Source organism: Massilia soli (genome assembly GCF_016809835.1).
In the GTDB taxonomy this organism is placed as follows: domain Bacteria; phylum Pseudomonadota; class Gammaproteobacteria; order Burkholderiales; family Burkholderiaceae_D; genus Telluria_A; species Telluria_A soli.
Genome location: NZ_JAFBIL020000001.1, coordinates 115,344 through 228,908 on the forward strand (window position 1 = coordinate 115,344; position 113,565 = coordinate 228,908).

At 65.2% G+C, this 113,565-nt stretch carries 102 protein-coding genes (2 of these 102 running past the window's edge); 32 read left to right on the plus strand and 70 right to left on the minus strand.

The features are described 5' to 3' along the window. Positions 1-620, minus strand: partial view of a M28 family metallopeptidase gene (locus I4X03_RS00525; RefSeq protein WP_223464212.1) — the 5' portion only. It extends 1,006 nt beyond the left edge of the window; 620 of the gene's 1,626 nt are visible here — the first part of the coding sequence; the start codon lies at positions 618-620; its stop codon lies beyond the left edge, outside the window. A 136-nt stretch (positions 621-756) separates the two neighbouring features. On the opposite strand from I4X03_RS00525, the gene I4X03_RS00530 reads away from it, so the two are divergent. The 12 genes from I4X03_RS00530 (at position 757) to I4X03_RS00585 (ending at position 11,950) form a co-directional block, all read left to right on the plus strand. Then, positions 757-1,260, plus strand: a complete 504-nt coding sequence (locus tag I4X03_RS00530; RefSeq protein WP_223464213.1) for a hypothetical protein — start codon at positions 757-759, stop codon at positions 1,258-1,260. Between the two features lie 113 nt (positions 1,261-1,373). Beyond that, complete coding sequence (mepK, locus tag I4X03_RS00535) at positions 1,374-1,919, plus strand: peptidoglycan L,D-endopeptidase MepK (protein ID WP_223464214.1); 546 nt, start codon at positions 1,374-1,376, stop codon at positions 1,917-1,919. A gap of 72 nt (positions 1,920-1,991) precedes the next feature. Next, complete coding sequence (locus I4X03_RS00540; RefSeq protein ID WP_223464217.1) at positions 1,992-4,001, plus strand: putative bifunctional diguanylate cyclase/phosphodiesterase; 2,010 nt, start codon at positions 1,992-1,994, stop codon at positions 3,999-4,001. A gap of 56 nt (positions 4,002-4,057) precedes the next feature. Then, positions 4,058-4,894: a hypothetical protein gene (locus I4X03_RS00545; protein ID WP_223464219.1), complete on the plus strand. Its 837-nt coding sequence runs from the start codon at positions 4,058-4,060 to the stop codon at positions 4,892-4,894. Continuing rightward, on the plus strand, positions 4,891-5,196 hold the full coding sequence (locus I4X03_RS00550; RefSeq protein ID WP_223464221.1) for a hypothetical protein: 306 nt from the start codon (positions 4,891-4,893) through the stop codon (positions 5,194-5,196). Before I4X03_RS00545 ends, I4X03_RS00550 begins: the two co-directional genes overlap by 4 nt. A gap of 88 nt (positions 5,197-5,284) precedes the next feature. Continuing rightward, positions 5,285-6,502, plus strand: a complete 1,218-nt coding sequence (locus I4X03_RS00555) for an MFS transporter (RefSeq protein ID WP_223464223.1) — start codon at positions 5,285-5,287, stop codon at positions 6,500-6,502. A 15-nt stretch (positions 6,503-6,517) separates the two neighbouring features. Next, a complete protein-coding gene (locus I4X03_RS00560; protein WP_223464231.1) occupies positions 6,518-7,819 on the plus strand; it encodes a M20/M25/M40 family metallo-hydrolase in 1,302 nt (433 codons plus the stop codon). Positions 7,820-7,922: 103 nt separating this feature from the next. Beyond that, entirely contained in the window at positions 7,923-9,374 is a 1,452-nt protein-coding gene (locus tag I4X03_RS00565) for a PQQ-dependent sugar dehydrogenase (protein ID WP_223464232.1), read from the plus strand. A gap of 32 nt (positions 9,375-9,406) precedes the next feature. Next, entirely contained in the window at positions 9,407-9,850 is a 444-nt protein-coding gene (locus I4X03_RS00570) for a thioesterase family protein (protein ID WP_223464233.1), read from the plus strand. Between the two features lie 74 nt (positions 9,851-9,924). After that, the gene (locus tag I4X03_RS00575; protein WP_223464234.1) at positions 9,925-10,512 is read left to right on the plus strand and encodes an RNA polymerase sigma factor; all 588 of its coding nucleotides are present in this window, start codon (positions 9,925-9,927) and stop codon (positions 10,510-10,512) included. Between the two features lie 15 nt (positions 10,513-10,527). Further along, positions 10,528-10,992: a hypothetical protein gene (locus I4X03_RS00580; RefSeq protein WP_223464235.1), complete on the plus strand. Its 465-nt coding sequence runs from the start codon at positions 10,528-10,530 to the stop codon at positions 10,990-10,992. A 34-nt stretch (positions 10,993-11,026) separates the two neighbouring features. Continuing rightward, positions 11,027-11,950: a hypothetical protein gene (locus tag I4X03_RS00585; RefSeq protein WP_223464236.1), complete on the plus strand. Its 924-nt coding sequence runs from the start codon at positions 11,027-11,029 to the stop codon at positions 11,948-11,950. A gap of 40 nt (positions 11,951-11,990) precedes the next feature. Here the strand turns inward: I4X03_RS00585 and I4X03_RS00590 are convergent, their stop codons facing one another. Further along, entirely contained in the window at positions 11,991-12,479 is a 489-nt protein-coding gene (locus I4X03_RS00590; RefSeq protein ID WP_223464237.1) for a DUF3016 domain-containing protein, read from the minus strand. Between the two features lie 366 nt (positions 12,480-12,845). On the opposite strand from I4X03_RS00590, the gene I4X03_RS00595 reads away from it, so the two are divergent. Beyond that, complete coding sequence (locus tag I4X03_RS00595; protein ID WP_223464238.1) at positions 12,846-14,354, plus strand: HD domain-containing phosphohydrolase; 1,509 nt, start codon at positions 12,846-12,848, stop codon at positions 14,352-14,354. A gap of 220 nt (positions 14,355-14,574) precedes the next feature. Here I4X03_RS00595 and I4X03_RS00600 read toward each other — a convergent pair whose 3' ends face one another. Together I4X03_RS00600 and I4X03_RS00605 are read right to left on the minus strand one after the other, a co-directional pair. Further along, positions 14,575-16,527, minus strand: a complete 1,953-nt coding sequence (locus I4X03_RS00600) for a GAF domain-containing sensor histidine kinase (RefSeq protein WP_223464239.1) — start codon at positions 16,525-16,527, stop codon at positions 14,575-14,577. A gap of 111 nt (positions 16,528-16,638) precedes the next feature. Next, the gene (locus I4X03_RS00605; protein WP_223464240.1) at positions 16,639-17,130 is read right to left on the minus strand and encodes a hypothetical protein; all 492 of its coding nucleotides are present in this window, start codon (positions 17,128-17,130) and stop codon (positions 16,639-16,641) included. Positions 17,131-17,568: 438 nt separating this feature from the next. Between I4X03_RS00605 and I4X03_RS00610 the strand changes: the two genes are divergently transcribed. Beyond that, positions 17,569-17,949, plus strand: a complete 381-nt coding sequence (locus I4X03_RS00610; protein ID WP_223464246.1) for a hypothetical protein — start codon at positions 17,569-17,571, stop codon at positions 17,947-17,949. Between the two features lies 1 nt (position 17,950). Here I4X03_RS00610 and I4X03_RS00615 read toward each other — a convergent pair whose 3' ends face one another. Together I4X03_RS00615 and queC are read right to left on the minus strand one after the other, a co-directional pair. Beyond that, a complete protein-coding gene (locus I4X03_RS00615) occupies positions 17,951-18,694 on the minus strand; it encodes a metallophosphoesterase family protein (RefSeq protein WP_223464252.1) in 744 nt (247 codons plus the stop codon). Further along, on the minus strand, positions 18,695-19,408 hold the full coding sequence (queC, locus tag I4X03_RS00620) for a 7-cyano-7-deazaguanine synthase QueC (protein WP_223464258.1): 714 nt from the start codon (positions 19,406-19,408) through the stop codon (positions 18,695-18,697). Positions 19,409-19,493: 85 nt separating this feature from the next. Here queC and I4X03_RS00625 point away from each other — a divergent pair, with 85 nt between their 5' ends. Then, complete coding sequence (locus I4X03_RS00625) at positions 19,494-21,344, plus strand: autotransporter assembly complex protein TamA (protein ID WP_223464260.1); 1,851 nt, start codon at positions 19,494-19,496, stop codon at positions 21,342-21,344. Beyond that, on the plus strand, positions 21,344-25,753 hold the full coding sequence (locus I4X03_RS00630) for a translocation/assembly module TamB domain-containing protein (RefSeq protein WP_223464267.1): 4,410 nt from the start codon (positions 21,344-21,346) through the stop codon (positions 25,751-25,753). The genes I4X03_RS00625 and I4X03_RS00630 overlap by 1 nt, the downstream gene beginning before the upstream one ends. Here the strand turns inward: I4X03_RS00630 and I4X03_RS00635 are convergent. Then, on the minus strand, positions 25,750-25,935 hold the full coding sequence (locus I4X03_RS00635) for a hypothetical protein (RefSeq protein WP_223464268.1): 186 nt from the start codon (positions 25,933-25,935) through the stop codon (positions 25,750-25,752). The two genes, I4X03_RS00630 and I4X03_RS00635, sit on opposite strands and share 4 nt — an antisense overlap. A 209-nt stretch (positions 25,936-26,144) precedes the next feature. Between I4X03_RS00635 and I4X03_RS00640 the strand changes: the two genes are divergently transcribed. Beyond that, positions 26,145-26,657 carry a CcdC protein domain-containing protein gene (locus I4X03_RS00640; protein ID WP_223464270.1) on the plus strand — a complete coding sequence of 171 codons (513 nt, stop codon included), beginning with the start codon at positions 26,145-26,147 and terminating at the stop codon, positions 26,655-26,657. Between the two features lie 34 nt (positions 26,658-26,691). Here the strand turns inward: I4X03_RS00640 and I4X03_RS00645 are convergent, their stop codons facing one another. The 5 genes from I4X03_RS00645 to I4X03_RS00665 all read right to left on the minus strand — a co-directional run bounded on the left by I4X03_RS00645 (position 26,692) and on the right by I4X03_RS00665 (position 33,597). Then, positions 26,692-29,520: an ATP-binding protein gene (locus I4X03_RS00645; protein WP_223464272.1), complete on the minus strand. Its 2,829-nt coding sequence runs from the start codon at positions 29,518-29,520 to the stop codon at positions 26,692-26,694. 9 nt (positions 29,521-29,529) lie between these two features. Further along, a complete protein-coding gene (locus tag I4X03_RS00650) occupies positions 29,530-30,297 on the minus strand; it encodes a hypothetical protein (protein WP_223464274.1) in 768 nt (255 codons plus the stop codon). Then, a complete protein-coding gene (locus I4X03_RS00655; protein ID WP_223464276.1) occupies positions 30,290-31,660 on the minus strand; it encodes a hypothetical protein in 1,371 nt (456 codons plus the stop codon). The genes I4X03_RS00650 and I4X03_RS00655 overlap by 8 nt, the downstream gene beginning before the upstream one ends. 133 nt (positions 31,661-31,793) lie before the next feature. After that, complete coding sequence (locus tag I4X03_RS00660) at positions 31,794-32,534, minus strand: DUF3108 domain-containing protein (RefSeq protein ID WP_223464278.1); 741 nt, start codon at positions 32,532-32,534, stop codon at positions 31,794-31,796. Next, a complete protein-coding gene (locus I4X03_RS00665) occupies positions 32,524-33,597 on the minus strand; it encodes a DUF3108 domain-containing protein (RefSeq protein WP_223464280.1) in 1,074 nt (357 codons plus the stop codon). The genes I4X03_RS00660 and I4X03_RS00665 overlap by 11 nt, the downstream gene beginning before the upstream one ends. Positions 33,598-33,735: 138 nt before the next feature. Between I4X03_RS00665 and I4X03_RS00670 the strand changes: the two genes are divergently transcribed. Further along, positions 33,736-34,326, plus strand: coding sequence for a PhaM family polyhydroxyalkanoate granule multifunctional regulatory protein (locus tag I4X03_RS00670; protein ID WP_307735324.1), 591 nt, complete (start codon positions 33,736-33,738; stop codon positions 34,324-34,326). A gap of 13 nt (positions 34,327-34,339) precedes the next feature. On the opposite strand, the gene I4X03_RS00675 is transcribed toward I4X03_RS00670, so the two are convergent. From I4X03_RS00675 to pdxR, 5 genes are read right to left on the minus strand one after another with little or no spacing between them, the layout of a single operon-like run. Beyond that, the gene (locus I4X03_RS00675) at positions 34,340-36,031 is read right to left on the minus strand and encodes a tetratricopeptide repeat protein (protein ID WP_223464281.1); all 1,692 of its coding nucleotides are present in this window, start codon (positions 36,029-36,031) and stop codon (positions 34,340-34,342) included. Continuing rightward, the gene (locus tag I4X03_RS00680) at positions 36,028-36,735 is read right to left on the minus strand and encodes a sensor histidine kinase (protein WP_223464283.1); all 708 of its coding nucleotides are present in this window, start codon (positions 36,733-36,735) and stop codon (positions 36,028-36,030) included. The genes I4X03_RS00675 and I4X03_RS00680 overlap by 4 nt, the downstream gene beginning before the upstream one ends. Continuing rightward, positions 36,719-38,434, minus strand: a complete 1,716-nt coding sequence (gene mnmC1 / locus I4X03_RS00685; RefSeq protein ID WP_370660472.1) for an FAD-dependent 5-carboxymethylaminomethyl-2-thiouridine(34) oxidoreductase MnmC1 — start codon at positions 38,432-38,434, stop codon at positions 36,719-36,721. The genes I4X03_RS00680 and mnmC1 overlap by 17 nt, the downstream gene beginning before the upstream one ends. Next, on the minus strand, positions 38,413-38,979 hold the full coding sequence (locus I4X03_RS00690; protein ID WP_223464284.1) for a DNA-3-methyladenine glycosylase I: 567 nt from the start codon (positions 38,977-38,979) through the stop codon (positions 38,413-38,415). The genes mnmC1 and I4X03_RS00690 overlap by 22 nt, the downstream gene beginning before the upstream one ends. Before the next feature lie 14 nt (positions 38,980-38,993). Beyond that, on the minus strand, positions 38,994-40,472 hold the full coding sequence (gene pdxR / locus I4X03_RS00695) for a MocR-like pyridoxine biosynthesis transcription factor PdxR (protein WP_223464286.1): 1,479 nt from the start codon (positions 40,470-40,472) through the stop codon (positions 38,994-38,996). A gap of 99 nt (positions 40,473-40,571) precedes the next feature. Here pdxR and I4X03_RS00700 point away from each other — a divergent pair, with 99 nt between their 5' ends. After that, complete coding sequence (locus I4X03_RS00700; protein ID WP_223464288.1) at positions 40,572-41,033, plus strand: OsmC family protein; 462 nt, start codon at positions 40,572-40,574, stop codon at positions 41,031-41,033. 2 nt (positions 41,034-41,035) lie between these two features. Beyond that, a complete protein-coding gene (locus I4X03_RS00705) occupies positions 41,036-41,584 on the plus strand; it encodes an FMN-binding negative transcriptional regulator (RefSeq protein ID WP_223464290.1) in 549 nt (182 codons plus the stop codon). Here the strand turns inward: I4X03_RS00705 and I4X03_RS00710 are convergent. The 6 genes from I4X03_RS00710 to I4X03_RS00735 form a co-directional block, all read right to left on the minus strand. Further along, complete coding sequence (locus tag I4X03_RS00710) at positions 41,574-44,411, minus strand: sensor domain-containing diguanylate cyclase (RefSeq protein WP_223464292.1); 2,838 nt, start codon at positions 44,409-44,411, stop codon at positions 41,574-41,576. The two genes, I4X03_RS00705 and I4X03_RS00710, sit on opposite strands and share 11 nt — an antisense overlap. A gap of 125 nt (positions 44,412-44,536) precedes the next feature. Next, on the minus strand, positions 44,537-46,978 hold the full coding sequence (locus tag I4X03_RS00715; protein WP_223464294.1) for a glycosyltransferase family 4 protein: 2,442 nt from the start codon (positions 46,976-46,978) through the stop codon (positions 44,537-44,539). 80 nt (positions 46,979-47,058) lie between these two features. After that, complete coding sequence (locus I4X03_RS00720) at positions 47,059-48,243, minus strand: thiolase family protein (protein ID WP_223466151.1); 1,185 nt, start codon at positions 48,241-48,243, stop codon at positions 47,059-47,061. Positions 48,244-48,310: 67 nt separating this feature from the next. Then, on the minus strand, positions 48,311-49,330 hold the full coding sequence (locus I4X03_RS00725; RefSeq protein WP_223464296.1) for a CapA family protein: 1,020 nt from the start codon (positions 49,328-49,330) through the stop codon (positions 48,311-48,313). An 89-nt stretch (positions 49,331-49,419) separates the two neighbouring features. Continuing rightward, positions 49,420-50,106, minus strand: coding sequence for a DUF4336 domain-containing protein (locus I4X03_RS00730; RefSeq protein ID WP_223464298.1), 687 nt, complete (start codon positions 50,104-50,106; stop codon positions 49,420-49,422). Between the two features lie 59 nt (positions 50,107-50,165). Continuing rightward, the gene (locus I4X03_RS00735; RefSeq protein WP_223464299.1) at positions 50,166-50,366 is read right to left on the minus strand and encodes a hypothetical protein; all 201 of its coding nucleotides are present in this window, start codon (positions 50,364-50,366) and stop codon (positions 50,166-50,168) included. A gap of 124 nt (positions 50,367-50,490) precedes the next feature. Between I4X03_RS00735 and I4X03_RS00740 the strand changes: the two genes are divergently transcribed. Continuing rightward, positions 50,491-51,528: a WD40/YVTN/BNR-like repeat-containing protein gene (locus I4X03_RS00740; protein ID WP_223464300.1), complete on the plus strand. Its 1,038-nt coding sequence runs from the start codon at positions 50,491-50,493 to the stop codon at positions 51,526-51,528. Here the strand turns inward: I4X03_RS00740 and I4X03_RS00745 are convergent. The 18 genes from I4X03_RS00745 to I4X03_RS00830 all read right to left on the minus strand — a co-directional run bounded on the left by I4X03_RS00745 (position 51,525) and on the right by I4X03_RS00830 (position 72,509). Continuing rightward, positions 51,525-52,637 (minus strand): HAF repeat-containing protein, encoded by a 1,113-nt coding sequence (locus tag I4X03_RS00745; protein ID WP_223464301.1) that lies wholly within the window; start codon positions 52,635-52,637, stop codon positions 51,525-51,527. The two genes, I4X03_RS00740 and I4X03_RS00745, sit on opposite strands and share 4 nt — an antisense overlap. 105 nt (positions 52,638-52,742) lie before the next feature. Continuing rightward, the gene (locus I4X03_RS00750) at positions 52,743-53,801 is read right to left on the minus strand and encodes an AI-2E family transporter (protein ID WP_223464302.1); all 1,059 of its coding nucleotides are present in this window, start codon (positions 53,799-53,801) and stop codon (positions 52,743-52,745) included. A 110-nt stretch (positions 53,802-53,911) separates the two neighbouring features. Next, entirely contained in the window at positions 53,912-55,186 is a 1,275-nt protein-coding gene (locus I4X03_RS00755) for a sensor histidine kinase (protein WP_370660473.1), read from the minus strand. Next, positions 55,122-55,835, minus strand: coding sequence for a response regulator transcription factor (locus I4X03_RS00760; protein WP_223464303.1), 714 nt, complete (start codon positions 55,833-55,835; stop codon positions 55,122-55,124). Before I4X03_RS00760 ends, I4X03_RS00755 begins: the two co-directional genes overlap by 65 nt. Before the next feature lie 61 nt (positions 55,836-55,896). Then, positions 55,897-57,771 carry an LTA synthase family protein gene (locus I4X03_RS00765; protein WP_223464304.1) on the minus strand — a complete coding sequence of 625 codons (1,875 nt, stop codon included), beginning with the start codon at positions 57,769-57,771 and terminating at the stop codon, positions 55,897-55,899. A gap of 309 nt (positions 57,772-58,080) precedes the next feature. Further along, positions 58,081-58,860 carry an enoyl-CoA hydratase gene (locus I4X03_RS00770; RefSeq protein ID WP_223464306.1) on the minus strand — a complete coding sequence of 260 codons (780 nt, stop codon included), beginning with the start codon at positions 58,858-58,860 and terminating at the stop codon, positions 58,081-58,083. 174 nt (positions 58,861-59,034) lie between these two features. Next, on the minus strand, positions 59,035-60,231 hold the full coding sequence (locus tag I4X03_RS00775; RefSeq protein WP_223464308.1) for an acetyl-CoA C-acyltransferase: 1,197 nt from the start codon (positions 60,229-60,231) through the stop codon (positions 59,035-59,037). A 28-nt stretch (positions 60,232-60,259) separates the two neighbouring features. Beyond that, a complete protein-coding gene (locus I4X03_RS00780; protein WP_223464310.1) occupies positions 60,260-62,659 on the minus strand; it encodes a 3-hydroxyacyl-CoA dehydrogenase/enoyl-CoA hydratase family protein in 2,400 nt (799 codons plus the stop codon). A gap of 127 nt (positions 62,660-62,786) precedes the next feature. Beyond that, a complete protein-coding gene (locus tag I4X03_RS00785; protein ID WP_223464312.1) occupies positions 62,787-64,577 on the minus strand; it encodes an acyl-CoA dehydrogenase C-terminal domain-containing protein in 1,791 nt (596 codons plus the stop codon). 53 nt (positions 64,578-64,630) lie between these two features. Then, the gene (locus I4X03_RS00790) at positions 64,631-65,230 is read right to left on the minus strand and encodes a TetR/AcrR family transcriptional regulator (protein ID WP_223464320.1); all 600 of its coding nucleotides are present in this window, start codon (positions 65,228-65,230) and stop codon (positions 64,631-64,633) included. A gap of 174 nt (positions 65,231-65,404) precedes the next feature. Then, the gene (locus I4X03_RS00795; RefSeq protein ID WP_223464322.1) at positions 65,405-65,779 is read right to left on the minus strand and encodes an RNA-binding S4 domain-containing protein; all 375 of its coding nucleotides are present in this window, start codon (positions 65,777-65,779) and stop codon (positions 65,405-65,407) included. A gap of 6 nt (positions 65,780-65,785) precedes the next feature. Further along, entirely contained in the window at positions 65,786-66,946 is a 1,161-nt protein-coding gene (gene clsB, locus I4X03_RS00800; protein WP_223464324.1) for a cardiolipin synthase ClsB, read from the minus strand. Between the two features lie 19 nt (positions 66,947-66,965). Then, positions 66,966-67,787 carry an endonuclease/exonuclease/phosphatase family protein gene (locus I4X03_RS00805; protein ID WP_223464329.1) on the minus strand — a complete coding sequence of 274 codons (822 nt, stop codon included), beginning with the start codon at positions 67,785-67,787 and terminating at the stop codon, positions 66,966-66,968. Positions 67,788-67,940: 153 nt separating this feature from the next. Beyond that, positions 67,941-69,203, minus strand: a complete 1,263-nt coding sequence (locus I4X03_RS00810) for a hypothetical protein (protein WP_223464331.1) — start codon at positions 69,201-69,203, stop codon at positions 67,941-67,943. Positions 69,204-69,212: 9 nt separating this feature from the next. Continuing rightward, positions 69,213-69,674, minus strand: coding sequence for a dihydroneopterin triphosphate diphosphatase (gene nudB, locus I4X03_RS00815; protein ID WP_223464333.1), 462 nt, complete (start codon positions 69,672-69,674; stop codon positions 69,213-69,215). Positions 69,675-69,760: 86 nt separating this feature from the next. Next, complete coding sequence (aspS, locus tag I4X03_RS00820; protein WP_223466154.1) at positions 69,761-71,557, minus strand: aspartate--tRNA ligase; 1,797 nt, start codon at positions 71,555-71,557, stop codon at positions 69,761-69,763. 59 nt (positions 71,558-71,616) lie between these two features. Then, a complete protein-coding gene (locus I4X03_RS00825) occupies positions 71,617-72,222 on the minus strand; it encodes a DUF502 domain-containing protein (RefSeq protein WP_223464335.1) in 606 nt (201 codons plus the stop codon). After that, positions 72,222-72,509: an FmdB family zinc ribbon protein gene (locus tag I4X03_RS00830; RefSeq protein WP_223464337.1), complete on the minus strand. Its 288-nt coding sequence runs from the start codon at positions 72,507-72,509 to the stop codon at positions 72,222-72,224. The genes I4X03_RS00825 and I4X03_RS00830 overlap by 1 nt, the downstream gene beginning before the upstream one ends. Before the next feature lie 170 nt (positions 72,510-72,679). Here I4X03_RS00830 and I4X03_RS00835 point away from each other — a divergent pair, with 170 nt between their 5' ends. Next, positions 72,680-73,540: a foldase protein PrsA gene (locus I4X03_RS00835; protein WP_223464339.1), complete on the plus strand. Its 861-nt coding sequence runs from the start codon at positions 72,680-72,682 to the stop codon at positions 73,538-73,540. 88 nt (positions 73,541-73,628) lie between these two features. Here I4X03_RS00835 and I4X03_RS00840 read toward each other — a convergent pair whose 3' ends face one another. From I4X03_RS00840 to ubiE, 5 genes are all read right to left on the minus strand, one after another. Then, positions 73,629-74,222, minus strand: a complete 594-nt coding sequence (locus I4X03_RS00840) for a methyltransferase (protein ID WP_223464341.1) — start codon at positions 74,220-74,222, stop codon at positions 73,629-73,631. After that, positions 74,223-75,791 carry a ubiquinone biosynthesis regulatory protein kinase UbiB gene (ubiB, locus tag I4X03_RS00845; protein ID WP_223466157.1) on the minus strand — a complete coding sequence of 523 codons (1,569 nt, stop codon included), beginning with the start codon at positions 75,789-75,791 and terminating at the stop codon, positions 74,223-74,225. Positions 75,792-75,941: 150 nt separating this feature from the next. Then, entirely contained in the window at positions 75,942-76,595 is a 654-nt protein-coding gene (locus I4X03_RS00850; RefSeq protein ID WP_223464345.1) for a ubiquinone biosynthesis accessory factor UbiJ, read from the minus strand. A gap of 108 nt (positions 76,596-76,703) precedes the next feature. After that, entirely contained in the window at positions 76,704-77,675 is a 972-nt protein-coding gene (locus I4X03_RS00855) for a Tim44 domain-containing protein (protein WP_223464347.1), read from the minus strand. A gap of 13 nt (positions 77,676-77,688) precedes the next feature. Then, positions 77,689-78,423 carry a bifunctional demethylmenaquinone methyltransferase/2-methoxy-6-polyprenyl-1,4-benzoquinol methylase UbiE gene (gene ubiE / locus I4X03_RS00860; RefSeq protein ID WP_223464349.1) on the minus strand — a complete coding sequence of 245 codons (735 nt, stop codon included), beginning with the start codon at positions 78,421-78,423 and terminating at the stop codon, positions 77,689-77,691. Positions 78,424-78,562: 139 nt separating this feature from the next. Here ubiE and I4X03_RS00865 point away from each other — a divergent pair, with 139 nt between their 5' ends. Continuing rightward, positions 78,563-79,402 (plus strand): phytanoyl-CoA dioxygenase family protein, encoded by an 840-nt coding sequence (locus tag I4X03_RS00865; RefSeq protein WP_223464352.1) that lies wholly within the window; start codon positions 78,563-78,565, stop codon positions 79,400-79,402. Between the two features lie 47 nt (positions 79,403-79,449). Here the strand turns inward: I4X03_RS00865 and I4X03_RS00870 are convergent, their stop codons facing one another. The 4 genes from I4X03_RS00870 to I4X03_RS00885 form a co-directional block, all read right to left on the minus strand. Further along, positions 79,450-79,869 carry a gamma-butyrobetaine hydroxylase family protein gene (locus tag I4X03_RS00870; RefSeq protein WP_223464354.1) on the minus strand — a complete coding sequence of 140 codons (420 nt, stop codon included), beginning with the start codon at positions 79,867-79,869 and terminating at the stop codon, positions 79,450-79,452. Further along, the gene (locus tag I4X03_RS00875; RefSeq protein ID WP_223464356.1) at positions 79,866-80,288 is read right to left on the minus strand and encodes an HIT family protein; all 423 of its coding nucleotides are present in this window, start codon (positions 80,286-80,288) and stop codon (positions 79,866-79,868) included. The genes I4X03_RS00870 and I4X03_RS00875 overlap by 4 nt, the downstream gene beginning before the upstream one ends. Beyond that, on the minus strand, positions 80,285-84,313 hold the full coding sequence (locus tag I4X03_RS00880) for a DUF3683 domain-containing protein (protein WP_223464358.1): 4,029 nt from the start codon (positions 84,311-84,313) through the stop codon (positions 80,285-80,287). Before I4X03_RS00880 ends, I4X03_RS00875 begins: the two co-directional genes overlap by 4 nt. A 207-nt stretch (positions 84,314-84,520) precedes the next feature. Continuing rightward, positions 84,521-85,012, minus strand: a complete 492-nt coding sequence (locus tag I4X03_RS00885; protein ID WP_223464360.1) for a YqaA family protein — start codon at positions 85,010-85,012, stop codon at positions 84,521-84,523. A 256-nt stretch (positions 85,013-85,268) separates the two neighbouring features. Between I4X03_RS00885 and ilvA the strand changes: the two genes are divergently transcribed. The 7 genes from ilvA to rapZ all read left to right on the plus strand — a co-directional run bounded on the left by ilvA (position 85,269) and on the right by rapZ (position 91,801). Continuing rightward, positions 85,269-86,801, plus strand: a complete 1,533-nt coding sequence (gene ilvA / locus I4X03_RS00890; protein WP_223464362.1) for a threonine ammonia-lyase, biosynthetic — start codon at positions 85,269-85,271, stop codon at positions 86,799-86,801. Between the two features lie 6 nt (positions 86,802-86,807). Next, the gene (gene queF, locus I4X03_RS00895) at positions 86,808-87,638 is read left to right on the plus strand and encodes an NADPH-dependent 7-cyano-7-deazaguanine reductase QueF (RefSeq protein ID WP_223464373.1); all 831 of its coding nucleotides are present in this window, start codon (positions 86,808-86,810) and stop codon (positions 87,636-87,638) included. A 268-nt stretch (positions 87,639-87,906) separates the two neighbouring features. After that, on the plus strand, positions 87,907-88,389 hold the full coding sequence (locus I4X03_RS00900; RefSeq protein WP_223464375.1) for a PTS sugar transporter subunit IIA: 483 nt from the start codon (positions 87,907-87,909) through the stop codon (positions 88,387-88,389). 45 nt (positions 88,390-88,434) lie between these two features. Beyond that, positions 88,435-89,370, plus strand: a complete 936-nt coding sequence (gene hprK / locus I4X03_RS00905) for an HPr(Ser) kinase/phosphatase (RefSeq protein WP_223464377.1) — start codon at positions 88,435-88,437, stop codon at positions 89,368-89,370. A 380-nt stretch (positions 89,371-89,750) separates the two neighbouring features. Next, the gene (locus I4X03_RS00910; protein WP_223464379.1) at positions 89,751-90,209 is read left to right on the plus strand and encodes a hypothetical protein; all 459 of its coding nucleotides are present in this window, start codon (positions 89,751-89,753) and stop codon (positions 90,207-90,209) included. Positions 90,210-90,329: 120 nt separating this feature from the next. Then, complete coding sequence (locus I4X03_RS00915; RefSeq protein WP_223464381.1) at positions 90,330-90,866, plus strand: hypothetical protein; 537 nt, start codon at positions 90,330-90,332, stop codon at positions 90,864-90,866. A 71-nt stretch (positions 90,867-90,937) separates the two neighbouring features. Then, the gene (gene rapZ / locus I4X03_RS00920; RefSeq protein WP_223464383.1) at positions 90,938-91,801 is read left to right on the plus strand and encodes an RNase adapter RapZ; all 864 of its coding nucleotides are present in this window, start codon (positions 90,938-90,940) and stop codon (positions 91,799-91,801) included. On the opposite strand, the gene I4X03_RS00925 is transcribed toward rapZ, so the two are convergent. From I4X03_RS00925 to I4X03_RS00970, 10 genes are all read right to left on the minus strand, one after another. Then, a complete protein-coding gene (locus I4X03_RS00925; protein ID WP_223464385.1) occupies positions 91,802-92,230 on the minus strand; it encodes a VOC family protein in 429 nt (142 codons plus the stop codon). It abuts the gene before it with no gap. 103 nt (positions 92,231-92,333) lie between these two features. Then, complete coding sequence (locus I4X03_RS00930) at positions 92,334-93,416, minus strand: enoyl-CoA hydratase/isomerase family protein (RefSeq protein ID WP_223464387.1); 1,083 nt, start codon at positions 93,414-93,416, stop codon at positions 92,334-92,336. A gap of 106 nt (positions 93,417-93,522) precedes the next feature. Beyond that, entirely contained in the window at positions 93,523-93,876 is a 354-nt protein-coding gene (gene hpf / locus I4X03_RS00935) for a ribosome hibernation-promoting factor, HPF/YfiA family (protein ID WP_223464389.1), read from the minus strand. A gap of 305 nt (positions 93,877-94,181) precedes the next feature. After that, entirely contained in the window at positions 94,182-94,574 is a 393-nt protein-coding gene (locus tag I4X03_RS00940; protein ID WP_223464391.1) for a RidA family protein, read from the minus strand. Positions 94,575-94,588: 14 nt separating this feature from the next. Further along, the gene (locus tag I4X03_RS00945) at positions 94,589-95,770 is read right to left on the minus strand and encodes an acyl-CoA dehydrogenase family protein (RefSeq protein ID WP_223464399.1); all 1,182 of its coding nucleotides are present in this window, start codon (positions 95,768-95,770) and stop codon (positions 94,589-94,591) included. 7 nt (positions 95,771-95,777) lie between these two features. Continuing rightward, on the minus strand, positions 95,778-96,632 hold the full coding sequence (locus I4X03_RS00950; protein ID WP_223464401.1) for an enoyl-CoA hydratase family protein: 855 nt from the start codon (positions 96,630-96,632) through the stop codon (positions 95,778-95,780). A gap of 8 nt (positions 96,633-96,640) precedes the next feature. Next, a complete protein-coding gene (locus I4X03_RS00955) occupies positions 96,641-97,171 on the minus strand; it encodes a MarR family winged helix-turn-helix transcriptional regulator (protein WP_223464403.1) in 531 nt (176 codons plus the stop codon). 10 nt (positions 97,172-97,181) lie between these two features. Further along, positions 97,182-97,970 (minus strand): SDR family NAD(P)-dependent oxidoreductase, encoded by a 789-nt coding sequence (locus tag I4X03_RS00960; protein WP_223464405.1) that lies wholly within the window; start codon positions 97,968-97,970, stop codon positions 97,182-97,184. A gap of 1 nt (position 97,971) precedes the next feature. Then, complete coding sequence (locus I4X03_RS00965) at positions 97,972-100,365, minus strand: bifunctional salicylyl-CoA 5-hydroxylase/oxidoreductase (RefSeq protein ID WP_223464413.1); 2,394 nt, start codon at positions 100,363-100,365, stop codon at positions 97,972-97,974. 84 nt (positions 100,366-100,449) lie between these two features. Beyond that, positions 100,450-101,445, minus strand: coding sequence for a GlxA family transcriptional regulator (locus tag I4X03_RS00970; protein WP_223464414.1), 996 nt, complete (start codon positions 101,443-101,445; stop codon positions 100,450-100,452). Positions 101,446-101,531: 86 nt separating this feature from the next. Here I4X03_RS00970 and I4X03_RS00975 point away from each other — a divergent pair, with 86 nt between their 5' ends. Beyond that, positions 101,532-102,731 carry a M23 family metallopeptidase gene (locus I4X03_RS00975; RefSeq protein ID WP_223464415.1) on the plus strand — a complete coding sequence of 400 codons (1,200 nt, stop codon included), beginning with the start codon at positions 101,532-101,534 and terminating at the stop codon, positions 102,729-102,731. Here the strand turns inward: I4X03_RS00975 and I4X03_RS00980 are convergent. From I4X03_RS00980 to I4X03_RS01005, 6 genes are read right to left on the minus strand one after another with little or no spacing between them, the layout of a single operon-like run. Continuing rightward, positions 102,728-104,200, minus strand: coding sequence for an RNA polymerase factor sigma-54 (locus I4X03_RS00980; protein WP_223464416.1), 1,473 nt, complete (start codon positions 104,198-104,200; stop codon positions 102,728-102,730). The two genes, I4X03_RS00975 and I4X03_RS00980, sit on opposite strands and share 4 nt — an antisense overlap. A 3-nt stretch (positions 104,201-104,203) precedes the next feature. Further along, a complete protein-coding gene (gene lptB, locus I4X03_RS00985; protein ID WP_223464427.1) occupies positions 104,204-104,959 on the minus strand; it encodes an LPS export ABC transporter ATP-binding protein in 756 nt (251 codons plus the stop codon). Between the two features lie 4 nt (positions 104,960-104,963). Then, complete coding sequence (lptA, locus tag I4X03_RS00990; RefSeq protein ID WP_223464431.1) at positions 104,964-105,521, minus strand: lipopolysaccharide transport periplasmic protein LptA; 558 nt, start codon at positions 105,519-105,521, stop codon at positions 104,964-104,966. A gap of 24 nt (positions 105,522-105,545) precedes the next feature. Beyond that, positions 105,546-106,097, minus strand: a complete 552-nt coding sequence (gene lptC / locus I4X03_RS00995; RefSeq protein WP_223464433.1) for an LPS export ABC transporter periplasmic protein LptC — start codon at positions 106,095-106,097, stop codon at positions 105,546-105,548. A 60-nt stretch (positions 106,098-106,157) separates the two neighbouring features. After that, on the minus strand, positions 106,158-106,688 hold the full coding sequence (locus tag I4X03_RS01000; RefSeq protein ID WP_223464434.1) for a KdsC family phosphatase: 531 nt from the start codon (positions 106,686-106,688) through the stop codon (positions 106,158-106,160). Then, positions 106,688-107,686 (minus strand): KpsF/GutQ family sugar-phosphate isomerase, encoded by a 999-nt coding sequence (locus I4X03_RS01005; RefSeq protein WP_223464435.1) that lies wholly within the window; start codon positions 107,684-107,686, stop codon positions 106,688-106,690. Before I4X03_RS01005 ends, I4X03_RS01000 begins: the two co-directional genes overlap by 1 nt. Before the next feature lie 109 nt (positions 107,687-107,795). Between I4X03_RS01005 and I4X03_RS01010 the strand changes: the two genes are divergently transcribed. Next, positions 107,796-109,781, plus strand: coding sequence for a monovalent cation:proton antiporter family protein (locus I4X03_RS01010; RefSeq protein ID WP_223464436.1), 1,986 nt, complete (start codon positions 107,796-107,798; stop codon positions 109,779-109,781). 51 nt (positions 109,782-109,832) lie between these two features. Here I4X03_RS01010 and I4X03_RS01015 read toward each other — a convergent pair whose 3' ends face one another. The 4 genes from I4X03_RS01015 to ychF all read right to left on the minus strand — a co-directional run. Next, positions 109,833-110,963 carry a GGDEF domain-containing protein gene (locus I4X03_RS01015; RefSeq protein WP_223464437.1) on the minus strand — a complete coding sequence of 377 codons (1,131 nt, stop codon included), beginning with the start codon at positions 110,961-110,963 and terminating at the stop codon, positions 109,833-109,835. 60 nt (positions 110,964-111,023) lie between these two features. Continuing rightward, the gene (locus I4X03_RS01020) at positions 111,024-111,875 is read right to left on the minus strand and encodes an MOSC domain-containing protein (protein ID WP_223464438.1); all 852 of its coding nucleotides are present in this window, start codon (positions 111,873-111,875) and stop codon (positions 111,024-111,026) included. Between the two features lie 26 nt (positions 111,876-111,901). Next, entirely contained in the window at positions 111,902-112,777 is an 876-nt protein-coding gene (gene bla / locus I4X03_RS01025; RefSeq protein WP_223464439.1) for a subclass B3 metallo-beta-lactamase, read from the minus strand. 129 nt (positions 112,778-112,906) lie between these two features. After that, on the minus strand, positions 112,907-113,565 hold the 3' portion of the coding sequence (ychF, locus tag I4X03_RS01030; protein ID WP_223464442.1) for a redox-regulated ATPase YchF. 433 nt of this gene lie beyond the right edge of the window; 659 of the gene's 1,092 nt are visible here — the last part of the coding sequence; its start codon lies off the right edge, out of view — the gene reads right to left on this strand; it ends in the stop codon at positions 112,907-112,909.

Below are 113,565 nucleotides of genomic sequence, written 5' to 3' on the forward strand. Positions count from 1 at the left end.
GGCGAAGCCTTCTCGGCCACCGGGGTCTGCAGGCTGACCATGCCGACCGCGCCATGCTGCAGCGCCAGCGTGCGCTTGTGGTCGCCGCTGGCGAAATGGGCGCCTTCTTCGGTCGGGAACGTGCCCGGCTTGCCGGACAAGACCACCACGATCTTGCCTTTCACGTCGATGCCGGCGTAATCGTCGTGGCCGAGGCGCTCGGCGTGGATGCCGTAGCCGACGAACACCAGCGGCGCCGTCACTTCCGACTGCGCTTCCAGCAGGCTGCCGCCGACCGAATACTCGTCCAGGTAGGCCAGGGTCTCGGTACCGCGCGCGCTGCGCAGCTCGACCACCGGCGACTCTTGCACCAGGCGGGTCGCGCGCAGCGGCACCTGTTGCAGATAGCCATCCTTGTCGCCCTTCGGCTTGACCCCGTACTGCTGGAACTGCGACGCCACGTAGCGGGCGGCGATGTCGTAGCCGCGGCTGCCGGTCTCGCGCCCTTCCAGCAAGTCGTCGGCCAGGAAACTCAGGTGGGCGCGGATCATGTTCTTGTCGGCAACGGCTGCGGCGCCGGCGCTGCAACTGGCGGCCAGCGCGAGCACGCCGCTGGCAAGGATCAGTCGGTGTTTTAGCACGGTAATTCCTCGGGTAATCGTATTTGGATCGGAGGCCCACTCTAGCAGATGCCCGGAGCAGGTGGTGCTGCACTGCAACGTATCGGCTAACGTGCGGCGCTTGCCATTTTGGTATTGCAGGTACAAGATAGGCGGCATGAAAACACTGACCTCCCGCCATGTTACGCGCCTGAGCGCGCTTGTCCTGCTGCTGGCACTGGGCGCCTGCAGCGGTGTTTCCGCCAACGGCAACGCACCGGCCGCGCCGGGTGCGCCGGGCGCGCCGCCTGCCGCGGCCACGCCGACCCCGCCACCGGCGCCCGCGCCAGCCCCCGCGCCGGGCGGCCAGGCCGCCGCTGCCGGACTGCTGCAGAAAATCCAGGAACAGATCGGCACTGCCGAATGCGACAACGCAAGCCAGTGCAAAACCTTGCCAGTTGGCCATAAATCCTGCGGCGGCCCGGAAGGCTATCTTGCCTATTCGACCAAATCAGGCAATACCAAGCAGCTGATGGCGCTCGCCGAACAATACGCGGCGGCGCGCAAGGCCGAGAACGAACGCAGCGGCATGCTGTCGAACTGCATGATGGAACCGGATCCGGGCGCCACCTGCGTCGCCAACCGCTGCGTCCTCGTCAAGCGCGGGGTCAGCGCACAATAGCTTGCCAGCTTGGCAAGCTCCGCCAATAAAGGCGGCGTCATGCGCACGGTTGCATGCACGGTTTCGCTCGTCCGTGTATCATGGAGTGTCTGTTTACATGGAGGAGGATCACCATGAACCAACGCCGATCATTCCTGAAAAGCTCCGTCGTACTGGCATCCGCCCTCAGCGTCCCGGCCTATGCCCGCGCCGCACAAACCACCAAAGTCCAGCCTGTCGAGCGCACCTTGCGCTTGTACAACACGCACACCGGTGAAACCCTGCGCAGTATTTTCTGGGCCGAGGGACAGTTCGTGCCGGACGCACTCAAAGACATCAACAAGCTGTTGCGCGATCACCGCAGCAACACCATCGCGGAAATTGATCCGCAGCTGATCATGCTGCTCGACAAGGTGTCGTCCAAATTCGGCGGCAATGATGTGCTGCACGTCATCTCCGGCTACCGCTCGCCCGAAACCAACCGCAAGCTCGCGGCGGCCGGCGGCGGCGTGGCCCGCCACAGCATGCACCTGGACGGCAAGGCGATCGACATCCGCATGCCGGGGCGCGATCTGACCCAGCTGCACAAGGCCGCCCTGGCCGCGCGCGGCGGCGGCGTCGGCTACTATGCAAAATCGCAATTCGTGCACATGGATACCGGCCGCGTGCGCACCTGGTAAACATCGGGGGCTGAACTCAGCCCCCGCCGCCGTGTCTAACCGGTTTCCCTTCGCTTACCGCCGGTTAGCACGATGCACAGCCACGCGTCCCACGCGCATCTCGTCCAATTCTACGAAAACGACCGTTTCCTCATCGAGGGCCTGGCCGACTTCATCGGCGCAGCCCTGAGCGGCGGCGACAAGGGCATCGTGATCGCCACCCACGAGCACCTTGAACAGCTCGACGCCGCGCTGGCCCGGCGCGGCTTGCCCGGCGCGGCCGGCGCCGGTAACTACATTGCCCTCAACGCCAATGGCATGCTGCCGCTGTTCATGGCAAATGGCCTGCCCGACAAGGCCCGCTTCCACGACGCCATCGGCACCATCGTGGCGCGCGCCGCCGACGCGCATGAGGGCGACGTCTACATCTTCGGCGAAATGGTCGCCCTGCTGTGCGCAGGCGAACACTGCCATGTGCATACGGTCGGCAAGCACCAGGCCGCGATCCACGTGGAAAACTACTTCAACGAGCTGCAGGCGCACTACCCGTTCACCCTGCTGTGCGCCTATCCGCTGAGCGCCTTTCCGCACGAGGACGACCGCGCGATGTTCGGCGAGGTGTGCCGCCTGCATACCGGGGTGCTGCCCGCCGAGAGCCTCGACATGGAAGCCGACCTCGACACGCTGCGCCGTACCATCGCCCTGCTGCAGCAGCAGGCCTACGCGTTGTCGACCGAGGTGTACGACCGCAAGCAGGTTGAACGCGCGCTGCGCGAAGTCAACTTCGACCGGCTCACCGGCCTTCCCAACCGCAACGTGTTCCACGATCGCATGGACATGGACATCAAGCGCTCGCGCCGCACCCAGCGTCCGGTGGCGCTGCTGTTCATCGACCTCGACCATTTCAAGGAAATCAACGACACCCTCGGGCACGCCACCGGCGACCTGCTGCTCAAGCAGGTCGGCCAGCGCCTGGCCTCGTATGTGCGCGCCAGCGATACCGTCACCCGCCTCGGCGGCGACGAGTTCACCATCACGCTGGCTGAACTGAACAACCTGGGTACCGTCACCGATGTCGCCCAAAAAATCCTCGAAGACCTGGCGCACCCGTTCCAGCTCGACGACGAGATCGCCTACATTTCGGCCAGCATCGGCATCACGCTGTATCCCCAGGACGCCACCAGCACCGGTGAATTGCTGCGCAACGCAGACCAGGCGATGTACGAATCGAAAGCCATGGGCCGCAACCGCTTTTGCTACTTTACCCACAGCATGCAGGAAGCGGCCCAGGCGCGCATGGCCATGAGCAACGACCTGCGCAGCGCGCTCGACAAGCAGCAGCTCAGCGTGTTCTACCAGCCGATCGTCGACCTGCACGCCGGCGGCATCGTCAAGGCCGAAGCCCTACTGCGCTGGCAGCACCCCGAGAACGGCGACATCAGCCCGGTCGACTTCATCCCCATCGCCGAGCACACCGGCATGATTGTCGGCATCGGCAACTGGGTGTTCCAGCAAGCGCTCAACCAGGCCAGCACATGGCGCGCCGCCCACCCGGGCTTCAGCGTCAGCGTCAATGTCTCGCCGGTCCAGTTTTACCGCAGCAACGAGGCGTACTACCGCGAGTGGCTGAGCCATTGCAAGAGCATCGGCGGCGCGCCCGGGGTCGGCCCGGCGGTCAGCATCGAAATCACCGAGAGCCTCATGATGACCTCGGACGACAGCGTGATCGACAAGCTCAACGCCTTCCAGAACGCCGGCATCAAGATCTCGCTGGACGACTTCGGCACCGGCTATTCGTCGCTGTCCTACCTGCGCAAGTTCAACATCGACTACCTGAAGATCGACCAGTCCTTCGTCCACAACCTGGAGCACGACAGCGCCAACAGCGCGCTGTGCGAAGCGATTATCGTGATGGCCCACAAGCTTGGCCTGAAAGTGATCGCCGAAGGCATCGAAACGCCGGGCCAGCGCGACATGCTGGCCGGCGCCGGCTGCGACTATGGCCAGGGCTACCTGTTCGGCCAGCCGATTTCGGCCGGCCAGTTCGAGCAGCTGCTGACGCAGGCGCCGCCACGGCGTCCGGATTCCAGCGCGCACGCCTGAGCACGCGCGCGGCAGCGGTGCGCCGGCTTTCGGGGTGATCGCCGTACACTTGGCAAATGTTTAAACAGTTGCTTGCCGCAGTCGCCGTCGCCGCGCTGTGCCCCTGGCCCGGCACGCCGGCGCTGGCCGCCCAGGAGCCGCCGCCGAAAGCCGGCGCGGCGCCGGTCGCCACCGTGCACGTGCCCTATGTGCGCGACCCGGTCGACAAGTCGTATCGCAAAATGATCCAGGGCATGGACAGGTTCCAGCGCGACCGCGCCACCTATGCCCCGGACGCGCAGTTGCGCTTCCGCCTGCTGCCGCGCCTGCCCAACGCCAAGATGGAAGGCATCACGCTGCGCGTGGCGGGCGACACCATCACCTTGCCGGTCATCCTCGCCGCCGACAACAGCTTTACGCTGGAACGCAACGAGCTGGCGCTGCGCCAGGATGCCGCCGTGGTGGCCAACCGCAAATCGGCCAGCATGACCTGGCGCGCCTGGGTCCAGACCCCGGGCTTGCCGCCGGGCACCCGCCGCCTGGGCGACCTGCGTCTCGAATGCCGGGTCGGCATGGATTCCGGCCTGATCTCGAACACCTCGCCGATCTTCGCCTGGCTGACCAATGCGCTGACCGACACCGAGGAAACCTGTTCTTCGCCAGACGGCAATTACCTGTTCTTCGCCGAACGCCCGGTATTTAGCGTGATCCTGCGCCACGGCGAGCGCCGCGAAGCGCTGCCTTTCAAGATGCTCTATGCAGGCGGCAACGAAACGCGCGCGTCACTGCCCTACTGCGATTGCCAGGTCCTGCTCGACCGCAGCTACTACGCGCCGCTGTGGGACAAGTCCTGGCCCGACGACACCCTGATCGAATTCGATTATATGGAACAGCCAGCGGGAGCGCCTCCATGAGCCGGCACGCCCGCGGCGCACTGCCATTGCTGGGCGCGCTGCTGCTGGCGGGCTGCGCCAGCGCGCCGCCGCCGCCCGGCACGCTGGTCGACCCGGCCAGCATCGCCCAGGCGGTGGTGCCCGGCGTCACCACCAAGGCCCAGCTTGCAGCCGCGATGGGAAGCACCACCACCATCGTGTTCGACAGCGGCTATGAAACCTGGCTGTATCTGTCGCCGGCCGGCTCCGGCCGCTACACCGAGTTCGTGGTGCTGGTCGGCCCCGATGGCATCGTCAGGAAAACCCGCAGGCGCGATCCCTGACGCGGCGCGGGCGCGCCGCGCGGCAGTTTCTCCGTTGCATGTTATTCTGTGGCGATCGGTGCGAGCGAAAGCACCAGCCCGTAAAGACATGACCAACGCCGCGCCCGCCCGTAACACCATCCCCATCCTCGCCGTCACCCAGGTCGTTGCCTGGGGCACGCTGTATTACGCCTTCGCCATTTTGGCCGCCGACATCCAGCGCGAACTCGGCTGGCGCGCCGAGACGGTGTTCGGCGCGTTTTCCTGGTGCCTGCTGGTGGGCGGCCTGGCGTCGGCGCCGGTCGGCATGCTGCTCGACCGCTTCGGCGGCCGCCTGGTGATGGGTGCGGGCTCGCTGCTGTGCGGCCTGGGCTTCATCCTGCTCAGCCAGGCGCAGCAGGTGCTGACCTACTATGCCGCCTGGACCTTGCTTGGCGTCGCCATCGCCGCCACCCTCTACGAAGCCGCCTTCGCCACCCTCAACCACCAGTACGGCCTGTCCGCGCGCAAGGCCATTTCCACGCTGACCCTGTTCGGCGGCTTCGCCAGCACCGTGTTCTGGCCGTTGACGCTCAAGTTGAACAACCTGATCGGCTGGCGCGACACCTACCTCTGGTACGCGGCCCTGCAGCTGTGCGTTTGCCTGCCGCTGCACCTGATGCTGCGCGCCAATTCGCCGCGTCCGCCGCACCTGCCCGGCGCCGCCGGCGTGCGCAGCGATTTCACGCTGCACGAGGCGCTGCGCCACCCGGCCTTCTGGACCCTGGCATTCGCGTTTTCGGCCAACAGCTTCATCTTTTCCGCGCTGTCGGTGCACCTGATCCCGATCCTGACCCGCTTCGGCCATCCGATCGAAACCGTGGTGTTCATGGCGGCGCTGATCGGGCCGATGCAGGTGGCCGGACGGATCGGCGAAATGACGCTCGGCCGCAACGTGGCGCCGCAGACCGTCGGCAAGATCACCTTCGCGCTGTTGCCTGCCGCGCTGCTTGCCCTGTTGTTCTTCGGCACCCGCCAATGGGCGATGGCGCTGTTCTGCACGCTCTATGGATTATCGAACGGCATCTTGACGATCGTGCGCGGCACGGTTCCGCAAGCCATGTTCGGCACCAGGAATTACGGCGCGATTTCCGGCGCGATGGCCGGTCCCTCGATGCTGTCGAAAGCGGCCGGCCCGCTGGCCGTCGCCGCCATCATCCAGTACAACCCCTCGCCGGCGCTGCTGTTTGGCGTCCTGTTCGCGTTCGCCGTCGCTTCGCTGCTGTGCTACCTGATGGCGGTGCGCACCACGCCCCGCCTTGCCCACGATATTCCCCGCCCAACCTGACTGGAATCCTTGCCGATGAAGCCTTGCGTCCTTGCCCTCGCCCTGTTGTCCGCCCTGTCCGCCGGCGCCGCCGGCGCCCAGCAACTCTCGCCGATCGAGGAACGCATCGTGGCCGAGGTCAAGGCGCGCTCGCCGGCCGCGATCGGCCTGCTGGAACGCAGCGTCAACATCAACAGCGGCACCATGAACCACGCCGGCGTGCGCGAGGTCGGCCAGTTGTTCCGCCGTGAACTCGACCAGCTCGGATTCAAGACCAGCTGGATCGACATGCCGCCGGCCATGCAGCGCGCCGGCCACCTGCTCGCCACGCGCGCCGGCAAGCAGGGCAAGCGCCTGCTGCTGCTCGGCCATCTCGACACCGTGTTCGAGCTCGACAGCCCGGTGCAGAAATGGCAGCGCCAGGGCGACCGGGTCAGCGGCCAGGGCGTCTCCGACATGAAGGGCGGCAACGTCGTGGTGATCGAGGCGCTGCGCGCCCTGCACCGGGTCGGCGCGCTCGACAACACCAGCATCGCCGTCATGTTCACCGGCGACGAGGAAGACGCCGGCGATCCGAAAGACATCTCGCGCCGCGACATGGTCGCGCTGGCCAAGAACAGCGACATCGCGCTGGCCTTCGAAGGCACCGTGCTTGACCAGGACGGACGCGCCACCGCAACCGTCGGGCGCCGTTCATCGTCCGGCTTCGCGCTCGAAGTCAAGGGCAAGCAGGGGCATTCCTCGGGCATCTTCGGGGAGCGCGCCGGCTACGGCGCGGTCTATGAAGCGGCGCGCATCCTCGACGGCTTCCGCCAGCATGTCATCGAGCCCGACCTGACCTTCAACCCCGGGGTGATCCTCGGCGGCACCCAGGTCGGCTATGACGAGCTGGGCTCGCGCGGCACCGCGTTCGGCAAGACCAACGTGATCGCCAACGCCGTCACCGTCAAGGGCGACCTGCGCTACCTTGATACGGTCCAGCGCGACCGGGCCCACGAAAAGATGCGCGCGATCGTCGCGCAGCACCTGCCGGGCACCAGCGCCAGCATCGCGTTCGAAGAATCGTATCCGCCGATGGCCGTCACGCCCGGCAACCTGCAGGTGCTCGCGCTGTATTCGAAGGCCAGCCAGGACGCCGGGCTCGGCGCGATCGCCGCGGTGCCGGCCGGCTTGCGCGGCGCCGGCGACATCCAGTTCGTCGCGCCCTATGTCGACAGCCTGGACGGCATCGGCGCCACCGGCAGCGGCGCCCACTCGCCCGCCGAAGACCTCGAACTGGCCTCGATCGAGCGCGCCGCGATCCGCACCGCGATCTTGATCTACCGCCTTACCCGCTAAGCATGACGCAGCGCAGGGCGCGGCATTTCCGCGCCGCCCTGTGTGAAAACAAGCGTAGACTGGCGCCTGGCCACAGCCACCAATCTGCCCTGCGGAGAACCAGATGCTGATCGATCGTGCGCGCTTCATCCTGTTGTCGTTTGCGTTCATGCTGCTGGCCGGCTGCGGCGGCGGCGGTGGTGACCCGGGCAATCCGCCGCCAGCGGGCAACGCCAGCCTGGCCGTCACCTTGGCGGGCTTGCCGGCCGGCGTCACCAGCCCGGTCAACATCGCCGGTCCTGGCGGTTTTACCCGCGACATCACCCAGAGCACCACGCTGACCAACCTGGTGGCCGGCAATTACACGGTCAGCGCCCAGAGCGTGGTCAGCGGCGCCACCACCTACCGGCCCGCCGTGGCCCAGCAGACCATCGCCGTGGCCGCCGGCGCCAGCGCCTCCGCCAGCGTCGATTACAGCGCCATCGCGCTCACGCTCGGACTGCGCGAGGTGGCCGACGTCGACGGCGCCGTGTTCGTCACCGCGCCGGCCGGCGACGCCCGCCTGTTTATCGTCGAGCGCGGCGGACGCATCCGCATCATGCGCGACGGCCGCATGCTGACCCTGCCCTTCCTCGACATTTCCGGGCGCATCAGCACGCAGGGCGAAGGCGGGCTGCTGTCGATGGCCTTCGACCCGCAGTTCGAGCGCAACGGCCACTTCTTCATCTATTACACCGACTTCAACCGCAATATCGTCGTCGACCGCTACACGGTGTCGGGCAACGCCGACATCGCCAACGCCACCTCGGCGCTGCAGATCATCAGCATCGCGCACTCGGCCTTCACCAACCACTATGGCGGCCTGGTCGCGTTCGGCCCCGACGGCTTCCTCTACCTTGCCACCGGCGACGGCGGCGGCGCCGGCGACCCGCTGCGCAGCGGCCAGGACCTCACCTCCCTGCTCGGCAAAATGCTGCGCCTGGACGTCGCCAACGCCAGCGCCACCAAGCGCTACGACATTCCCCCGAGCAATCCCTTTGTCGGCATGAGCGCGCGCCGCAACGAGATCTGGGCCAGCGGCCTGCGCAACCCGTGGCGCTTCGCCTTCGACACCAGCGGCCTGTACATTGCCGACGCGGGCCAGGACCGCCGCGAAGAGATCAACCTGGCGTCGCTGGGGCAAGGCGGCCTGAACTACGGCTGGAACATCATGGAAGGCTCGCTGTGCTACGTGAGCGCCGCCTGCGGCCAGGCCGGGCTGACCCTGCCGGCGCTGGAGTACGACCATGGCGCCAACGACGTCAACGGCTGTTCGGTCATCGGCGGCTATGTGTATCGCGGCAAGGCGGTGCCCGAACTGGCCGGGCGCTACTTCTACTCCGACTTCTGCGGCGGCTACCTGAAGAGCCTCCTGGCGAGCGGCGCCGGCAACGGCGTGCGCGAGCAAGCCGACTGGTCTATCCCCGATATCGGCAACGTCGTCTCCTTCGGGCGCGACGCCGATGGCGAGCTGTACATCGTGGCCGCGGACGGGCGGATTCACAAAATAATCCGGACTTCCGCCCCGGCAAGCTAAAATTTGACTCCGCACATTCGCGAGAGACCGACATGGCCCGCCTTCACCTGGATTTTCCCGAAGACCAGTATTGCTACACGACACCACTGACCGTCCGCGTCACCGACATCAACGCCGCCAATCACCTCGGCAACGATTCGATGATCTCGATGATTTCCGAAGCCCGCGCGCGCTTCCTGTTCGAGTTCGGCGTGCCCGAGACCGAACGCGACGGCACCGGCATCATCGTCACCGACCTGGCCACCACTTACCGGGCTGAAGCGCATGCGCGCGACCAGCTGCTGTTCGAAGTCGGCGTCATGGACTTCAACAAATACGGCGGCGACATCACCTTCCGCGTCACCCGCCCCAAGGACAAGACCCTGGTCGCCATGGCCAAGTCGGGCTTTGTCTTCTTCAACTACAAGAGCAGCCAGGTGGTGGCCATGCCGGAAGAATTCCGTAGCAAGTTTGGCAAGGTCAACTGGATCGACTAGCCTGGCACGCCATCGTCGCGAAATAACTGGAACTTTTCGGCCGCGTGCCGGGAATACAGTCAAAGCACACGACGATGACCATGACACCCGCCCCCCTCCCCGACACCGAACTGCTGCGCCAGATGCGCAGCGGGACGGCGTGCGCGTTCCAGGCGCTGTACCGGCGCCACCAGGGCCCGCTGTACCGCTTCGCCGTGCTGCGCAGCGGCTCGCCCGACACCGCCGCCGACGTGGTGCAGGAAGTATTCATGGGCCTGTTGACGGACAGCTTGCGCTTCGACCCGCTGCGCGGCCAGCTGCAGCATTTCCTGTTCGGCGTGGCGCGCAACCTGATCCTCCGGCATGAGCAGGCGCGCGGCCGCACCGCCTGCCTGCCCGAGGGCGACGAGGGCGACGACGAGGCGGACTGCGACAGCAGCACCGAGCCGCTCGCCCGCATGCTCAGCGACGAACTGGCCGGCGACGTACGCCGCGCGCTCGCCCTGCTGGCGCCGCACTACCGCGACGCCCTGATCCTGTACGAAATGCACGACCTGTCTTACCAGGAAATCGCCGCCATCTGCCAGGTCGATCTCGGCACCGTCCGCTCGCGCCTGTCGCGCGGCCGCGCCCTGCTGGCAAAACGCCTGGGCGCCCACCGCCCCGCATTGAGCAACGCCTGACCGATCGGAAAATACATGGATACCCACCTCCCCAATGACGGCCTCGACGGCCACCTCAAGGCGCTGCGCTCGGAAACCGAACAGCTCAACGCCCCGCCTTGCGTCGAGCAGGAACTGATGGCGGCATTCGCCCGGCAGCATGCGCGCCGCCGCTGGTACCAGCGCCTTCCGCGCCTGGCACTGCCTGGCGGCGCCGTCGCGCTGGCGGCGCTGGCCGTGGCCGTGCTCGTCAAGGCGCCGTCCGGCGGACCGCCACTGCTGCAGCGCGGCGACGGCGGCGTGTTCATTGCGCTCGACTCGCTCGAGCGCATCGAAGGCGAACCGGACACCCGCATGATCGCCGCCGAAGTGCCGCGCATGGAACTGGCCAGCCTCGGCGTGCCGGTCACGCCGGAAAACGCCGGCGACTCCGTGCTGGCCGAAATGCTGGTCAGCGCCGACGGCGAGCCGCTCGCGCTGCGCCTCACCTCGGCCGAATAAGCCGACCGAATAACCCACCCGAAAGAGGAATCCCATGAAAACCAAACCGCTCGTCCTGGCCATGCTGATGGCCGCCTGCCTGCCCGCGCTGGCCAATAGCGGCCCCGTTGCCGCGCACGCCGTGGCCCATGCCCGCGCCGTCGCGCTCGCCGCGCCGTTGATGACCCACGAAGGCAAGATCGTCAAAAACGCGCCCTACTCGGCCCAGGCGATCTCGGAAAAGGTGCAGTCGCTGCCGGACGGCAACCAGATCACGGTCAGCAACACCGCCACGGTCTACCGCGACAGCGCCGGCCGGACGCGCCGCGAAATGACCGGCGACGATGGCGAGGTGCGCAGCATCATGATCCGCGACACCGACGGCACCGCCCACCTGCTGCGTCCGCGCGACAAGACCGCCACCCGCATCGCCGCGCCGCGCGAAATGGCGGGCCTCGCCCGCGAACAGGCGCGCCAGCGCATCGACCAGCTGCGCAAGGAAGGCAAGCTGCCGGCCGACGCCGCCGGCCGCGAGGCCATCATCGTCAAGCGAATCGAGCAGGCCGGCGAACGCGCCGGGCGCATGGCCGCCAACCCCGGCCATCGCCTCGCCCTCGAAGCCCGCATCGCCGGCGCGTTCGGCGACCGCGCATGGTCGTCCAAGGCGGTCACGCGCGAGCTCGGTACCCGCGAATTCAACGGCGTCAAGGCGGAAGGAAAAATGCGCAGCTACGAAATTCCTGCGGGGGAAGTGGGCAACCGCAACCCGATCGTCGTCACGCACGAGACCTGGTACGCGCCGGACTTGCAGATCACGGTGCACACCAGGCACAGCGACCCGCGCACCGGCGACAACACCTATCGGCTGGACAACCTGAAGCGCGAAGAACCGGCGGCGGCGCTGTTCACGGTGCCGTCCGACTACACGGTCGAGGATGTGCGCACGCGCATGCAGGCGTACAAGGAACTCAAGAAATAAACGGCAACCGGGTGCCTGCGGGCACCCGTTGGCGGAGAACTCACCCTACGCGCCTGGGCGCGATTTTCTTGTTGAACCACTCGTCGATCATGCGCTTTTCGTAGCGCAGCGGATCGCCCGACGAATAGCGGTTGCGCATGCTGTCGAGGTACATCATGTCATGCAGCCGCTCGACGCCGCTGGCAACGACGGTGCCGTTTTGCACCACCGAATAGCGCAAGTGGATCACGGGCCAGTCGGCGCCGCCGCGCAGCACCCGGATTTCATTGGCGCGCCGGTGATGGATGCGGCCCGCCAGATCGATATCGAGTATCTCGACGTTCAGGTCGACGCCCGCAGGCAGCGACTTCGACAGCTTCTCGAAGTGCGCGCTGAACTCCTCCAGCACTTCCTTGCGCTCCCATGCGGAGAACGGCAAGTCCGAATACTTGTCGGACTCGACAAACGTCACCGTGACGCCGGCCATTGCGCTGCCCGCCGACATCAACAGCATGCTGGCCAGGGCCAGGCCCTTCAACGCGGTTTTCATACGGGTATCCTTTCAAGAAAACACCTGTTTCCTGACTCAATATACGCCGTTTTACGGCCTGCTGTTAGCGCCGGAATGTCGCGTTTTGTATCCAAATGTTAGGCGCCGCACGGCCCGTGCGCGGGTTGGCAGGAAGACCAGATATGCCGCGGGCTCGCCGCGATTTCCCGCGTTGGCGCCGCCGCAAGGGCGATTCGTCAATACGAACGCGAAATTCCTTCATTCAATATGTCTCATTCTACGTAAGCAGCCCTTATTGCCTGTTGTTAATAGAGTTGCGCCATACTACAATCGGAGAGAAGTCGCGCCGGTCTCCCGCCGCGGCGCTAGCGTTCAGTCGAAAAACCATCGGTATCGGAACCGCACATGTCATTTTTGTCTTCAACTACGCCCAAGCTTGCGCCCTGGAAAGTCCTGCTCGTCGATGACGAACCCGATATCCATGACATTACCAAGCTGACACTGAATCGTTTCCGGCTCGATGGCCGCGCCCTGACTTTCCTGCATGCCTACAGCGGTGTGGAAGCCAAGGAAGTGCTGGCGCGCGAAACCGATATAGCGCTGGTGTTCCTCGACGTGGTGATGGAAAACGAAGACAGCGGCCTGGAAGTGGCGCGCTGGATGCGTGAAGACCTGAACAATACCTTTACCCGCATCGTACTGCGCACCGGCCAGCCTGGCCAGGCGCCCGAAGAGCGCGTGATCGTCAACTACGACATCAACGACTACAAGGAAAAGACCGAGCTCGACCGCACGAAGCTGTTTACCACCACCTTCGCCGCGCTGCGCGCCTACCGCGACATCATGAAGGTGGAAGACGCGCGCCGGGTCCAGATGACCTACCGCGAAGGCCTCGAGCGCGTGATCGCCGCTTCCGCCCACATTTTCCAGCAGCGCAACCTGAAAGACTTCGCCAGCGGCCTGCTGCAGCAAGTCGTCGCCCTGCTGCGCCTCGAACAAAGCATGCTGCTGCGGGTATCCGGCGCCAGCGTGCTGGCCGGCGAAGGCGCCGCTTACGAAGTCATGGCGCAGATCGGCGACATCGGCGACGACATGCTCGGCCCGGAACTGATGGCCCAGCTCGACGACGCGCGCAGCAACCGCATTTCCAAGCTGCAGGGCGACACCTATGTCGGCTACTTCCCGAACAACAGCGGCAAGGCATCGCTGCTGGTGCTCAAAGGCGTCGAAGAAATTTCCGAAATCGACGCGCAACTGCTGGAAGTGTTCTGCTCCGGGGTCGCGATCGCCTTCGACAATATCCTGCTCACCCAGGAAATCACCGACACCCAGGCCGAGCTGATCCTGCGCCTGGGCGACGTGGTTGAATCGCGCTCGAACGAAGCGGGCAACCACGTGCGCCGCATGTCGCAGGTCTGCCACCTGCTGGCCCAGGCATCGGGCTTGCCGGACGACGAAACGGCGGTGCTGATGCACGCCGCGCCGATGCACGACATCGGCAAGATCGCCACGCCCGACGCGGTACTGCTCAAGCCGGGCAAGCTGACCCCGGACGAATGGGAAATCATGAAGCAGCACCCGACCGTGGGGCTGTCGATCCTGGACGGCTCGACCCGGCCGATCCTGAAGGCGGCCGCGGTGATCGCCCACCAGCACCATGAGAAATACGACGGCACCGGCTATCCGCAAGGCTTGAAGGGCGAGGCCATCCACAAGTACGCGCGGATTGTCGCCGTGGCCGACGTGTTCGACGCATTGAGCCACAAGCGCTGCTACAAGGATGCGTGGCCGATCGAGCAGGTCGTCGGGCACATGCGCGAAGTGGCCGGCCACCACCTGGACCCGCAGTACGTCGAGCTGTTGATCAAGAATATCGACAAGGCGCAGGAAATCAACCGCAACTGGCCGGACTAGCGTCGTTCCCGCCCAGGCGCACTACTGTCCGGAATATTCTTCTGGACATGAATTGCTCGGCGGCCAAGCGTCGTGTTAAAAGCGACAGCCACAACGAAATCGGGCAATGCAGTCCAAGGCTCCATGTCGCGATTTCTGTGCGTGCCCCGGCGCCGATTGATGCAACGGCACGGTCAACAAGATTCTTCCGGACAGCAGTGCGCCCAGGCGGGAACGGCTGTTACGCCGCCGCCTTTACGTCGCGCCGGCTGCGCGGGAAGCGCAGCGAATACCGCAATCCCTCCCCCGGCGCGCTGTCGACCTTGACCGTCCCGCCCAATGGCCCGGTCGCCAGGTTATACAAGATGTGCGCGCCCAGCCCGCTGCCGCCCTGCCCGCGCTTGGTGGTGAAGAACGGATCGAACAGCTTGCCCAGCATCTCCGCATCCATCCCCGCGCCGTCGTCGCTGTAGTCGAACACCACGGTCTCGTCTTCCAGCGCCGCGGCGATCCGTATCTTCCCGGCCTGCTCGCGCTCGAAGCCATGCACCAGCGAGTTCATCACCATGTTGGTGACGATCTGCGACACCGCGCCCGGGAAGCTTTCCAGGTGGATCTCGTCCGGACACGCCACCTCCACCTTCACCGGCCGCCCCTTCAGCTTGGGCTGCAGCGACAGCAGCACTTCGTCCAGGTAGCTCTTGAGCCGGAAGGTGCGGATATCGTCCGACGACTGGTCCACCGCCACCTGCTTGAAGCTGCGCACCAGCGCCGCCGCCCGCTGGGTATTGGTGGTCATGATGCGCAGCGACTGGTCGATGATCTCGAGGAACTGTTGCAGGCTGTCTTCGGTCATCTCGCCCGCTGCCAGCTCTTCGCGCGTCAGCTTCAGCTCCTGCACCAGGTGGCTGGTCGCCGTCACGCAGATGCCCAGCGGCGTATTGATTTCGTGGGCCACGCCGGCCACCAGCCGGCCCAGCGAGGCCAGCTTCTCCTGGCGCACCAGTTCCGACTGCGCTTCCTGCAGCGCCGTCAGCGCCGAGTTCAGCGCGGCGTTCTGGCTCTCCAGCCGCTCCTTGGTCTTGCGGATCGCATGGTCGGCCTGCATCCGCGCCAGCGCCACCGCGACGTGGCTGGCCATGAAGGCCAGCAGGTCGAGGTCGGCCTGGGTGTAGATAATCGCCGGGTCATAGCTCTGGACAATGATCACGCCGTACGCCTGGTCGTGCAGCAGCATCGGCGCACCCATCCAGCTGGCGATCTCGGGGCAGCCGAGCGGCTGCTCGACCAGACCGTCGGCGACCAGCTTCTCGAAGCTGGCGCGGTCATGCAGGCTGGCCTGCTTGCTGTTCAATACATACGAGCTCATGCCAATGCCGTAGCGGAAGCGCGCCAAAGGCGCCGTCTCGTGCTTCTGGTCGACGAAATACGGAATGCTGATTTCCTGCGAATTCGGGTGGTACAGCGCGATCAGGAAGTTTTCGGCGACCACCAGGCCGCTGATGATGCGGTGCAGGCTGGCCGACAGCTTGTCCGACTCGATCGCGGCGGCCGACAGGCTGGCGATTTCGTACAGCGCGTGCTGCACCGACTCGGCGCGGCGCCGTTCCGACACTTCGTGCGCCAGCAGCGCGGTGCGTTCGTGCACGGCGCGCTCGAGGCGGTCCATGCTTTGCAGGCCCTGCAGCGCGTTCGAGACGTGGCCGGCGATCAGCGCGAACAGCGCCTGGTCTTCATCGCTGTAGGTGTATTCGGGGGAGTAGCTCTGGATCACGATCGCGCCCAGCGCCTGCTGTTGCTGGTCGAGCAGCGGACAGCCCATCCAGTGCTCGGACATGCTGCCCAGCCCCCAGCCGTCGGTGCCGCCGCGGGCGTTGAACTCGTCGGCCGTGACCACCATGTTGCGGCGGTTCAGGATGACCCATGCGGTCGGCGACTGGTCCGGCGAGGCCAGCGTGACGCGCTCGGCCGGGTCGGGGGTTTCGTCGCGCTCGTCGACAAAGTAGACGAACCGGACCGTGCCATCCTCGCGGTCGCTCAAGGCCACATAAAAGTTCGCGGCGTACATGATGCGCCCGAGCGCGCGGTGCACGGCGCGGATGAATTCGGTGATGTCGACGCAGCTGGTCGACAACTGGCCGATTTCCAGCACCATCGCTTGCACCGCTTCGAGGCGTTTAAGACGGCTTTCCATCAATATTCCCTTTTCTAATGCACTCGGGAAATACTATCAGGAGAGGGGGGAAAAGCGAAGCAAGATCGCCGCGAATCGTCGCGCCGCGGCCCTGCTGTCGCATCGTCGCCGCTAGCGCGGTGCGCGGAAGTCCGATTCGATCCAGGCCGAGGCGCTGGCCGGCGACAGCTTGAAGCTGGCGGCGACCCGTTCGCTCGCCATTTGCTCGCCCATTTCATCGATCGCGGTCAGCACCGCGTATGGATGGTCGTCATCCGGGATGATGTCCAGCGTCACCTTGATGAGCGCATCGCCCACCGACACGACTGTGCTCTTGTGCAATTGCGCGTGCAGCTGCTGTTCATGGCGGCGCAGCACTTCCGACGCCGTCTTGACCAGGGTATGGAAGGCGTTGACGTCGAGCGGCTTGGGGTTCTTCTTGTCGCGGCCCATGGTCCACGGGCCCACCAGCGCCGGCTCCGGTTCGCCGTCCTTGATCATGGCGACCGCCCAGCCTTCATCGTCTTCATTCTTGATCACGCGTGCGGTCCAGCCGTTGCCTTGCCACACGCGCGCCTGCTGGATTGGTGCATCGTCCGGTACTTCAGAACCTTCATCAATCATTGGGTAACTTTACTAATCAACATCGAAGTTACGCATGATAGACGAAATCGGCTAAGGCCAAGCAAATGCGCGGGCGCGCATCCCCGGCATGCTGGGCGGCAACAGGGGCGGACGGTCGGGCGTGACGCCGGGATCGATCGCCGGGCGCGGGGTGTGATAGCTAAATGGAACGATGATGATCGGGGGTACCGCCGGCGGCGCGGACGGCGGGCCTTTCCCCCCAAAAGTGGCGGCAAACATGTAATCCTCCGGCAAAAGCAGGAATTCAGTATAGGAAAGGTTCTGCGTTTTACAAGCTTGATCCTGGCTGCAACTCTTCGTCTGGCATTTTTGCTGGCCCGACCCGCAAAAAATGCAGTCTGTCGCAATCCGGTGGCCAGTGCATATGCGCGTGGCTACAGTGGAGCCATACCAACGACACCACCACGAGGTCCCGCCATGAAAAAGTACGCTCCCTACATCATCCTGTTCCTGGTCGCACTGATCGCCTGGGACATGTTCGCCGATGCCCACGCCTTCCACATGGACATCGACGGCGACGAATTCGACGGCCCGCTGGGTGCGCTGCTTGGGCTGCTGTTTGGCAGCCTGGGACTGATCATCGGCACCATCGTCGCGCTGTGCGTGGGCGCCTTGCTGGTGGTGGTGTTTGCCGGGGTCGGCGTGCTGCTGGTCGGGGCGCTGGCGCTGGCCGCCTGCCTTGGCTTGCTGGCGGTGTCGCCGCTGCTGCTGCCGATCCTGATCCCGCTGGCGATCGTCTGGTTCTTCGTCAGCCGCTCGCGCCGCAACCGCATCAAGGAACAAGCGCCGGCGCTCTGAGTCAAAGTCCTTCCACCAGCCGCATCGCAAACACGATCGGCAAGCCCGCCGCGATCACGCGCCGCGCCGCGGCGCCGTGATCGTAAGGCACCCTGTAGTAAGTCAGCTGGCGCAAGCCGTCGTCGTAGATCGCGCAGCACGCGGCGGTGTTGCCGTCGCGCGGCTGGCCCACCGATCCCGGAATCACCAGGTACTGGTGCTGCGGCGCGATCCGCACGATCGCCCCCGGGCGCGGCGCGTGCTGCCCCATGCTGCCATCGTCGGCGCGCCGGTACAGCGACGGCGCATGCACATGGCCGGAAAACACCATCCGGCTGCCGGCCGCGCGCAGGCTGCGCTCCGCTTGCGCCACGCCCGTCACGTATTCCCAGGCCTGCGGCTGGTGCGCGCTGGCATGGACGAACAGCATGTTGCCAAGCTCGGCGGTCAGGGGCAGCGTATCGAGGAAGGCCAGTTGCCCGGCGCTGAGCTGGCCCTGGGTCCAGGCGATCGCCTCGCGCGCTTCGGCATGCATGCCGCGCCGGGGGCCGCTCACCGTGGCTTCGTCATGGTTGCCCTTGACCACGATGGCGCCGCGCGCCGCATAGTCCATCACCGTGTCGAGCACCGCCGCCGGATCGCCGCCGTAGCCGACCAGGTCGCCGGTAAACGCGTACTGGTCGGCGTTCATCCGGGCGGCATGCGCGAGGCAGGCGTCAAGCGCCTGGCGGTTCGCGTGCAGGTCGGTCAGCAGCGCGATCCGCACCTAGCGGACGTCTTTCGATTGCTGGTACTGCTGGTAGCCGCGCGCGCGCAGTTCGCACGCCGGGCAGCTGCCGCAGCCGTATCCCCACGGGTGCAGCGCGCCGCGCTCGCCCAGGTAGCAGGTGTGGGTCTCGGTGCGGATCAGGTCGACCAGGGCCGCGCCGCCGGTGCGCTCGGCCAGCTGCCAGGTTTCGTTCTTGTCGATCCACATCAGCGGCGTTTCGACCTTCAGGCGCGTGGCCATGCCCAGGTTGAGGGCCACCTGCAGCGCCTTCATGGTGTCGTCGCGGCAGTCCGGGTAGCCGGAAAAATCGGTCTCGCACATGCCGCCCACCAGCACCGTCAGCCCGCGCCGGTAGGCCAGCGTCGCGGCCACCATCATGAACATCAGGTTGCGGCCCGGGACGAAGGTATTCGGCAGGCCGTTCGCCTGCATCGCGATGGCGACGTCGCTGGTCAGCGCCGTGTCCGAGATCTTGCCGAGCAGGGACAGGTCGATCATGTGGTCGTCTCCGAGGCGCGCGCCCCACGCCGGCGCGATGGCGCGCACGCCGGCCAGCACCGCCGGGCGCACCGCCAGCTCGATCGCGTGCCGCTGGCCGTAGTCGAAACCGATGGTTTCGACGCGCTGGTAACGTTCGAGCGCCCAGGCCAGGCAGGTAGTGGAGTCTTGCCCGCCGCTGAACAGGACCAGCGCGGTGTCGGATTGTTGCATGATTCGATTTCCCAGATGTTAGACGTTCGCCATGTTTTTTGCCGATCCGGTAATATGAAATCCACATTCCCCCAGACGGAGAGACATGTTTCTCGCAAGACCAACAATAAGCGCGGCGCAGGCGCGGCGAACACGAATTCTGGCACAGATTGCCGTCATCGTGTTCGCCCTTCCTGCCACCGGCGCTGCCTGTGCGCAGGCGATCGACTACAGCGTCCAAATCGATGCGCCCGGCCGCCTCGATGACCTTCTCGAAGACAACCTCGACCTGGTGCGCTGGCGCGGCAATCCGCGCCTCGACCTCGAGCAGCTGCAGCGCCTGGTCAAGGATGCGCCGGAGCAGGCCCGCACCCTGATCGCCACCGAAGGCTATTACTCGCCCAAGGTCAGCGCCGGCCTCGACACCAGCAGCGCGGTGCCGGTGGCGCGCGTGATCGTCGACCCGGGCCCGCCGGTACTGGTCGGCGACGTCGACCTGATCCTGCGCGGCTTCGAGCCCCTGTCGCAGGGCAGCAAACCGTTCGACCAGGCCACCCTGTACCGCAGCTGGACCCTCGGCGTCGGCGAGCAGTTCCGCCAGGCCGACTGGGAAGCGGCCAAGCGCAACCTGCTGCGCCAGGTGATGCAGACCCGTTACCCGCGCGCCCAGCTGGTCGAAACCAGCGCCACCGTCGACCCGGACGCGCTGCGCGCGCTGCTGCGCGTGGTCGTCGACAGCGGCCCGGAAATCCGCCTCGGCGAGCTGCGCATCGAAGGCCTGAAGCGCTACCCGCGCCACATCATCACCAACCTGAACCAGATCAAGCCGGGCGCTGAATACAGCGAAGCGGCGCTGCAGTCGTTCCAGGCGCGCCTGCAGGACACCGGCTACTTCAGCACCGTGGAAGTGTCGACCGACATGGCCGCCGCGCTCGACGACAACATCGACGAACTGAAGGCTGAACAGCAGGGCGCGCCGGAAGCGGCGCCCAGCGGGCCGCAGACCTTGCCGGTGGTCGTGCGGGTCAACGAAAACAAGCAGCGCAACGCGTCGGTCGGTATCGGTTACTCCACCAACACCGGCGCCCGTGCCCAGGTCAATTACGACGACCTGAACGTGCGCGGCCTGCGTCTGAAAAGCCAGGTCATCGCCGAGACCAAGCGCCAGGCGGCGCGCGCCGACTTCTATTTCCCGACCACTGCCAGGGGCTACAACGACAGCTTCGGCGCCGGCTTCGAGCGCAACGACCTGCGCGGCGAAATCACCAACGTCGCCACCGTCGCCGTGCGGCGCGCCTGGGGCACGCCGCTGCTCGAACGCAGCCTGACGTTCGAATACCTGTCGGAAAAGCAGACCGTCGAAGGCCAGCTCTCGCGCAACAGCAAGAGCCTGCCGCTCACCTACAGCATCACCAAGCGCCAGCTCGACAACCTGATCCAGCCGACCCGCGGCTACGTCGTCAACGCCCAGCTCGGCGGCGCCCTGCTGCCGGTGCTGACCGATGAACGCTTCGTGCGCGCCTACACCCGCTTCGTCAACTACCGCCCGATCTCGGTCGACTCCACCCTGATCCTGCGTGGCGAAGCCGGCGCGCTCGGTTCGAAAGAAAAGGACGGCGTGCCAAGCACCTTCCTGTTCCGCGCCGGCGGCGACCAGTCGGTGCGCGGCTACGGCTACCAGGAGCTGGGCGTGCGCGAGAACGACGCGGTGGTCGGCGGGCGCTACCTGCTGACCGGCGGCGTCGAGTACCAGTACTGGTTCAAGCCGCCATGGGGCGTGGCCGTGTTCGTCGACGCCGGCAACGCCGCCGACCGCATCGAGGACCTGAAACCCGAATTCGGCTACGGCATCGGCGCCCGCTGGCGCAGCCCGGTCGGCCCGATCAATGTCGACCTGGCGTATGGCCAGGCGATCAAAGAAGCACGCCTGCATTTCTCCGTCGGGTTCACGTTCTGATGACTACTGAAGACACCACCCCACCAGCGGCAATGCCGCACCAGCGCCGCTGGCCGCGCTACGTCGCCATCGGCGTGGGCGCCACCGGCGTCTTGCTGGCCGGCGCCTACTGGTACCTCGGCCGCGAGACCACCTTGCAGATGATCGCCGAACGGGTCGCCCGCGCCAGCGGCGGCAGCATCGTCGTCACCGGCGTCACCGGCTCGCTGTACGGCGCCATGCACATGGACAGCCTGGTCTACCGCAGCCCCGAGCAGCTGATCACGGCGCGCAATCTCGACATCGACTGGTCGCCGTGGCAGTACCTGTCGAGCGGTATCGCGATCAGCAAGCTGCACATCGGCAGCGTGCAGATGGATACGCTGCGCGAAACCGCAGAACCGGCCAAGATGCCGGTCTCGCTGGCGCCGCCGTTCACCCTGTCGATCGCCGACGCCCGCGTGGCCAGCCTGACCCTGACCAATGCCGCCACCCCGGGCGCCAAGACCGTCATCGGCGACGTGCGCTTCAAATTAAACGGCAACAAGCAGGAATGGGAACTGCGCGAGGCGACCGCGCTCACGCCGTGGGGCAAGGCCGCCGCCAGCGGCAGCATCGCCTCCACGCGGCCGTTCAAGCTCGATGCCGCGGCGACGCTGGTGCAAACCGGCGTCAAGGCCGGCCAGACCCCGGCGCGGCTGTCGGTACGCGCCGGCGGCGACCTTGCGAGCACCCTCGTCAACGCCACCGGCCAGGCCGGCAAGGCGGTCGGCGACATGAAGCTGACCCTGGCGCCATTCGACCCGGTGCCGCTGCGCGCGCTGAACCTCAAGGGCCGCAACATCAACCCGGGCTTCTTCAACCCCGCCCTGCCCGCAGCCGACCTGTCGATGTCCATCAATGCCACCATCGACCCGGCCAAGGCGATCGCGGGCACGGTCGATATCGTCAACGACGGCAAGGTCGGCCCGCTCGACAAGGAGCTGCTGCCGCTGCTGTCGATGAAAGGCCGCCTTGGCGGCACCTTGAGCGCGATGAAGATCGACGACGTGCTGGTCGACATGGGCGACGCCGGCAAGTTTTCCGGCGGCGGCGCGGTCCAGCGCGGCCCCGACGAAGAAGGCATCGGCAGCGCGCAGTTCAAGCTGCACACCGGCCGCATCAACCTCAAGGGGCTGTACAGCACGATGAAGGCGACCGCCATCGCCGGCGACATCCAGCTCACCAGCACCGGCGACGTGCAGACGCTCGGCGCCCAGCTGATCGACCGCGGCATGCGCCTCGATGCGCAAGCCACCCTCGCCAACCAGATCGTGGACATCAAGCGCGCCCGCCTGACGGCCGGCAGCGGCCACGTCGACCTGGCCGGCAGCGCCAGCCTTGAAGACAAGCGCGCATTCAAGATCGCCGCCACCGCCGTGCACTTCAACCCGGCGGAGCTGGGCGACTTCCCGGCGGCCGACATCAACGCGCTGGTCAATGCCAGCGGCGCCATGGCGCCGGAATGGAAAGTGGCGACCGACTTCACGCTGCGTCCAAGCCGCCTGTTCGGCCAGCCCGTGTCCGGCAAGGGGAAATTCAGCGCCGACGCCAGCCACGTCACCGGCGTCGATGCGCGCCTGGCGATGGGCCCGAACGATATCGACCTGCGCGGCAGCTTCGGCGCGCCCGGCGAACGGCTGCTGTGGAAGCTCGATGCGCGCCAGCTGTCGGCGCTGCGCGGCGACCTGACCGGCGCGCTGGCAGCCAATGGCGTCATCACCGGCACCATGGAAGCGCCGCGCACCACGTTCGTGGCCGACGCGCGCGGACTCGGCCTGGCCCAAAAGGCGCGCAAGGCCAATACCAGCCTGCTGCACGCCAGCGGCGAAGCCTGGCTGGCGGCCGGCGACATCAACGTCAAGACCAGCGGCACGGCGCGCGGATTCGATCCTGCCGTCTTCGGCTCTCCGCTGGCCGGCAGCATCAACGGCAAGTTCGACGCCAGCGGCCGCTTCGGCAAGGACTGGAGCGGCAATGCCGGCGTCACTTTGGAACCATCGACCTTGTCGAACGCACCGCTGTGGGGGCACGCGCGCGTCGGCGGCAGCTCGCAGCGCATCTCCAGCGCCGACATCGACCTGCACATCGGACCGAACGTCATCGCGGCCAACGGCAAGTTCGGCGCGCCAGGCGACCGCCTCGACTGGCGCATCGATGCGCCGCAGCTGGCGGTACTCGGCGGCGACTACGGCGGCGTACTGCGCGGTTCCGGCACGCTGTCGGGAACCCAGCAAGCGCCCGCGCTGACGGCCGCGCTGGACGGCCAGAACCTCAAGCTGATGGGAGCCCACCAGATCAAATCGCTGCGCGCCAGCGCCAACATCGGCGCACGCCAGGGCGGATCGACGCCGATGGTGTCGAACGTCGAGATTACCGGCTACAGCAGCGGCGACACCCGCATCGACAGCGCGCGCCTGCAAACGACCGGCACCCGCGCCGCCCATACCATCAGCCTGGCGGCGCGCGGCGACGCATTCGACGCCTCCGTGCAGGCCAACGGCGGCTGGAATGGCGATGCCTGGACCGGGGTTCTCGCAAGCCTGCAAAACCGCGGGCGCTACGCCATGACGCTGGCCAAGCCGGTGCCGCTGCGCCTCGCGGTCGCGCCGGGCGCAGGCGCCATGGGGCTGCTGCGGCCGCAGCAGGTCGCCTTCAACGGCGCCGTCATCGCGCTGCCGGCGGGAACCATCAACATCGCCTCGCTCACCAAGAATGGCCCGCGCTGGAGCAGCAAGGGCGCCGCCACCGGCGTGCCGCTCAATTACCTCGCGCAGTTCTCGCCGGCGCTGCGTGACACCATGCGCGGCGACCTGACGCTCGGCGGCGAATGGGCGCTCGACCTGCAGACCGCGGCGGCTGCGGGCGGCGCGCCGCAACTGGCCGGCATGGCCCACGTGTTCCGCGAGAAGGGTGACCTGATCGTCGGCGACCAGGTCCCGGTGGTGCTTGGCCTGCGCACGCTCGACCTGCGCGCCGACGTGGCGGACGGTGCGCTGCGCACGCGTGTCAGCGTCGACGGCACCCGCGCCGGCGTCGCCACCATCGACGCCACCACCCAACTGATCAACGGACGCCTCGGCACCGCCAGCCCGCTGCGGCTCTCGGCCAACGCCGACATGGCCTCGATCGCCTGGATGGCCCCGCTGTTGGGACAGCCGGGGCTGGAGCTCGACGGGGCGCTGAAGCTGGCGATCACCGGCGGCGGCACCATCGGCTCACCGACACTGAACGGCACCGTCAACGGCGACCGCCTTGCGGTACGCTGGCCCGAGCAAGGCGTCAGGCTGCGCAACGGCCAGCTGCGCGCGCAGCTGGCGGGTGACCAATTGCTGCTGCAGCGCCTCAGCTTCGATGGCGTGCAAGGCAATGCGGTGGCCGACGGCACCATCCGCTTTGCCGGCGGCGAAGCCACCATGCAGCTCAAGCTGGTGGCCAACAAGCTCGAAGCGCTGTCGCGGCCCGACCGCACCGTCGTCGTCAGCGGCACCGGCACCGTCAACCGCAGCGCGACCAGCTTCGACGTCGACGGCAAGTTCCGCGTCGACCGCGCGCTGGTCGAGCTGGCGCCGCAGGGCCGGCCAACCATGTCGGACGACGTGATCGTACTGGGCCGCACCAGCGCTGCCGCCAAGGCGCGCGAAAAGGCCGGCATGCCGCTCGAAGCCGATGTCGAGATCGACCTGGGCGACGCGTTCCGGCTGCGCGGCATGGGCGCCGATACCGAACTGGCAGGCACGGTGCGCGTGCGCACCGGCGACAACCGCGCGCCGCGCGTCAACGGCACCATCCGGGCCGTCAATGGCACCTATGCTGCCTACGGCCAGAAGCTGGCGATCGAGCGCGGCGTGCTGACCTTCAGCGGGCGTTACGACAATCCGTCGCTGAACATCCGCGCGGTGCGCAAACGTCCGGAAGGCGAGCAGCTCTCCGAGACCAATGTCGAAGCGGGTGTCGAAGTGCGCGGCACGGCGCTGTCGCCGGCGGCCAAACTGGTCTCGACGCCGAGCGTGCCGGACAGCGAGAAGCTGTCATGGCTGGTGCTCGGGCATGGCATGGAAGGCGTATCGGGCAATGAAGCCGGCCTGCTGAGCGCAGCGGCGGGCGCCCTGCTGGGCGGCTCGGGCGGCAGCGGCGGATTCCAGTCGCGCCTGAAGAATTCGCTGGGCATCGACGAACTGGGCGTGTCGCAGGCCAGCGGGCTGGAAAGCACCGTGGTCACCATCGGCAAGCGGCTGTCCTCGCGCGCCTACCTGAGCTTCGAGCAGGGCGCCACCTCGGCATCGAGCCTGGTGCGTATCCGCTACAAGCTCAACCCGAGGATCACCCTGCAATTCCAGACCGGCACCAATACCGCGCTCGACGTGCTGTATTCGTGGGCCTTCGATTAATGCCAGGTCTTGGGGTTCGGGTCCGGGACCGGGTCTTCGTTCTGCGGGGTGTGCACCGGCGGATGGTGCGGATGCGGATTGTCGAACGGGTCCGGTGTCGGATCGTCGATCGGTCCGGGCGGGTCCGGGGCGCGGTGGGCTTCGATGGCGATGTGGTTCATGGTCGGATCCTCGATTGTCATTGAATAATGACGTTACCATGAGCCGCCATGCGCGGGCGTACGGTACGCATTGCACCAGCCACCGTCAGCACGTCGTTCCCGCGCAGGCGGGAACCCATAGGCCGCCCGCCTAAGTGACTGGCGGCGTCGCCGATGCGATTGCGCCGGCAAAGGTTCCCGCCTGCGCGGAACGACGTTACAATTGCCGCTCTTTCAACGTATCAGACTCCATGAACATTCAGACCATCGCCCTGCTCGTCCTCGTTCCACTGCTGATGTGGCGCGTCTACGCGCGCCTCAAGCGCATGATGGCGCGCCAGCGCTCGGTCATGTCGCGCCACTGGACTGGCCTGGCCGTGTTCACCGCGATGGTGCTGGTGCCCGGCTCGGAACTGGTAGGCCAGCTGGCGTCGCTCGGCTGGCTCGCGGTCGGCACGGCTGCCGGCATCGGCTACGCCGTATGGGCCCTGCGCGAGACGCGCTACGAAGTCACGCCGGAAGGCTACTTCTTCACGCCGTTCGCGCGCCTCGGCATGCTGGTGGCGATGCTGTTCGTCGGCCGCATCATCTACGTCGGCCTCGAGATCTTCGTCAACCAGGGCACCGCCAACTCGCTGCCGCGCTTTACCGACAGCCCGCTGACCCTGATCTGCCTCGGCGTCTTCGCCGGCTACTTCGGCGCCTATTCGGCCGGCATGCTGCGCTGGCGCTACGCCATGAAAAAAGCCGCCGCCAGCGAGTAAGCTGGCGACGGCCTGGCCTGGCACCGCGGCTGCTTTATGCAGCCGCTTTTGCGTCCGGGGTGCGGCGCTGCAGCACGAAGATCGGCTGCGCCCACGGCATGTCCTTCTTCTTCTTGCTGGTGATGAGGGTGAGCTCGGACGGATCGTAGACGTCGGTGTTATGCGTCAGCGGCGTCGTCATCAGGTACTGCGCCTCGGTGTTCTTCAGGAACTCGCCGACCAGCTGGATGTTGCGGATGTCCAGGTGGGCGAACGGTTCATCGATGAACACGAAGCCGCCCGAGCCTTCCTCCGACTTGAGCAAGCCAATCAGCAGCACCAGCGACTTCATCACCTGCTGGCCGCCCGACGCTTCGCCGTCGTTCATCCCGATCTGGTCCTTGCCGTCGAACTTGAAGCGCACGTGCAGGCCAGCCTGCGCCAGCTGCACGTCGTCGTTCTCCAGCCGCACCGGATCGGCATGCACGTCGATGCCGGCCAGCTCGCCCAGTTCGCGGATGTTCTTGCTGTAGGTCTTGATCGTGTAGCGCAAGCGCTCGATGTAGGCGCCGCGCGCATTGGCGGTCGCCTCGATCGCGCGGTTGTTCTGGTAGCGCCGCTCGTCGGTCTCCGACTGGCGCCCGTGCAGCTGGTCGTTCAGGCGCTGGTACTGGTCGATGACTGTGGCGTCGAGCTCCCAGTCGTCGCGCGCCAGCGAATGCTGCAGCGAGGTGACCCGCAGGTCGACCTGGTGCGAGTTCTGGTGTTCCGACACCAGCGACGCGCGGCGCGCGCTGCGGCGCCAGCTTTTGGGCAGGTGGCGCCAGTTGCGGCGCAGTTCGACCAGCGCCTGGGCGTGCTCGGCGCGCTGTTCGATCTGGCGCCGATGGCCAAGCCGCAGGCCCGCTTCCGCCTCCGACAGCGCCATGCGCGCGTTCTGCCAGGTGGTGTCGGCGCGGGTGCGCGTGACCGTTGCGGCCTTGGTCAGCGACTGCAGCTCGCCAAGGCGCGAACCGACTTCGAGGCGCTCGGCCTTGAACGGTTCGATGCTGCGCAATGCTTCCTCGAACTCGGCCTGGCGCGCCGCCAGTTCCTTGGCGGCGTCGACGCCGGCGATGCGGCCCTTGAGGGCGCCCACTTCCGAGGCCAGCTTGCTGATCGCCAGCGTCAGCGTGTCTTCCTGCGCTTCCAGCGCCGGCAGCGACTTCTGGATCGCTTCCATGCGCTGGGTACGGCCGGCCTGGCCGAAGCGGTAGCGCGACGCTTCCACAAACAGCGAGCGGCCGCCGCGGCGTTCGCGGTGGTAGGCGTCCGGCGTGATCCATTCCTCGTCTTTCGACAGGCGCAAGCCTAGGTCGACCGAGTCGACGCGCGCGATGCGCGAGAGCTGGTCGATCAGCCACGATGGCGCGGCTGCCGAGAAGCGCACCACCGACAGCAGGCTGTCGTCCTTCGATTGCGGCGCTTCGACGCATTCGGGCACGATGAAGTGGCGATAGCGTTCCTTTTCCGCCAGCCGGTAAGCGGCGGCGGCATCCTTGGCGCGTTCCAGCAGCACCACCGATGCGTAGCCGCCGAGCACACCTTCGACGGCGCCCTGCCACTTCGCGTCCGTCACTTCAACGATATCGGACAGCATCGCATGCGGGATGTTCGCGTCGCGCAGCGCGCGGCGCATGCCGCGCACCGCTTCCGGCTCCGGCATCGCGGTCTTGCCCTGCAACGCAGAGATGGTCGACATCTCGTTCGCGATGCGCGCGCTGATGGCTTCGCGCGCCTGCTTCTGGCGTGCCAGTTCGGCTTCCTTGGCCTCCAGCTGGACCGCCACTTCGGCGATGTCCGAGCCGGCGTCCGCCGCCAGCTTCTGCAGGCGGTCGCGCTGTTCGATCAGGCTTTCGAGCGGCTTGAGCTTGCCGTTCAGCTGGGTCAGGCGGCTGGCCAGTGCGGCTGCCTCCTGCTCCAGCAGCGTCTCCTGCTGCTGCGCGTCGGTCAGCGCGCGCGCCTGCGCGGCAACCGCGTTGCGCTTCTCGGTCAGCTGCGAATCGGCCTGCGCCAGCGGACGGCGGGCGTCGCGCAGCGACTTGCTGACAGCGGCGGCCTTCTCGCGCGCCTCGTGGTACTGCAGGCTTGGCAGCACTTCTTCCAGCAGGTTGCGGCGTTCCTTGTGCAGGTCTTCCCACTGATGGTAGTTGGCCACGCGCAGGCGCAGGCCTTCGAGGTTGGTGCGCGAGGCTTCCAGCTCGGTCTCGAAGCGTTTCAGTTCGGTCTCGGTGTCGCGCTGGTGGCGCTTGGCCTCGTCGTACGCGTCCAGCACTTCCTTGTCGCCGAACACCTGGAACACCAGGTCGAGCAGCTGGCGCGGGGCGTACTCGCACAGCTTGTCGGTTTCGCCCTGCTCTAGCGCCAGCACCTTGGCCATCGCGGGCGACAAGCCCGCGTTGGCCAGGCGCTTGCGGTAGTTCTCGACGCCGAGCCAGTCGGTCGCCTCGGTGACTTCCTCGATCTGTACGTTCCCCGGGCGCATCAGGTACTGGCGCTTCCAGTCGCCGCCGTTCTTCTGGATCTGGCAGAACAGCGTGACTTCATCGTCGCTGAAGAAGCCCGAGCTGCGGAACGGCCGGTTCGACAGCTGGCGGCCAACGGCCTTGTTGTCGACCACCGAGCGAATCCACGCGGTCTGCTGGCCGGAGTGGCGCGCGTAGTGCTTGTAGGTGCGGCCCATCGAGCAATCGAGGCCGAACAGGGTGCGCAGCGCGTCCAGCAAGGTGGTCTTGCCCGAACCGTTCTGGCCGGCGATGGTGATGATCTTCGCGTCCAGCGGGATGTTCTTGATCCGCTGCCAGTAATCCCAATGGACCAGTTCGAGTGATTTGATGTGGAACATGGTTCAGCCTCAGGTTGGGGTATCGGTATCGGCATCGAGGTCGACCGCCGTGCCGTCGATGGCGTCTTGTTCGGCCACGGCGTCGCCGGCTTCGTCGGGCGCGGCCTCCTCGACTGCGGCAGCGGCCATCCGGCGCGGCGGCGCCACCGCCAGCGGCGCGCGCTTGAACACGTCGGCCAGCGCGCCGTTGATGATGCGCTCCTTGAGCACGTCGGTGTCCATCATCAGGTCGAGCAGCGGGCCTTCGAGGATCACGTCGCCGCGCCGTTCGATGAAGCCCAGCTTCGACAAGGTACCGAGGTTCATGTCCATGCGCGTCTTCTTGCCCAGCTTGTCGCCGAAGTCGGCCAGCAGCGCGGTGTACGAAATACCGATCGAGGTATCTTCCGCGCGCGGCATCGGCTTGTCCTTGCCGAACAGGTCGGTCTGGTCGTCGTCGGCGCTCTGGTGGGTCTCCTGGCGTTCGCGCTTGGGCAGGATGATCTGCGCCCACAGCACCACCAGCAGCGCCACGCCGTCGCGGGTCAGGCCGAAGTTGTTGTTCTGCCAGATGTCCTTGGCGCCGAAGATCTTCGGCTCCACCGCGCGGTGCAGCGCCAGCGTGACGTGGTCGGCGTAGACGTTGTCGAGCAGCTTCAGGCCCGATTCGAGCAGGCGCTTGTCGACTTCGGCGCGGAACTGCTCGTCCGACAGCACGCGCTTGACCATCTTGTCGTCGCGGCGCAGGGTCTGGTGCGTCAGCAGGCGCGCAATCAGGATTTGGGAATCGTCATTCATCGAGCGGGCCGCTTTCGAGGTCGAGTGAGAGGGTCGCAATCGAGATGGCGGCGACGTGCGGATCGTCCAGCTGCACCATCTCGTCGGTCGGATTGAAGGTCACCGGCAGGCGCGCCAGCTGCGCGGTGGCGCCCTGCAGGCTCGCCTCGGCGGCGTCGCCCAGCAGCGGCAGCATCGACGCGCGGTAGGACGCGACCGCGAAGCTGGCCGGCAGCAGCGAATCCTGGATCGGTATGGTTTTCGGGCCCTCTTCCGAGAAGCTCGGAAAATTGCCCAGGTTGGCAAAGTCGGACAGGCGCGCCAGCCAGTCGTCGAGTTCGACCTGGATGGCAGGCGCATCGTTGATGGTCAGCGGCGCGTCCTGGCCTTCCGGCAGGCCGGCCGGTCCGACTGTCGCGCTGCGCTCGGTGAGCAGTTCGGTTTCGGCCACGTCGATCATCTCGGCCGGGGTGCCGAACAACGGCACCACCGGGCGGTCGATCGCGCCTTCGGCCAGCGACGGCAGGTCGTCATGCGCCAGCAGCCAGCGCTTGATGTCCGTGGTCGACAAGCCGGACTGGCCGAGGTGCACGCGCTGGCGCTCGATCTGGTTCAGCGCGCGCGAGAACATGCCCTGCATGTTCAGCAGCGCGCTCTGGGCGCGGCCGATCGCCTGGGCCGCCTTGTGGGTGGCCGCATCGGCGCGCTCGTCGGAGGTGATCGCGCGCAGGATCTCCGAGCCCTTCTCGACCCAGTCGCAGGCCATGTGCCACTTCGCCTGCGAGGTGCGCAGGCGGAATTCGGAGCCGGAGGCGATCGCGTCGCGGAATTCCTCGGTCAGGTCGACCAGGCGGCCGAGCAGGTGCTTGAGCTGTTCGACGGTGACGCCGCCGACCGCCTGCGCGCCGGCGACCTGCGACAGCAAAAAGCCCATCTCGGCCTCGTCGTCGGCCTGGCCCATCGACAGCATGGTGTCGAGCGAGGACAGGACATTGCGCGCCATCGGCGTGATGCGGTAGACGGCGGCCGACGCATCCCACGCCAGCAGCCCGTGCGAGCGCAGGCGCCCCAATACGGTCTCGAGGCTTTCGGGGATCAGGTAGGCGAGCTTCTGGTTGATGTCGGCGCGCGAGAACCCGGCGCTGGCGGTGTCCGAGGCCAGCTCGCGCAGCACCAGCAGGCGGATCAGGACGCCATCGAAGCCGCCATGGAACAGCGCCGTGAAGGCCTGCAAGGTCGGCTGGGCGCGCTTGAGGTGGAAGACCTGCTCGATCTCATCGGCGGCGATGCCGGCGTGAAAATGCGCCTGCAGCGAATCCGCGTCAACTTGCCCGATTGTCAGTATTTCCGCGGCCGAGGCCGCACCTGCCGTTATTTCCATCATTGTTTCGGGCGTTTCTTTAACTCATACACGGGGCGTCAGTATATCAGTTAAGCCCGAGCAACCCGAACCAAAACCATCCCCCAAAGCAACAGCTGCCGCTGGAGGTTCACCCTTGGCGGGCCTGCAAACGCATTTAGCGCGTTGTTATTTTAGCAATCGTTTGTTCGACGGTATCGTCGCCGTCATTGTCGCTGAAGCGTATTTTCACCGGGTACCACGCGTGCGCCGGGGCCAGCCAGATGTCGATCTGCTGCTCTTTGGCGTCGCCCGCCGCCGTCTTGACGACGTGGACGGCGTCGACCGGCCCCATTGGCGTGCGCAGTTTCTCGGTCTTGGCGACCTTGAACACCCACGTTTCAGTGTCGCGGCGGCCGGCGACAACCATGCGCCATTCGGAGCCGGCGACGAACTTGCCCGGTGCGCCGCGGGCCATCGCGGCCAGTTGCCACGGCGCCGAGGCGCGGTCCTGCTCGCCGCCCTTGATCGGGTAGCTCTGCTTGCCTTCGGTGAAACGGATCGCGCGCTCGGCGCGGTCGAACGTGACCGTGTACGGGTCTTTGCGGAAGCGCTTCTCGGTGAATTTTTCCGGCGCCAGGCCGCGCTCGTCGACCAGGCCTTCGCTGCGGTTCTCGTTGATGCGGCCGAGGATGGAGGCGCGCGATTCGCTGGTAAGCGAGTACTTACCATCGCCAGAACGCCACTTGACGTTAGCCTCGCCCTCCAGCGTCAAGCCTTTTTGCTGGGCCTTGATGGCGTACTTCAGGTCTGCCGGCGGCGGCGGGTCGACGCGCGCCTGCGCCAGGGCATGGCTTGCCGCCAGCGTCAGCGCCAGCGCGGTTCCCGCCAGGGTCATCTTGAAAACTTTACTGTGCATGTACATTTCCTGTGTCGTTGACGACAATGTTGGTGACCGTTTGCGTGGTCACCGCGCCATTGGCCTCGGTGTTACGGATCCGGACCGGATACCATCCCAGCGCTGGCGCCAGCCACACCTCAAGGCGTGAATTGTAGGAACCGGGCTTCGGCGGCCGTGACAGGCGCCATGTCTGCAGCTTGCCCAGTGCCGTTTCGATCTCTTCCTGCCCGGCCACCATAAAGCTGTAAACGCTTGCGCCGCGTTCTTCGCCGACAGTAATTTCGAGGCCGCCCTCGAATTGCGCCGGATCGGCGCGCGCAATCGCCGCAAGCTGCAGCGGCAAGGTGGTCTTGTCCTGCGCCCCCGCCGGCAGCGGCGCGCTCGCCTGCGAGGCCGAAAACGTGATGCTGGCCTGCTCGCTGTTGAAGTGGGTCGCGGTCTGCGACCTGCCGCGCCGCTTCTCGGTCGCCAGCCGCGGCGCGAAACCGCTGTCGCCGATGCTGCCTTCGCTGGACATCGACAGCAGGTTAAATTTGGTGACCACCATGTTGACCCCCGCTTCGACCGCCATCGTGTAGCGGTCGCCGCTCACCTGCCACGCCATCTCGGCCACGCCCTGCCAGTGCGTGCCCTTGGCGTCGATACGGTCAAGGTCCAGCGTCAGGCGCGATGACGGCGGCACGCTGGCCTTGTACTGGCGCGGCAGCGGCGCGGCTGGCTGCTCGGCTGGCGTCGCTTCGGCCACGGCCGGGATGTCGGCCACCGGCTCCGGCGCCGCTTCCGGCGCTGCGGCGGCCACCTGCCCGGCCGGCGCCGGCGCCGGCGGCGCTTGCTTCACGGGCGCGGCGACCTTGCGCTTCGGCGGCGGCATTGGCGCTGGCGGCGCTGCGGCCACCGTCGGCACCGCTGGCGGCGGCGCGCGCAGCTGCGCCACGATCGGCGCCGGCTTCGCGGCCGCAGTCGCCTGACCCGGCGCTTCCATGCCGGCTTCAACCCAGCCAAACGCCGCGTAGTGCAACAACAGCGTGGCGCCCGCCAGCAACGGCAGGCGCAAATCGGAGGCAGAAAAAGCAAAGGTCATGCCGCTAGTTTAACGCGCCATGCCGAATTTCCGCTGAGCACGATTGCGCAGGGTCGAGCGCGCTTGGCTTTATCGCAGGATTCGTTTGAGCGCCGCTTGCATAATCTGCTACGCTGACGGTTCACTAGTCGGAGAGAGATGATGCAAAATTCCCAGATGCCAAACATGTCCGGCGTTGGCGCCGTGACCGACACACTCGAGTTCGTCAAGAATCTGTGGGGCGGCATGGGCGTGCCTGGCATGACCGCACCCACCCTCTCTGTCGACGACCTCGACAAGAAAATCACCGACCTGAAGGCGGTCGAGGCCTGGCTGGCGCTCAACACGTCGATGGTGCGCGGAACCATCCAGGCGCTTGAAGTGCAGCGCGGTACGCTGGCGGCGCTCAAGTCGATGGGCGACGCGTTCGCCAAGGCGGCGGCGCAGCCGGCCGCGGGCAAAGACGCGCCGGGCGCAACCGCCATGCCGCAGTTTGCCGACCCGGCCGCCTGGTGGAACACGCTGCAGGATCAGTTCAAGCAAGCGGTCAGCTCGGCCATGTCGCCGGACGCAATGGCCGAAGCGACGGCCCGCGCGCATGACGCCGCGAGCAAGATGACCGCGGGCATGCCAGGCGCCGAGATCGGCCAGGCGGTGGTGGACTCGATGACCAAGGCGGCATCCGGCGGCGCCGGCAAAAAAGACCAGGGCAAGGCGCGCGCCCAGAAACCGGGCACATCGGCGGAGTAAGCCCTGGCGCGGCTCAGTCGCGCACTGCCTCGCCGCCCTCGCCTTCGGCCGCGTGCGCGGCGTCATCCGCGCGCGCCGCGGGCCTCAGCGCCGCCAGTTGTTCCATCAACTGCGCGAAGCGCTGCTGGCCCGGCTGAATTTTATCGACGTGCATCAGCACATCGCTCGTTTCGCTCGACAGTGCCAGGTCGTAGCCCTGCTTGTCCATGTGCGAGATCAGGATCTGCGCTGAGTTGAACAAGATGCGCAGGTTGTTCGGCAGCGACTTGCGCGCCTCGCGCATCCATGCCACCGCGTCGTCCAATTTACCCGTCTTCCAGAGCAGCACGCCCTGGTTCATCATGTCGGTCGCTTCCTTGCGCGATCTGCGGATCAGCGCCTGGCCCTCTTCGCCAAGGCGCGCCTTGTCGAAGATGCGCTGCACTTCATCGAGCAGCCATGCGTTGTCGTGGTTGTTGCGGATGACGTAGCACAGCAGCTCGGCCGGCGCGTCCTTGACGCCCACCGCAAACAGCAAGGTCGCCAGTTCGATGCAGGTGGGCGTGTCGGGCCGCACCGGGTCGGCATTGAGCAGCTCCTCGAGCTCGTCGCCGGTCTTGCGCGCGCGGCGGAAATCGCCGCTCTCGTGGTACACCAGGCCTTCGGTGATCTTGGCGCGCAGTTCGACGTCCTGCTCCTGGAAGTCGCGCCGCGCCGCCGCCAGCAAGGCCAGCGCTTCCTTGGTTTCGTTCTTTTGCCCATGCACGCGCGCCAGGCCAAAATAGGCGTCGACGGTTTTCGCCACCGAGTACTCGCCGATCGCGATGCACTTGCGGAAGGCCCGTTCGGCCACGCCGATGTTGCCCAGCTTGAGCGACAGCTCGCCCAGCCTGCGCTGCCGCTGCACCGAATTGGGCGACAGCTTGGCGGCGCGTTCGAGCACGTCGCAGGCCGCTTCCGGCTGGCCCATGTGCTGCAGCGCCAGCGCGGTCTGGTCGTAGGCGTCGATGTAGTTGCGGTTATCGGCGATCACGCCCTGGAAAATCTGGCGCGCCTGTTCGTACTCGCCATTGGCCATGCGGATCTTCGCCAGCCCCGCCCTCGCCCACTGGTATTCGCGCTCCTTGAGCACGCGCTCGTAGGCGTCGCGCGCCTTGTCAGGCTCGCCGCTCTTGAGCATCAGCGAGGCCTTCATGCGCAGCAGTTCCGTTTCGTGGACCTTGTTGGCCTCGATCTGCTCGTCGCACAGCCTGGCCGCGCGCAGGTAATCCTTCTCGGCGTAGGCCTGGTCGATCGCGCGGAACACCTGCTTCTTTTGCCACACGCGGTTCAGGCGCGTGAGCAGCATCCCTTCGGTGATCGGCTTGATCAGGTAGGCGTCCGGCTGGTGCTCGGCCGCGCCCATCACCGATTCCACGCTCTTCTCGGCCGACACCATCAGCCACACGCTGGACGGCAGCAGCAGGTTGCGCACGCGCGCCTCTTCCAGCACCTGCTGGCCGTTCTTGCCTTCGCCCAGGTTGAAATCGCACAGCACCACGTCGTAGCGGATCTTGGCCAGCAGCGCCATCGCTTCGCCGCCCGACGACGCCTGGTCGATATTCTTGGCGCCGAGGTTGCGCAGGCTTTCGCGCAGCAGCTGGCGGATGCCGACAAAGTCGTCCACCACCAGGTAGTTTTTGCCGGCCCAGTCGATCACGCGCTCGTCGGCGCTGGCGCCGCTCATGGCAGCCTCATGACAAAGCACCCGCCGCCGTAGGCGCCGCCGTTTTCCAGCGCGATCGCGCCGCTGCGCTGGCGGTGCTTGTGCATCTTCGCCACCTCGCTTGAAAAGTAAAGACCCAGCCCGGTGCTATTGGTGAGGAAGTTGACGCCGGCATGCACGCCGCTCATCGCCGAGACCCCGGCGTCGAGCATCGCCTGCGGGTAGCCGCCGCCGTTGTCTTCAACCCGGATTTCGAGGCACTCGCCGACCACCTGGATCGCCAGGCGAATCTTGTCGTTGGTGTAGTGCACCGCGTTGTTGATCGCGTGCCCGATCACGCCAATCACCAGGTCTTCGTCGAAATGCCAGATCAGTTTCGGGTCGTAGTCTGTCTCGAGCGTGATGCCGCGGGAGTCGAGCAGCACCCGTACGCTGGCGACAACCTGCTCAACGAAGCCGCCGATTTCGAGCGGCTGGACATCGAATGGGTACTCAGGCTTGCCGACCTGCTTGTACAGCGCCAGCAGCTGGATCAGGTTGTCGTTCAGGCGCCTGGTCTGGTACAGCATGTGCGCCATCTGCGGGTAAGCCGCCTCGGTCTGCGGCGACGCGCCGGCCAACAGCGTCTCCAGCGTCCCTGCCAGCACGCTGACCGAGTTCTTCATGTCGTGCGCGGTGGAGGCGAGGAACAGCGATAGCTCGTTGGCGTCAGGCGTTTCGTTCATTGGCGATGTCTCTGCTTGGGGTAGCCGCCACTATATCGTGTTTTCGAGCCCGGCCCAGCATGAAACGGGCCGGGTCCAGCGCCTCGGCCAGCGGCCGCTCGAGCGGAACCGGCTCGCCCTCCAGCTGGGCGGCCAGCAGTTCGGCGGCCAGCGGCGCCCAGATCAGGCCCCGCGATGCGTAACCGAGCAGCCCATACAGGCCCGGATGGCGCGGCAGGTCGCGCAGGCGCTCGGCGCGGCCGGTTGGCGTGGCCTCTGCCAGCGCGCCGGCCAGCGGCAGCCGGTCCGGCGCGACACAGCGAAATCCCGTGCGCCCGCGCAGCGGCGCATCAGGCGCCGCCCCGGGATCTGCCAGCAGCGAGCGGACCTTGGCCAGGTTCTCGTCGTGGCTCGACTGGCGCACCTGCGGGTCGGCGTCGCCCAGGTCGTAGGTGGCGCCGGCGCTGTGAACGCCGTTCGACGCCGGCGTCAGGTAGGCTTCGCGGCACAGCACAAACGGCAGCGCAGGTAGCGTGCCCTCGTCGAGGTGCGACACCTGCCCGCGCACTTTCGCCAGCGGCAGCGTCGCCGCTTCTGGTATCTCGGTGGCGCTGCTGCCATTGGCCAGCACCAGGACCGGGGCCTGCGCGATCACGCCGCCGCTGCTGCCAACGACGCGCCATTGTCCGTCGTGGCGTTCGATGCCGACACTGCCCGCGCCGAAAATGGCGTTCAGCCTGTCCCCGCAGGCAGCGAGCATGGCGGCGCAGACGCTCGCTGGCCGCGCCCATCCGCCGCGCGGAAACAGCCAGGCGCCATCGGGCGCCGGGCTGCCAAGCATGGCGCTTGCTTGATCGGCTTCCAGCCAGCGTGCGAAGTCGGCCGGGTAGGGCTGCAGCTGCGCGATGCTGCGCTGAACCCGCGCATGCCCGGCATCGCGTGCCAGCTGCATCACTCCGCACGCGTCGCCCGCGATCGCGCGGCCAATGCCGCCCAGCTTTTCCCAGTAATCGAGCGCATACAAATAAGCGGCCCGGGTCAGGCGCGTCGGGATATTGTCGTCGCGGGACAGCAGCGGCATGAAGATGCCCGCCAGGTTGCCCGACGCTTCCATCGCCGGCTGCGCATGGCGCTCCACCAGCGTCACCTGCCAGCCGCGCGCGCACAGCCGCTCGCAAGCGGCGCTGCCTGCAAGGCCGGCGCCCACCACGATCGCGCGCCGTTCGGCGGGGACGGTTGGCGGTGCGAACGGCTTGCGGCTGGCGAAGATCGAGGTCCCTGCGGCGTCCGCGCCAAACCCCGCTTTCGCCAGCGCCGCCTGCTGTTGATGATCCAGGCCTTCGGCGAACAGCACGGTGCCTGGCGCGGCCAGCTTCGACAGCGGACGCACGAATCCATCGCCCAGACCGGCCAGTCCGTGCAGGATGATCGCGTCGGCCCGCGCCTCAAGCTGCGTCAGCGCGAGCGCGATCGGCGCATGCAGCAAGTCCAGCGTCAGGTTGTCGTCAGGTTGTGGAATGCGCCGGAATCCCGGCGGTGCGGTATCGGCGATGGCGATGTAATGCAGCCGTCCGGGGCGCTGCGCGTCCGCGCGCCAGGCGGCGGCGACCGCGCGGAAGCGCTCGCCGCCGCCCCATGCGGAATCCAGGATGACGAAGCGTTCGCGCCCGCGCCAGTGCGGCGCCAGCTCCGCCGCCGTCACCCGGTGCGGCAGAAGCACGTCATGTCATGGTCGTTGACCATGCCGATGCCCTGCATGTAAGCGTAGATGATGGTCGAACCGACAAACTTGAAGCCGCGCCTGGCCAGGTCTTTCGAGATGCGGTCGGACAGTTCGGTCTTGGCCGGACGCTCGCCGTTGGGGAAATTGTTGACGATCGGTTGGCCGCCGACGAAGTCCCACAGGTACTGGTCGAGCGAGCTGCCCTCGGCGCGCAGGCGCAGGTACGCCTGGGCGTTGGTGATGGCCGCCGCCACCTTCAGGCGGTTGCGCACGATGCCGGCATTGCCCAGCAGTTCGGCCACCTTGTCGTCGCCGTAGCGCGCGATCTTGTCGGCGTCCCAGCCGTCGAAGGCGAGGCGGTAATTCTCGCGCTTGTTCAGGATGGTCTCCCAGCTCAGGCCCGCCTGCGCGCCTTCCAGGTTGAGCATTTCGAACAGCCGGTTCTCGTCGTGGCAAGGCACGCCCCACTCCTCGTCGTGATACTGGACGTAGCGGGGGTTGGCCATATTGGCCCAGGTGCAGCGGATGTTGGTGGAGGTCATGGGACAAGTATAAATCATCGCGCCTGGCGCAGCACCGAGGCCAGCACCGCGACGCCGTGCGTGATTTCGGCCGGAGGAATCGCCGAAAACCCGAGCAGCAGCCCCGGTGCGACAGCGCATGCCGGCGTGGCGACGCGGTTGGCGTAATACGACAGCGGGCGCAGCTCGATGCCTTTCGCGAGCGCTTCGCGCACCACGGCAGCTTCATCGCGCGCCTGGCGGAACTGCACGCACAGGTCGAGGCCCGCGTCGGAGGGGCCGCAAACAAGTTCGTCATCGAGCTCACGCGCGAGTGCCGACAGCAGTGCCGCGCGCCGCTCGGCATAGGCTTCACGGGTGCGCTTGATGTGCCGGCCAAAATGACCGGCCGCCATGAAGTCCGCCATCACCATCTGCGCCGCGATCGGACTGTGGCGGTCGACCACGGCCTTGGCGCGCGCCAGCGGCTCGGCCAGCGCCGCCGGCGCCACCACGTAACCGATGCGCAGGCCAGGAAACAGGACCTTCGACAGCGTGCCGACATAAATCGTGGTACCGGCGCGGTCGAGGCTTTGCAGAGACGCCAGCGGCGGACCGGTGTAACGGTATTCGCTGTCATAGTCATCCTCGACGATCCATGCCTTGTTGGCCTCGGCCCAGCGCAGCAGCGCGAGGCGGCGCTGCAGGCTCATGGTCACGCCCAGCGGCAACTGGTGCGACGGCGTCGCCAGCACCATCTTCGCATCCGGGTAGTGGCGCGCGGCGTAGCCGACATCCATGCCCTCGGCATCGACCGGCACCGTGCACACGCGCGCCGACGCGGCAAACAGCGGCGCGCTGGCGCCCTGGTAGCCGGGCGACTCGATCCACACGCCGTCGCCCGGAGCCAGCAGCAGCTGCGACAGCAGGAACAGGGCCTGCTGCGAACCTGAGGTGATCACGATCTGGTCCGGCGTGCAGTTGACGCCGCGCGCCGCGCGCAGGTACACGCACAGCAGCTCGCGCAGCGGCTGGTAGCCGGCCGGGTCGCTGTATCCGAGCTGGTAGTCGGGCCGGCGCCAGCGGCGCGCCTCGAGGCGGCTCCAGATATCGAACGGGAACAGGTCGATGCCCGGCATGCTGGCGCGGAAAGCGCGCAGCTTGCCCTCGTGGTAGCGCACCAGCGCCATCGCCCCCGCATAGTCCTCGCCGCGCGCCGACAGTGGCCGCAGCAGGCCGGCGTTCGACGGCGCGTTCACGCGCGCCGCAACCGGCAGGTGGACGCTGACAAAAGTGCCCTTCCCGACGCTGCCGCTCAGGTAGCCCTCGGCCATCAGCTGGTCGTAAGCGTTGAGGACCGTCTGGCGCGAGACGCCAAGCAGCCGGCAGAACGCGCGCGTCGGCGGCAGCTGCATGCCGGGGCCGAGCGACCCGCGCAAGATCGCCTCGCGCACCTGCCCGTACAGCTGGCGGAACAGCGGCTCCGCCGACTCGCGGTCCAGGGGCAGCGCCGCGAGAACATCCGAAATATGCATGGTGGATTGGTATTTCAATATTCGAGGTTATTGGTCATTCAAGAAAGCCAAGTTAAGCGCTACGATAGCTCAACTTTTCAACCAATGCAGGAGCGAAGCATGAAGCAGTTCGAGGCAAAGCTGGCATGGCAGCGCGGTGCGCAGTCGTTCGCCGACCAGCGCTACAGCCGCGCGCACGAATGGATGTTCGACGGCGGCCTGCGCGTGCCGGCGTCGTCGTCGCCGCTGTCGGTGCCGCTGCCGATGTCCGACCCGGCCGCCATCGACCCGGAAGAAGCGCTGGTGGCGGCCGCCTCGAGCTGCCACATGCTGTTTTTCCTGTCGCTGGCGGCGCAGCGCGGCTTCGTGGTCGACGATTACCGCGACCACGCGGTCGGCACCATGGAAAAAAACGCTGAAGGCCAGATCGCCATGACCAGGATCGCGCTGCGCCCGGCCATCACGTTCTCGCTGACGCCGCCCACCGCCGCCGAACTGGCCGCGCTGCATCATGCCGCGCATGCGAAATGCTACATCGCCAATTCGATCAAGGCCGACGTCGTCGTCGAAGCGGCGCCCTGACGATGTACATCCCGGCAAAATACGCGGAGACGCGCACCGAAGTGCTGCACGGCCTGATCGCCAGCCACCCGCTGGGGATGCTGGTGACGCATGGCCCGGACGGGCTGTCGGCCGACCACATTCCGTTCGAGGTGTCGGCGCCGGCCATCGATGCGCCGCTGGGCATCCTGCGCGCGCACGTGGCGCGCGCCAATCCAGTGTGGCAGCGCGATGGCGCCGGCGTCATGGCGGTGTTCCAGGGCGAGCAGCGGTATGTGTCGCCGTCGGAGTTTGAAGAGAAGGCGATCAGCGGCAAGGTTGTGCCGACCTGGGATTACGCCGTCGTGCATGTGCATGGCAGCTTGCGCACGGTGGACGATCCGGCATGGCTGGCGGCGCTGCTGGAGCGCCTGACCAATCGCCATGAAGCCGCACAGGCGCCGCCCTGGGCGGTCAGCGACGCGCCGCGCGCCTACATCGACAAGCTGATGGCGGCCATCGTCGGCATCGAGATCCGCATCGACCGCATCGAAGGCAAGTGGAAGGCCAGGCCGCCGCGCGCTACGGCTTGAGCTCGGATGGCATCACCAGGCGGCGCTTCTTCGGGCCCGCGCTCACCAGCGGGCTTTCCAGGTTCGTCACCAGCTTGACTTCGCCATCGGCCAGCACGTCGTCGAAGTGGTGGATCAGGCGCTGGAACAGGCCATCGGGATGCGTCTCGGGCGTGCTGTAGATCGCGGCCCAGGCATTGCGGCCCGAGCGCTTGGCAAGGTACAGGCCCTGGTCGGCCAGCTCGACCACCTCGGACCATGACAGCAGCCCTGGCTGCGCCTGCACGAACGGGAAGCAGGCAAAGCCGATCGAGCAGGTCTTCTTCAGGCGCGAGCCATCCGGCAGCTCGAAGTCGCGGTTGGCTACCGCGCTGCGCACGCGCTCGGCCACCAGGTGGGCGTCGTCGCGGTAGGTGGCGCGCGCCAGCACCAGGAACTCTTCGCCGCCCCAGCGGATCACGTAGTCCGATTCACGGAACACTTCGCGCAGGCGTTCCTGCATTTGCACCAGGACCGCATCGCCGCTGGCGTGGCCGTGCTGGTCGTTCACTTCCTTGAAATGATCGATGTCGACCATGAAGAACACCAGGTCGCGCGGCGGCGTATCGCGGTCGGCCGTGTTCGGGCGCTTGGTCTCGTCGTAGCTGCGCATGCTCAGGCCGACGTCGGCGTCGACATGCTGCAGGAAGAAGCGTCGATTGCGCAGGCCGGTCAGCTGGTCGGTCAGGCTGACGTCTTCCAGCGCCTTGTACGCTTCCTCGAGCTCGAGGTTCTTTTCGACCAGCTGCGCCTGGGTCGTGCGCAGCGCCTTCAGGGTCGCCGCCACCTGGCGGTAGGCGTCGGCGTTGTCGAGCGCGATCGCGCCGTAGGCGCACAGGGTGCGGAAGATCAGCCGTTCGCGTTCGCCGTAGGCGCGCGGCGCCAGCGACTGGACCGTCATCACGCCCAGCACGCGCTCGCCGATCAGCAGCGGCGCAAACAGCAGGCTCAGCGTCTGCAGCGTGCCCGGGATCAGGTTCGGGGTGCTGTCGGTGGCGTCGATTTCAACCAGGATTTCGCGCCGCTCGCGCACGCAGCGAACCGAATTGGCGTGGGTATCGGACAGCGCCAGATGGGTCGACGGCAGCGTGCGGCCCGCTTCGATGCCGAACGCGCAGCGCAGCGAGCGGCCATCCGGCTCGATCATGAAGATCGAAAAGTGGGTCGCGTCGAGCAGGCCGTGGACGTGGCGGTCGAGCGCGCGAAATACCGCGGCGGCGTCGAGGTGGGTGGTGATTTCCTGCCCGATCGCCGACAGGTGTTCGAGGGTGGCGCTGGTTTGCAGCAGTACCTCGGCGCGCTGCGCTTCGGCGGCGGCCAGCTCGCGATGATGCTCGCCTTCGGTTTCGGCGCGCTCGGTCTGGTACTGCACCTGCATCGCGATGGCGCGGTTGGTCGCTTCCTGGCTGTGGGTCTGGTCGCGCGCGGCGCTGGCCTGCAGGGCCACCGCATAAGCCTGGCTGTAGTCGCCGATGCCGGCATACTCGCGCGCCACCGCGTCGAGCAATTCACCCGGCACGGCATAGCCCTCGATGCTTGAAGCCACGTCGAGCGCCTGCTGCAGGTAATGCAGCGCGCAACTCGGCGAGGTCGCCGACGCAGGCGCGGGCACCGCGTGGCGCGTGTGGATCGCCGCCAGGACCCGCAGCGCCGAAATCTGGTTGCTGGCGTCGCCGTACTCGCGTGCCAGCGCCAGCGCCGCTTGCGCCACCGCGAGCGCTTCTTGCGGACGGTTCAGGTGCGACAGCGCGTGCGCCTGGCCGCGCCGCGCGCCGCTGCGGAAATCGGCCTGGCGCAGCGCATCGCCGCGCGCTTCGAGCTGGCGGAAGCTTGCCAGTGCCGCTTCGTAGTCGCCGACATCGAGCGCCAGGTCGCCCTGGTATTCAAGCGTGATGGCGTAGGCGCGCGAGTGCGGCAGCGGCGCCAGGGTCGCCAGCGCCTCGGCCAGCAGTTCGCGGGCGGCGTCGCGCTGTCCCAGCTGGCGCAGCGTCTCGGCGCTTTGCATCAGGCCCAGGCCGATGCACATCGGCCAGCCGGTCGGGCGTGCGAGGTCGAGCCCGCGCTGCATCCATTCAAGCGCCGCGTGGTGCGCGTTCAGGCCGGTGAAGGCGTTGCCGATGTTGGTGGCGATGCTGGTGGCGCGGCGCAGCTGGCCGGTTTCCATCGCCGCCTGGTAGGACCTGGTCAGCAAGCTGACCGCGCGCCCGTAGTCGCTGGCGTGGAAGGCGGCGATGCCGCGGAAGTCATTGATCCACCCGCTCGCTGCCGGATGCAACCCGTCAGCATCGGGGTCGAAGCGTTTGCCCCAGCGCGCCATGGCCTGGTGAAGGTCGCAGAACACCGCGAACAGCGCGGCGGCGGCATGGAACACATCGGCGCGCAAGGCGTCGCCAGCGTCGGCGGCGTCGAGCGCTCCGGCGGCCAGTGCGACGTCGCAGGCTTCGGAATCGCCGCGGTCCGATTCGATCCATGCGCTGAGCCAGCGCGCATCGGCGCGGCCGGCCGCGTCGCCAAGGCCGTCGAACAGCGCGAACGCCTGGTCGGCCAGTACACGGGCGCCATCGAGGTCGCCGGTGAGCCAGCGCGACTCGCCTTCCACCAGCATGAAGCGCGCCCGGGCGCCGCGCCGCGCCGCGTCGGGCAGCATGTCGAGCAGCGGGGAGACTTCGCTGGCCAGCGCGGCGGCGCGCTGCGGGTCGCGCTGGCGCTGGTGCCACGCCAGCCGGATCGCCAGCTGCACGCGCGCAGCCCCGCGCACGGAAGGCAGCTCTGCCTCCCATTGCAGGAGTTCCCGGTCCAACGCAAACATGTCTACCACGTAAGTCCCTCAATCACCGTTTTGGCTGCGGCAAAACATATGATTATTTCACGAACTGGCGATTAACAAAAGACAACTTTTCATTCAGAAAGAATAATTTTCTGAAATGGCAATGTTTACGCTCTGAGAAGTCCAGGATACCAGCGTGCAATCGCTTTCAGGCGGTCGGCGACCAGCTTTCCGACCGCATCGGGATGCAGCTGGCGGCGGACGTCGCGGGCGGCGCGCTCGCCGATCGCGGCGCGCAGGCCGGCGTCGTCGAACAGCCGGCGCAGGCAAGCGGCGGCATGGCCGACATCGGCTTCGGCCCACAGCGGGCCGGCCGGATAGGCGCCGACGTCCTCGCGCAGCGGCGCCAGCGTGTAGTGGACCGGCATGGAATTTTCGGCATTCATGAAGTCCATGTTGGCCGACCAGCCCGTTGCCACCACCGGCTTACCGAGGTACATCATCTCGGCGGGCGCCAGCCCGAAGCCTTCGGCGCGGTGCAGCGAGATCAGCACGTCGCAGCACGATTGCAGGTCCCACACTTGCTGCCGGGTCAGGAATTGATCGATGACCACCGTGCCCGGCAGGTCGGCCAGGCTGGCGCGCAGCTCGGCCTGCGCTTCCGGATGGTGCTCGCCATTGATCGTCTTGACCACCAGCGCGCAGTCGCTGCGTCCAGCCATCGCCTTGCGGAAGGCGGCAATCGCCGCCTGCGGGTTCTTGCGCTGCTGGTAGGAGTGGAAGTCGTACATGACCAGCGCCAGCAATTTGTCGTCAGGCAGGCCGAAGGCGCTGCGGTTGACGCCCGGGGTCGGCGCGAACTGCAGCGCGTGCGGGATCACCACCACCGGCAGCGGCGATACCGCGGCCACCGCGTCGCGCACGAAATTCGATGGCACCCAGATTTCGTCGAGCATGCTGAAAGCGCCCAGGTGGGCGTCCGGCAGCTGCGGCTGCTCCCAGTGCCAGAAGCCGATGCGGTAGTTCGCCACCAGGCCCTTCGCCTTCAGGTGCACCACGGTGCGCGGCGTCTGGTCGGCGTTCACGTACAGCAAATCGATGTCGAAGCGCCGTGCGCTGGCGTTGGCCAGCGCCTGCGTATCGCGCTGCAGGTTGGCGCTCTGGTAGCCGACGTCGGTCACCGAATACGGCACGCCGGCCGCAGTGCAGGCGCGCGCCAGCGACCGCGCGGCCTCGCCCAGCCCCAGCTCGGCGGCGATGTAGCCAACCAGGTTGATGCCGGGCGCGGCGGCCGGCGCCGCCACCGGCTCGCCGACGCGCGCGCGGCCCGGCTGGCCGGCCGGGGCCGCCGCCGGGCCAGTTGCCGGGGCCTCGCCGGCTGCGGCCAGCCGCATCCCGGCCACCGGCCACATGAGCAGGCGCCACTGCCAGCCCGGCTCGCGCCGGCTTTCGGCCGAACGGCCGACGCCGATGGCGGTGCGCACGTATCCCGGCAACGTGGTGCAGCGGTGCGAAAAGTCCCTCAGCGCGCCGGGGTCGGCCGGCCGGCTGAGGAAATACTTGTAGATGCCCGACAGCCGCGCCGGCCCGGTCACCGCGCCGCTACGGGTCAGGCCCGGATGATCGAACGGGCGCCCCGCGGCGATCTGGCGCAGCTTGGCATCGACGCGGTAGGCGGTACGCAACGAGGCCGGGATGGGAGAGCCGTCGCGGAACTTTGCGTACCCATAGGGCAGCTTGCGGTAGCTGTCCTGGCCGTTGCCGACCACGCGCTGGCAGTACGCGACGACCAGGCCGCGCACGACCGGCCCGACGCTGTCGAGATTGTGGCGGTCCTGGTGCTTAGACAGGTTCTGCGGATTTTGCGGATCGATGCCGCTGTAATGGAAGAACACCAGCGGCTCGCCGTTGACCAGCACGCCGCTATCGCCTTCAGTGACATTGCGCTGCGCCAGGTTCCAGTACGCCACGTTGTAGCCCGGGTGGCGCAAGATGCGCACGTTGTCGAACATGCCCGGCACCAGGTCGATCCAGCTCTGGTCGACAAACACGCCGTTGGGCATGTCGACGACGCAATCGCGCGCCAGCTTGCCCTGCCACCAGCGCAGGAAGGCGCGCGTTTCGAGCCGCTCGGCAATCGCGCAAAAACCCAGGTTGTAGGTGCCGGCCATGCGGATCGAGGCCTCGGTCGGGCTGCGGTCGTCGTCGTACGGCGCCAGCATGTGCGGCGTCAGGACAATGCTCGCGCCGCTGGACAGGTGGGCCATCACGTCCTCGAGGGGACGGTACAGGTAGATGTCCGGATCGATGTACATCACCTCGCTGTGGCCACGGTCGAGCAGGTGCTCCAATGCCCATGGCTTGACCGCGGTATTGAGTTCCAGGATGGTGTACTGGAAATAGAAATCATCGCCGAACGGCAGCCCCAGCTGCGGCAGCGAAATCGCCTCGAACTCGCCGGCAAGCGCGGTGGCCGGCGCCGTGTCGGCATCGACGATCACGCAGTAGCGCTCGGCATCGGGATGCTGCAGCGCCACGCTTTGCATCAGCGTGCGGGCATAGTGAAGGTAATTGTTCGAAACGATCGTGACGACGGCTGTTTTTTTCATTGAGCGGGCAGGTGAAGTAAGTTCCGAGCGACACTCTACAATAGATTTGCCCGGAACCCAGCCCAGCTGCCGCCACTCGCCTAGATGCGCTCCAGCGCCAGCGCGATGCCCTGCCCGCCGCCAATGCACAGCGTGACGATGCCGCGCCTGACTCCATCGCGCTGCATCGAATGCATCAGCCGGGTGGCGAGCACCGCGCCGGTGGCGCCGATCGGATGGCCGTGCGCCACCGCGCCGCCATCGACATTGACGATCTCTTCGGAAAAGCCCAGTTCGCGCATGCAGACCAGCGCGATGGCCGCGAACGCTTCATTGATTTCGACCCGGTCGACGCTGCCCAGCGCCCAGTCGGCGCGCAACAGCGCCTGCCGGACGGCGGGCACCGGGCCCAGCCCGAACATGCCCGGCTCGACCGCCGCGATGCCAAAGCCGGCCAGGCGCGCCATCGGTGCCACGCCATGGCTCTCGGCCCATCCGCGCCGCGCCACCAGCACCGCGGCGGCGCCCGAGTTCAGCCCGGGCGCATTGCCGGCCGTGATGGTGCCATCCTTGCTGAAGGCGGGCTTGAGCCTGGCGAGCATGTCGGCGGTCGTGTCGGGACGGTTCTGCTCATCGCGCGCGACGGTGGCCGGGCCCTTGCGGGCACCCACTTCCAGCGCCACCATCTCGGCGTCGAACTTGCCCGCCTGTTGCGCCTCGGCGAAACGCTGCTGCGAGCGCAGCGCCCAGCGGTCTTGCTCTTCGCGCGAGATGCCGCGCTGTTTCGCCAGCTCGTCGGTATGCCAGCCGGCGTGGCGGCCGCTGAATGCGTCGTGCAGGCCGTCGCGCAGCATCGCGTCGCACAACGTAACGTCGCCCATGCGGGCGCCCCAGCGGCCTTCGGGAAGCAGGTAGGGCGCGCGGTCCATGTTTTCCATGCCGCCGGCCAGCGCGCAGTCGATCAGGCCGGCGCGGATGTCGGTGGCGGCACTGGCGATGGCCTGGGCGCCCGAGCCGCATACGCGGTTGACGGTCAGCGCCGGCACCTCGACCGGAATGCCGGCGGCAATCGCCGCCTGCCGCGCCGGGTTCATGCCGTTGCCGGCCTGGATGACGTTGCCCATCACCACAGACTGCGCCAGGCCAGGCGCCAGGCCGCTGCGGCGCAGCACTTCGCGCAGCGCGGCGGCGCCGAGCGCGGGCGCGGGCGTGTCCTTCAGGATGCCGCCGTAGGCGCCGATGGGCGTGCGCACGGCACTGCACAAAACGATCTCGACCGGGTTCATTTCGATCACCTTCCTTTGCGTGAGGCGTTCAGGTTAGGCCTGGCGTCCATGTCTGGTTTGAGGCCGCTCAAACTGGCGCCGCAGCAGAAGCCGCGGTTGACGCGACTCCCGCGGCCGCGTCGATCCACAGCTGCTCCTGAAAGCGGTTGACCTGCGTTCCCATGGCATCGCACAAGCCCGTGATGCGCCTGGCGATGTAGTCGTACTGCGCCCCCGTGGCCGGCCGCGCCTGGCAATCGGCGATCAGCACGGGATGCAGCAACACCTTCCGCAGCGCATTGCCCTCGATGTCCAGTTCGAACAGCAGCTGGTGGTCGTTGCGCAGCACCGGATCGACCAGGTAGTCATCGACCAGGTCGCCGGCGGCGTACAGGATCGGGCAGCCCCGGTACAGCTCGACGCCATGGAACACGTGCGGGCTGTGGCCGAACAAGATCTTCCAGCCCATCTCGATGGCCGCGTGGGCGATGCGCCGAAACAGCGGCGACGGTTCCTGCGCCAGGTTCGGCCCCCAGTGCAGCGACAGGATCGGCCAGTCCACCCCGGCTTGCCGGACCGGCACCAGCGCCGTCTCGATCAGGTCAAGTGCTTCGCGCTCGTCGGCGAAATCGATATGCGCCATGCCGGGCCGGTTTGGCGCGGCGCCGAAATCGGCCTGGTGGTCGCACATGGCGACCATGGCGAAGCGGGTGCCGTTGCGCTCGGCCAGCGCGGGCGCCAGCGCGTGGCCAAGGTGCTCCCCGGCCCCGGCGTTGCCGATGCCGTGGGCGTGCAGGTGCCAGAGCGTATCGGCCAGGCCGTTGAAATCGTAGTCGAGGATGTGGTTGTTGGCCAGGCTGACCAGGTCGATGCCGGCGTCGGACAGGGTGGTGGCCGCCGCCGCCGGCGCGCCGAAATAGAAGGCCTTGGGCTCGCCCGTCCAGTGCCGGACCGACTCGGTGATCGCGCATTCGAGGTTGACGATCGCCAGCTCGGCATCGCGCAGCTGGCGCGCGACGCCGCGCAGCGGATACTGCGGGCCAAAGCGCCTGATCCACGCCGATACGGTGCGGCCAAGCATGACATCGCCGCCGAATACCACACGCATAGCCATTGCTCCGAAGATCCGCGGTGGCTACTCCAGTACCGGCCGCCGCTTCAATCCGGGTTTGACGCCGATCGGGCCTGCGAGTTCGCTCAGTACTTCTCGGTAAAGCAGGCGAACGCCCGTGCCACCTGCGCGTGCGCGCCGCTATCGACGATGGCGTCGTGGGCGACGATGACGCGGTCGAACGGCCACGCCAGGATCTTGCGGGCGCTGCCAGCGAAGGCGGCGGGATCGCGCACGCCGGCGCGGATGGTGCGTGGCACGCCGAGCCTGGCGCGCACGCCGGTGACGCCCGCGTACAGTTTCGCAGGCAGGTTCAGGTCGCCCGTCCACCACTGGCACAGGTCGGTCATGATGACGGTGCGCGAGGCCTTGTGATAGAACACCGTCTCATTGGCAAAGGGGAAGCCCTCGGCGAACACCAGGTCAAGGTCTGCCGCCCACGCGGGCGGCACGGTATCGGTCAGCGTCTGCAGGTTGCGCAGGCCCGGACGCTTGTTCGCCAGCCCGCGCGCACCGTACAGCACCGCGTTCGGAAACGCCTTGGCGGCGTCGCCGGCAAACAGGTGGTGCACCTTGTTGGGCGCGACGATGAAGGCGACCTCGCCCAGCGCGGCCAGTTGTTCGCGCAGCGGCGCGCTCATCGGTACAGGAGAATGCAGCCACAGGCGCCCGTCCGCGAAGCGCACCACCGTCATGCGCGCGGAAATGCCGATACCCAGCGTGGAGAACGTGTGCTGGACATGCCAGAGGTTGGGGGCGATCTGTTGTAGCAAGGCAGGCTCCTGTTGAGGTCAAGAACGCCGATACTACCCCGAATATGTAAACACGGAAACTATCTGCCTTGTTCGGGCAGCGCCCCGGTCCGGTTCATGTCGCGCCGCCGCGTGGTGGTGAGCACCCGCACCGACACATCCATCGGCACGCCGCGCGCGAGCAGGTACTGGGCCGCATCCTGCGTCGTCGAGCAACGCTGGATAAGCAGTCCCCTCTCCACTTTGAGGGCGGTGTGCCGGTCTTTGCGAACTTGTCTCATGCAGCCTCCAGCCTGCAATATACCTGAGACATCGATGCCAGGCCCACGCAAGGCGACCATGCAGGCTGGACTTTGAGCAAGATTTCCAAGGTATGATTGCCTGAACCAGACAAAGGAATCCATGATGTTGCGTCCATCCCTGCTCCCGCTGTACCTGTTAGCGCTGCCCGCCTTCGCCCAGCAGCCGTGGACGCCGGTCCCGAGCGGCACGACTGCCGAGCTGCGCGGCCTGTCGGTGGTCACCCGTGCGCTTGCCTGGGCCAGCGGCGCCAGGGGCACCGTGCTGCGCACCAGCGATGGCGCACGGTGGCAGGCGATCAGCGTGCCGGGCGCGGAGAAACTCGACTTCCGCGACATCCACGCGGTCGACGCCAACACCGCCCTGGTGATGAGTGCCGGTCCGGGCGATGCCTCGCGCATCCTGCGCACGATTGATGGCGGCGACAGCTGGCGCGAGGTGGCGCTGAACCGCTACAAGGAAGGCTTCTGGGATTCGATGGCGTTCTGGGACGCCAGCAACGGCATCGTGTTTGGCGACCCGGTCGACGGCAAGTTCCAGGTGTATGTGACGGCGGACGGCGGCGCCACCTGGCGCGAGCTCAAGGCGGCCGGCCTGGAGGCGCAACCCGACGAAGGCGCGTTCGCCGCCAGCGGCACCGCGCTGACGGTGCACGGATCGCACGACGTCTGGATCGCCACCGGCGGCGCGCGAACCGCGCGCGTGCTGCGCTCAAGCGACCGCGGCATGACCTGGCGGGCGGCGAGCCTGCCGATACCAGCTGCCGCGCCGGGCAAAGGCATCTTCTCGGTCGGCTTCTTTAACGCGCAGCATGGCATGGCGGTCGGCGGCGACTACAAACAGCCCCTGCTCGAAGGCATCAATGGCGCACGCACCAGCGACGGCGGCGCCAGCTGGCAGCCGGTGACGGTGCTGCCGACCGGCTACATGTCGGTTGTCGTTCCGGTAGCGGGCACAACGCGCGCCCTGGTGGCCGGCGGGCTGGCCGGTTCCGGCTACTCGGTGGACGGCGGCCGGAGCTGGAAGGTCCTCGACCGCACGCCGGTCAACACCGTTGGTTTCGCCAGCCCCGGCATCGGCTGGGCGGTCGGGCCCAAGGGGCTGCTGATGCAATATGCCGGACCTGCGCTGGAGGATCGCTAAACCATCGCCACGTTGTTGATGTCGATGCCGCGAAAGCGCTGTCGGTAGAGCACCAGCACGCCGGCCGCGAGCAGCGCAATGAGCACGCCGAGCAAGAATTTCGTGCCGCCCCGGTCGGCCACCGGGATCGCCGTCGAACGCATCGTGGCGGCCTCCAGCTTGCGCGTGTAGGTCGCACCGATGACCTGTTCGACGTCATTGATGCTGTGGATTAAATGCAGCCCCTTGCCGCCGCGGTGCACGGTCATCACGCCATCGCGCCAGACGAAGGAGCGGCGCTCGTCACCGATCAGCACGGTGCCGACGACGTGGCCGGCGCTATTGATGTCCGTCGCGTAGCTGGCGCCGTAGCCGATCAGTGCGCCGAGGTCGACCATCCGGGTGCCGTCGTGCAGGAAGGCGCTCCAGCGGCGCGCGCTGGTTTCGGAGGCGCCCACCACCACGCCCGCGTCATTGATCGCCGTGGCCGAGCTGGAGCGCCCTCCCAGCGTGCCGAGATCGACCATGCCGCGGTCGGCATCCCAGACGAACGCCCGGCGATAGTTGCTCGACAGTGCAGAGGTGCCTGCCACCTGCCCTGCGTTGTTCACGCCCGCGGCATAACTGATCTTTCCGCCAAGGGTGCCAAGATCGATCAATGCGCTGCCGGTGTAGAGGAAGGCGCGGTAATCGCCATCGAGATTGTCGGCGTAGCCGGCGACATGGCCAGCGTCGTTGATGGCCGTGCCAAAGCTGCCGGGCCCGCCCAAGGTGCCGATGTCGCGCATGCCGCCCGGGCGGTCGTAGATGAAGGCGCGCCAGCGGCCGTCCTTGGCCTGGGCCGCGCCTGCCACCTGGCCGGCCCGGTTGATCGCGCGTGCTTCGCTGTACTCGCCGCCAAGCGTGCCCATGTTGGTGATCGCGCCGTTTTCAAACAGGACCGCGCGCCGCCGGCCGTCCTCCTCCTCGATCACCGCGGCGACCTGGCCGCGCGCATTGACGTCGTAGGCGATGGTGGCGTCGCCGGCGGGAATGCCAAGCGGCCTGGTAATCGTGGCGGTGGTGACAGCGCCAGCCTGGCTAGCGGCCAGCAGCACGGCAAACAGGCAACCCTTCAGCACGCGGGACATAGGCGAATCCTTTCGGAGAGGTGTTCAAGATGTGCTGTAAATATACGCCACATGTGCCGAAAGACCTACCGATACCGGCCCCGCTGTCCGGATTCGGACAGGGCCTTATTCCGGGTGGAACTCCTCCGCCGACGCGAACAGATCCCAGGTCGCGATGAACAGCGCCGCGATCACCGGGCCGATCACGAACCCGTTCAGGCCGAACAGCGCCATCCCGCCCAGGGTCGACAGCAGCACCACGTAGTCGGGCATCTTGGTGTCCTTGCCGACAAGGATAGGCCGCAGGATGTTGTCGACCAGGCCGATCACCAGCACGCCGAAAGCGATCAGCACGACGCCCTTCCAGATCACGCCCATCACCAGGAAATAGATCGCCACGGGCGCCCACACCAGCGCCGCGCCGACGGCCGGCAGCAGCGACAGGAAAGCCATCAGCACGCCCCACAGCAGCGGCGCCTCGACGCCGAGGAACCACAGGATGAGGCCGCCCAGCGCACCCTGCGCCGCGGCCACCAGCACATTGCCTTTGACGGTGGCGCGGATCACGGTGGTGAAGTTGGCAAACAGGCGCTGCTTGTACTTGCGGCTCATCGGCACGGCCTGGCGGATACGCCCGGCCAGGCTCTGGCCGTCGCGCAGCAGGAAAAACAGCAGGTACAGCATGACGGTCAGGCTGACCAGGAAGTCGAAGGTATTGCGTCCGATGCTGATGGCGTGCGAGGCGATCAGCTGGCTGACCTGCGACGCGCCTTCGGTGAGCCGCTGCTGCAACGCGGCCAGGTCGGTCAGTTCGAAGCGTTCCAGCAGGTTGATCAGCCACTGCGGCAGCGCCTGGATGATTTTCTGGAAGGTGGCGGCAAGGTCGAGCCGCGCCGGACTGAGCAGCTCATAGGCGCGTGTGGCCTGGTCGATCAGCGAGACACCGATCAGCGACAGCGGCAAGATCACCATGACCAGGATCGACAGCAGGGTAATCAGGGCGGCGGCATTGGGCTTCTGGCGCGTGCCCTTGAGCAGGCGGCGGTATAGCGGCGCAAACAGAATCGCAAACACCACGCCCCAGAACACCGCGCCGAAGAACGGCCACAGGATCCAGCCGAAGCCGATGGTGACGATCGCCAGGAGCAGGAGGAAGGTTTTTTGCTGGAGCGTGTATTGGGTCATGGCATCTGTTTGATAAATTAGCAACTCATCATAAACGATCCAGCACCGTTCTCGCGAATCGACGGGCGCCACCGGCGCAGGCGCCTGACCGGTTGCGTGCTTGGCCTGGACTACCCGGCCGGGAAGCTCAAGGTGAAGCGGCTGCCGCCGCCGGCGCACGGTTGGTAGGCAAAGCCGCCTCCCAGGAAATCACAGATGCGCCGGGCCAGCGCGAGGCCCAGGCCAGTCCCGCCCGAGCCGCTTGACGGCGCCCCGCCGCTGCCCAGGGTCGCCACCACCGCGGCCGGCAAGCCAGGCCCGGTGTCCTCGACAATGATCCGGCCCGGCAGCAGGCGCACGACGATGCTGCCGTGTTCAGTATATTGGCAGGCGTTGCGCACCAGGTTGCCGATCGCCGCTGCGCACAATTCGCGCGGCGCGCGAACGGCCAGTTCCGGGCCGCCCAGATAGCTGAGCGTGACCGGCTTGGCGCCGACCAGCAGCCGGTATTTCTCGACCTCCTCCGCGGCCACGGCGCCGATCTCGACTGGCGGTAGCGAGCTGAGGACGGGAGCGCGTGCCAGCAGCAGCAGCACGGTGACCGATTCGGCCGCTTCCTGCGCCGCCCGGTAGATGCGCTCGGCCGGGGCGCGCGCAGCCGGTGCCGCGCCATCTTGCATCAGGATCTCGGCGGCGCCCATGATCACGGTGAGGGGGCTGCGCAGCTCATGGCTGACGTCGCCGGTAAAGTGGCGTTCGCGGTCGAGGAAGGTGCGCAGTTCGGCCGTATGGCTTTCGAGCGCGCGCGCCAGTACGCCCAGTTCATCCTTGCGCCCGGTCAGCGCCGGCGGGACACCGTCGCTGCGCACCGCCTGCGCCAGCGCGCTGATCGGGGTGACGACGCGCTTGCCCAGGAACCCGCCGAGCAGGGAGGCCAGCAGCAAGAAGCCGGCGAACACCGCGCCGAACATCGAGTACACCACGCGCTCGATCTTGTCGTAGTCGCTCTCATGGTCGACCAGCACCCAGCTGCCGCGCGCGTCGCGCCCAGCCAGCACATGCAGGCGCGTGGCGCCGACGTCGACCTTGTGCACGCCAGCCGGGAGGCCGCGCACGGCGGCTGGAATTGCCTCGTTGCGGTGGAAGCGTAGCCCGGCCGGCATGTCGACCTCGAGGCCGGCCGCGTGGCGCGGCGCGGCCCAGGCGACGGCGGCTTCCAGGCGCTTGTCGACCAACTGCACCTCGATGCCCTCCACCGCGATCGCCGCGATGATCGCAAAGAAGGCCGAGGCGCCAAGTCCGAACAGGACGAATGCGACGACGATGCGCCGCTTGAGGGAATCAGCGGGACGCATCACGCTGCGCGATGCCGCCGGGATCGGGCTGGACCAGCTTGTAGCCGACACCGGCGACCGTGTGCAGCATCGGCGCGGCGAACGGCTTGTCGATCGCCTGGCGCAACGCATGGATGTGCGTGCGCAGGGCATCGCTGTCGGGACGGTCCTCGCCCCACACGGCTTGTTCGAGCGTCTCGCGGGTGACGATGCGGGGCGCACTGGCCAGCAGGCAGCGCAGCAGCGTATAACCGGTCTTGGTCAACTGCACCGGAATCCCGGCACGCCAGGCTTCCTGCGTTTCAGGGTCATAACTTAGCTCGCCCAGGCGCATGGTCGGGTGCACCGCATGGGCGGACGCGGCGCGCCGGACCAGCGCCTTCAGGCGCACTTCCAGTTCCACCAGCGAAAAGGGTTTGACAAGGTAGTCGTCGGCGCCGCTATCGAAGCCGGCTACCTTGTCGGGAAGGCTGTCGCGCGCGGTCAGCATCAGGACCGGGGTCGTCTTGCCGAGCTCGGTGCGAAGCTTTTGGCACAGCTCCAGGCCGTTCAAACCGGGCAACATGACGTCGAGGATGATGACGTCATAGTCATGTTCGGACGCGAGTGCAAGCCCGCCGTAACCGTTACGGGCGGAGTCGAGCAGGTGGCCCTTCGGCTCGAAGAAACCGTAGAGATTCGCCAGGATGTCGGGGTGGTCTTCAACGATGAGAATGCGCATTCGCCTATTCTAGAGCAACGCCCGGTCTGTCGACAAAATCCACTGCAGGTCAAGCCGGCATTTAGTTCCCCAGCCGGTACCGCTGCTCCCGGTACAGCAGCGACGGCAACATGACATGGGCCATCGCACGCCGGACAAGCCGCGGGTCGGGCTCGGTCGCGTCGAGCGTCAATTGTCCGGTGTCCGCCTGATAGCGCCCCGACAAGGGCGCCAGTCCGGGCTGCAAGATGGTGGCGGAAGCATCTTCGATCCAGGCAAAGTTGTTATCGAACTGCAGCATCGCACGGCCCGGCGACGTGCTGTCGCGCACCAGGTCGCGCCCGATCATCGGGTGCTGGCTGGAGACGCCCATCAGGGAAAGCAAGGTCGGGCCAAGGTCGATCTGGCTGGCAACCGTCTGAATGAGCCGCGGCGTGATGTCGGCGCCGAGAATCAAGCCCGGAATATGAAACTTCTTGATCGGCACCAGGCTGTCTCCGTACACGCGGCTGTCGTGGTCGGCCACAATCAGGAACACGGTATCGCGCCAGTACTCCTGTTGCTTCGCTGAACGAATAAAATTACCCAGCGCATAATCCGCATACTTGACGGCGTTGTTGACGCTCTGCTTGACAGGATCGTGCAGCGCAATCTTCCCGTCCGGGAATTCAAAAGGCGTGTGGTTGGACGAAGTGAAGATCAGGCTGAAGAACGGCTTGTTCTGCGCATGCAGGTGGCTCAGCCGCTGCAGTGCCGCATCGAACAGGTCTTCGTCGGAAGCTCCCCAACTGCCCACAAAGCGCGGCTGCATGCTTTTCCGGTCCACGACATGCTGAAAGCCGTTGCCGGTGAAAAAAGAGCGCATGTTATCGAAATGTGCTTCGCCGCCGTACACGAATTCCGTCTGATAGCCCTGCTTGCCCAGGCCGAGTGCCAGCGTGTAGAAGTTGTGCTGCGCGAGCGAGAGTTTGACCACGCTGCGCGCCGGGGTCGGAGGATAGCCGGCCACCACAGCCTCGATGCCGCGCACCGAGCGCGTGCCGGTTGCATAGAGTTGCTCGAACCACCAGCCTTCATGCTTGAGCTTTTCCAGCTCGGGCGTGACGGCCAGCCCTCCCAGTGACTGCACGAAGGTCGCGCCCAGGCTTTCTTCCAGCACGATGACCAGGTTGAGGGGCCGCTCGCGGGTGATCGCCGCTTGCTGGAAATGCAGGGTCGGCAGTTCCGCCACGGGAAAGCGGTAGTCGCGCAGCCAAGGCGCGGCAGACACTTCCGCCAATATGTCCTCCCGGGCCATCGCGCCGTAGATTTCCGAAGAAGTCGCTTCCTTGCGCAGCGAATTGACCGCATCAAGAACCGACCAGGCCGAATTGATGACGAGCGAATTCACCAGCGCATCGCCACTGAGCGCGAACAGCGCGGTGTTGGCTGGCCGGTGCGCGGTGGTCGAGCGGATTTGCATCAGCACCATCAGCATCAGGACAGGCCAGGTCAGGAGCAGCTTCTTCACCGGCCAGGTCGCCATCTGCGGGGACAGCCGCTTGAGCGCGCGGTGCAAGGCCAGGGCAAGCACGGCGGTACCGAAAATCGTTGCGACCAGGGCCAGCCGGTAACCGTGCCATAGCGTCCCAAACACTTCGGCGGGGTAGGCGAGGTATTCGATGAACAGCCGGTTCGGCCGAGAATCGTATTGCAGGATGAACTGAGGCGAAGCCAGTTCCAGGAATCCGATGAACACCAGCGCGCCGGTGGTCCACCACCGCGTCATTGCGCTCCACAGCTGCGCGCTGCGCCTGTGTGCGAGAAATGGCGCAAGGACCAGCGGGATGACGATGAAGTAGCCGAGCAAAATCAGGTCGGCGCGGATGCCCTGCACGAATATGTCGCCCATGATGCCGGCGGCCAGGACCCGGTCATGCTGCCAGACGACAAGAGCAACACGGGAGATGGACAGCATGAGCAGTCCAAAAACCAGCAGCAGAACCAGGTTGAAATACGGGCCTGGCCGAGTCCACCCAACTGCGTGAAGCTGCATCGAGGGCAACTCGCCTCTTGCTGTGCAAGCGTTGCTGTGATTCATGTCGTCGAGGTGCCTTGAGCGGTGACGGCGCCAACTGACGCGTCGAACAGGCGGACATTAACAAAACGCGCATTGCGGCCCTGTTAAGGTGACGTTAAGTTTGCGTTAAATATCCCTCTCCGCACGTCAAGGCATGCCTTGGTGAGCCAGCCGAGCGCTCACCAACCTGACGATCGCTATCCCGGTTTAAGCGAACTTCGAGAAATCCGGCTTGCGCTTTTCCATGAACGCGGTCATCGCTTCCTTGGCCTCAGGCGCCAGCAGCATCGCGGCGAACAGCTTGTTCTCGGCGTCCATCGCGTCGTTGATGGCCGGCGTGCGGGCACGCTTCATCAGCGCCTTGGTAGCGCGCACCGATGCAGCAGGCAGCGCGGCCAGCTTGGCGGCCTGGCCTTCGGCAAAGGCGCGCAGGTCGGCCAGCGGAACAACCTTCGACACCAGTCCCATGTCCAGCGCTTCCTGCGCCAGGAACGCTTCGCCGAGCAGCAGCTTTTCGGCGGCGCGCGGATAGCCGGCCAGCTGCGGCAGCAGCAGGCTCGATGCGAATTCGGGGCACAGGCCAAGCTGCGAGAACGGCATCGAGAACTTGGCGTTGTCGGCCGCGTAGACCAGGTCGCAGTGCATCAGCATCGTGGTGCCGATACCAACCGCCGCGCCGGACACCGCTGCCACCACTGGCTTGGTGCTGCCGGACAGCGCGCGCATGAACTGGAATACCGGACGCGCTTCGGCAGGCACGCCTTCAACCGGCCTGGAATTCTGCAGGAAGTCGGGCAGGTCGTTACCGGCCGTGAAAATTTCCGGCTTGCCGACCAGGAGGATCGCGCGCACGGCGCTGTCGGATTCCGCTTCGTTGATCGCGTCGGCCATGGCCTGGTACATCACCGCGGTAATCGCGTTCTTGCGCTCCGGGCGGTTGAATTCGATGGTCAGGATGCCGTTGGCTTTGCTGGTGAGGATGTCCATGTGTCTCTTGTCCCTTTGTAAGCCCGTCGTTCCCGCGCAGGCGGGAACCTATGCCTAGCGTCTCTATTCGCGGTCTATGGATTCCCGCTTGCGCGGGAACGACGGTGGTGGTGAGAAAAAGGGCGCCGGGTAATCTACCGCAGCGCCCTTCTCGACTTCAATCTTAAACGGCGATTAAACCCGTTCGATGATACCTGCCGCGCCCATGCCGGCGCCGACGCACATCGTCACCATGCCGTACTTCAGGTTGTTGCGGCGCAGTGCGTGTACGACGGTCGCGGCGCGGATCGCACCGGTTGCGCCCAGCGGATGGCCCAGCGCAATCGCGCCGCCCATCGGGTTGACCTTCGACGTATCCAGGCCCAGGTCGCGGATCACCGCCAGCGCCTGCGCTGCGAACGCTTCGTTCAGCTCGATCCAGTCCAGCTGGTCTTGGGTGATGCCGGCGTTGGCCAGCGCCGCGGGAATCGCGAACTTCGGGCCGATGCCCATGATTTCAGGCGGCACGCCGCGCACCGCGAACGACGAGAACTTCGCCAGCGGGGTCAGGTTGTGCTCGCGCAGGATCCTCTCGCTGACGACGATCAGCGCACCGGCGCCGTCCGACATCTGCGACGAGGTCGCGGCGGTCACCGTACCCTTGGCCGCGAACACCGGCTTCAGCTTGCCCATCGATTCCATGCTGGCGTCCGAACGCGGACCTTCGTCCAGGTCGACGGTGCGCTTGCCGATCCTGATCTCGCCGCTGGACAGGTCCGGCGTGCGGGTGATGATCTCCACCGGGGTGATCTCGTCCTTGAAATGGCCAGCCTGCTGCGCGGCGATGGCGCGGCGGTGCGATTCCAGGCCGAATGCGTCCTGGTCTTCGCGCGACACTTTCCACTGCTGCGCCACTTTTTCAGCGGTCAGGCCCATGCCGTACGCGAGGCCGACGTTTTCGTCCTTGAAGGTCTCCATGTTGATCGACGGGTGGTGGCCCATCATCGGCACCATCGACATCGATTCGACGCCGCCGGCGATCATCACCTCGGCTTCGCCAGTACGGATGCTGTTCGCCGCCATCGCCAGCGCGGTGATGCCCGATGCGCAGTAGCGGTTGACGGTGACGCCGCCCACGGTGTTCGGCAGGCCTGCCAGGATGACCGCGTTACGCGCCACGTTGAAGCCCTGCTCCGCTTCCGGGAACGAGCAGCCGATGATCGCGTCGACGATCAAGGCCGGGTCGAGGTTCGGTACGGCCGCCATCGCGCCGCGGATCGCGTGCACCAGCAGGTCGTCCGGGCGGGTCTTGTTGAACATGCCGCGCGGCGCCTTGCCAATCGGGGTACGGGTCGCGGCGACAATGTATGCGTCTTGAAGTTGTTTGCTCATGATTTTCGTCCTTAGTATTCTGCGGCGATCAGTTGCGGACCGGTTTGCCAGTCTGAAGCATGCCCATAATCCGTTCCTGCGATTTCGGGTTGTTCAGCAGTTCAAGGAATGCCTTGCGCTCCATGTCGAGCAGCCACTGCTCGCTGACCATGCTGCCCTGGTCGATGTCGCCGCCGCTGACGATTTCGGCGATCATGTCGGCCAGCTTGAAGTCGTGCGCCGAGATGAAGCCGCCGTCGCGCATGTTCACCAGCTGGCCGCGGATCGTCGCCCAGCCGTAGCGGCCGGTGACCGGCACCATGCGCTGGATCGGCGCGCGGTAGCCTGCCTCGAACATCGAGCGCGCGGTGACCTTCGCCACGTGAAGCAGTTCGTACGGGTTGAAGACGATGATGTCGTCGTCCTTCAGGTAGCCCATCGCTTTGGCTTCCAGCGCCGACTTCGACACATTGGCCATCGCCGCGTTGGTGAAGCTGTTCTTCAGGAATTGCAGGATGTCGTTGCCCTTGGCATCACGCGCTGCGCGCACTGCCGCTTCTTTCAGGCCGCCGCCGGCAGGAATCAGGCCGACGCCCACTTCCACCAGGCCGATGTACGATTCGATCGACGCCACGCGCTTGGACGCATGCAGCATCATTTCGCAGCCGCCGCCCAGCGCCAGGCCAGCTACCGCCGCCACCACAGGGACGTTCGAGTACTTCAGCTTCATGAAGGCGTTCTGCAGTTCGGCCACGATCGGGTCGAGTGCTTTTGCGCCGCCTTGCATGAACAGCGGGAGCGATTCCTGCAGGTCGGCGCCTGCCGAGAATGCGCCGCCGTCGGCTGCATCGGTGTTCCAGATGACCAGGCCCTTGTAGCCTTTTTCAGCTTCTTCCAGGCCGCGCTGCAGGCCCTTGATGACGCCGCCGCCGATGACGTGCATCTTGGTCTTGAGCGACAGGACCAGCACTTCGTCGCCCGAGTGCCACAGGCGCACGGATTCGTCTTCGAACACGGTGGTGCCCGCGGTCTTGGCATCAAGACCGCCGGTGCCGACCACTGGTGCGCGGAATTCCTGGCGCTTGTAGACGTCCAGCGTCGAACGCGGCACGTAACTGTTCGATTTGGCCGAGTACGAGCCTTCAGCGGTGTGTACGCCCTTCTCGGCTACCTGGCCTTCGAACACCCATGCTGGCAGCGGTGCGTTGGTCAGCGCCTTGCCTTCTTCGATGTCCTGCTTGACCCACTCAGCGATCTGGGTCCAGCCTGCGGCCTGCCACGTTTCGAACGGGCCGACGCTCCAGCCGAAGCCCCAGCGCATCGCGAAGTCGATGTCGCGCGCGTTGTCGGCGATGGTGTCGAGGTGGTAAGCAATGTAGTGGAAAGCGTCGCGGAAGATCGCCCACAGGAACTGGCCTTGCGGGTTGGTCGATTCGCGCAGCGCCTTGAACTTCTTGACCGGGTCTTTCTCTTTCAGGATGCGGGCGATGATGTCCGCTGCCTTGCCGCCGCCGGCGACGTATTCGCCGGTAGCGAAGTCGAGGCGCTGGATGTCCTTGCCGACCTTCTTGTAGAACCCTGCTCCGGTCTTCTGGCCCAGCGCGCCCTTTTCGACCAGCTTGGCCAGTACGTCAGGGGTTTTGTACAGCGCGAAGAACGGGTCGTCGGCCAGGTTGTCCTGCATCGTCTTGATCACATGGCCCATCGTGTCCAGGCCGACCACGTCCGCGGTGCGGAAGGTGCCGGACTTGGCGCGGCCAAGCTTGGCGCCGGTCAGGTCGTCGACCACGTCCACCGACAGGCCGAACTTCTCGGCTTCGTGGATGGTGGCCAGCATGCCGAAGATGCCGACACGGTTGGCGATGAAGTTCGGCGTGTCCTTGGCGCGCACGACGCCCTTGCCGAGCACCGACGTCAGGAAGGTCTCGAGCTGGTCGAGGATTTCAGGACGGGTCGCTTCGGTCGGGATCAGTTCAACCAGGTGCATGTAGCGCGGCGGGTTGAAGAAGTGAACGCCGCAGAAGCGTTCCTTCAGGCCGGCGTCGAAGCCTTCGGCCAGCTTGTTGATCGACAGGCCAGAAGTGTTCGACGCGAAGATCGCGTTGGCGCCGATGTGCGGAGCGACCTTCTTGTACAGGTCGTGCTTCCAGTCCATGCGCTCGGCGATCGCTTCGATGATCAGGTCGCAGTCGGCCAGCTGGTCGAGATTGTCTTCGTAGTTGGCGACCTGGATCAGCGCTGCGTCTTCCTTGTCGCCGAACGGCGCCGGCGACAGCTTCTTCAGGTTCTCGATCGCGCGCAGCACGATGCCGTTCTTCGGGGTGCCTTCCTTGCCTGGCAGGTCGAACAGGACGACCGGTACTTTCGCATTCACGCAGTGGGCGGCGATCTGCGCACCCATCACGCCGGCGCCAAGCACGGCTACTTTTTTAACGGTGAAATTAGTCATCATATATTCCTAAGTGGAGCCGTCGTTCCCGCGAAAGCGGGAACCCATGCGTCGCGTGATGATCAGGCTCAGTATAGGTTCCCGCGTGCGCGGGAACGACGGTATCTTCGTTTCGAGCGTGCGGGTGTTAGAACAAGTCTGCGTCGAGAGCCATCAGGTTCGCCGAGCCGGAACGCGCCTGGCGGATCAGCATCGCGGTTTCCGGATACAGGCGCGCGAAGTAGAAGCGCGTGGTCGCCAGCTTGGCTTTGTAGAAGTTATCGCCCGAATCTTCCTTGGCCAGCGCGATCTTCGCCATCTGCGCGAAGAAGTAGCTGTACACCAGGTGGCCGACGACGCGCAGGTAAGGAACCGCTGCCGCGCCGACTTCGTCCGGATTCTGGAACGCCTTCATGCCGATTTCCATGGTCAGCTTGGTGACCTTGTCGCCCAGGTCGCCCAGCGGGGTGATGAACTCGGACAGTGCTTCGTCGGTGCCGTTCTCTTCGACGAAAGCCTTGATCTTCTCGCCGAACTTGCGCAGCTTGGCGCCGTTGTCCATCAGGATCTTGCGGCCCAGCAGGTCGAGCGACTGGATCGTGTTGGTGCCTTCGTAGATCATGTTGATGCGCGCGTCGCGCACGTACTGCTCCATGCCCCACTCGGCGATGTAGCCGTGGCCGCCGTACACCTGCATCGCTTCCGAGGTAGCGATCCATGCGTTGTCGGTGATGAAGGCCTTGATCACAGGGGTCAGCAGCGCGACTTCGTCGGCGGCTTCCTTGCGTACTTCTTCGTCGGGGTGGTTCAGTTCGCGGTCGATCTGCAGCGCCACGTACGACGAGAATGCGCGCGCGCCTTCCGCGTAGGCCTTCGCGGTCAGCAGCATGCGGCGTACGTCCGGGTGAACGATGATCGGGTCGGCTGCCTTCTCTGGCGCTTTCGGGCCCGACAGGCTGCGCATCTGCAGGCGGTCCTTGGCGTACACCAGCGCGTTCTGGTACGCGACTTCGGTCAGGCCCAGCGACTGCATGCCGACGCCCAGGCGCGCTGCGTTCATGAAGACGAACATCGCGTTCAGGCCCTTGTTCGGCTGGCCGATGATCCAGCCCTTGGCGCCGTCCAGGTTCATCTGGCAGGTCGAGTTACCATGGATGCCCATCTTCTCTTCGATCGCGCCGCAGGCGATCGGGTTGCGCTCGCCGACGCTGCCGTCCGCGTTCGGCAGGAACTTCGGTACCAGGAACAGCGAAATGCCTTTCGATCCTTCCGGCGCGTCCGGCACGCGTGCCAGCACCAGGTGAATGATGTTTTCGGCCATATCGTGTTCGCCGGCCGAGATGAAGATCTTCGAGCCGGTGATGTCCCACGAGCCGTCATCGTTCGGGATCGCCTTGGTGCGCAGCATGCCGAGGTCGGTGCCGCAGTGCGCTTCGGTCAGGCACATGGTGCCGGTCCACTCGCCCGAAACCAGCTTTGGCAGATAGTTCTTCTTCTGTTCGTCGGTGCCGTGCTCCAGCAGGCACTCGTAGGCGCCGTGCGACAGGCCCGGGTACATCGACCATGCCTGGTTGGACGAGTTGAGCATCTCGTAGAACGAGTTGTTCAACACGATAGGCAGGCCCTGGCCGCCGTATTCAGGGTCGCACGCCAGCGCGGCCCAGCCGCCTTCGACGTACTGCTTGTACGCTTCCTTGAAGCCCTTTGGCGTGGTGACGCTCTTGGTGGCGTTATCGAAGTGGCAGCCTTCGCGGTCGCCCGAATGGTTCAGCGGGAACAGCACGTCCTGCGTGAACTTGGCGCCTTCTTCCAGCACCTGGTTGATGATGTCGGCGTCGACATCTTCGAACTTCGGCATTTGCTTCAACTCGTCGGAGACGTTGAGGAACTCGTGCAGCAAGAACTGCATATCCCGAATTGGCGCGACGTACTGACCCATGGTTTTCTCCTGACGAACAATGATTGAATGACTGAGCGAGCGAACTGCTGCGCTTAAGGTTTTTGCGGATTCTGGTAATTCTGGATCAGGCGCTCGAAGCCCGCGCGAGCGCGGTCGACGCTGCCCGGCATGCGCAAGAAGCGCGCATCGTGATGCAGGGCCAGGATCAGGCCGTACATCTCGTAGACCAGCTGCTGCGCGTCGGTGCCGGCTTTCAGGTCGCCCACTTCGATGCACTGCTCGACGCAGCGCAGCAGCGCTCCCTGCCAGGCACGCACCATCGCAACGAGTTCCTCGCGGATCGGGCCCGGACGGTCGTCATACTCGACGGCGCCGCTGATGTAGATGCAGCCGGAGGCGATTTCAACACTGACGCGCTTGATCCAGCGCGTGTACATCGCCTTCAGGCGGGTAATGCCACGCGCTTCCTGCAGCGCAGGGTAGAAGACCTCCTGCTCGAAGCGGTGGTGGTACAGCTTTAATACTTCAAGCTGCAAGTCCTCGCGCGAACCGAAGTGCGCGAACACGCCGGACTTGCTCATGTTCATCTTGTCGGCGAGCAAGCCAATGGTCATGCCCTCGAGGCCATCGCGGCTGGCGAGGTCGAGCGCGACGTCAAGGATGGCGGCCCTGGTAAGTTCGCCCTTGCGCATGAATTTGACTGAAGTATTAATAGCTTGACCTATCAGAGGATTAAAAAATCCGAACGCTCGTACTATTATCCACTAGAAGTGAAATGTCAAACACGAACTTTAGAGTGCAGGTTCTATTGGCGCCGTGCACGGAGACGGGCAACGCCCGCATCTGCGTGGTCGGCCACGAACGTTTTACTCTCCCGCCCTCCCCAACTGCCTGCGGTCCCGCTTGGTCGGCCGCCCCTTGATGGTACTTGCCGGCTCAGGGAACAAGCGGCGCGCCTGCGAATCGTTCTCGCGCTTGACGATGCTTGCCTCGGTCTCCTCGTACAAGGCGCGCGCCACCGGCGCGGCGCCGCGTTTGTCCGAAATCCCCAGCACCACCACTTCCCAGGCATCCGAGCCATTGTCGATGGCAAGCAAGTCGCCCAGCTTGACCGCGCGCGCCGGCTTGATGCGGTCGCCGTCGAGCTTCACCCGGCCGGTGTCCACCGCGTCCGTCGCCAGCGAGCGCGTTTTGAAGAAGCGCGCCGCCCACAGCCATTTGTCGATTCGTACGTTATCCATGTGTCGTCAAGCGTAACCGATTGCGAAGATCCGCATCGTCAATTTATAGAAAAGATAGGCCACGCCGTATCCGGTCCGCTTGACCCAGCTTTCGTTGGCGAAGGCTTCGCGGCAGACCGGCACGCCGTCCTTCATGCCGCGCTCGATATGGGCGCGCATGCTGGTGGCAAAGTCCACGTCGCGCACCACGATGTTCGCTTCCTGGTTCAGGAACAGCGACAGGCCATCGCAGTTGCTCGATCCGACCGTCGACCAGTCGTCATCGATCACTGCGACCTTGGCGTGCAGCTGCGTCTTGCGGTACTCGATCACCTGGACGCCGCTGGCCAGCAGCTTCGGGTAAAACGAGCGCGCCACCATGTCCTGCAGCCAGATCTCGCCCACGCCGATCAACAGCTTGACCTCGACCCCGCGCTGGGCCGCCACCGCGAGCGCCTTGCGGAACTTGTGGCCCGGCGCAAAGTAGGGATTGGCGAGCAGGATGCTGGTCTTGGCACGGCCAATTGCCTGCAGGTAGGAACGCTGGATCGTGTGGCGGTTTCGCAGGTTGTCGCGCACCACAAAAGCTGCCTGCATCGGCTTGCCGTCATCCTGCGGCAACGCCCTGCGCATCTCGCGAAACAGGCCGATGCGCCGGATCAGGCCGAGGTGCCCCACCCTCGCCCACTGCACCTGCATCTCGAAATGAATCGCCTCGACCAGCGGGCCGCGCACCGCCGCCGCAAAGTCCCAGCGCGGCGCGGGCAGGCGGGTGTCGGGGTCGTAGTCGCAGTACCAGTCGTCGTTGACGTTGATGCCGCCCACAAAGGCGACGGCGCGGTCGATCACGGCGATCTTGCGGTGGGTACGGGTAACGCCGCGCTTGAACCACGGATTGAACACGCGGTAGCGCACGCCCGCTTCGGCGAACGCCAGCCCAAGGCGGCTGCAGCCGCGGTGTCCGGTGCCCCACCAGTCGGCCACCACGCGCACCTTGACGCCGCGCTGCGCGGCCCGGATCAGGGCGTCGCGCACGGCGTTGCCGGAGTCGTCGCAGGCCCAGATGTAGGTCTCGAAATAGATGTCCTGCTCGGCTGAATCGATTGCCGACAGCAAGGCGGGGAACAGCGCTTGTCCGCTTTCCAGCAGTTCAATATTGTTATGGGAGACGAATTGTATCTGGCGCATGTTCAGTCGTAGTGCAGGATCAGGACAGCTTCAGTTCCGCCACGATGGGTGCGTGGTCCGACAGCTTTGCCCATAAGGGACCATGCAGCACCAGCGCCGAGTCCACCTTGAAGCCGCGCACATAAATGCGATCCAGCCGGAACCAGGGCAATGCGGCAGGGAAAGTGCGCGCCGGCGTGATGGCAGGCACGCTGCGCGAGAAGCTGTTGACCAGCGCACGGATCTTGGAATGCGACTTGGTGCCGGCCAGCTCGTCGAACACTTCGGCCACGCCCAGTTCCTTGCGCAGGCGGTCGCTGAGGGTATTGCGCCAGTCGTTGAAGTCGCCGGCGATGATGACCGGCTCGCCGTTCGGCGCCGAGTCGTTCACCGCGTCGATCAGTGCCTGGGTCTGGCGCCCGCGTCCCGACTCGAACAGGCCGAGGTGGACCACATAGCAGTGCACCGGGCCCTTGTCGGTCTTGAGCACGCAGTGAAGGATGCCGCGCTGCTCGTAAGAATGGTCGGAAACATCGTGGTTGCGCGAATTTTCGATTTCAAACGCACTGAGCAGTGCGTTGCCGTGGTGGCCGTGGTCGTAGACCGCGTTCATCCCGTAGGCGCAATGATGAGAATCCCCCGCAAAGAATTCATGCTGGGCGCGTGCAGGCCAGTTCCGGTGGCCGCGGCTTTCCTCGCCGTAGCGCGCGGTCAGGCGGTCATGCCGCCCTTGCACCTCTTGCAGGAAGACGACATCCGCGTCGAACTGGGAAATGGCTTTCTTCAGCGCGTGAACGCGGGGCTGGGTCCGGATGGAGGACACGCCTTTGTGGATGTTGTAAGTTGCTACACGGATTTTCATGGGAACATTCTAACCCCATCAGTCCGTGTTTTTCAGAAGTAACTCTATCGTGCGCAGGATGAATGTTTGGCTTGCGTCCAAGTGCGTGATCGCCGCGCTGATCCGCCCGAAGCTCGACCCCAACCGGGCACCGAATGACGCCGCGACGATCAGCTAGTCCTGAAACGCGAACCGGAACTCCCCCTTAGGCAACATCAACTTGGGCACCGGTTTGCCGGCCTCGACCAGTACGTTGTCCGTAGGTATCGCGTCCGCCCCGTCCGAGATACGGTAAGCCTGTATTAGTCGGCGGCCGGATACTGGCAGCATGGCCGGTGGAATCTCATGCGGCCTGCGTTCGGCGAGCGTCTCGAGCCACTCGGGACGGCCATGGCGCAGCGCATAGCGCGGAAACACCACATGCATGTCGACGTAGTTCCTCGCGCCGCCCAGGATCACATGGCCACGGTCCCCGGTACGCAACACGAACGGTGCTTGCGCGTGCGGCTTCGACAGCAAAGCCTCATACAGCGGATGCTCGGCCGAGCGGTCCGGGTGCGCGTAGAAGGCGGTCTGGTCGACGTGCAGCATGTCGAGATCGGTCATCTGGCGCAGGTATGTTCCCATCATCACCATACCGTTCGGCAGGGTCGACTTGTACAAATGGCCGTAGCCGACGAAGATCAGCACTTTCGCTTTTTTATCCTTCGCAAAAATGCGCTCGACCAGATTCCTCGCCTGTCCACGCTCACGCGCGTCGATCTGCTCCGCTGGCGTTCCGGTCATACTTTCGGGCGACGCTTCATACGACACGATGTTCCAACCATCGGCCATGGCTTGATTGACGAAATCGGCGTACACCGGATCCTGGGTATAGAACCCGAAACCGGCGTTGACATAACCCTTCATCGTCCGGCCTTCGTCGCGCTCCTGGAAGGTCTCCGCTGCGAGGTAGGTGTAGCCGATCTTGCGCAGCTCAATCGCCAGCTTTTGCGCGAACGCCCGGTGCATTGGCACGTGATGCGCCTCGTTGATCAGGACCACCCGTTTGGTGCGCGCCGCCGCCACGATGGCCTCGATCGCGTCCTCAACCGGTGCGTCTTCGATGGCCTTGAGATCATCGGCTTTGCCTTGAGCACGAACGCCTGCCTGCAGGTCCGGCAGGTCGAATGCGGCTTGCGCGCCCTCGGTATCGCCGACAAAGGCCCGGGCCACGGCCACTGCCTGCAACGGGCTTGATATGCGCTGCAGCATTGCGCGGCGTTGCTCTGTTGGTTTGTCGCTGGTCGCACCGAAAGCGTAGGCAGGAACGTCAGCCTCGGCCTTGCGCAGCGACTCCATGTACGGATAGGGGCCGGGGCCCTGCGCATAGCCTGGCGCATGAAGCGCGATCAGTATTCCTGTAACGGCGAGAACGACTTTCGCGGCTGGCTTCATGCGTTTCCTTTAGCTGGTTGTGAGGTGCCTCGGTAGCTGCAGCACTGCTTCGGCGTTCGACGCCGAGAAGCAGCGGTCGGCCGCCTCGAGAAAAGGCAGCCAGGCGTATTGTAGGTGTTCGCGCTCGCTCAAAAGTATCGGAATGTCACGCGGCACGCACACGCTGAACACGTGCTCGGTGTTGTGCGTGATGCCCGGCGCATAGCGGTGCCGCCAGGTCGGATAGATTTCGTAGATGTTGGAGAGGTGCCAGTCGCGCAGCACGATGCTGCTGCCGTCGGCGACGATGCCGGTTTCTTCGAACAGCTCGCGCGCGGCGGTGTCGGTCAACGCTTCGCCGGGAAAATCGATCGAGCCGGTCACCGATTGCCAGAAGCCTGGCCGGTCGGCGCGCTCGATGAGAAGTACTTCCAGGTCGGACGTGTGGATCACGACCAGGACTGATTCGGGGATTTTGTGGGGCTTGTCCACGCGTCGTCAGCATGGGTTCCCGTTGTCACGGGAACGACGCGCTAACGTCGTTCCCGCGCAGGCGGGAACCCGATCTGGGTTTGAGCTTACGCTACCTTCGGCTCTGTGTTACGCAGGCGGATGTGCAGTTCGCGCAGTTGCTTCTCATCGACCTCGGAAGGCGCGTTGGTCAGCAGGCACTGTGCGCGCTGGGTTTTCGGGAAGGCGATCACGTCGCGGATCGAGTCCGAACCGGTCATCATCGTCACGATACGATCCAGGCCGAATGCCAGGCCGCCGTGCGGTGGCGCGCCGTACTGCAGCGCGTCGAGCAGGAAGCCGAACTTCAGCTGCGCTTCTTCCGCGTCGATCTTCAGCGCGCGGAACACCTTGCTCTGGACTTCTTCGCGGTGGATACGGATCGAACCGCCGCCCAGCTCCCAGCCGTTCAGGACCATGTCGTAGGCCTTGGCGATACACGCGCCAGGGTTCGTCTCGAGCATGTCTTCGTGGCCGTCTTTCGGCGCGGTGAACGGGTGGTGGGTCGCGGTCCAGCGGCCCGACTCTTCGTCGTAGTCGAACATCGGGAAGTCGACAACCCACAGCGGCTTCCAGACGTCGTCGAACAGGCCGGCCTTCTTGCCGAAGTCCGAGTGGCCGATCTTCACGCGCAGCGCGCCGATGGCGTCGTTGACGACCTTCGCCTTGTCGGCGCCGAAGAACACCAGGTCGCCGTCTTCCGCGCCGGTCAGCTCCAGTACCTTGGCCAGCGCTTCGTCCGACAGGTTCTTGACGATCGGCGACTGCAGGCCGTCACGGCCCTTAGCTTTTTCGTTGACCTTGATGTAGGCCAGGCCCTTGGCGCCGTAGATCGCCACGAACTGGGTGTACGCGTCGATTTCCGAACGTGGCATCGAGCCGCCCTGCGGTACGCGCAGGCCGACCACGCGGCCGCCTTCCATGTTCGCAGCGCCTGCGAACACCTTGAACTCGACGTCCTTCATGATCTCGGTCAGGTCGGTGAACGCCAGCTTGACGCGCATGTCCGGCTTGTCCGAACCATACAGGCCCATCGCGGTGGCGAAGTCCATGACCGGGAACGGGTTAGGCAGTTCGATGCCCAGGGTGTTCTTGAAGACGATACGGATCATGTCCTCGAACAGGTCGCGGATTTCCTGCTCGGTCAGGAACGAGGTCTCGCAGTCGATCTGGGTGAATTCCGGCTGGCGGTCGGCGCGCAGGTCTTCATCGCGGAAGCACTTGGTGATCTGGTAGTAGCGGTCGAAGTTCGACACCATCAACAGCTGCTTGAACAGCTGCGGCGACTGCGGCAGCGCGAAGAAGTTACCGGCGTTGACGCGCGACGGCACCAGGTAGTCGCGCGCGCCTTCCGGCGTCGACTTGGTCAGCATCGGGGTTTCAATGTCGATGAAGCCCAGGTTGTCGAGGTACTTGCGCACTTCCATCGTGACCTTGTAGCGCAGGCGCAGGTTGTTCTGCATCTGCGGACGGCGCAGGTCGAGCACGCGGTGGGTCAGGCGGGTGGTTTCCGACAGGTTGTCGTCGTCCAGCTGGAACGGTACCGGTACCGACGCGTTCAGCACTTCGACCTGCGATGCGACCACCTCGATGGTGCCCGACGCCAGGTTGGCGTTGGCGGTGCCCTCAAGGCGCTTGTTGACCACGCCGGTGATGCGCAGGCAGTACTCGTTGCGCACGTGTTCGGCCGCCTTGAAGACCTCGGCGTTGTCGGGATGGCAGACAACCTGCACCAGGCCTTCACGGTCGCGCAGGTCGATGAAGATCACGCCGCCGTGATCGCGGCGACGATGCACCCAGCCGCACAGGTTGACGGTTTGGCCGAGCAGCGCTTCAGTGGTGAGGCCGCAGTAGTGTGAACGCATGGTGGACATAGGATTTTCAGTCTAGGTTGGTTATTCGGTGGAGGCGGAGCAAGCGCGCCTCAGATCTTGGTTGGCGAATGCTCGGGGGCGACAACGCCCATCGAGACGATGTATTTCAGGGCCGCGTCGACACTCATGTCGAGCTCGACGACCTTGGAGCGCTCCATCATCAGGAAGAAGCCCGAGGTCGGATTCGGCGTGGTCGGTACATAGACACTGACAAAGTCGCCCAGCAAATGGTTCTTGACGTCGCCGCCAGGCGTGCCGGTCAAAAAGGCGATCGTATAGCTGTCGGCATGCGGGTAAGGAACCAGCACCGCCTTGCGGAACGCGTTGCCCGACGACGAAAACAGCGTGTCCGACACCTGCTTGACGCTGCCGTACAGCGAGCTGACCACCGGAATGCGGTGCAGCAGGCGTTCCCACAGGCGCACGAAATAATTGCCGATCAGGTTATTGGCCAGCAAGCCGGTCACGAACACGATCGCGATCGTCAGGATCGTGCCCAGGCCCGGAATGTCGAAACCGACCAGGGCGCGTGGCTGCCACTGCGCCGGCAGGATCAGCAGCGACTGGTCCATGGTACTGATGACCGCGTTCAGGACCCACGCCGTGATGGCGATCGGGACCAGGATCAGCAAGCCGGTAATAAAATATTTACGCATCAGTCGCTACTGGTCTTGGCAGCCGGCGCCGCCGGTGCTGGCGCGGCGGCGGCAGGCGCAGCCGGTTCCGCAGGCCCGCTCGCGGTGCCCGTCGATGGCGCGGCGCCGCCCCGGAAGTCGGTCGCATACCAGCCGGTGCCCTTGAGCTGGAAGCCGGCGGCAGTTAATTGCTTCTTGAAAGCGGACTTGCTGCAGGATGGGCAGACGGTCAGGACCGGGTCAGAGATCTTTTGCAAGACATCCTTGGCAAAACCGCATTCATCGCAGCGGTAGGCGTAAATCGGCATCTATTACTCCGCAAAAATCGTCAAAACCCTGAATTATATGCCTTTTTGCCCTCTCCCAGCAGAAAGTCAACTGATCGGCTCCCTGCACGCAACGCGCAGTGCCGCGTGGCGGAATGGTAATATGCGCGCTCCCCTGCATCCGCCGGGCCAGAACTGAAAAAGGAAATGCAATGATGTTGAAGAAGTCCCGTATTTTGCTCATTGGCGCGGCATCCGTGCTGGCCCTGGGTGCGTGTGATTCGAAGGACGCGATCAAGACTGCCCCGAGCAAAGAGCCGGTGGCGGCGACGGTCAACGGCGTGGGTATCCCTGCCAGCACGGTGGACATGATGGTCAAGGAGCGTGCAGCCCAGGGCCAGCCGGACACGCCAGAACTGCGCAAGGCGATCATCGACAACCTGGCGATGCAGCAGCTGGTTGCCGCTGAAGCGGTCAAGAAAGGCGTCGACAAGCAGCCTGAGACCAAGCGCCAGCTGGAACTGGTACGCCAGTCGATTCTGGCCAACGCCTTCGTCGCCGACTACATCAAGAACACGCCGGTGACCGACGAGATGCTCAAGGCCGAGTACGACAAGGTCGCGGCACTGGCCGGCGAGTACAAGGCGCGCCACATCCTGGTCAAGGAAGAAGCCGAAGCGAAGGCGATCATCGCCGAGCTGCAGAAGGACGCCACCAAGTTCGCCGCGATCGCCCAGGAAAAGTCGATGGACCCGGGCTCGAAGGTCAACGGCGGCGATCTGGGCTGGTTCGACCCGCGCAGCATGGTGCCGGAATTCGGCGCGGCCGTGTCGAAGCTGGAGAAAGGCAAGTTCACCGTTGAACCGGTCAAGACCCAGTTCGGCTACCACGTGATTTTGCTGGAAGACTCGAAGAAAGCCGAAGCGCCGCCGTTTGAAACGGTCAAGGAGCAGCTCAAGCAGCAAGTGCAGCGCACCAACCTGACCAAGATGTTCGACGACATGAAGGCAAAAGCGAAGATTGAAATCGCCGGCGCACCTGCGGCACCTGCGGCACCTGCAGTAGCCAAATAAGCAGCACGTCGTTCCCGCGCAAGCGGGAGCCCATGGGACGCGTCAGAATTCGCTGCGCATGGGTTCCCGTCTGCACGGGAACGACGACTTATTTACGCCGCCACACCATCCATCGCTCCTTCCCCGCGAACACGGGAATGGAATCGGCGACCTCGGCGTCCTCGACGCACTCAAAATCCCCACGCAACAACCCATCGAGATCGTCGCGGCTGATGCCGAACGGCGGCCCCTTCGGCGCGTCATCAAAAAAGAAGAACCCAGCCAGCACAGCGCCCGGCGGCAGCAGTTGCGCCCAGCGCCTCGCCACATCCGGCCACATCGCCCGCGGCAGCGCGCACAGGAACGCCCGCTCGTAAATCATGTCGAGCCTGGCGGCCGGCTGGTAAGCGAAGAAATCCGCCTCCACCACCCGGGCGCTCCACTGCCCGGTAATCGCGCGCGCCCGTTCCACGGCGGCCGGCGAAAAATCGATCGCCGTCGCATCCCAACCGGCGCCGGAAAAATACACCAGCTCGTACGCCGCGCCGCAGCCGGGAATCAGCACCGCCCCGGGCTGCGCGCGCTCGACAAAGGCACCAAGCTGCTCCGGCACCCCGCCCCGGTCCCATGGCGTGAATGCACGTTCAAAGCGCTCGTCCCAGAAGGCCGGCGTGCGCGGGTCGCGGCTTTCGAAGTCCGGCATTTACTGCCCCGCGTACAGCCGCAGGTATAACTGGATGCCCGCCAGTCCCAGCCCCAGCGTGCCGGCAAAGACGACGATGAAAGCCAGCATGCGATTGGTGCGGCGCTGCTCCATCACCAGCGCCAGCAGCAGTTCGTTATCCGGCCCGCGCGGCTCGGCCTGGCGTACCAGCGCCTTCTGCAGCAGCCGTGGCAGCTGCGGCAGGATATGCGTGTAGCCGGGCGCTTCGGCCTTCAGGCGCTCCCACATGCCCTGCACGCCTACCTGCTCGGCCATCCAGCGCTCGAGATAAGGCTTGGCGGTCTTCCACAGGTCCAGGTCCGGGTCGAGCTGGCGCCCGAGGCCTTCGATGTTCAGCAGGGTCTTTTGCAGCAGCACCAGCTGCGGCTGCACCTCGACATTGAAGCGGCGCGAGGTCTGGAACAGGCGCAGCAAAATCTGGCCGAACGAGATGTCCTTCAGCGGCCGGTCGAAGATCGGCTCGCAGCACGCGCGCACGGCCGACTCCAGCTCGTCCACGCGGGTTTCGCGCGGCGCCCAGCCCGACTCGATGTGCGCCTCGGCCACGCGCTTGTAATCGCGGCGGAAGAACGCCAGGAAGTTTTGCGACAGGTAATCCTTGTCGAAGTCGTTGAGCGTGCCGACGATGCCGAAATCGAGCGCGATGTAGCGGCCAAAGGTCCGCGGATCGATCGACACCATGATGTTGCCAGGGTGCATATCGGCGTGGAAGAAGCCGTCGCGGAATACCTGGGTGAAGAAAATCTCCACGCCGTCGCTCGACAGTTTTTTCAGGTCGACGCCTTCCGCGGCCAGCCGGTCGATCTGCGAAATCGGAATGCCGTGCATGCGCTCCATGACGATCACTTCGGTCGAGCAATAGTCCCAGTACATTTCCGGCACCATCAGCAAGGTCGAGTCGGCGAAGTTGCGGCGCAGCTGGCTGGCGTTGGCCGCCTCGCGCATCAGGTCGAGCTCGTCGTGCAGGTATTTGTCGAACTCGGCGACAACCTCTTTCGGCTTCAGGCGCTTGCTTTCGGACCACACGCGCGACATCAGGTCGACCGCCACGTGCATCAGCGCGACGTCTTCGTCGATCAAGCGTTTCATGCCGGGACGCAGCACCTTGACGGCGACTTCCTTGCCGTTCTTCAAGGTCGCGAAGTGCACCTGCGCAATCGACGCCGACGCCACCGGCGTGCGCTCGAAGCTGGCAAACAATTGATCGGGGTGGGCGCGCAGCGAGCGGGTGATCTGGGCGATGGCCAGGTCCGACGGGAACGGCGGTACCCGGTCTTGCAGCAGCGCCAGCTCGTCGGCAATGTCGAACGGCATCAGGTCGCGGCGGGTCGATAGCACCTGGCCGAACTTGACGAAAATCGGGCCCAGCTCTTCGAGCGCCATGCGCAGGCGCACGCCGCGCGGCAAGTCGATGGTACGCCAGAAGAACATTGCATTGATCAACCTTGCCGTGCGCGGCACCTTAAATCCGGAGAATGCAATTTCGTCGAGACCGTATTTGATCGCGACGCGAATGATTTTAAGAAGGCGCAAAAATTTCAAGATAATCAATCATCCAGGTTATTGTTCGTAAGCTACGTGCGTCGCTCCCGCGAACGCGGGAACCGATGCTGCAGGCGAAATGTGGCAAAGCAATTTCACCGCACCGCATGCTCAGTATAGATTCCCGCTTGCGCGGGAATGACGTGCCGCAAGGCTTTATTTCTGTCCGGTGTTTAACGCCGGGGTGTCGTTCTTGGCTTTGGCTTGCGCCAGCTTCTGTTCCAGGCGCGCCATGCGCTTGGCGGCGCGCTCGACATCGTCGCGCAGGCGCGTCACGTCGTCGCCGAATTCCTGCGCCGCCACCGTCGGCACCAGCAGCGGATTTTCTTCGACAAAATATTCGGCGAGGTTTTCGCTGACCTTGGCGTGGGTGCTGCGCACGTGCGCGAAGGCCGCGCGGGCGCCATCGGCGATGCGGGTCGCCGCAATCGGGCCCATCAGGCGTTCGATGTCATGCTCGGCTTCCCAGCGCAAGCCTTTCGACAGCTGCGAGATGGTGTTGGCAAACTCGGCGTCGCCCTCGATCTTCACATACGAAAATGCGCGCTCGCGGTTCTGCGCGATCAGCGGCAGGTCGGCCAGCTTGACGCGGATGGTGACATTGGCCGGCTCGTCGGAGCCGCTGGCCTCGACCATGCCGTCGCGCGTGACGCGCAGGTGCAACGCAACGGAGGAGGCGTCGATCAACGCTTCCTTGCCGGCGTGCAGGGCCAGCGCATCGCGCGCCCAGGCTTCCTGCGCCAGCAAGTGGTTGATGGCCTTGACGACCGGAGCCATCAGAACAGCTTGAGAGGAGTGTGACATTGCCATGTTTTCATAGGGCTGAAAAACAAAAACCGCCCGGTGTTAGCGGGCGGCCTTGATCTTACCATTTGCCGGGCACAATTCCGCCCGCACAATTAATTTCCTAAATAATAATTAGGAAAGTTGCTGGATACCTGCGAGAACCCAGCCGGTGCTGCCGTCGACCGGCTTGCTCATGTTCCATACCTCGGTGAACGGCTCGGCCAGCGCGGTCGGGTCGGTCTTGATCTTGCCAACGAACTTGACGCTCGCCAGGTAATCGGCCGCGGTGGTTTCGATGCCCAGCAGTTCAGCGTCGATCGACACCACATCGGTGAAGTCGGCCACGTCGCCGCGTTCCTGGATCTGCATCTTCAGTTCTGCATACACTTCCGGCGTGGTGAATTCGCGCAGGTCGTTGAAGTCGGCCTTGTCCCATGCGGCTTGCATGCGGATGAAGCTCGATTTCGCATGACGCAGGAAGGTTGCGCTGTCGAAGTCCGACGGCACGCCATACGGCGTGGTCACGTGCGGCTGGCTGTCGCCTGCGCTGCCTGGCATCTGCTGGGCTGGCTGGAAAGCGGTCGGCTGCGCCGCAGGCTGGTAAGCAGCGCGTGGCAGGGCCGAACCGATTTCAGGCGTCGCGCCGCCACTACCCGCACCTGCTGCGACCGGCTTGTTGAAGCCTTCGAAACGCGAGTTGGCAGGGGTATCTTTACGCTTGAACATGCGATAGATGAAGAGGCCAGCCATTGCCAGCAGCGCAACCATCAGGATGCTCGAAATCATGCTGGCCATGGCGCCGCCCAGGCCCATCGACGACAGCAGCGCGCCCAGGCCGAGGCCCAGCAGTGCGCCGCCCAGCATGCCCTTCCACATGCCGCCCTTGGCCGCGGCTGCGGCAGGTGCGGCGGCGGCTGCGCCGGCAGCTGCCGGACGCTGCGCCGCCGTTGGTGCCTGCGCTGGCGTCGGGGTATTAGCCTTCTGCATCGCGGCAGGCGACTGGCGGCCAAACGATCTCTTGCCGCCCATCGGACGCGCGGTCGCTTCGACAACCATCGACATCGTCGTGATCGCAAGCATCATGGTCACAAGTAGTTTTTTCATTTGCTTTGTCATCCTAAAGTTTAATTCCAGTGTGAAGAGCGGCCACACCTGCCGTGAGATTGAAGTATTCCACCCGTTCCAGCCCGGCTTCCTGCATCATCGACTTGAGAGTTTCCTGGTCGGGATGCATGCGGATTGACTCAGCAAGGTAACGGTAGCTGTCTGAATCGCCGGCGATCTTCTGGCCCAGCCAGGGCAGGACCGAGAAGGAATACACGTCATACGGTTTCTGCAGTGGCGCCGCCACCTTCGAAAATTCCAGCACCAGCAACTTGCCGCCTGGTTTGAGGACGCGCTGCATTTCCTTGAGCGCCTGGTCCTTGTGCGTCATGTTGCGCAGGCCGAAGGCCACGCTGACCCGGTCAAAGTAGTTATCCGGGAACGGCAATTTTTCGGCGTCACACAGCATTGTGGGGGTGACGACCCCATTATTCAATAGCCTGTCGCGGCCAACGCGCAGCATCGACTCGTTGATATCGGTGTGCCACACCTCGCCCGTCGGGCCCGCTTTTTTGGCGAACGCCATCGACAAGTCGCCGGTGCCGCCTGCCAGGTCGAGCACCTTGAAACCTGGGCGGATCGCCGCGTTGGCGATCGTAAACGCCTTCCAGATGCGGTGCAGACCGCCTGACATCAGGTCATTCATCACGTCGTATTTCGACGCAACCGAATGGAAAACCTTGGCGACTTCGCGGACCTTGTCGTCCTCCGACACGGTCTTGTAGCCGAAGTGGGTTGTGTTGGTCATATTTACAGGCAAGATTAATCTTCCCTCATTATACAAGCGCGTACCCATCAAAGGCGCATCCCTAAGTTCCGCTTAAGTTTCAAACGAACCGCGGCCCGATGCGTGGCAGAATATTCCGCTTGGAAGCGAGGGACTTGCTATGAATAACGCTACTTTCCCAGTGGACAGTAAATACGACGTCGCGAGCATCATGGGCGGACTATACGGAGACGGATTCATTGCCTGCAAGGGGGCGTTTCCGCGCGCGTGGGTCTATGAACTGGGCGCCGACATCGCGATGCTGTTCGAAGAAGCGCTCAGCAGGCCGGGCGGCGCGCTCGAGCGCGGGCCAAATCGCCACTACGTCGAAATACATCCGGAAACGCTGAGCGGATTTGCCGACATCATCAGTCATCCGTGGGTGGTGGCCGTATGTACAGCGGTGCTGGGCCCGGATTACAGGATCGTCGAGGCCGGATTCGACATACCGGGGCCCGGGGCGATGAAGCAGCCGTGGCACCGGGACTTCCCGTCGCCCGAAGCCACATTGCTCGGGCGGCGCTTGAATTCGCTGGCATTCAACATCACCACCGTCGATGTCACCGAGGAGATGGGGCCATTCGAAATCGCCCCGGGAACGCAGTGGGACGACCTGACTGGCGGCGACCTGATGTTCCCGGGACCGGAGTGGAGTGACAGGTATGAAGCGCGGGCCCAGAAGAAGCTGGCGCAGATGGGCGACATCTCGGCCCGGTCGGCGCTGACGATCCACCGCGGGACGGCCAACCTGTCGCAGAGAGCGCGGCCGGTATTCGTGCTGGGCGTCGACGCGCCGGATGGAACCAACGCCGACAAGCATGATTTACAGGTAACGCGGGGGTATTACGAGAGTTTGCCGGCCGAAGTGCGGCGGCATTTGGCGGGGCGGGTGGTCGATCGGCTCGAACCGATTGTGCAAGGCCACGCCATCGAAGGGCTCAAGATGGGCCAGATGGGTTAGCAGGCCCCGTCGTTCCCGCGAACGCGGGAACCCATGCACGGTTGACATCAATGGTTGTGGCTGGCGCACCCTTTTGCTGCGGTCGGCGCGCCGGCGATCACGGCGCCCGGCTCACGCCCGCTGTCGCCCTCGAACCCCGCCGCATGCAAGCGCTGCATATAATCCGCCCACAACGCCTGCTGCTCGCTGCCCAGCTTGTACAAATACTCCCACGTGAACAAGCCGGTATTGTGCCCGTCCGAAAACGTCGGCTGCACCGCATAATTGCCTACCGGCTCCAGCGCGCTCACACCCACGTCACGCTTGCCAACCTGCAGCACCTCCTGCCCGGTCCCATGGCCGCGCACCTCGGCCGACGGCGAATACACCCGCAGCAGTTCGAACGGCAGGGAAAACGCGCTGCCGTCATCAAACGCGATATCCAGTACTTTCGATTTCTGTCGTACAGTCAGTTCGGTCGGTGTCATGCTTTTTTCTCCATGCGGCGCGCGATCTCCGCTGCCAGTTGCGGCAACAGCGCGCGGCGCGCTTCCAATACAGGTTCAGCGGTGGTGCGCACGGCAGGCGCCCACACCGGGCTCGGGAACTGCGCGTCGTCCTGATAGCGCGGAATCAGGTGCCAGTGCAGGTGCGGCACCATGTTGCCGAGGCTGGCCAGGTTCACCTTGACCGGCTCCATGATGCTTACCAGCGCCAGCTCGACCTGGTACACCGCCTCGTTGATCAGCAGGCGGTCCGCCTGCGGCAGGTCGCTCATCTCCTTGACGTGATCGTTCCAGATCACCCGGCAGAAGCCCGGATACGCGGCGTCGTCGACGATGATCACCGACAGCTTGTCGTCGCGGTAAACGGCCGGCGCCGCCAGCGCGCACAATTCGCAGCTCATACCAGCACTCGCTCGATACCGCCGTTGTTGGCGCGCGCCACATACTCGGGCAGCCAGTTCTCGCCCAGCTTGTGCCGCGCGATTTCAACCACGATGTAGTCCGCCGTGGTGCCCGAGTCGTCATTGTAGCGCGACAGGCCCTGCAGGCAGGACGGGCAGCTGGTGAGAATCTTGACGTCGCCGCCGAAACCGTCGGTGCGCAGCTTGGCCGCGCCCTTCTCCATCTCGTCCTCCTTGCGGAAGCGCACCTGCGTGGCGATGTCCGGACGCGACACGCCGAACGTGCCCGACTCGCCGCAGCAGCGGTCGTTCTTCTCGATCTTCACATTGTCGATGGTCGACACCAGCGCGTTCACCGTCTTCACCGAATCCTGCAGCTTCATCGGGTTGTGGCAAGGCTCGTGGTACATGTAGCGGGTACCGGTGACGCCTTCGAGCTTGACGTCCTTCTCCAGCAGGTACTCGTGGATGTCCATGATGCGGCAGCCAGGGAAGATCTTCTCGAACTCGTAGGTGGCCAGCTGGTCGTAGCAGGTACCGCAGGAGACCAGCACCGTCTTGATGTCGAGGTAGTTCAGCGTATTGGCCATGCGGTGGAACAGCACGCGGTTATCCGTCATCATCTTGTCGGCCTTGTCGTACTGGCCGGCGCCGCGCTGCGGATAGCCGCAGCACAGGTAACCCGGCGGCAGCACGGTCTGCACGCCCACTTCCCACAGCATCGCCTGGGTCGCCAGGCCCACTTGCGAGAACAATCGCTCCGACCCGCAGCCCGGGAAGTAGAACACCGCTTCGGTGTCGGCCGTGGTGCTCTTCGGATTGCGGATGATCGGAATGACCTTGTCGTCTTCGATGTCGAGCAGCGCGCGCGCGGTCTTCTTCGGCAGGTTGCCCGGCATTTTCTTGTTGATGAAGTGGATCACCTGCTCGCGCACCGGCGGCTTGCCGGTGCTCGGCGGCGGCGCCTTGGTCTGCTTCTTGGCGAACTTCTTGAGCAGGCTGTTGCCTGCGCGCTGAGCCTTGTAGCCCCAGTCGATCATCACCTTGCGGGTAGCATTGATCGTGGTCGGGTCGGTCGCGTTCAGGAAGAACATGCCGGCCGCGGTGGTCGGGTTGAAGCTCTTCTTGTCCATCTTGCGCAGCAGGTTGCGCATGTTCATCGAGACGTCGCCGAAGTCGATGTTGACCGGGCATGGCGTCACGCACTTGTGGCACACGGTGCAATGGTCGGCCACGTCCTCGAACTCTTCCCAGTGGCGGATCGACACGCCGCGGCGGGTCTGCTCTTCGTACAGGAACGCTTCGATCAGCGCCGACGTCGCCAGGATCTTGTCGCGCGGCGAATACAGCAGGTTCGCGCGCGGCACGTGCGTGGTGCAGACCGGCTTGCACTTGCCGCAGCGCAGGCAGTCCTTGATGCTGTTGGCGATCTCGCCGATATCGCTTTGCTGCATGATCAGCGATTCGTGGCCCATCAGGCCGAACGACGGCGTGTACGCGTTGCGCAGGTCGGCGTTGAATTCCGGGTTGTTCAGCAGCTTGCCCTTGTTGAAGCGCCCTTCCGGATCGACCCGCAGCTTGTAGTCGCGGAAGTCCTTCATTTCGTCTTCGGTCAGGAACTCCAGCTTGGTGATGCCGATGCCATGCTCGCCGGAGATCACGCCGTCCAGCGAACGCGCCAGCTTCATGATGCGCCCGACCGCCTCGTGCGCGTCCTGCAGCATCGCGTAGTCGTCCGAGTTGACCGGCAGGTTGGTATGCACGTTGCCGTCGCCTGCATGCATGTGCAGCGCGACGAACACGCGCGAGCGCAGCACGCGCTGGTGGATCGCGGCAGCTTCGTCCAGGATCAGCTTGAACGAGCCGCCGTTGAAGATGTGGCGCAGCTCGGCGCGAATCTCGTGCTTCCACGAGATCCGCACGGTGCGGTCCTGCACCACGTCGAACAAGGTGGCGCCAGGCTGCTGCGCCAGGCGCTTCTCGTACACATCTAGCGGCTGCTGCACGCCCAGCGCCAGCAGGCGCTCCGTGACGCCAGCGAGCGGCTGGTCGAGGTTCGCCAGCACATAGGTCCAGCGCACCCGCGCCGCGTCGAGCAGGTCAAGCGCCTGCTGCGGGCGGTCGCCCAGCATCTCGTCGGCGCCGATGCCTTCGCGTGCCGCGTCATCGCCTTTCGCGACCGGCAGGTGGCCCGCCGCGACGAAGTCGCGCAGCTGCTCGACCAGCTGCAGCTTGTTCTTGATCGACAGCTCGATGTTGATGCGCTCGATCCCGTCGGTGTACTCGCCCATGCGGTTCAAGGGAATCACCACGTCTTCGTTGATCTTGAAGGCGTTGGTGTGCTTGGCGATGGCGGCGGTGCGTGCGCGGTCCAGCCAGAACTTCTTGCGCGCTTCGGGGCTGACGGCGACAAAGCCCTCGCCCACGCGCGTGTTCGCGATGCGCACGACTTCCGACGCGGCGATCGCGACCGCGTTTTCATCGTCGCCGACGATGTCGCCGAACAGCGCCATCTTCGGCAGCACGCCGCGCTTGGATTTGGTGGCGTAGCCGACCGCGCGCAGGTAGCGCTCATCGAGGTGTTCGAGGCCAGCCAGGCGCAGCGTCGCAAACGCTTCGCCGCCTTTGGCCGGCAGGCCGTCCAGGTAGTCCTTGATCTCGACGATCGACGGGATCGCGTCGCGCGCCTGGCCGAAGAATTCCAGGCAGACCGTGCGCGTGTGCTTGGGCAGCTTGTGCAAAATCCAGCGCGCCGATGTGATCAGGCCATCGCAGCCTTCTTTCTGGATGCCCGGCAGGCCCGCCAGGAACTTGTCGGTGACGTCCTTGCCCAGGCCTTCCTTGCGGAAGCGGCGGCCTTCGATTTCCAGCATCTCGGTCTTGAACGGTTCGGCCCTGGCCGAACCGCGCGTGGACGGATGCGTCCATTCGAGCTTGAAGCGCGCGACCGGCGCATCGTGGATCTTCGACAGGTTATGGTCGATGCGCGTCACTTCCAGCCAGTCGCCGTTCGGGTCGACCATGCGCCACGACGCCAGGTTGTCGAGCGCGGTGCCCCACAACACGGCCTTCTTGCCGCCCGCGTTCATGGCGATGTTACCGCCGATGCAGGACGCTTCGGCCGACGTCGGGTCGACCGCGAACACGAAGCCCGCCCGTTCAGCCGCATCCGACACGCGCTTGGTCACCACGCCAGCGCCCGAGTAGATGGTCGCGTATTCGCGCTCCACCCCAGGCAGCATCGTCATCTCGACTTCGCCCAGCGAAATCAGTTTTTCCGTGTTGATCACCGCCGACATCGGCGTCAGCGGAATCGCACCGCCCGTGTAGCCGGTGCCGCCGCCGCGCGGGATGATGGTCAGGCCAAGTTCGATACAGCCTTTCACCAGCCCGGCCATTTCGTCTTCGCTGTCCGGGGTCAGCACCACGAACGGATACTCCACCCGCCAGTCGGTCGCGTCGGTCACGTGCGATACGCGCTTGATGCCGTCGAAGCGGATGTTGTGCTTTTCCGTGTAGCGGCCCAGCACCTTGGTGGCCCGCTTGCGCAGGTCGTAGGTGGCGCGGAACTCGTTGCCGAAGTCCTCGACCGCGCGCGTCGCGGCAGCCAGCAGCTTTTCGACGGCGGCGCTGCGGCTGCGTGCCAGTTCGGTATCGGCGGCATCGGCTTCCAGCGAATCGACCGTCAGGCGGCGCTTGTCGACTTCGGCCAGGCGGTGATGCAGCGCGTCGATCAGTTCCTGGCGCCGGGTCGGGTTGTCCAGCAGGTCATCCTGCAGGTAGGGGTTGCGCCGCACCACCCAGATATCCCCCAGTACTTCGTACAGCATGCGCGCCGATCGCCCGGTCTGGCGCGCGCCGCGCAAGGCGTCGAGCAGCTCCCACGCTTCTTCGCCCAGCAGGCGGATCACGATCTCCCGATCGGAAAACGAGGTGTAGTTGTACGGAATTTCGCGCAGGCGCGTTGCGGCGGGACCGTTGGGCGTCTCGGCCAGCAATGCCTGGATTTGTGCGGGGGCGTTCATGTATGCGTGGCTTCTCGGACTGACCCTAGGGAGGAACATTCTAGCGTATTGCGATGCACAACGCCCCGGGCGGGCCTATTTTCGACACCTTGCCGGGCGCCGGACGGCTTCGTTTGTTTGCAAAAATTGATCTTCATGCAAATATAATTTGCATTACCCGCAGTTGAAGCCCCGGATATTCGGCCTATTTTTACGCCAACCGCATATTCAGGCGAGCATTTGGCCCAGTTGTTTCCAGAAGCCATCCGGCACATACAGCAGCAGCGCGGTCATGGTCAGGTAGCGTCCAAATTTACCGATCGCCATGTAGCCAAGGCTCGGCCAGAACGGCAGGTGCAGCCATCCGCCCAGCGTGCACAGCGGGTCGCCGACGGCCGGCACCCACGACAGCAGCATCGCCTTCGGGCCAAACCGCGCCAGCCACTTGAACCACACCGTTTCGCGCTCCTTGGCGAAGGCCACCTTGGCGCGGTAGCCGATGAAGTAGTCGACCGCGCCGCCCAGCGTGTTGCCGACCGTGGCGACCAGGATCGCCGGCCAGAACATGGCCGGATTGGCCTTCACCACCGCGAACACGGCCGGCTCGGAACCCAGCGGCACCAGCGTGGCGGAGACGAACGAGATGATGAAGACCGAACTGAGGCCGACCGCGGGAGCGGCCAGCACTTTGAGCAGCCAGAGAACTGCGGATTCGATCATGGGGGTAGAGGACGGCTGGTTGAGCGTCCATTATAATGAGGAATACCTATCGCACCGACACGATAGGCCGAGCCCGCCAACCGCGCTCGCCTGTCGCACTGAACGCCTCGGCTACACGCCGGTCGGGACAGTCATTTGAATTTTGTCGCTCCCGTGAAAACGGGAGCCCATAAGCCGCCGAAAGCTTGAGTTCAGCATCGGTTCCCGCATGCGCGGGAACGACGTCGGTGGCTTTGAAATCTACTGTTTGCAGAACATGACAATCGACTATCTCAAGAAAATCCTGACCGCCCGCGTCTACGACGTTGCCGATGAAACCCCGCTGGAACTGGCGCCGACCCTGTCCGAGCGCTTCGAGAACCGCATTTACTTCAAGCGCGAAGACATGCAGAGCGTCTTCAGCTTCAAGCTGCGCGGCGCCTACAACAAGATGGCCAACCTGACTGCGGCGCAGTTGAAGCGCGGCGTGATCTGCGCCTCGGCCGGCAACCACGCGCAGGGCGTCGCCCTGTCGGCCTGCAAGCTAGGCTGCCGCGCGCTGATCGTCATGCCGACCACCACCCCGCCGTTGAAGATCGAAGCGGTCAAGGCGCGCGGCGGCGCGAACGTTGAAGTCGTGCTGCACGGCGAGTCCTACACCGACGCCTACCACCACGCGCTGACCCTCGAAAAAGAACAGAAGCTGACCTTCGTGCACCCGTTCGACGACCCTGACGTCATCGCCGGCCAGGGCACCATCGGCATGGAGATCCTGCGCCAGCACTCGGGCCCGATCCACGCGATATTCGTCGCCATCGGCGGCGGCGGCCTGATCGCCGGCGTGGCCGCCTACGTCAAGCAGGTCCGCCCCGACATCAAGATCATCGGCGTGCAGACGCTCGACTCCGACGCCATGGCGCGCAGCCTCAAGGCCGGCCAGCGCGTGACGCTGTCCGACGTCGGCCTGTTCTCGGACGGCACCGCGGTGCGGCTGGTCGGCGAAGAGACCTTCCGCCTGGCGCAAAAGTACGTCGACGAGATCATCATCGTCGACAACGACGCCATCTGCGCCGCGATCAAGGACGTGTTCCAGGACACCCGCAGCATCCTCGAACCGGCTGGCGCCCTCGCCGTTGCCGGCGCCAAGGCTTACGTCGAGCGCAGCGCGATGTCGAAAGACCCGGTGCGCAACGAGTCGCTGGTAGCGATTGCCTGCGGCGCCAACATGAACTTCGACCGCTTGCGCTTCGTCGCCGAACGCGCCGAAGTCGGCGAATCGCGCGAGGCGGTCTTCGCGGTAACGATCCCCGAGCAGCGCGGCAGCTTCCGCCGCTTCTGCGAACTGGTCGGGCCGCGCAACGTCACCGAATTCAGTTACCGCATCAGCGACGCAAGCGAAGCGCACGTCTTCGTCGGCGTCCAGATCTCGACCCGCGCCGAATCGGGCGTACTGGCGCGCACCTTCGAACAGAACGACTTCCGCACGCTCGACCTGACCCACGACGAGCTGGCCAAGCTGCATATCCGCCACCTCGTCGGCGGCAAGAGCGCGCTCTCGCAAGACGAGCTACTGTATCGTTTTGAATTCCCCGAACGCCCGGGCGCCTTGATGCGCTTCCTCGCCAGCATGGCCCCGAACTGGAACATCTCGCTGTTCCATTACCGCAACCAGGGCGGCGATGTCGGCCGCATTCTGGTGGGCCTGCAAGTCCCGTCCGGCGAGATGGAAGAATTCCGTCTTTTCCTTTCCACCCTCGGCTACCGCTACTGGGACGAGAGTGCCAACCCGGTATACAAGCTTTTCCTTTAATCGCACATGACCAACACCCCCGACCAGTCACCGCTGGGTAAAACCTCCGCCTACCAGTCGCAGTACGCGCCCGAGCTGCTGTTCCCGATCGCGCGCCAGCAAAAGCGCGACGAACTGCAGCTCACCGGCGCGCTGCCGTTCTTCGGCGTCGACATCTGGAACGGCTACGAGCTGTCATGGCTGAACATGCGCGGCAAGCCGCAGGTCGCGATTGCGACCTTCACCGTGCCGGCCGATTCGCCGAACATCATCGAATCGAAATCGTTCAAGCTGTACCTCAATTCGTTCAACCAGACCCGCCTGGCCAACCAGGAAGCGCTGGTCGAGCTGCTGCGCGAAGATGTCTCCGCCGCCGCCGGCGCGCCGGTCAGCGTCGTGGTGACGATGCAGGAAGACTTCGGCCGCCTCAAGATGGGCGAGCTTGACGGACTGCTGCTCGACCGCCTCGACATCGAGGTCGATCACTACTCGCCCTCCCCGGCGCTGCTCAAGGCCACCAGGGGCCAGCCGCCGGTCGAAGAAACCTTGGTGTCGCACCTGCTCAAATCGAACTGCCTGGTGACCGGCCAGCCCGACTGGGGCAGCGTGCAGATCCATTACATCGGCCAGCAGATCGACCAGGAAGGGCTGCTCAAGTACCTGATCGGCTTCCGCGAACACAACGAGTTCCACGAACAGTGCGTCGAGCGGATTTTCGTCGACATCATGCGCCAGTGCGCGCCGCAGAAGCTGGCCGTATACGCCCGCTACACCCGCCGCGGTGGCCTTGACATCAATCCATGGCGCGCCAACTTCAGCACCAGCCGACCGCCCAACCTGCGCGGCGCGCGCCAGTGACGCCTTGATCAAGGTCAACAGTTGCGATCCATGCCACGCGCAGCGGTTGACCTAGTTTCCGCAAGGGAATATCTTGATCACATGCAATGCCGCTTCCACAGCCAAGGCGGCCTTGATTATCCTCAAAACAACACCATCTCCCGTTTTGGCTGGCATTGAAAACGGCATTGCTGAGTGTGCCATTCGAAAACGAATTACAGCGCCGCAAAACAGGCCTATAATTCTGGCTCGCAAGCACCTTTGTGCACTGCAACATTAAAACAGTGTCATGACCAATCTTAGCAAAATCTTATCGCCCGAGAACGTGCTGCTCGATCTCGAAGTCTCCAGCAAGAAGCGCGCCTTCGAGCAGGCCGGCCTGATTTTTGAAAACAATTGCGGCATTGCACGCTCGACCGTCTCGGACAACCTGTTCGCCCGCGAGCGCCTCGGCTCAACCGGCCTCGGCCACGGTGTCGCCGTCCCGCACGGCCGCATCAAAGGCAGCAAGAGCCTGAAGTCGCCGCTGGGTGCCTTCGTCCGCCTGGCCGAGCCGATCCCTTTCGAGTCGCCCGACGGTCAGCCGGTCAATCTGCTGTTCTTCCTGCTGATTCCCGATCACGTCACCCAGCAGCACCTTGAAATCCTGTCGGAAATCGCCGAGATGTTCTCGGACGACGCTTTCCGTACCGCGCTGTCGACCGACCCCGATCCGAAGTCGGTCCATGCGCGCATCACCAGCTGGCAACCAAGCCTGCAGGCCTTGGGTTAAACTTGGCGTTCCGGGCGCCACGCGCCCAACTACAAAGACCTGTTCATGCTGCAAACTCCGCTGACCATCCAACGGCTGTACGACGACAACCGCGAGTCTTTGGAGCTTGGCTGGTTCGCCGGCTTTCCCGGCGGCGAACGCCTCATCTCGGGCGATGTGGCATCCGCAGCCGACCAGGTCGGCCACCTGAACCTGATCCACCCCGGACGCATCCAGGTCTTCGGCCATCAGGAACTGGGCTACTACCACCGCCTTAAATCGAGCTCGCGCGCGCACGTCATCGCCGAACTGATCGGCGGCGGCCCGCCGGCGCTGATCATTGCGCAGGGCCTCGACACGCCACCCGACATTCTCGCCATCTGCGACGAGCAAAACATCCCGCTGTTCTCCACCCCGCTGCCAGCGGCGCAGGTGATCGACTACCTGCGCGTCTACCTGTCCAAAAAGCTGGCGCAGCGCATCATCATGCATGGCGTCTTCATGGACGTGCTGGGGGTTGGCGTGCTGATCACCGGCGACTCGGGCCTGGGCAAGAGCGAGCTTGGCCTGGAACTGATTTCACGCAGCCATGGCCTGGTCGCCGACGACGCCGTCGAATTCTCGCGCATCGCCCCGAACATGATCGAAGGCCGCTGCCCGCCGCTGCTGCAGAACCTGCTCGAAGTGCGCGGCCTCGGCCTGCTCGACATCAAGGCGATCTTCGGCGAGACCGCCGTGCGCCGCAAGATGCGCCTGAAGCTGATCGTGCACCTGGTGCGCCGCGGCGCCGCCGAAGAAGAAGTCGAACGCCTGCCTTTCAATTTCCCGACCGAGGATGTGCTGGGACTGCCGATCCGCAAGGTCGTCATTCCGGTCGCCGCCGGCCGCAACATCGCGGTTCTGCTTGAGGCCGCGGTGCGCAACACCATCTTGCAACTGCGCGGCATCGACACCCTGCAAGAGTTCATGGAACGCCAGCGCCAGGCCATGACGGGCGATTAAACCGCGCCACCCATGAATGCACCGTCGTTCCCGCGCCTGCGGGAACCCATGCTGGCGCCTCCCGTCCCACGCCCGGCGCAAGTGCGCAACGGATCTCTTACCCGCAACCAGCCAGGCTTCTGCTCGGTATGCAATGCAATCTCGACCGCTTCCCTGAATGCGTTCATCGCACTGCGTCGATTCGCCATTGGTCTAGTTCAGTCCAATCGGGGCTATTCGAGTCTGATTCGGACTAAAAACCCAAGGCGCTCATCTAAAGATGTCGATAAATTCGCGCGCCCGGTCTAATGCGATCCAAATGAATGCGGCAGAAATCTAAAGTAAACCATATCCGTTTTCGTCGGTCCAAACTTTAGACACCTTTAGAGAGGGCTGAGATCATGGAATATGAAGCGAAGCAGCCTGTGAACCTGCCGATCGTCGACTACCTGAGATTGGAATTTCATTTAATGGAAACCCGTCCGAACATTCGGCCCGATGCCTTCGTGGCAGACCTTGTGCAGCGCTGGCTGATGATTGATACCGAGCGGCTCGCACTGCGCAAGAATGGCCGGCCAATGCGCGGCTTTCAATGGAAGAATCTCTTCCTCCCCGACGGAACGAAGCTGCGCACGACCTACTGCGACGCAACCGAATTCGCACAGGTGATGGGTGACCGGATCGTTTCTGACAATGGTGCGCGCCTGACTCCGTCGCAGTTCGCCAACCTTTACGCGAAGGGCCGCAACGCATGGCGCTTTGTGTGGCTCCGTTTTCCGGGCGACGAAAACTGGCGCCGCGCCGCCGATTGCAGGGCGCGCGCTGAAAGTCAGCGACAACAGACTTGCGAGGAACCCTGACATCGCCTGCAGCGTGGTGGCAGGCCTGAAGCCATATTGCTTGGGTAGCAGGAACGCGGGCCAGAACTTCCTGGCTGCCGATGGAGTCGAACCGGCATACACCTCAACCCGGAGGCTGCCATGCACACCATTCGACACGTCTCCGCGGCACTGGTAGGGCTGGGCTTGTGCGCCAGCGCCCTCGCCCAGGCAATCTCCGAAGAAACACCCCCGTCGACCTGCGGCAACCGGCTGGTTGCCGGCATCACCTGCACCGGCCGCTACTGCGACAACATCGAAGCGATATGCGGCGTGGGTAGGCGCGACCTGTACGACATCCGCTGGTCGGCATTCGTCTCCGAAGAAGGCGACGCGGTCGCCCAATGCACCGTTCCCAACCCCTTCGAGCGCGGTGACTGGCCCGCAGGCGAACCAGCCTTCATCAGCGGGTTCTCCTGCAAGGGGCGGTACTGCGACAATATCGCGCTGGAATGCGTGGCCCTCAAGGACGCCTTCCCCGCAACCTTTGGCGGACCGAGCTGTCAATGGACTAGCTGGGTATCCGAGGAAACACCAACCCTGCGATTTCCGCCCGGCTTCGGCGCGATCAGCATGGCATGCCGTGGTAAATACTGCGACGACAAACGCTTCCTGGTCTGCCCGCTGATGCAACGATAATGTCTGCTGAATCTGCCATGCCCGCTGGCAATCGCTGAGCGAAACCGATGCCGTTGCGGTATCATCGGGGCATGCGAATCGTACTCATCACAGGAATTTCCGGCTCCGGCAAATCGGTAGCCCTCAATGTTCTTGAAGACGCCGGCTACTACTGCGTGGACAACCTGCCTCCGGCTCTGTTGCCCAGCCTGGTCAAGGCGCTGGTTGCCGACGGTACCGACAAACTCGCTGTCGCCGTTGACGCGCGCAGCGCGCAGTCGCTGGTCGAGCTGCCGGCCAATGTGCGCCAGTTGAAAGACGACGGCCACGATGTCAAACCGATGTTCCTCACTGCGAACACGCATTCGCTGGTGGCGCGTTTCTCCGAAACCCGTCGCAGCCACCCTCTTTCGCACCAGTTGCGCCCGGACGAAAATCCGGCATCGCGCCGCACCCTGATCGAATGCATCCTCGAAGAACGCGAACGCCTGTCGGCAATTGAAAACCTCGGACACGTGATCGACACGTCCGAGCTGTCAGCCAACAAACTGCGCGCCTGGATCAAGGAACTGGCGGAGATAGAACGCGCTCCGCTGACGCTGTTCTTCGAATCGTTCGCCTTCAAGCTTGGCGTGCCGCTCGACGCCGACTTCGTGTTTGACGTGCGCGCGCTGCCGAATCCCTACTACGACCTCGCACTGCGCCCGATGACCGGCATGGACGCGCCAGTAATTGCCTTCCTCGACGCGCAGCCAAGCGCGGCGGAGCTGCTGAACGACATCCGTGCGTTTATCGAGAAGTGGCTGCCGTCGTTCAAGACCGATAACCGCAGCTACCTGACCGTTGCCCTTGGCTGCACGGGCGGCCAGCACCGCTCGGTCTATATGGCAGAACGCCTCGCCGCCTATTTCAGCCCGACCGAACGCGTGGTGCTCAGGCACCGCGAGCAATCGTAATCAGAAGGTGACGGTCACCGAAGCGGCGCTGCGCGTCGCTTTGCCGTGATACACCGCCTCGATATTGTTCCCATCCGGATCAAGCACGAACGCGGCGTAATAGCCCGGATGATAAGCCCGCTCGCCTGGCGCGCCATTGTCCTTGCCGCCATTTTCCAGCGCCGCCCTGTAGAACGCCTCCACCATCTTTTCGTCTTGCGCCTGGAACGCCAGGTGATGGCGACCGGTCAGCGAGCCCTGTGCCGCCTCGCTGCCGGCAGTGGACACGAACAATTCATCGGCCCAGAAGTAGTCGTCGGCCTCGCCGCCGATCGGCACCTGAAGCACGCTGAAAATCGCGCCATAAAATTTGCGCGACACATCGATATCGCGCACCACCAGCTGTATGTGATCGATCAGCCGGCCGCGGTGAATTTCGCTTGCCTCCATGCTGTCCTCCTGAAGAGAAAAACCGGGAACCTTAACCGTGCCGCGCCCCGCGTCGCTTGGTCGCGCTCCTGTTATGACATGCCGAAAAACCGCGAACCCATCATTACAGATGCCGCAGCGGATGCGCCCTGTCCGGCCACACCGGCGCAAAAAATTTCTCCACCATCTCTTGCGTCACGTCTTCCAGCCCAGCCGGATTCCACTTCGGTGCATTGTCCTTGTCGATCACCAGCGCCCTCACACCCTCCAGCACTTCGCCATGCTCGAAATTATGCCGCACCACGGTGCGCTCCATGCGCAGGCAGTCCGCCACATCCAGCGCCGCGCCGCGCACCAGCAATGCATGCGTCACGCACATCATCAGCGGCGAGCGCTGGCGCATCGCGCCCAGCGCCTTCTGGAAGAACGCGCCATCATCCTGTTCCAGCGACGCCATCACCGCCGCCACCGAGCCTGCGCCAAAATGCTTGTCGATCCCCGCGCGCTGCGCTTCCAGCGTGCTTGCGCCGGCCTGCCCTGCAAACTGTGCAGCGAACCCCTCGATCGCCGCGCGCAGTTCGCTACCCGGCGTCGCCTCGATCAGCGCCTTCAACGCCGCCATTTGCGCCTGCGGTACAAACAGATCCGCCAGCCCGACGTACAAGGCATCGGCCGCTCCAACTGTGAGTCCGGTCAGTCCCAGGTAGTTCCCCAGCTGCCCTGGCGCGTGCGACAAAAAGTGCGAGCCGCCGACATCCGGGAACAGGCCAATATTCACTTCGGGCATGGCCATCTTGGTGCCTTCGGTAACGATGCGGATGCCGCTGTCAGGCCCGCCTTGCGCGATGCCCATGCCGCCGCCCATCACCACGCCTTCCATCAACGACACATACGGCTTCGGGTAATAATGAATCAGGTGGTTAAGCGCGTATTCCTCGGTGAAGAAGTCTTCCAGCAGCGCGCTGCCGCCCATCGGAGTGGCGTGGCCGACTTCATGGAAGAAGCGGATGTCGCCGCCGGCGCACAAGGCTTTCTCGCTGCTGCTGGCAATCACTACCGCGTCGATCGCGGCGTCGTCGCGCCAGCCTTCAAGCGCCTCAGCCAGGTCGCGCACCATGCCAAGCGACAGGGAGTTCAGCGCCTTCGGGCGGTCCAGTGTGATGATGCCGGTACGGTTGGCGATGCGGGTTTTGACAAATTCGCTCATGACAGTGTGTGTGGGATTGTGAGACCGCCATTTTATCGGCAAACCGTCCGCGCCAGACGCAAAAAAGGCGTCCGCGGACGCCTTTCATGAGGGTTGGAAGGGATGCTCAGGCCTCGGCCGGCAGTTCCACTTCAGGCATGCGCTTGATCGCCTCGCGATTGTGGTCCTGGAGTTTATTTTTATATTTCATGACCTGGCGGTCAAGCTTGTCGATCAATGTATCAATCGCTGCGTACAGGTCGGCCGCCACACTCTCGACGAAGACCGTCTTTCCCGACATATGCAGGTTAATCTCGGCCTTCTGGCGTTTTTCTTTTTCAGTGAGATTGTCGACGGTGAGAATGACGGAGATATCGATCACTTGGTCGAAGTGGCGCTTGATGCGCTCGAGCTTCGTTTGAACGTATTCACGGATGGCGGGGGTAACTTCGAGATGATGACCACTGATGGTGAGATTCATACACACTCCTTTGATGACGTTGCGTCCAATTCTTGCGCAGAATAACTGCGTAGAGGAATCGATAGCTGCAGAGATGCGGAAGAACGGCGCGGTAGCCTGTTGTGCGATGCAACAACGTTGACTTCCCTTCCTGCATGTCCGGCGGTATTACTGTCGGAAAATATTTTTGAGGGTCGTCTGCTCCTATGAAGATGCAAAAGAGAATGAGTTGGCGCTGGAAAACAGTGCTCTCATGTGAACTAGTGTATCAGCTATTCCCAGCAAAACAAGAGGCGCAAAGCAAACGGAACGGGGCCTCTTGAAACCTACTTGGGGACAACTGCCGTGACTTCAATCTCTACTTTTGCACGGTCTTCCACCAGCCCTGCCACCTGCACGGCGCTCATGGTCGGATAGTGGCGGCCAATCAGTTCGCGGTAGGCAGCGCCGATCTCCGGATACGCCGCCACGTACTCTTTTTTGTCGAGCACATACCAGGTCATGCGCACGATATGCTCCGGCTTCGCGCCGCCTTCGGCCAGCACCGCAACGATGTTCGCCAGCGCCTGGCGCACCTGGCCGGCGAAATCGTCCGTGCGGAAGACGCCGTCCTTGTCCCAGCCCACCATCCCGCTGACGAACACCATCTGCCCCGATGCTGCGATCCCGTTCGAGTAGCCCTTTGGCCGCGGCCAGCCTTCTGGTTGGAGAAATTCCATGGTCTGCCTTTCGTTTATACGGTGTTGTTCCGCTGGTCCGCTTCGGCCAGCAGTTCGCGCGCGATGATCAGTTGCTGCACTTCGGTCGCGCCCTCGTAGATGCGCAGCGAGCGGATCTCGCGGTACAGCCGCTCGACCGGCTGCTCGCTGACCACGCCCAGGCCGCCGAACATCTGCACGGCGGCGTCGATCACCTGCTGCGCCGTTTCGGTGGCGGTCAGCTTGGCCATCGCCGCTTCCTTGGTCACCCGCCGTCCCTGGTCGCGCTGCCAGGCGGCGCGGTAGGTAAGCAGCGCCGCGGCGTCGATGCCGGTCGCCATCTGCGCCAGTTTCGCCTGCGTCAGCTGGAAGTCCGCCAGCGTCTTGCCGAACATCTTGCGCGACGTCGCGCGCGCCAGCGCCTCGTCAAGCGCGCGCCGGGCGAAGCCCAGCGCGGCCGCTGCCACCGAAGTGCGGAAGATATCGAGCGTCGCCATCGCCACCTTGAAGCCCTTGCCTGCCTCGCCCAGGCGCTTCGATACCGGCACCCGGCAATCGGTGAAGCGCAGGCGTGCCAGCGGATGCGGCGCGATCACGTCGATGCGCTCGGCAATCTCGAAGCCCGGCAAACCGGCATCGACGATAAACGCCGAGATGCCGCGCGCACCGGGCGCCTCGCCGGTGCGCGCGAACACCACGTACATGTCGGCGATGCCGCCGTTGGAGATCCATGTCTTCTCGCCATTGAGCACATAGTGCTCGCCATCGCGCACCGCCGCGCACGACATCGCGGCCACGTCGGAACCTGCCTCGGGCTCGGACAGCGCAAATGCCGCGATCGCATCGCCGCGCCCGACCCGTGTCAGGTACTCCTGCTTGTTCTCTTCGCTGCCGAACAGCGTGATGGCGCCGCTGCCCAGGCCCTGCATCGCAAATGCGAAGTCGGCCAGGCCTGAGTGGCGCGCCAGCGTTTCGCGGATCAGGCAGACCGCGCGCGTGTCGATGGCGTCGCTGACGCCGCCGTAGGCGGTCCCGCCGATCGCATGCTTCAGCCAGCCGGCGTCGCCCAGCTGGCGCACCAGCGCGCGGCAAGCCGCATCGACGTCCTGCCCGTGCTGCTGCGCGATGTGCTGCGCGGCCCAGCCGTCAAGCTGCCGCGCCAGTTCGCCGTGGCGGCCGTCGAAAAACGGCCAGTTCAGGTAATCGGTATCAGCCATGGCGCTCTCAGTCTCCCTCGAATTGCGGTTTTTCCTTCGCCACGAACGCGTGGTAAGCGCGATGGAAGTCGTTCGTGGCCATGCAGATCGCCTGCGCCTGCGCTTCGGCTTCGATGGCCTCGTCGACGCCCATGTTCCATTCCTGCTGCAGCATCTTCTTGGTCATGCCGTGTGCGAAGGTTGGCCCCGCGGCCAGCGCCCCTGCGAATGCCTGCGCCTCGGCCAGCACGCTTTCCGGCGCGCACACGCGGTTGAAGAATCCCCAGCGTTCCGCCTCCTCGCCGCCCAGGCTGCGCCCGGTGTAGAGCAGCTCGGCGGCACGGCCCTGGCCGATCACCCGCGGCAGCAGCGCGCAGGCGCCCATGTCGCAGCCGGCCAGGCCGACCCGGGTGAACAGGAAAGCGGTCTTGCTGCGCGCCGTGCCGTAGCGGATGTCCGAGGCCAGCGCGAGGATTGCGCCAGCGCCGGCGCAGATGCCGTCGATTGCCGCCACCACTGGCTGCGGGCAGGCGCGCATGGCTTTCACCAGGTCGCCCGTCATGCGCGTGAACGCCAGCAGGCCAGGCATATCGAGTTTGGTCAGCGGCCCGATAATGTCGTGCACATCGCCGCCGGAACAGAAATTCTCGCCGGCGCCGGTCACCACGATCGCCTTGACGTCGCTGGCATAGGCCAGCGCGCGGAACAGGTCGCGCAGCTCGGCGTACGAATCGAACGTGAGCGGGTTCTTGCGCTCCGCGCGGTTGAGCGTAAGCGTGGCCACGCCCTGCTCGAGGCTGAACAGGAAGTGCTGCGGGCGGTAGCCGGCAAAATCGCTGCGGTTGCCCGCCAGCTGGTGCGGTTCGCCTGTGAGGTAGCGCATGGGTTCTCCTATTCTTCCGGTTGGTAGGGGGCGCTCAGGCCCCGCTTCATTGTCGACAGCAGCGCGATCAGCGCCGCCTTGTCCTGTCCATTCAGGCCGTCCATCAGCTCCGTGATCCATCCCTCGTGCACCGACGCCATGCGGTTGAACGCGCGCCGTCCTGACGGCGTCAGCCTGACGCTGTAGGCGCGCCGATCGTCCGGCACCGCTTCGCGCACCACCAGGCCTTCCTGTTCCAGCTGGTCGGTAATGCCGGTGACGTTACCGCCGGTGACCATCAGGCGCTTCGACAGCTCGCCCATGCGCAAGCCATCCGGATGGCGGTCGAGCTGCGCCATCAGGTCGAAGCGCGGCAGCGTGATGCCGAATTCGGCGCGCAGGCGGGTCCTGATCTCCGCCTCGATCAGGGTCGTGCAGGAGAGCATCCGCAGCCACAGCTTGAGCGACTGGTGATGGTCGTCGGTCAGCCGGGTTTCCACGTCCAGCACCGCTGGAGCGCTGTTGGCGGTTGCCGCATCGGGTGAGTGTTTGCTTGCCATGGCGCGGTCCCTACATCACTTCGCCGCCGGCGACGGCGACCGATTGTCCATTCATCGCGCTGGCGCCCGGCATGCACAGCCAGGCAACGGCGTTGGCCACTTCATCCGGCTGCACCAGGCGCTTTTGCGGATTGCCCGCCGCCAGTTCGGCCAGCGCTTCGGCCTCGCTGCGCCCGGTCTTGGCCACGATGTTCGCCACCGCGTCGCGCACGATGTCCGTTTCGGTATAGCCCGGGCACACCGCGTTGACGGTCACGCCCTTCGACGCCACCTCCAGCGCCAGCGACCGGGTCAGCCCGATCAGGCCATGCTTGGCGGCGCAGTAGGCCGACACATAGCCGTAGCCGGTCAGCCCCGCCGTGCTGGCGACGTTGACGATCCTGCCCCAGCGCGCCTCCAGCATCGCCGGCAGCGCTTCGCCGATGCAGTGCCAGCTGCCCGTCAGGTTCACCGCCAGCATCTGCTGCCACAGCGCTTCGCTGGTTTTGAGGAAAGGCGCCGATGCCGCCTGCCCCGCGTTATTCACCAGCACCGCGACCGGCCCGAAGCGCGCCCGCGCCGCGGCAAATGCCTGCGCCACCGAGGCGCCGCTGGCGACGTCCATCGGCACCCAAGCGATCTCGCCCAGCGCAGACAGCTGCGCTGCCGTGGCGGCCAATGCCGCCTCGCTGCGGCCCGTGATCGTAACCCTGGCGCCCCGCTCCAGCAGTACCCGCGCAATCGCTGCGCCGATCCCGCGCCCGCCGCCGGTGACCAAGGCGTGGCGGCCATCGAGCCGATCCGGCATCCTGTGGCTCATCTCAGCCCTCCAGCAGCTTGGCTGCGACCTGTTGCGGGGTCAACCCGCTGTTGGCGGCGGCAATCTGGCGCTCACGCGCGAGATTGCGCTCGAGCTGCATCTTGCCGGCGTGGTACTGCCTCGGCCACTGCACGGCGGTGTAGCCGAGCTTCGCGGTTTCGTGCAGCGTCCATGCCGGATCGGCCAGGTGCGGCCGCGCGATGGCGCACAGGTCGGCCCGTCCGGACGCGATAATGCTGTTGGCGTGATCGGCTTCGAAGATCGCCCCCACTGCAATGGTCGGGATGCCCACCTCGTTGCGGATCCGGTCGGCGAACGGCGTCTGGAACATGCGGCCATAGACCGGCTTTTCCTTCTTGCTGACCTGTCCGGACGACACGTCGATCATGTCGGCGCCGGCCTCCTTGAACAGGCGCGCCACCTGCACCGCATCGTCCGGTGTCAGGCCGCCTTCGACCCAGTCGTGGACCGACAGGCGCACGCTGATCGGCTTGTCCTCCGGCCAGGCGGCGCGGATTGCGGCAAACACCTCAAGCGGATAGCGGCAGCGGTTGTCCAGGCTGCCGCCGTATTCGTCGCTGCGCTGGTTGGTCAGCGGCGAGATAAAGCTCGACAAGAAGTAGCCATGCGCGCAATGCAGTTCCAGCCAGTCGAAGCCGGCCTTCGCCGCTTCGCGCGTGGCGCGCACAAAATCTGCCTTGATGCGCGCCAGGTCGTCGCGGGTCGCCTCGCGCGCCACCTGCGACACTCCCTCCAGGTACTGCTGCGGCGACGCCGACACCAGCGCCCAGTTGCCGTCGACCAGCGGCAGGTCGGCGCCATCCCAGGCGCGCCGGGTCGATCCCTTCGCTCCCGCGTGGCCCAGCTGGATGGCGATTTTCGCGTCGCCGTTGGCATGGAAAAAATCGACGATCCGCTTCCAGGCCGCTGTGTGCTCCGGCGTGTACAGGCCGGGGCAGCCAGGCGTGATGCGCGCGTCGGCCGACACGCACGTCATCTCCGCGAACACCAGCCCTGCCCCGCCGAGCGCGCGACTGCCAAGGTGCACCAGGTGGAAGTCGCCCGCCACGCCGTCCTCGGCCGAATACTGCGCCATCGGCGAGACCACGATGCGGTTCTTCAGTGTCGTTCCGCGCAGCCGGAACGGCGTCAGCATCGGCGGCACGCTGGACGCTCCCGCGGGAACCGGCACGCCGGCCTGTTCAAACGCGCGCTCGGAAATCCACTCCTCGAAGCGGTTGACGTAGCCGGCGTCGCGCACCCGCAGGTTCTCGTGCGACAGGCGCTGGCTGCGCGTGAGCATCGAGTACGCAAACTGTTCGGCTTCCATTCCGGTATAGCGGTTGACGTTCTCGAACCACTCCATCGAATTGCGCGCCGCGCTCTGGATCTTCAGCACTTCGATCGCCCGCACTTGCTGATAGTCGGCCAGCACCTTGCCGATGCCGGCATCGCCCTGCCGTTCGAAGCAGCGCGACAGCTCGATCGCATCTTCCAGCGCCAGCTTGGTGCCCGAGCCAATCGAAAAGTGCGCGGTGTGCGCGGCGTCGCCCATCAGCACCACCGGCACCCGCCGGTCGCCGATGCTGTTCCAGTGGACCCACTCCTTGCAGACGATGCGCGGGAACTTGATCCACATCGCCGAGCCGCGCAGGTGCGAGGCATTGCTCATCAGGCTATGGCCATCGAGATACTTGGCGAACAGCTTCTCGCAGAAGGCGATGCACGCTTCCTGGCTCATCTCGTCCAGGCCCGCCTTGCGCCAGACCTCCTCCGGCGTTTCGATGATGAAGGTCGAGGTATCGCCGTCGTACTGGTAGCAATGGGCCTGGAACCAGCCATGCTCGGTCTGTTCGAACGCGAACGTGAACGCGTCGAACTTCTTTCTCGTGCCAAGCCAGACGAAGCGGCAGTGGCGCGTGTCGATATCGGGCTGGTAGGTGTCGGCGTAGCGGGTGCGTATGCGGCTGTTGAGGCCATCGCATCCGATCACCAGGTCGGCGCCGTACTGGACCGCGGCGAGCTGGTCGTCGATGACCTCCGACTCGAACACCAGCCGCACGCCCAGTTCCTCGCAGCGCGCCTGCAGGATGTTCAGCAGCCGCTTGCGGCCGATGCCGCAGAACCCGTGCCCGCCGGAGGTGACGGTCCGGCCCTTGAAGTGCACATCGATGTCGTCCCAGTGATTGAACGATTGCAGGATCGAGCGCGCGCTCTGTTCGTCGGCGCCGACCAGGTTGCCCAGGGTCTGGTCCGAAAACACCACGCCCCAGCCGAAGGTGTCGTAGGGGCGGTTCCGCTCGATCACGGTGACGTCGTGCGATGGGTCCTGCTTTTTCATCAGCAGCGCAAAATACAGGCCGGCCGGGCCGCCGCCTATGCAGACTATCTTCATGACCGCTCCGTACTCGTTCGGGGAATAAGCGTTATGTTACATCTTTAAATAGTTTAAGTCTAAACTAACATCAAGCCAGCGCGGTCAGGCGAAGCGCGCCTGGTATTCGCTGGGCAGCACGCCCAGCTGCAACGAGAACGCGCGGCGCAGATTGTATTCGCTGCCGTAGCCGCTCTGGCGGGCGGCGCGCTTGACCGTCATGCCTGGCTGTTCGAGCAGGCCGCACGCGACCTCCATGCGCAGCCGCGCGAGCAGTTCGCCCGGTGTCAGGTCGACTTCGTCGCGCAGCTTGCGGTGCAGGGTACGTGCGGAGAGCGCGCACGCCGCGGCCATCTGCGCCACGTCGACCTGCTGGTGCAGGCGCGGTCGCAGCCAGGCGGTCAGCTGGGCGCTGGTGCCCTCGGCCTGCGATTGCGCCATCAGCTCGGAGCTGAACTGGCGCTGGCCGCCCGAACGCTTCAAAAACAGCACCATCCGCTTTGCCACAGCCAGCGCCTTCTCGCGCCCCAGGTCCTGTTCGACCAGGCTCAGTGCCAGGTCCATGCCTGCGCTGATGCCGGCGGACGTGTAGAACTTTCCGTCCTGGATGTGCAGCGCGTCGTCATGCACCTGCAAGTCCGGATGCTCGCTGCGCAAAGCGGCGACATCGGCCCAATGCGTGATCACGCGCCGGCCCTTGAGCAAGCCCGCGCGCGCCAGTACGAAGCTGCCGGTGCAGACCGAGCAACAGCGCGCGGCGGCCTGTCCCGCCTTGCCTACCCAGCGCAGCGTGGCGCGGTCCGCGGGCCTGTCAGCCGAGGGCAAATCGTCCACACGGCCGCCGGAAACGATCAGCGTCGCCCCGGCCGGGTGACGCCGCGGCAGCGGATCGGCCAGCATCCGCACACCTGAAGATGATGCGACCGCGCCGCCGCCGGCGGCGAGGAAACGGATGCGGTACGGCTCTGGCATGCCGGCATCGCGGGCCTCGTCGTTGGCGGTCGAGAAAACCTGCACCGGCCCGGTCGCATCGAGCAGCAGGAAGTTCGGGAATACCAGCACCCAGATATCGATGGCGGAAGGAGGTCGTACTTTCATCATGGCAGATATTCAACCATCGCTGTCATTCCTGTCAATCGCCAGCGCCTTAAACTACCCGTCCTGACCATTCGACTCAAGATCACCCCATGCCACGCACGATGTCGCCGCACGCGATTTGCATTGCCACTGTTTTCACCACCGCGCTGGCACTGGCTGCCGGCGCAAGCGCATCAGCTGGCGCGCTGCCCGAAGGATGCGAGCCGGCGCGCGCCGGCGCGGCGGCGGCGCACGCGCGCGCCAGCGCGCCGTTCCCGCCGATCCAGCTGCAGGTGCGCACACCCCTCGAGCCGACCGTGCTGCCAAGCGCGGGCAAAAGCTACCTGGTCTACGAACTACATCTGCATAACTTCTCCGCCGGCGCCATGTCCTTGCGCGGCATCCAGGTCCTCGACGCCGACCAATCCGGCACCGGACCGGTCGCCGAGATCCTGGAAGCGCAACTCGATAAGCGCATGCGCAAGGTCACCATCGGCGACAGCGCTGGCGATCCCCGCAAGCTGGCCAGCGGCCAGGGTACGGTTGCATTTTTGTGCCTGGCGTTCGACCGCGGCGCGCCGGTGCCGGCCAGGCTGCGCCACCGCATACTGCTCGATGGCGGCATCGCCGACGGCCCGGTCATCGGCACCCGCGCCACGGCGCTGCGCGTGCTGGGCCGCCCGGTGGTCGGAACCAACTGGAGCCCCGACAATAATCCCAGCCTGCACTCGCATCACCGGATGGGTTTATGGGTCGCGGGCGGGGCCGCGCAGATCTCGCGCCGCTACGCTTTCGACTGGAAGAAGTACGGCAAGGACGGCAACCCATGGTCAGGCGACCAGCGCGACGTGCGCGCGTACCACGCGTACGGCGAGAAAACCGTGGCAGTCGCGGACGGCACCGTCATCGCGGCGCAAGACGGCTATCCGGATAATATCCCGCGCACCGCGGCAGGTTTCGAGCCGGCGGTGCCAGTCACGATGGAATCGATCGCCGGCAACCGTGTCGTGCTGGATATCGGCGGCGGGCAGTTTGCATACTACGCCCATCTACAGCCAGGAAGCGTGCGCGTAAAGGCGGGAGACCGGGTCAGGCGCGGCCAGTGGCTCGCCGCTGTGGGCAACTCGGGCGATGCGCGCCAGCCGCACCTGCACTTCCAGCTGACGAACAGCGCCGACATCATGGCCAGCGAAGGCCTGCCGCATCTGTTCGACCGGTATCGGGTCCAGTCAGCCGGCGGCGCCGCCTGGGAGCTGCGCTCGCGCGAATACCCGATGGGGAGCGCCGTGGTGGATTTCGGAGCCGATTAAAGCGACTTGCGCAGGGCCACCGGCGGAATCTTGAGGGCTTCACGGTACTTGGCCACGGTGCGCCGCGCAATGACCATGCCCTGCTCGCCCAGCATGTCGGCGATCTTGCTGTCCGAGAGTGGGCTCTTCGGATCTTCCGCGCTGGTCAGCTGGACGATCAGCGCGCGGATCGCGGTGGACGATGCTTCGCCGCCGGCGTCGGTGGCCACGTGGCTGCCGAAGAAGTACTTCAGCTCGAACATGCCGTGCGGCGTCATCATGTACTTTTGCGTCGTCACGCGCGAGATCGTGCTTTCGTGGAGGCCGAGCGTCTCGGCGATTTCGCGCAGCACCAGCGGGCGCATCGCGACAGCACCGTGCGAGAAGAAGTTGCGCTGGCGGTCGACGATGGCCTGCGACACGCGCAGGATGGTGTCGAAGCGCTGGCGCATGTTCTTGATCAGCCATTTGGCTTCCTGCAGCTGCGTATTGAGCTGCCCTTCGCCCTTGCCCTGGCGTAGCAGGTTGGCATACATGCTGTTGACGCGCAGGCGCGGCATCACCTCGTTGTTCAGGGTGACCACCCAGCCGCTGCGCCCGCGCCGCACGACCACGTCCGGCACCACGAAATCGGACACCCCGCGCCCGTACGCGGCGCCCGGGTGCGGGTTGCACTGGCGGATCACCGCTTGCGCCTCGCGCAGGTCTTCATCGTCGCAGTCCAGCGATTTTTTCAGCTTGGTGAATTCGCGCTGGGCGAACCAGGTCAGGTGTTTTTCGACGATCGCCAGCGCCATCCGGCGCGTGACCATCGGCACGCCCGCCATGCGCCGGATCTGCAGCGCCAGGCATTCGGAGGCGCTGCGCGCGCCGACGCCGATCGGATCAAGGCTCTGCACCAGCGACAGCGCCGTGTTGAGCTCCTCGATTTCGATGTCGAGTTCAGCGGGCATGCGCGCGTGGATTTCCTCCAGCGGCTCGTCGAGGTAGCCGTTGTCGTCAAGCGCGTCGATGATCAGTTCGACCAGCACGCAGTCGCGCGCCGACAGGCAGGTGACGCGCACCTGTTCCATCAGGTGTTCGCGCAAGGTGATGGCGCTCGCTTCCAGCTGCGGGCGCGAATCCTCGTCATCAGGCGCCTTGCCGCTGCCGACATCGCCCCAGTCGCCGTCGCCCTCGCCTTCACCGGCCACGCTGGCCACCTCGGGGCTGTCGAAGTTATCGCCCTCCGCTGCCGGCGCCGCGTCCTGCGCTCCCGGCTCGGTTGGCGCTTCGGCCGGGCTGGCGGTGTTGATGGCGCCGTCGGCCAGCAGCCGCACCGAGTGGTCGAGCGGATCGTCGAGCCGTTCGAGCAGCGGGTTGTCGGACAGCGCCTGTTCTATCTCCTGGTGCAATTCGAGCGTCGACAGCTGCAGCAGCCGGATCGACTGTTGAAGCTGGGGTGTCAGCGCGAGGTGCTGCGACGTTCGTAATTGCAGGGATTGTTTCATGACTTACATCCGGAAGTGTTCGCCCAGGTACACGCGCCGCACCGATTCGTCAGCGATGATGTCGTCTGGCCGGCCCGACGCCAGCACCGCGCCCTGGTTGATGATATACGCGCGGTCGCAAATGCCGAGGGTTTCACGGACATTATGGTCGGTGATCAGCACACCGATCTTGCGCTCCTTCAGGAAGCGCACGATGCGCTGGATTTCGATCACGGCAATCGGATCGACGCCGGCGAACGGCTCGTCGAGCAGCACGAAGCGCGGGTTGGTCGCCAGCGCGCGCGCGATCTCGACGCGGCGGCGTTCACCGCCCGACAGCGACATCGCCTGGTTTTCACGCAGCTTTTCGATCTGCAAGTCGGCCAGCAGCGCATCGAGGCGCGATTCGATCTCGTCCTTCGACAGCGCCTTGCCATTGACCTTCTGCAGCTCAAGCACCGCGCGGATGTTGTCTTCCACGGTCAGCTTGCGGAACACCGACGCTTCCTGCGGCAGGTACGAGAGGCCGAGCGTGGCGCGCCGGTGGATCGGCAGGCTGGAGATGTCGACGCCGCTGATGTCGATCGAGCCGGCGTCCGACGGCACCAGGCCGACGATCATGTAGAACGAGGTGGTCTTGCCGGCGCCGTTAGGACCGAGCAGCCCGACCACTTCGCCGCACTCGACCTGCAGCGACACATCGCGCACGACCAGCCGCTTGCCGTAACTCTTTTGCAGCCCGCGGACGATCAGCGTGCTGCCACATTTTTCTTCTGCCATTGCTCTACTTTCCTGGCGCGGCCGGTGCCGGTTGCGTGTTCGATGGCTGGATCACCATGCGAACGCGGCCTCCTCCCGGCTTGCTCTCGCCCGATGCCATGTTGCGCACAGCCGAGACTTCCCTGCGGCTGTCGTAGGAAATGAAGGCGCCGTCGACTTCGTCGGTCACGCGTTTTCCCTCGAGCTGGCGCAGCTTGGCCTTGGAGATCAGCTTCACCACTTCGCTCTTGTTGTCGTACTCGATGCGTTCGGCCTCGCCCTCGATCCACAAGTCGCCGCCGTCGCGCTTCTGGCGGAAGGTGGCGACCGTACCCGGCGCCGCGGTGAAGGTGACGAACTGGTAGCCTTGCGGATCCTGGCGAAGGACCGCGCTGCCGGCTTTCATCACCAGCGTGCCGCGCGTCAGAATCACGTTTCCGGTAAGCGTGCGGATCTGCCTCACATCGTCGTTCTCGGCTTCATCGGCGAGGATCTCGGTCGGCTTGTTCGAGTCGGCCCTCTCGGCGTAGGCAGTGCCGGCGGCAATGCCGCACAGGGCCAGTAACAGCAGGATTCTCTTCATGTCGATTGCTCGCTATTCTTCTGTTTATTCGGTTTTCGGACGCGGCGGATACACGATCCGCACGCGGCTGGTCACGTTGACCTTGCGCGTCGTGTTGTCGACGAACAGGCCGGTGCCGGTCATCGTGGCGCCGTCGGAGACTATCTCGACCGGCTGGTCGGTCTTCATCTGGTCATCTTCCGTGTAGACAGTCAGCGCCTGCGTGCGCATGCGCATTGGCCGGCTGGTCTCGGTGGCCTTGCGGTCGATATTCACGTCGCCCATCAGGTGCACCTGGGTGTTGCCGTGGTCGACCCGCGCGCGCTTGGCGCTGATCGTCGTCGGCGCCACACCTTCGCCGATGCTCTGCACCAGCGGCTTTTCAATCTCGGCAGTGTCGTCGACCGGCCGGTGCGTCAGCTTGTCGCCCGAGACGATGTAGCGCGGCTGGCCGCTCGGCGACATGCGCACCACGCTGAAGTGCTCGACGATGTAGTCAGGCTCGTTCTTGAGCGCGTCGCTGCCCAGGCCCGTGTCGCTCTCCATCAGCTGCGCCATCCAGAACGTGCCAAAGGCGAGGAACGCCGCGGCCATCATGATGGCCGTGAGTCTCCAGCGGTGGGCGGTTCGCTTGTGTTGTATGCGCGGCACGGCAGCTTAGGCAAAGTAAGGCGCGAGCGCCTGTTCATAGGTACCCTGCGCGCGCATCAGCATGTCGCACACTTCGCGCACGGCGCCGCGGCCGCCATTGGCGCGCGTGACGTAGTGGGCGCGGTGCTGCACCTCCGCGTGCCCGCTCGGGACAGCGACGGCAAAGCCCACCTGCAGCAGCAGCGGCAGGTCGATCACGTCGTCGCCGATGTAGCCGCACTGGTCGGCGCTGACGCCGGTTTCCTCGAGCAGCGACTTGAACGCGATGCGCTTGTCGTGGATGCCCTGGTAGACGTGGGTAATGCCCAGGTCGGCCGCGCGCTTGACCACGATCGGCGACTGGCGCGCGCTGATGATCGCCGTCTTCACGCCGGTCTTGTTCAGCAGCTGGATGCCGAGGCCGTCGAGCACGAAGAAGGTCTTGGTGATTTCGCCGTCGGCGTTGTACGTCAGGCTGCCGTCGGTCAGCACGCCGTCGACGTCGAAGATCATGACCTTGACGTTGGCGGCGCGGCGCAGGTGGTCGAGTTCACGCATCAGATCACCTTCGCGCGGGTCAGGTCGTGGATATGCAGCGCGCCCACCAGCTTGCCGTCGGCGTCCACCACCAGCATCTGGTTGATGCGGAATTCTTCCATGACCGCGACCGCGTCCACGGCCAGCTGCTCCGGATGCACGGTGCGCGGGCCCGCGTGCATCACTTCGCGGATCGTCACCTTGGTGAAGTCCTGCACCTTGTCGAGCATGCGGCGCAGGTCGCCGTCGGTAAACACGCCGACCGGGCGGCCGGATGCGTCGACGATGGCGGTCATGCCCATGCCCTTCTGGGTAATCTCAAGCAGCGCTTCGGTCAGCGGCACATCCGCCGTCACCATCGGCACCGCGTCGCCGCTGCGCATGACGTCGCGCACGTGGGTCAGCAGGCGGCGGCCCAGCGCGCCGCCCGGATGCGAGCGGGCAAAGTCTTCCTCGCGGAAGCCGCGCGCGTCCAGCAGCGCCACCGCCAGCGCGTCGCCCAGCGCCAGCGTGACGGTGGTGCTGGCGGTGGGCGCCAGGTTCAGCGGGCAGGCTTCTTTTTCAACGGCAATGTTCAGGTGCACATCGGCCAGCTGGGCCAGGCTCGACTGCGGTTTGCCGGTCATGGCGATCAGCGGCGCGCCCATGCGCTTGACGATCGGCAAGATCGACAGCAGTTCGGCCGCTTCGCCGGAATACGAAATTGCAATAAAAGCATCGTCGGCGGTAATCATGCCGAGGTCGCCGTGGGCCGCTTCGGCCGGGTGCACGAACATCGCCGGGGTGCCGGTCGAGGACAGCGTGGCCGCGATCTTGCGGGCAATATGGCCCGACTTGCCGATGCCGGACACCACCACCCGGCCGCTACAGCCAAGCAGCATGCCGACGGCGCGGCCAACACTGTCGTCGCTGGCCAGGCGCCCGAGCACGGCGCGGATCGCGTCCGCCTCGATCTCGAGGGTCTCGCGGGCCAGCAGCATTGCGCGGTCGAGGGCAGTGTTATCAAAAGCTTTCAGCATTGTTTTTTCATCGGTTACACTCATGCTGGAAGTATAAACGAATTGCGAAAGCAAAAAACTTGCCAGACGCAACAAATCACTATTTACCCATGACGGGACACAGGCACGCATGTATTCCGGACTGGAACTGACCCTCATTTTGCTTGGCAGCGCCGTTCTTGGCGTGGTCGCGTTCCGCATGCTTCACCTGCCCCCGATGCTGGGCTACCTGGCCGTCGGCATCCTGATCGGCCCGCACGCCCTCGGCCTGGCCGAAAACGACCACACCACCCATACGCTGGCCGAATTCGGCGTGGTGTTCCTGATGTTTTCGATCGGCCTCGAATTCTCGCTGGCGCAGCTGATGGCCATGCGCCGGGTGGTATTCGGCCTCGGGCTGGCCCAGGTCGTGCTGACGATCCTCGGCGCCATGCTGTTCGGCTGGCTGGCGTCGAGCCAGCTGCCGGCCCGCTTTAACATCAGCTGGCAAGCCTCGTTCGCGCTGGGCGGCGCGCTGGCGATGTCGTCGACCGCCATCGTCGTCAAGATGCTGACCGAACGGCTTGAGCTGGAAAGCCCCCACGGCCGCAAGATCATCGGCATCCTGCTGTTCCAGGATCTGGCCGTGGTGCCGCTGCTGATCCTGATCCCGTCGCTCGGCAAGCCGCCCGAGGAAATGGTGGAGACGCTGGCCTGGGCCGCCGTCAAGGCCGTGATCGTGCTGGTGCTGCTGCTGTTCTTCGGCCAGAAGCTGATGCGGCGCTGGTTCTCGATCGTCGTCAAGCGCCGCTCGCAGGAGCTGTTCATGCTGAACCTGCTGCTGATCACGCTGGGCGCGGCCTGGATCACCGAGCAAGCCGGTTTGTCGCTGGCGCTCGGCGCCTTTGTGGCCGGCATGCTCATCTCCGAAACCCAGTACAAGCACCAGGTGGAAGAAGACATCAAACCGTTCCGCGATGTGCTGCTTGGGCTGTTCTTCATCACCGTCGGCATGCTGCTCAATGTGCAGATGGTGTGGGATAACCTGTGGCTGGTGCTGCTGCTGACGGTGATGCCGGTCCTGCTCAAGTTTGCCCTGATCGCGCTGCTGGCCAAATGGTTCGGCGCCTCCGACGGCACCGCCATGCGCACCGGCCTTGGCCTGGCGCAGGCGGGCGAATTCGGCTTCGTGTTGCTGACCTTGGCCGCGGGCGCCAAGCTGCTCGACCCATTCCTGATCCAGCTGGTGCTGGCGTCGATGGTGCTGTCGATGCTGATCGCGCCTTTCCTGATCGAGAAGTCCGACCAGATCGTGATGAAAGTCGCCTCCAACGAGTGGATGATGCAATCGCTCCAGCTGACCCAGATCGCCACCCGCACGATGGCCGCGCAAAAGCACGTGATCATCGCCGGTTTCGGGCGCAGCGGCCAGAGCCTGGCGACCCTGCTGACCGACGAGAAAGTGCCCTACCAGGCGCTCGACCTCGACCCCGAGCGGGTGCGCGAAGCACAGGCCGCCGGCGCCAACGTGTCGTACGGCGACGCGGCGCGGCGCGAAAGCCTGGTCGCCGCCGGCATCTACCGCGCCAGCGCGATGGTCATCACCTACGCCAATACCGCCTCGGCGCTGAAGATCCTGCACCAGGTGCACGAACTGGCCCCTGACCTGCCGGTCATCGTGCGCTGCCACGACGACTCCGAGCTCGACGCATTGAAAAAGGCCGGCGCCACCGAAGTGGTGCCCGAGTCGCTGGAGGCCAGCCTGATGCTGGCGTCGCACGCGATGGTGATGATGGGCGTGCCGCTGCGGCGCGTGGTGCACCGGGTGCAATCGGTGCGCGAAGAACGCTACGCCTCGATGCGCGGTTTTTTCCACGGCCTGTCGGACGCCGACGAAGATGCCGAGCATATGTTCGTGCGCCTGCATTCGGTGCCGCTGCCGGAGGGCGCGGGCGCGATCGGCAAGTCGATTGGCGAGCTTGAACTGCACGATGTCGGCGCCGAGGTATCGGTGCTGCGGCGCGGCCGCCAGCGGGTCGACGCCAACCTGGAGTCGGTGCTGGAAGCGGGCGACGTGGTGGTGTTGCGCGGCTCTGCCGAAGCGGTGTCCCGCGCCGAAGGCCGGCTGCTGAATTAACCCGTCGTTCCCGCGCAGGCGGGAACCTATACTAAAGCCTTGTCGACGCGATCAATCGAACGACACCACGCGGTTGCGCCCGTCCGCCTTGGCCTTGTACAGCGCGGTATCGGCATGCGCCACCAGCTGGTGCGCCACGCCTTCAATGGCATGGTCGCGCTCGAAGTCTTCGAGCGTTGCGACACCGATCGACACCGACAGATTCAGCTGGCCGCCGGTCGACAGGTGGAACGCATGGCTGGCGATGCTGCTGCGGATGCGCTGGGCCACTGCCACCGCGCTCTCCAGGTCCGCGTCGATCAGCAGCACGACAAACTCTTCTCCGCCAAAGCGCCCCAGCGCGTCCGACATGCGCAGCTCGTTCTTGATGCGGGTGGCCACTTCGCGCAGCACTTCGTCGCCGCCCTGGTGGCCGACGCTGTCGTTGACCTGCTTGAAGTGGTCGATATCGATATACATGCACGAGATGCGGTACGCCTGGCGGCGCGCGCGCGCGATTTCTTCCACCAGGCGGCGGTCGATGTAGCGGCGGTTATACACGCCGGTCAGCGAATCGGTCAGGCCGATGTACTTCAACATCTCGTTGCTGATCACGTTCTCGAGGCAGATCGCGATGATCGACGCCATGTGTTCGACGAAGTCGGTGCCCAGCGATGGTGTAAAGCGGGTCGGATCGAGGCTGCCCAGGTTCAGGCTGCCGATCAGGCGGCGGTTGCGCAGCAGCGGCACCAGCGCGATGCTTTGCAGGCCGGCCGGCGGGTTGGGGAACATCGGCTGGTGCAGCACCGGCGAATAAGGTCCGAGCAGCGGCTTGGGCGGCCCGGTCAGCGCCGCACTGCGCGAGGGCACGAAGCCCAGCGCCGATTCGGCGGCGACGAAATGCAGCTGCGGGAACTCGGAAAAATCCACGCCCAGCACGTTCATCACGGTCTGGATGTCGGCTTCTTCGTCGACCAGGCTGAGGGTGACGATATCGAGCTCCGAGATGACCGGCAGGCTGCGGAAGATCGCGGTAACCAGCTTGGGGAAGTTGTCGCAGCCGACGATCTCGAGGTCGAACGCCTGGTGGCGCCGCATGATCTCGTGGTTACGCTCGGCTTGCTCCATCAGGTAGGCCATGCGTGCGCGCAGTGACTCGTTTTCAGTCTTCAGCTCGCTCGTCGACAGGTCCGAATCGTGCATGGCGCTCCTTCCGGCAAAAGTTAAACTCGCGTCATCTTACCTGAATGGGGTATCGCCGGGTCAGAATGACAAGGCTGCGGTGACCTGCTGGCCGACGAACAGCCGCTCGCCCTCGCCTGCCGTCACGATGCAGTTCATGCCGAAGCAGACCGCGTCATCAAGCTGCGGCTTCTTGCGATAAGCCTGCAGAATGTCGAGCGGGTCGGGGCCGGGCACGCCGGTGGCCTGGTCGACCGCCGGGATCGGGCAGCGCGGGCACGGCTTGACTGGCTTGAGCACCGCCGCGCCAGCGCTGAACGACTCGGCGTAGTCCTCTTCAAAGGCCTCGATGCCGTCGACCACGACGTTGGGACGGAAGCGGTCCATCGGCAGCGGCTCGCGGCCGGCGGCCTTGAGCTTGTCGTTCAGGTCGGCCAGCGAAGCCGAGCCGACCAGCAAAACCGGGTAACCGTCCGAGAACAGTGTCGGCGCTGCGACGCCGCCAGTCCACTTGGTGCTGGCGAAGCGCTTCGCGCTGGCATGGAAGCGCACCAGGCGGCATGGCGTGCCGATCACCTGCGAAAACCAGGTCGCGGTGATTTCGTCGCAATCGTAGGCAAGCACCGTGTCGTCCCACAGTTTGACGTCGCGCAGCACTTCGTTCTCCGGCGCCGGCAAGTCGAGCGGAATTTCCAGGCGCAGCATGCCGGGCGCGCGCAGCTCGATCGTGTCGAGCTTGATGCGCGGGGACACCAGCGCCAGCCGCGGATGCTCGCGCTGGGTCAGGAACTGGCCATGCTCGTCCACCACCATCCATTCGCGGTCGTAGACATTGTCGACCGACAGGCCGGCCGTCGTCAGCGTTGCCTGGCGCACGGAAATGCCGGCGCAGGATTTGATCGGGTACAGGACGAGTTCAGAAATAACAGCCATTGCGCGCGATCGTTTTAGTAAGGATGTCAGTTTACCGGAGCTGGCTTTTCGCCGCGCTCAGTCGCCAGGCGGGTGGCAAGGCCGGCATTTGCGCGGCTGGCCAATTCCCGGCAAGCGGCGTCGTTGATGAACGTGTTCTGCGCCGGCGTTTTGGCCGCGAGTTTTTCCATCATGCCCGATGCGCCAGGATGGGTCGTCAGCAGCACGTCGCACTTCAGCGCGCCGATCTTGTCGATGCTGGCCTGGAAGCGCTTCGATACATCCGGCGCGCCCTTGCCGCCGAGGTAGCGATAGTCGCCTAGGGAAATTGCCGTGAGGCTGTCGGCGTAGACCACGTCGAGGCACCTGGCGCCGTCGCACGAGGTCCAGCTGTACGAAGCGCTGCCTGGCGTGTGGCCTGGCGTCATGTGTGCGGTAACGGAAATCGGGCCGACGGTCAGCACCTCGCCGTCGCTCAGCACTTTCACGTGCGCGACCTTGGGGAAGTGATCGGCGTTCTCGGCGGTGAATTGCGGATCGTCCTTGCCGATGGTGCCGTCGCCCAGCACCTGTGCGCCGTGTGCGCTGGCCGCAACCAGCGCGCCGCTGGCGCGCTGCAGCGCCGCGATGCCGCCCGCATGGTCGATATGCGCGTGGGAATTGAGGATCAGCTTGATGTCTTCGACCTTGAAGCCCAGCTCCCTGATGTTCTTTTCAATGAAAGGCGCCGATGCCGGCACCGCGCCGTCGAGCAAGACATGGCCTTGCGGGCTGGTGATCAGGATGGCAGACAGTTCCTTGGTGCCGACATACCAGGTATTGCCGGACACATTGAACGGCTTCTGTGGATCGTTCCATGCCGCCGATGCCGTCCCGCTGACCATGAATGCCAGTGCCAGTGCCAGGGTCGCCGCTTTCGTCATCTTGTCATCTCCATTGTTTTTCAGCATTATAGTCAGAACGACAAAGCCCCCGGAGAAACTTGCTGTCGCAAGATTCCTGCCGGGGGCTTATTTGTTGCACGGGCTGAGCCCGGCACGCTGTTCGACGAATTACACGTTGAACAGGAAGTTCAGCACGTCGCCATCCTTGACCACGTATTCCTTGCCTTCAGCGCGCATCTTGCCCGCTTCCTTCGCGCCGGCTTCGCCCTTGAAGGTGATGAAGTCGTCGAACGCGATGGTCTGGGCACGGATGAAGCCGCGCTCGAAGTCGGTGTGGATGACGCCAGCCGCTTGCGGGCCGGTGTCGCCGATGTGGATGGTCCATGCGCGCACTTCCTTCACGCCTGCGGTGAAGTAGGTTTGCAGGCCCAGCAGCTTGAACGCGCCGCGGATCAGGCGGTCGAGGCCGGGCTCGTCCATGCCCATGTCGGCCAGGAAGGCGTGCTTGTCTTCGTCTTCCAGGTCGGCGATTTCCGCTTCGATCGCGGCGCAGATGGCGACGATCGGCGCGTTCTGCGCCTTGGCGTATTCGGTCAGCTGGTCCAGCAGCGGGTTGTCCTTGAAGCCGGTGTCCGACACGTTGGCCACGTACATCGCCGGCTTGGCGGTGATCAGGCACAGCGGCTTGATGATGGCCATCTCGTCTTCCGACAGGCCCATCGCGCGCACCGGCTGGGCGTCGTTCAGTTGCGGCATGATGCGCTCAAGCAGCGACACCAGCTTGGCGGCGTCCTTGTCGCCCGAACGTGCTTTCTTCTGCTCGCGGT

Excerpts from the sequence above, each read along its gene's own strand:
- I4X03_RS01000 (WP_223464434.1), bottom strand. The coding sequence starts at position 106,688 with ATGCGTGAACTCGACCACCTGCGCCGCGCCGCCAACGTCAAGGTCATG.
- I4X03_RS00850 (WP_223464345.1), bottom strand. The coding sequence starts at position 76,595 with ATGGCAATGTCACACTCCTCTCAAGCTGTTCTGATGGCTCCGGTCGTC.
- I4X03_RS00680 (WP_223464283.1), bottom strand. The coding sequence starts at position 36,735 with ATGAACGAAACGCCTGACGCCAACGAGCTATCGCTGTTCCTCGCCTCC.
- I4X03_RS00530 (WP_223464213.1), top strand. The coding sequence starts at position 757 with ATGAAAACACTGACCTCCCGCCATGTTACGCGCCTGAGCGCGCTTGTC.
- ilvA (WP_223464362.1), top strand. The coding sequence starts at position 85,269 with ATGACAATCGACTATCTCAAGAAAATCCTGACCGCCCGCGTCTACGAC.
- I4X03_RS00670 (WP_307735324.1), top strand. The coding sequence starts at position 33,736 with ATGATGCAAAATTCCCAGATGCCAAACATGTCCGGCGTTGGCGCCGTG.
- I4X03_RS00900 (WP_223464375.1), top strand. The coding sequence starts at position 87,907 with ATGACCAATCTTAGCAAAATCTTATCGCCCGAGAACGTGCTGCTCGAT.
- I4X03_RS00980 (WP_223464416.1), bottom strand. The coding sequence starts at position 104,200 with ATGAAACAATCCCTGCAATTACGAACGTCGCAGCACCTCGCGCTGACA.
- I4X03_RS00635 (WP_223464268.1), bottom strand. The coding sequence starts at position 25,935 with ATGACAATCGAGGATCCGACCATGAACCACATCGCCATCGAAGCCCAC.
- I4X03_RS00780 (WP_223464310.1), bottom strand. The coding sequence starts at position 62,659 with ATGACTAATTTCACCGTTAAAAAAGTAGCCGTGCTTGGCGCCGGCGTG.
- aspS (WP_223466154.1), bottom strand. The coding sequence starts at position 71,557 with ATGCGTTCACACTACTGCGGCCTCACCACTGAAGCGCTGCTCGGCCAA.
- I4X03_RS00720 (WP_223466151.1), bottom strand. The coding sequence starts at position 48,243 with ATGAACCCGGTCGAGATCGTTTTGTGCAGTGCCGTGCGCACGCCCATC.
- I4X03_RS00580 (WP_223464235.1), top strand. The coding sequence starts at position 10,528 with ATGGATACCCACCTCCCCAATGACGGCCTCGACGGCCACCTCAAGGCG.
- I4X03_RS00840 (WP_223464341.1), bottom strand. The coding sequence starts at position 74,222 with ATGCCGGACTTCGAAAGCCGCGACCCGCGCACGCCGGCCTTCTGGGAC.
- I4X03_RS00950 (WP_223464401.1), bottom strand. The coding sequence starts at position 96,632 with ATGCGCTACCTCACAGGCGAACCGCACCAGCTGGCGGGCAACCGCAGC.
- I4X03_RS00805 (WP_223464329.1), bottom strand. The coding sequence starts at position 67,787 with ATGAAAATCCGTGTAGCAACTTACAACATCCACAAAGGCGTGTCCTCC.
- I4X03_RS00835 (WP_223464339.1), top strand. The coding sequence starts at position 72,680 with ATGATGTTGAAGAAGTCCCGTATTTTGCTCATTGGCGCGGCATCCGTG.
- I4X03_RS00660 (WP_223464278.1), bottom strand. The coding sequence starts at position 32,534 with ATGCACAGTAAAGTTTTCAAGATGACCCTGGCGGGAACCGCGCTGGCG.
- I4X03_RS00595 (WP_223464238.1), top strand. The coding sequence starts at position 12,846 with ATGTCATTTTTGTCTTCAACTACGCCCAAGCTTGCGCCCTGGAAAGTC.
- I4X03_RS01020 (WP_223464438.1), bottom strand. The coding sequence starts at position 111,875 with ATGGCTGTTATTTCTGAACTCGTCCTGTACCCGATCAAATCCTGCGCC.
- I4X03_RS00690 (WP_223464284.1), bottom strand. The coding sequence starts at position 38,979 with ATGACCTCCACCAACATCCGCTGCACCTGGGCCAATATGGCCAACCCC.
- I4X03_RS00630 (WP_223464267.1), top strand. The coding sequence starts at position 21,344 with ATGACTACTGAAGACACCACCCCACCAGCGGCAATGCCGCACCAGCGC.
- I4X03_RS00570 (WP_223464233.1), top strand. The coding sequence starts at position 9,407 with ATGGCCCGCCTTCACCTGGATTTTCCCGAAGACCAGTATTGCTACACG.
- queF (WP_223464373.1), top strand. The coding sequence starts at position 86,808 with ATGACCAACACCCCCGACCAGTCACCGCTGGGTAAAACCTCCGCCTAC.
- I4X03_RS00925 (WP_223464385.1), bottom strand. The coding sequence starts at position 92,230 with ATGGAGGCAAGCGAAATTCACCGCGGCCGGCTGATCGATCACATACAG.
- I4X03_RS00870 (WP_223464354.1), bottom strand. The coding sequence starts at position 79,869 with ATGACACCGACCGAACTGACTGTACGACAGAAATCGAAAGTACTGGAT.
- I4X03_RS00965 (WP_223464413.1), bottom strand. The coding sequence starts at position 100,365 with ATGAAGATAGTCTGCATAGGCGGCGGCCCGGCCGGCCTGTATTTTGCG.
- hprK (WP_223464377.1), top strand. The coding sequence starts at position 88,435 with ATGCTGCAAACTCCGCTGACCATCCAACGGCTGTACGACGACAACCGC.
- I4X03_RS00885 (WP_223464360.1), bottom strand. The coding sequence starts at position 85,012 with ATGATCGAATCCGCAGTTCTCTGGCTGCTCAAAGTGCTGGCCGCTCCC.
- I4X03_RS00750 (WP_223464302.1), bottom strand. The coding sequence starts at position 53,801 with ATGACCCAATACACGCTCCAGCAAAAAACCTTCCTCCTGCTCCTGGCG.
- queC (WP_223464258.1), bottom strand. The coding sequence starts at position 19,408 with ATGCAACAATCCGACACCGCGCTGGTCCTGTTCAGCGGCGGGCAAGAC.
- pdxR (WP_223464286.1), bottom strand. The coding sequence starts at position 40,472 with ATGCATATTTCGGATGTTCTCGCGGCGCTGCCCCTGGACCGCGAGTCG.
- mepK (WP_223464214.1), top strand. The coding sequence starts at position 1,374 with ATGAACCAACGCCGATCATTCCTGAAAAGCTCCGTCGTACTGGCATCC.
- I4X03_RS00715 (WP_223464294.1), bottom strand. The coding sequence starts at position 46,978 with ATGAAAAAAACAGCCGTCGTCACGATCGTTTCGAACAATTACCTTCAC.
- I4X03_RS00550 (WP_223464221.1), top strand. The coding sequence starts at position 4,891 with ATGAGCCGGCACGCCCGCGGCGCACTGCCATTGCTGGGCGCGCTGCTG.
- lptC (WP_223464433.1), bottom strand. The coding sequence starts at position 106,097 with ATGATGGCCGCGGCGTTCCTCGCCTTTGGCACGTTCTGGATGGCGCAG.
- I4X03_RS00565 (WP_223464232.1), top strand. The coding sequence starts at position 7,923 with ATGCTGATCGATCGTGCGCGCTTCATCCTGTTGTCGTTTGCGTTCATG.
- I4X03_RS00650 (WP_223464274.1), bottom strand. The coding sequence starts at position 30,297 with ATGAATGACGATTCCCAAATCCTGATTGCGCGCCTGCTGACGCACCAG.
- I4X03_RS00665 (WP_223464280.1), bottom strand. The coding sequence starts at position 33,597 with ATGACCTTTGCTTTTTCTGCCTCCGATTTGCGCCTGCCGTTGCTGGCG.
- I4X03_RS00765 (WP_223464304.1), bottom strand. The coding sequence starts at position 57,771 with ATGCTGTCCATCTCCCGTGTTGCTCTTGTCGTCTGGCAGCATGACCGG.
- I4X03_RS00775 (WP_223464308.1), bottom strand. The coding sequence starts at position 60,231 with ATGAGCAAACAACTTCAAGACGCATACATTGTCGCCGCGACCCGTACC.
- I4X03_RS01005 (WP_223464435.1), bottom strand. The coding sequence starts at position 107,686 with ATGCTGAAAGCTTTTGATAACACTGCCCTCGACCGCGCAATGCTGCTG.
- I4X03_RS00975 (WP_223464415.1), top strand. The coding sequence starts at position 101,532 with ATGCCACGCACGATGTCGCCGCACGCGATTTGCATTGCCACTGTTTTC.
- I4X03_RS00675 (WP_223464281.1), bottom strand. The coding sequence starts at position 36,031 with ATGAGCGGCGCCAGCGCCGACGAGCGCGTGATCGACTGGGCCGGCAAA.
- lptA (WP_223464431.1), bottom strand. The coding sequence starts at position 105,521 with ATGAAGAGAATCCTGCTGTTACTGGCCCTGTGCGGCATTGCCGCCGGC.
- I4X03_RS00560 (WP_223464231.1), top strand. The coding sequence starts at position 6,518 with ATGAAGCCTTGCGTCCTTGCCCTCGCCCTGTTGTCCGCCCTGTCCGCC.
- I4X03_RS00625 (WP_223464260.1), top strand. The coding sequence starts at position 19,494 with ATGTTTCTCGCAAGACCAACAATAAGCGCGGCGCAGGCGCGGCGAACA.
- I4X03_RS00590 (WP_223464237.1), bottom strand. The coding sequence starts at position 12,479 with ATGAAAACCGCGTTGAAGGGCCTGGCCCTGGCCAGCATGCTGTTGATG.
- lptB (WP_223464427.1), bottom strand. The coding sequence starts at position 104,959 with ATGGCAGAAGAAAAATGTGGCAGCACGCTGATCGTCCGCGGGCTGCAA.
- I4X03_RS00960 (WP_223464405.1), bottom strand. The coding sequence starts at position 97,970 with ATGAGCCACAGGATGCCGGATCGGCTCGATGGCCGCCACGCCTTGGTC.
- I4X03_RS00640 (WP_223464270.1), top strand. The coding sequence starts at position 26,145 with ATGAACATTCAGACCATCGCCCTGCTCGTCCTCGTTCCACTGCTGATG.
- I4X03_RS00970 (WP_223464414.1), bottom strand. The coding sequence starts at position 101,445 with ATGATGAAAGTACGACCTCCTTCCGCCATCGATATCTGGGTGCTGGTA.
- I4X03_RS00910 (WP_223464379.1), top strand. The coding sequence starts at position 89,751 with ATGGAATATGAAGCGAAGCAGCCTGTGAACCTGCCGATCGTCGACTAC.
- clsB (WP_223464324.1), bottom strand. The coding sequence starts at position 66,946 with ATGCGCCAGATACAATTCGTCTCCCATAACAATATTGAACTGCTGGAA.
- I4X03_RS00705 (WP_223464290.1), top strand. The coding sequence starts at position 41,036 with ATGTACATCCCGGCAAAATACGCGGAGACGCGCACCGAAGTGCTGCAC.
- I4X03_RS00790 (WP_223464320.1), bottom strand. The coding sequence starts at position 65,230 with ATGCGCAAGGGCGAACTTACCAGGGCCGCCATCCTTGACGTCGCGCTC.
- I4X03_RS00600 (WP_223464239.1), bottom strand. The coding sequence starts at position 16,527 with ATGGAAAGCCGTCTTAAACGCCTCGAAGCGGTGCAAGCGATGGTGCTG.
- I4X03_RS00810 (WP_223464331.1), bottom strand. The coding sequence starts at position 69,203 with ATGAAGCCAGCCGCGAAAGTCGTTCTCGCCGTTACAGGAATACTGATC.
- I4X03_RS00785 (WP_223464312.1), bottom strand. The coding sequence starts at position 64,577 with ATGGGTCAGTACGTCGCGCCAATTCGGGATATGCAGTTCTTGCTGCAC.
- I4X03_RS00555 (WP_223464223.1), top strand. The coding sequence starts at position 5,285 with ATGACCAACGCCGCGCCCGCCCGTAACACCATCCCCATCCTCGCCGTC.
- I4X03_RS00745 (WP_223464301.1), bottom strand. The coding sequence starts at position 52,637 with ATGTCCCGCGTGCTGAAGGGTTGCCTGTTTGCCGTGCTGCTGGCCGCT.
- I4X03_RS00700 (WP_223464288.1), top strand. The coding sequence starts at position 40,572 with ATGAAGCAGTTCGAGGCAAAGCTGGCATGGCAGCGCGGTGCGCAGTCG.
- ubiE (WP_223464349.1), bottom strand. The coding sequence starts at position 78,423 with ATGACCAACACAACCCACTTCGGCTACAAGACCGTGTCGGAGGACGAC.
- I4X03_RS00585 (WP_223464236.1), top strand. The coding sequence starts at position 11,027 with ATGAAAACCAAACCGCTCGTCCTGGCCATGCTGATGGCCGCCTGCCTG.
- I4X03_RS00915 (WP_223464381.1), top strand. The coding sequence starts at position 90,330 with ATGCACACCATTCGACACGTCTCCGCGGCACTGGTAGGGCTGGGCTTG.
- I4X03_RS00610 (WP_223464246.1), top strand. The coding sequence starts at position 17,569 with ATGAAAAAGTACGCTCCCTACATCATCCTGTTCCTGGTCGCACTGATC.
- I4X03_RS01015 (WP_223464437.1), bottom strand. The coding sequence starts at position 110,963 with ATGCACGATTCGGACCTGTCGACGAGCGAGCTGAAGACTGAAAACGAG.
- I4X03_RS00710 (WP_223464292.1), bottom strand. The coding sequence starts at position 44,411 with ATGTTTGCGTTGGACCGGGAACTCCTGCAATGGGAGGCAGAGCTGCCT.
- I4X03_RS00930 (WP_223464387.1), bottom strand. The coding sequence starts at position 93,416 with ATGAGCGAATTTGTCAAAACCCGCATCGCCAACCGTACCGGCATCATC.
- I4X03_RS00645 (WP_223464272.1), bottom strand. The coding sequence starts at position 29,520 with ATGTTCCACATCAAATCACTCGAACTGGTCCATTGGGATTACTGGCAG.
- I4X03_RS00795 (WP_223464322.1), bottom strand. The coding sequence starts at position 65,779 with ATGGATAACGTACGAATCGACAAATGGCTGTGGGCGGCGCGCTTCTTC.
- I4X03_RS00880 (WP_223464358.1), bottom strand. The coding sequence starts at position 84,313 with ATGAACGCCCCCGCACAAATCCAGGCATTGCTGGCCGAGACGCCCAAC.
- I4X03_RS00955 (WP_223464403.1), bottom strand. The coding sequence starts at position 97,171 with ATGGCAAGCAAACACTCACCCGATGCGGCAACCGCCAACAGCGCTCCA.
- I4X03_RS00540 (WP_223464217.1), top strand. The coding sequence starts at position 1,992 with ATGCACAGCCACGCGTCCCACGCGCATCTCGTCCAATTCTACGAAAAC.
- I4X03_RS00770 (WP_223464306.1), bottom strand. The coding sequence starts at position 58,860 with ATGGACATCCTCACCAGCAAAGCCAACGGCATCCTGACCATCGAATTC.
- I4X03_RS00545 (WP_223464219.1), top strand. The coding sequence starts at position 4,058 with ATGTTTAAACAGTTGCTTGCCGCAGTCGCCGTCGCCGCGCTGTGCCCC.
- I4X03_RS00825 (WP_223464335.1), bottom strand. The coding sequence starts at position 72,222 with ATGCGTAAATATTTTATTACCGGCTTGCTGATCCTGGTCCCGATCGCC.
- I4X03_RS00855 (WP_223464347.1), bottom strand. The coding sequence starts at position 77,675 with ATGAAAAAACTACTTGTGACCATGATGCTTGCGATCACGACGATGTCG.
- I4X03_RS00735 (WP_223464299.1), bottom strand. The coding sequence starts at position 50,366 with ATGAGACAAGTTCGCAAAGACCGGCACACCGCCCTCAAAGTGGAGAGG.
- I4X03_RS00760 (WP_223464303.1), bottom strand. The coding sequence starts at position 55,835 with ATGCGCATTCTCATCGTTGAAGACCACCCCGACATCCTGGCGAATCTC.
- I4X03_RS00655 (WP_223464276.1), bottom strand. The coding sequence starts at position 31,660 with ATGATGGAAATAACGGCAGGTGCGGCCTCGGCCGCGGAAATACTGACA.
- I4X03_RS00875 (WP_223464356.1), bottom strand. The coding sequence starts at position 80,288 with ATGAGCTGCGAATTGTGCGCGCTGGCGGCGCCGGCCGTTTACCGCGAC.
- I4X03_RS00865 (WP_223464352.1), top strand. The coding sequence starts at position 78,563 with ATGAATAACGCTACTTTCCCAGTGGACAGTAAATACGACGTCGCGAGC.
- I4X03_RS00605 (WP_223464240.1), bottom strand. The coding sequence starts at position 17,130 with ATGATTGATGAAGGTTCTGAAGTACCGGACGATGCACCAATCCAGCAG.
- bla (WP_223464439.1), bottom strand. The coding sequence starts at position 112,777 with ATGACGAAAGCGGCGACCCTGGCACTGGCACTGGCATTCATGGTCAGC.
- I4X03_RS00575 (WP_223464234.1), top strand. The coding sequence starts at position 9,925 with ATGACCATGACACCCGCCCCCCTCCCCGACACCGAACTGCTGCGCCAG.
- rapZ (WP_223464383.1), top strand. The coding sequence starts at position 90,938 with ATGCGAATCGTACTCATCACAGGAATTTCCGGCTCCGGCAAATCGGTA.
- I4X03_RS00940 (WP_223464391.1), bottom strand. The coding sequence starts at position 94,574 with ATGGAATTTCTCCAACCAGAAGGCTGGCCGCGGCCAAAGGGCTACTCG.
- I4X03_RS00725 (WP_223464296.1), bottom strand. The coding sequence starts at position 49,330 with ATGCGTGTGGTATTCGGCGGCGATGTCATGCTTGGCCGCACCGTATCG.
- I4X03_RS01010 (WP_223464436.1), top strand. The coding sequence starts at position 107,796 with ATGTATTCCGGACTGGAACTGACCCTCATTTTGCTTGGCAGCGCCGTT.
- I4X03_RS00945 (WP_223464399.1), bottom strand. The coding sequence starts at position 95,770 with ATGGCTGATACCGATTACCTGAACTGGCCGTTTTTCGACGGCCGCCAC.
- I4X03_RS00830 (WP_223464337.1), bottom strand. The coding sequence starts at position 72,509 with ATGCCGATTTACGCCTACCGCTGCGATGAATGCGGTTTTGCCAAGGAT.
- hpf (WP_223464389.1), bottom strand. The coding sequence starts at position 93,876 with ATGAATCTCACCATCAGTGGTCATCATCTCGAAGTTACCCCCGCCATC.
- I4X03_RS00740 (WP_223464300.1), top strand. The coding sequence starts at position 50,491 with ATGTTGCGTCCATCCCTGCTCCCGCTGTACCTGTTAGCGCTGCCCGCC.